General features: G+C 71.0%; 100 protein-coding genes (1 of these 100 cut by a window edge). 47 read left to right on the top strand and 53 right to left on the bottom strand.

Features of this window, described 5'->3' with window-relative positions; all coding sequences use genetic code 11:
• Positions 1 to 250 precede the first annotated feature (250 nt).
• Genes AB0C21_RS14590 through AB0C21_RS14580 form a run of 3 tightly spaced genes read left to right on the top strand, consistent with a single transcriptional unit; the run spans position 251 to position 1,202 of the window.
• On the top strand, positions 251 to 814 hold the full coding sequence (locus tag AB0C21_RS14590; protein ID WP_500204524.1) for a DUF5753 domain-containing protein: 564 nt from the start codon (positions 251 to 253) through the stop codon (positions 812 to 814).
• Positions 811 to 999: a DUF397 domain-containing protein gene (locus tag AB0C21_RS14585; RefSeq protein WP_500204523.1), complete on the top strand. Its 189-nt coding sequence runs from the start codon at positions 811 to 813 to the stop codon at positions 997 to 999. The genes AB0C21_RS14590 and AB0C21_RS14585 overlap by 4 nt, the downstream gene beginning before the upstream one ends.
• Before the next feature lie 14 nt (positions 1,000 to 1,013).
• The gene (locus tag AB0C21_RS14580; protein ID WP_500204521.1) at positions 1,014 to 1,202 is read left to right on the top strand and encodes a DUF397 domain-containing protein; all 189 of its coding nucleotides are present in this window, start codon (positions 1,014 to 1,016) and stop codon (positions 1,200 to 1,202) included.
• Between the two features lie 464 nt (positions 1,203 to 1,666).
• Here AB0C21_RS14580 and AB0C21_RS14575 read toward each other — a convergent pair whose 3' ends face one another.
• On the bottom strand, positions 1,667 to 2,098 hold the full coding sequence (locus tag AB0C21_RS14575) for a very short patch repair endonuclease (RefSeq protein WP_500204519.1): 432 nt from the start codon (positions 2,096 to 2,098) through the stop codon (positions 1,667 to 1,669).
• Between the two features lie 100 nt (positions 2,099 to 2,198).
• Between AB0C21_RS14575 and AB0C21_RS14570 the strand changes: the two genes are divergently transcribed.
• On the top strand, positions 2,199 to 3,167 hold the full coding sequence (locus AB0C21_RS14570) for a DNA cytosine methyltransferase (RefSeq protein WP_500204518.1): 969 nt from the start codon (positions 2,199 to 2,201) through the stop codon (positions 3,165 to 3,167).
• An 88-nt stretch (positions 3,168 to 3,255) separates the two neighbouring features.
• On the top strand, positions 3,256 to 4,503 hold the full coding sequence (locus AB0C21_RS14565; protein ID WP_500204517.1) for a DNA cytosine methyltransferase: 1,248 nt from the start codon (positions 3,256 to 3,258) through the stop codon (positions 4,501 to 4,503).
• Positions 4,504 to 4,515: 12 nt separating this feature from the next.
• Here AB0C21_RS14565 and AB0C21_RS14560 read toward each other — a convergent pair whose 3' ends face one another.
• From AB0C21_RS14560 to AB0C21_RS14550, 3 genes are read right to left on the bottom strand one after another with little or no spacing between them, the layout of a single operon-like run.
• The gene (locus AB0C21_RS14560; RefSeq protein ID WP_500204516.1) at positions 4,516 to 5,400 is read right to left on the bottom strand and encodes a DUF6339 family protein; all 885 of its coding nucleotides are present in this window, start codon (positions 5,398 to 5,400) and stop codon (positions 4,516 to 4,518) included.
• Positions 5,397 to 6,344: a hypothetical protein gene (locus AB0C21_RS14555; protein ID WP_500204513.1), complete on the bottom strand. Its 948-nt coding sequence runs from the start codon at positions 6,342 to 6,344 to the stop codon at positions 5,397 to 5,399. Before AB0C21_RS14555 ends, AB0C21_RS14560 begins: the two co-directional genes overlap by 4 nt.
• A complete protein-coding gene (locus AB0C21_RS14550; RefSeq protein ID WP_500204512.1) occupies positions 6,341 to 8,413 on the bottom strand; it encodes a helix-turn-helix domain-containing protein in 2,073 nt (690 codons plus the stop codon). Before AB0C21_RS14550 ends, AB0C21_RS14555 begins: the two co-directional genes overlap by 4 nt.
• A gap of 596 nt (positions 8,414 to 9,009) precedes the next feature.
• Between AB0C21_RS14550 and AB0C21_RS14545 the strand changes: the two genes are divergently transcribed.
• The 5 genes from AB0C21_RS14545 to drmB all read left to right on the top strand — a co-directional run bounded on the left by AB0C21_RS14545 (position 9,010) and on the right by drmB (position 21,179).
• Positions 9,010 to 9,351, top strand: a complete 342-nt coding sequence (locus AB0C21_RS14545) for a hypothetical protein (protein ID WP_500204510.1) — start codon at positions 9,010 to 9,012, stop codon at positions 9,349 to 9,351.
• Between the two features lie 211 nt (positions 9,352 to 9,562).
• A complete protein-coding gene (locus AB0C21_RS14540) occupies positions 9,563 to 14,212 on the top strand; it encodes a DEAD/DEAH box helicase (protein WP_500204509.1) in 4,650 nt (1,549 codons plus the stop codon).
• Complete coding sequence (locus tag AB0C21_RS14535) at positions 14,209 to 16,119, top strand: UvrD-helicase domain-containing protein (RefSeq protein ID WP_500204507.1); 1,911 nt, start codon at positions 14,209 to 14,211, stop codon at positions 16,117 to 16,119. Before AB0C21_RS14540 ends, AB0C21_RS14535 begins: the two co-directional genes overlap by 4 nt.
• Positions 16,112 to 19,324, top strand: a complete 3,213-nt coding sequence (locus tag AB0C21_RS14530; protein ID WP_500204541.1) for a helicase-related protein — start codon at positions 16,112 to 16,114, stop codon at positions 19,322 to 19,324. Before AB0C21_RS14535 ends, AB0C21_RS14530 begins: the two co-directional genes overlap by 8 nt.
• Before the next feature lies 1 nt (position 19,325).
• Complete coding sequence (drmB, locus tag AB0C21_RS14525) at positions 19,326 to 21,179, top strand: DrmB family protein (RefSeq protein WP_500204505.1); 1,854 nt, start codon at positions 19,326 to 19,328, stop codon at positions 21,177 to 21,179.
• Between the two features lie 152 nt (positions 21,180 to 21,331).
• On the opposite strand, the gene AB0C21_RS14520 is transcribed toward drmB, so the two are convergent.
• On the bottom strand, positions 21,332 to 23,134 hold the full coding sequence (locus AB0C21_RS14520; protein WP_500204503.1) for a RecQ family ATP-dependent DNA helicase: 1,803 nt from the start codon (positions 23,132 to 23,134) through the stop codon (positions 21,332 to 21,334).
• Positions 23,135 to 23,432: 298 nt separating this feature from the next.
• On the opposite strand from AB0C21_RS14520, the gene AB0C21_RS14515 reads away from it, so the two are divergent.
• Positions 23,433 to 24,047 carry a class I SAM-dependent methyltransferase gene (locus tag AB0C21_RS14515; protein WP_500204501.1) on the top strand — a complete coding sequence of 205 codons (615 nt, stop codon included), beginning with the start codon at positions 23,433 to 23,435 and terminating at the stop codon, positions 24,045 to 24,047.
• On the opposite strand, the gene AB0C21_RS14510 is transcribed toward AB0C21_RS14515, so the two are convergent.
• Positions 24,048 to 24,992 (bottom strand): TIGR01777 family oxidoreductase, encoded by a 945-nt coding sequence (locus tag AB0C21_RS14510; RefSeq protein ID WP_500204499.1) that lies wholly within the window; start codon positions 24,990 to 24,992, stop codon positions 24,048 to 24,050.
• Between the two features lie 273 nt (positions 24,993 to 25,265).
• Here AB0C21_RS14510 and AB0C21_RS14505 point away from each other — a divergent pair, with 273 nt between their 5' ends.
• Positions 25,266 to 25,958 (top strand): hypothetical protein, encoded by a 693-nt coding sequence (locus tag AB0C21_RS14505; protein ID WP_500204498.1) that lies wholly within the window; start codon positions 25,266 to 25,268, stop codon positions 25,956 to 25,958.
• A gap of 23 nt (positions 25,959 to 25,981) precedes the next feature.
• On the opposite strand, the gene AB0C21_RS14500 is transcribed toward AB0C21_RS14505, so the two are convergent.
• The 4 genes from AB0C21_RS14500 to AB0C21_RS14485 all read right to left on the bottom strand — a co-directional run bounded on the left by AB0C21_RS14500 (position 25,982) and on the right by AB0C21_RS14485 (position 30,457).
• Positions 25,982 to 27,250 (bottom strand): hypothetical protein, encoded by a 1,269-nt coding sequence (locus AB0C21_RS14500; RefSeq protein ID WP_500204496.1) that lies wholly within the window; start codon positions 27,248 to 27,250, stop codon positions 25,982 to 25,984.
• Positions 27,251 to 27,443: 193 nt separating this feature from the next.
• A complete protein-coding gene (locus tag AB0C21_RS14495; RefSeq protein ID WP_500204494.1) occupies positions 27,444 to 27,569 on the bottom strand; it encodes a hypothetical protein in 126 nt (41 codons plus the stop codon).
• A gap of 515 nt (positions 27,570 to 28,084) precedes the next feature.
• A complete protein-coding gene (gene ltrA / locus AB0C21_RS14490) occupies positions 28,085 to 29,551 on the bottom strand; it encodes a group II intron reverse transcriptase/maturase (RefSeq protein WP_500204493.1) in 1,467 nt (488 codons plus the stop codon).
• A gap of 636 nt (positions 29,552 to 30,187) precedes the next feature.
• On the bottom strand, positions 30,188 to 30,457 hold the full coding sequence (locus AB0C21_RS14485) for a hypothetical protein (RefSeq protein WP_500204491.1): 270 nt from the start codon (positions 30,455 to 30,457) through the stop codon (positions 30,188 to 30,190).
• A gap of 758 nt (positions 30,458 to 31,215) precedes the next feature.
• Between AB0C21_RS14485 and AB0C21_RS14480 the strand changes: the two genes are divergently transcribed.
• The 5 genes from AB0C21_RS14480 (at position 31,216) to AB0C21_RS14460 (ending at position 34,404) form a co-directional block, all read left to right on the top strand.
• Entirely contained in the window at positions 31,216 to 31,671 is a 456-nt protein-coding gene (locus AB0C21_RS14480; RefSeq protein WP_500204489.1) for a hypothetical protein, read from the top strand.
• 445 nt (positions 31,672 to 32,116) lie between these two features.
• Positions 32,117 to 32,548: a hypothetical protein gene (locus tag AB0C21_RS14475; protein WP_500204487.1), complete on the top strand. Its 432-nt coding sequence runs from the start codon at positions 32,117 to 32,119 to the stop codon at positions 32,546 to 32,548.
• Between the two features lie 107 nt (positions 32,549 to 32,655).
• On the top strand, positions 32,656 to 32,958 hold the full coding sequence (locus AB0C21_RS14470) for a hypothetical protein (protein ID WP_500204485.1): 303 nt from the start codon (positions 32,656 to 32,658) through the stop codon (positions 32,956 to 32,958).
• 425 nt (positions 32,959 to 33,383) lie between these two features.
• Positions 33,384 to 33,680: a hypothetical protein gene (locus AB0C21_RS14465; RefSeq protein ID WP_285914193.1), complete on the top strand. Its 297-nt coding sequence runs from the start codon at positions 33,384 to 33,386 to the stop codon at positions 33,678 to 33,680.
• Positions 33,681 to 33,948: 268 nt separating this feature from the next.
• Positions 33,949 to 34,404: a hypothetical protein gene (locus tag AB0C21_RS14460; protein ID WP_500204483.1), complete on the top strand. Its 456-nt coding sequence runs from the start codon at positions 33,949 to 33,951 to the stop codon at positions 34,402 to 34,404.
• A gap of 93 nt (positions 34,405 to 34,497) precedes the next feature.
• Here AB0C21_RS14460 and AB0C21_RS14455 read toward each other — a convergent pair whose 3' ends face one another.
• A complete protein-coding gene (locus AB0C21_RS14455; protein WP_500204480.1) occupies positions 34,498 to 34,950 on the bottom strand; it encodes a hypothetical protein in 453 nt (150 codons plus the stop codon).
• Positions 34,951 to 34,979: 29 nt separating this feature from the next.
• Positions 34,980 to 35,291, bottom strand: coding sequence for a hypothetical protein (locus tag AB0C21_RS14450; protein WP_500204478.1), 312 nt, complete (start codon positions 35,289 to 35,291; stop codon positions 34,980 to 34,982).
• 218 nt (positions 35,292 to 35,509) lie between these two features.
• On the opposite strand from AB0C21_RS14450, the gene AB0C21_RS14445 reads away from it, so the two are divergent.
• Both AB0C21_RS14445 and AB0C21_RS14440 read left to right on the top strand, forming a co-directional pair.
• Entirely contained in the window at positions 35,510 to 36,094 is a 585-nt protein-coding gene (locus tag AB0C21_RS14445; RefSeq protein WP_500204476.1) for a dihydrofolate reductase family protein, read from the top strand.
• Between the two features lie 65 nt (positions 36,095 to 36,159).
• Positions 36,160 to 37,566, top strand: a complete 1,407-nt coding sequence (locus tag AB0C21_RS14440; protein ID WP_500204474.1) for an MFS transporter — start codon at positions 36,160 to 36,162, stop codon at positions 37,564 to 37,566.
• 117 nt (positions 37,567 to 37,683) lie between these two features.
• On the opposite strand, the gene AB0C21_RS14435 is transcribed toward AB0C21_RS14440, so the two are convergent.
• The 3 genes from AB0C21_RS14435 to AB0C21_RS14425 all read right to left on the bottom strand — a co-directional run bounded on the left by AB0C21_RS14435 (position 37,684) and on the right by AB0C21_RS14425 (position 41,525).
• Positions 37,684 to 38,628 (bottom strand): NADP-dependent oxidoreductase, encoded by a 945-nt coding sequence (locus tag AB0C21_RS14435; protein WP_500204472.1) that lies wholly within the window; start codon positions 38,626 to 38,628, stop codon positions 37,684 to 37,686.
• A 251-nt stretch (positions 38,629 to 38,879) separates the two neighbouring features.
• Positions 38,880 to 39,383 carry a MarR family winged helix-turn-helix transcriptional regulator gene (locus AB0C21_RS14430; RefSeq protein ID WP_500204468.1) on the bottom strand — a complete coding sequence of 168 codons (504 nt, stop codon included), beginning with the start codon at positions 39,381 to 39,383 and terminating at the stop codon, positions 38,880 to 38,882.
• Between the two features lie 45 nt (positions 39,384 to 39,428).
• Entirely contained in the window at positions 39,429 to 41,525 is a 2,097-nt protein-coding gene (locus tag AB0C21_RS14425; protein WP_500204466.1) for a lantibiotic dehydratase, read from the bottom strand.
• A 280-nt stretch (positions 41,526 to 41,805) separates the two neighbouring features.
• On the opposite strand from AB0C21_RS14425, the gene AB0C21_RS14420 reads away from it, so the two are divergent.
• Entirely contained in the window at positions 41,806 to 42,843 is a 1,038-nt protein-coding gene (locus AB0C21_RS14420) for a ketoacyl-ACP synthase III family protein (protein WP_500204465.1), read from the top strand.
• Between the two features lie 5 nt (positions 42,844 to 42,848).
• Here the strand turns inward: AB0C21_RS14420 and AB0C21_RS14415 are convergent, their stop codons facing one another.
• Complete coding sequence (locus AB0C21_RS14415; protein WP_500204462.1) at positions 42,849 to 44,468, bottom strand: AMP-binding protein; 1,620 nt, start codon at positions 44,466 to 44,468, stop codon at positions 42,849 to 42,851.
• Positions 44,469 to 44,612: 144 nt separating this feature from the next.
• Here AB0C21_RS14415 and AB0C21_RS14410 point away from each other — a divergent pair, with 144 nt between their 5' ends.
• From AB0C21_RS14410 to AB0C21_RS14365, 10 genes are read left to right on the top strand one after another with little or no spacing between them, the layout of a single operon-like run.
• Positions 44,613 to 45,500 (top strand): sulfotransferase, encoded by an 888-nt coding sequence (locus AB0C21_RS14410; RefSeq protein ID WP_500204460.1) that lies wholly within the window; start codon positions 44,613 to 44,615, stop codon positions 45,498 to 45,500.
• 1 nt (position 45,501) lies between these two features.
• Positions 45,502 to 46,275, top strand: a complete 774-nt coding sequence (locus AB0C21_RS14405; protein ID WP_500204458.1) for an SDR family NAD(P)-dependent oxidoreductase — start codon at positions 45,502 to 45,504, stop codon at positions 46,273 to 46,275.
• A 32-nt stretch (positions 46,276 to 46,307) separates the two neighbouring features.
• A complete protein-coding gene (locus tag AB0C21_RS14400) occupies positions 46,308 to 47,147 on the top strand; it encodes a family 3 encapsulin nanocompartment shell protein (protein WP_500204456.1) in 840 nt (279 codons plus the stop codon).
• On the top strand, positions 47,147 to 47,989 hold the full coding sequence (locus AB0C21_RS14395) for a transketolase (RefSeq protein ID WP_500204454.1): 843 nt from the start codon (positions 47,147 to 47,149) through the stop codon (positions 47,987 to 47,989). Before AB0C21_RS14400 ends, AB0C21_RS14395 begins: the two co-directional genes overlap by 1 nt.
• Positions 47,986 to 48,996: a transketolase family protein gene (locus AB0C21_RS14390; protein ID WP_500204452.1), complete on the top strand. Its 1,011-nt coding sequence runs from the start codon at positions 47,986 to 47,988 to the stop codon at positions 48,994 to 48,996. Before AB0C21_RS14395 ends, AB0C21_RS14390 begins: the two co-directional genes overlap by 4 nt.
• Complete coding sequence (gene lysW / locus AB0C21_RS14385) at positions 48,971 to 49,138, top strand: lysine biosynthesis protein LysW (protein ID WP_258940458.1); 168 nt, start codon at positions 48,971 to 48,973, stop codon at positions 49,136 to 49,138. The genes AB0C21_RS14390 and lysW overlap by 26 nt, the downstream gene beginning before the upstream one ends.
• Positions 49,135 to 49,989 carry a lysine biosynthesis protein LysX gene (lysX, locus tag AB0C21_RS14380; RefSeq protein ID WP_500204448.1) on the top strand — a complete coding sequence of 285 codons (855 nt, stop codon included), beginning with the start codon at positions 49,135 to 49,137 and terminating at the stop codon, positions 49,987 to 49,989. Before lysW ends, lysX begins: the two co-directional genes overlap by 4 nt.
• A complete protein-coding gene (argC, locus tag AB0C21_RS14375; RefSeq protein WP_500204447.1) occupies positions 49,986 to 50,993 on the top strand; it encodes an N-acetyl-gamma-glutamyl-phosphate reductase in 1,008 nt (335 codons plus the stop codon). Before lysX ends, argC begins: the two co-directional genes overlap by 4 nt.
• 14 nt (positions 50,994 to 51,007) lie before the next feature.
• Positions 51,008 to 51,820 (top strand): [LysW]-aminoadipate kinase, encoded by an 813-nt coding sequence (locus tag AB0C21_RS14370; RefSeq protein WP_500204446.1) that lies wholly within the window; start codon positions 51,008 to 51,010, stop codon positions 51,818 to 51,820.
• Complete coding sequence (locus tag AB0C21_RS14365) at positions 51,817 to 52,848, top strand: M20/M25/M40 family metallo-hydrolase (RefSeq protein ID WP_500204445.1); 1,032 nt, start codon at positions 51,817 to 51,819, stop codon at positions 52,846 to 52,848. Before AB0C21_RS14370 ends, AB0C21_RS14365 begins: the two co-directional genes overlap by 4 nt.
• Before the next feature lie 16 nt (positions 52,849 to 52,864).
• Here AB0C21_RS14365 and AB0C21_RS14360 read toward each other — a convergent pair whose 3' ends face one another.
• The 4 genes from AB0C21_RS14360 to AB0C21_RS14345 all read right to left on the bottom strand — a co-directional run bounded on the left by AB0C21_RS14360 (position 52,865) and on the right by AB0C21_RS14345 (position 56,620).
• Entirely contained in the window at positions 52,865 to 54,067 is a 1,203-nt protein-coding gene (locus AB0C21_RS14360) for an argininosuccinate synthase-related protein (protein ID WP_500204444.1), read from the bottom strand.
• A 137-nt stretch (positions 54,068 to 54,204) separates the two neighbouring features.
• Entirely contained in the window at positions 54,205 to 55,038 is an 834-nt protein-coding gene (locus tag AB0C21_RS14355) for a M23 family metallopeptidase (protein WP_500204443.1), read from the bottom strand.
• Positions 55,039 to 55,056: 18 nt separating this feature from the next.
• Positions 55,057 to 55,557 carry an ArsR/SmtB family transcription factor gene (locus AB0C21_RS14350; RefSeq protein ID WP_500204442.1) on the bottom strand — a complete coding sequence of 167 codons (501 nt, stop codon included), beginning with the start codon at positions 55,555 to 55,557 and terminating at the stop codon, positions 55,057 to 55,059.
• Positions 55,558 to 55,618: 61 nt separating this feature from the next.
• Positions 55,619 to 56,620, bottom strand: a complete 1,002-nt coding sequence (locus tag AB0C21_RS14345) for a patatin-like phospholipase family protein (RefSeq protein ID WP_500204441.1) — start codon at positions 56,618 to 56,620, stop codon at positions 55,619 to 55,621.
• A 459-nt stretch (positions 56,621 to 57,079) separates the two neighbouring features.
• Between AB0C21_RS14345 and AB0C21_RS14340 the strand changes: the two genes are divergently transcribed.
• The 6 genes from AB0C21_RS14340 (at position 57,080) to AB0C21_RS14315 (ending at position 65,378) form a co-directional block, all read left to right on the top strand.
• On the top strand, positions 57,080 to 58,450 hold the full coding sequence (locus AB0C21_RS14340) for a glycoside hydrolase family 10 protein (RefSeq protein ID WP_500204440.1): 1,371 nt from the start codon (positions 57,080 to 57,082) through the stop codon (positions 58,448 to 58,450).
• Positions 58,451 to 58,627: 177 nt separating this feature from the next.
• Entirely contained in the window at positions 58,628 to 60,409 is a 1,782-nt protein-coding gene (locus AB0C21_RS14335) for a glycoside hydrolase family 15 protein (protein ID WP_500204539.1), read from the top strand.
• 37 nt (positions 60,410 to 60,446) lie between these two features.
• The gene (locus AB0C21_RS14330; protein ID WP_500204439.1) at positions 60,447 to 61,499 is read left to right on the top strand and encodes a glucose 1-dehydrogenase; all 1,053 of its coding nucleotides are present in this window, start codon (positions 60,447 to 60,449) and stop codon (positions 61,497 to 61,499) included.
• 103 nt (positions 61,500 to 61,602) lie between these two features.
• Positions 61,603 to 62,559, top strand: a complete 957-nt coding sequence (locus AB0C21_RS14325) for a DUF5954 family protein (RefSeq protein WP_500204438.1) — start codon at positions 61,603 to 61,605, stop codon at positions 62,557 to 62,559.
• A gap of 382 nt (positions 62,560 to 62,941) precedes the next feature.
• On the top strand, positions 62,942 to 63,973 hold the full coding sequence (locus AB0C21_RS14320) for a phosphodiester glycosidase family protein (RefSeq protein WP_500204437.1): 1,032 nt from the start codon (positions 62,942 to 62,944) through the stop codon (positions 63,971 to 63,973).
• 130 nt (positions 63,974 to 64,103) lie between these two features.
• Positions 64,104 to 65,378 (top strand): outer membrane protein assembly factor BamB family protein, encoded by a 1,275-nt coding sequence (locus AB0C21_RS14315; protein ID WP_500204436.1) that lies wholly within the window; start codon positions 64,104 to 64,106, stop codon positions 65,376 to 65,378.
• Positions 65,379 to 65,733: 355 nt separating this feature from the next.
• Here AB0C21_RS14315 and AB0C21_RS14310 read toward each other — a convergent pair whose 3' ends face one another.
• Positions 65,734 to 66,510, bottom strand: a complete 777-nt coding sequence (locus AB0C21_RS14310; RefSeq protein ID WP_500204435.1) for an NYN domain-containing protein — start codon at positions 66,508 to 66,510, stop codon at positions 65,734 to 65,736.
• Positions 66,511 to 66,637: 127 nt separating this feature from the next.
• On the opposite strand from AB0C21_RS14310, the gene AB0C21_RS14305 reads away from it, so the two are divergent.
• The gene (locus AB0C21_RS14305; RefSeq protein WP_500204434.1) at positions 66,638 to 67,489 is read left to right on the top strand and encodes an SAM-dependent methyltransferase; all 852 of its coding nucleotides are present in this window, start codon (positions 66,638 to 66,640) and stop codon (positions 67,487 to 67,489) included.
• A 19-nt stretch (positions 67,490 to 67,508) separates the two neighbouring features.
• Here the strand turns inward: AB0C21_RS14305 and AB0C21_RS14300 are convergent, their stop codons facing one another.
• From AB0C21_RS14300 to AB0C21_RS14290, 3 genes are all read right to left on the bottom strand, one after another.
• Positions 67,509 to 68,549 carry a phosphotransferase gene (locus tag AB0C21_RS14300; protein ID WP_500204433.1) on the bottom strand — a complete coding sequence of 347 codons (1,041 nt, stop codon included), beginning with the start codon at positions 68,547 to 68,549 and terminating at the stop codon, positions 67,509 to 67,511.
• A complete protein-coding gene (locus AB0C21_RS14295; protein WP_500204432.1) occupies positions 68,546 to 69,520 on the bottom strand; it encodes a DUF7064 domain-containing protein in 975 nt (324 codons plus the stop codon). Before AB0C21_RS14295 ends, AB0C21_RS14300 begins: the two co-directional genes overlap by 4 nt.
• Positions 69,521 to 69,622: 102 nt before the next feature.
• A complete protein-coding gene (locus tag AB0C21_RS14290; protein WP_500204431.1) occupies positions 69,623 to 70,588 on the bottom strand; it encodes a hypothetical protein in 966 nt (321 codons plus the stop codon).
• Between the two features lie 134 nt (positions 70,589 to 70,722).
• Between AB0C21_RS14290 and AB0C21_RS14285 the strand changes: the two genes are divergently transcribed.
• Positions 70,723 to 71,907 carry an acyl-CoA dehydrogenase family protein gene (locus AB0C21_RS14285; RefSeq protein WP_500204430.1) on the top strand — a complete coding sequence of 395 codons (1,185 nt, stop codon included), beginning with the start codon at positions 70,723 to 70,725 and terminating at the stop codon, positions 71,905 to 71,907.
• Positions 71,904 to 72,806: an acyl-CoA dehydrogenase family protein gene (locus AB0C21_RS14280; RefSeq protein ID WP_500204429.1), complete on the top strand. Its 903-nt coding sequence runs from the start codon at positions 71,904 to 71,906 to the stop codon at positions 72,804 to 72,806. The genes AB0C21_RS14285 and AB0C21_RS14280 overlap by 4 nt, the downstream gene beginning before the upstream one ends.
• 21 nt (positions 72,807 to 72,827) lie before the next feature.
• Here the strand turns inward: AB0C21_RS14280 and AB0C21_RS14275 are convergent, their stop codons facing one another.
• Together AB0C21_RS14275 and AB0C21_RS14270 are read right to left on the bottom strand one after the other, a co-directional pair.
• Complete coding sequence (locus AB0C21_RS14275) at positions 72,828 to 74,387, bottom strand: FadD3 family acyl-CoA ligase (RefSeq protein ID WP_500204428.1); 1,560 nt, start codon at positions 74,385 to 74,387, stop codon at positions 72,828 to 72,830.
• Positions 74,388 to 74,500: 113 nt separating this feature from the next.
• On the bottom strand, positions 74,501 to 74,959 hold the full coding sequence (locus tag AB0C21_RS14270; protein ID WP_500204427.1) for a MarR family winged helix-turn-helix transcriptional regulator: 459 nt from the start codon (positions 74,957 to 74,959) through the stop codon (positions 74,501 to 74,503).
• Positions 74,960 to 75,021: 62 nt separating this feature from the next.
• Between AB0C21_RS14270 and AB0C21_RS14265 the strand changes: the two genes are divergently transcribed.
• The 4 genes from AB0C21_RS14265 to AB0C21_RS14250 all read left to right on the top strand — a co-directional run bounded on the left by AB0C21_RS14265 (position 75,022) and on the right by AB0C21_RS14250 (position 79,625).
• Complete coding sequence (locus tag AB0C21_RS14265; RefSeq protein ID WP_500204426.1) at positions 75,022 to 76,146, top strand: FAD-dependent oxidoreductase; 1,125 nt, start codon at positions 75,022 to 75,024, stop codon at positions 76,144 to 76,146.
• Positions 76,147 to 76,321: 175 nt separating this feature from the next.
• Positions 76,322 to 77,908, top strand: a complete 1,587-nt coding sequence (locus tag AB0C21_RS14260) for a Coagulation factor 5/8 type domain-containing protein (protein ID WP_500204425.1) — start codon at positions 76,322 to 76,324, stop codon at positions 77,906 to 77,908.
• 56 nt (positions 77,909 to 77,964) lie between these two features.
• Entirely contained in the window at positions 77,965 to 78,486 is a 522-nt protein-coding gene (locus AB0C21_RS14255) for an HXXEE domain-containing protein (protein ID WP_500204424.1), read from the top strand.
• A gap of 206 nt (positions 78,487 to 78,692) precedes the next feature.
• The gene (locus AB0C21_RS14250) at positions 78,693 to 79,625 is read left to right on the top strand and encodes an aminoglycoside phosphotransferase family protein (RefSeq protein ID WP_500204423.1); all 933 of its coding nucleotides are present in this window, start codon (positions 78,693 to 78,695) and stop codon (positions 79,623 to 79,625) included.
• 59 nt (positions 79,626 to 79,684) lie between these two features.
• Here AB0C21_RS14250 and AB0C21_RS14245 read toward each other — a convergent pair whose 3' ends face one another.
• From AB0C21_RS14245 to lanKC, 8 genes are all read right to left on the bottom strand, one after another.
• Positions 79,685 to 80,314 (bottom strand): HNH endonuclease family protein, encoded by a 630-nt coding sequence (locus tag AB0C21_RS14245; RefSeq protein WP_500204422.1) that lies wholly within the window; start codon positions 80,312 to 80,314, stop codon positions 79,685 to 79,687.
• A gap of 292 nt (positions 80,315 to 80,606) precedes the next feature.
• Positions 80,607 to 81,743, bottom strand: a complete 1,137-nt coding sequence (locus AB0C21_RS14240; protein ID WP_500204421.1) for a CU044_5270 family protein — start codon at positions 81,741 to 81,743, stop codon at positions 80,607 to 80,609.
• The gene (locus tag AB0C21_RS14235) at positions 81,743 to 82,339 is read right to left on the bottom strand and encodes an RNA polymerase sigma factor (protein ID WP_500204420.1); all 597 of its coding nucleotides are present in this window, start codon (positions 82,337 to 82,339) and stop codon (positions 81,743 to 81,745) included. The genes AB0C21_RS14240 and AB0C21_RS14235 overlap by 1 nt, the downstream gene beginning before the upstream one ends.
• A gap of 143 nt (positions 82,340 to 82,482) precedes the next feature.
• Positions 82,483 to 84,285, bottom strand: coding sequence for an ATP-binding cassette domain-containing protein (locus AB0C21_RS14230; protein WP_500204419.1), 1,803 nt, complete (start codon positions 84,283 to 84,285; stop codon positions 82,483 to 82,485).
• Entirely contained in the window at positions 84,282 to 85,997 is a 1,716-nt protein-coding gene (locus AB0C21_RS14225) for an ABC transporter ATP-binding protein (protein ID WP_500204418.1), read from the bottom strand. The genes AB0C21_RS14230 and AB0C21_RS14225 overlap by 4 nt, the downstream gene beginning before the upstream one ends.
• A gap of 83 nt (positions 85,998 to 86,080) precedes the next feature.
• Positions 86,081 to 86,194 (bottom strand): SapB/AmfS family lanthipeptide, encoded by a 114-nt coding sequence (locus tag AB0C21_RS14220; protein WP_149262571.1) that lies wholly within the window; start codon positions 86,192 to 86,194, stop codon positions 86,081 to 86,083.
• Positions 86,195 to 86,262: 68 nt separating this feature from the next.
• Complete coding sequence (locus AB0C21_RS14215; protein ID WP_149262570.1) at positions 86,263 to 86,406, bottom strand: SapB/AmfS family lanthipeptide; 144 nt, start codon at positions 86,404 to 86,406, stop codon at positions 86,263 to 86,265.
• Entirely contained in the window at positions 86,403 to 89,045 is a 2,643-nt protein-coding gene (lanKC, locus tag AB0C21_RS14210) for a class III lanthionine synthetase LanKC (RefSeq protein ID WP_500204417.1), read from the bottom strand. The genes AB0C21_RS14215 and lanKC overlap by 4 nt, the downstream gene beginning before the upstream one ends.
• Positions 89,046 to 89,332: 287 nt before the next feature.
• Between lanKC and AB0C21_RS14205 the strand changes: the two genes are divergently transcribed.
• A complete protein-coding gene (locus AB0C21_RS14205; RefSeq protein ID WP_500204416.1) occupies positions 89,333 to 89,866 on the top strand; it encodes a MauE/DoxX family redox-associated membrane protein in 534 nt (177 codons plus the stop codon).
• 34 nt (positions 89,867 to 89,900) lie between these two features.
• On the top strand, positions 89,901 to 90,419 hold the full coding sequence (locus AB0C21_RS14200; RefSeq protein ID WP_500204415.1) for a hypothetical protein: 519 nt from the start codon (positions 89,901 to 89,903) through the stop codon (positions 90,417 to 90,419).
• Here AB0C21_RS14200 and AB0C21_RS14195 read toward each other — a convergent pair.
• The 16 genes from AB0C21_RS14195 to AB0C21_RS14120 all read right to left on the bottom strand — a co-directional run bounded on the left by AB0C21_RS14195 (position 90,346) and on the right by AB0C21_RS14120 (position 108,217).
• Entirely contained in the window at positions 90,346 to 91,350 is a 1,005-nt protein-coding gene (locus tag AB0C21_RS14195) for an ArsR/SmtB family transcription factor (protein WP_500204414.1), read from the bottom strand. The genes AB0C21_RS14200 and AB0C21_RS14195 overlap by 74 nt on opposite strands.
• Before the next feature lie 702 nt (positions 91,351 to 92,052).
• A complete protein-coding gene (locus AB0C21_RS14190) occupies positions 92,053 to 92,844 on the bottom strand; it encodes an SDR family NAD(P)-dependent oxidoreductase (RefSeq protein WP_500204412.1) in 792 nt (263 codons plus the stop codon).
• Positions 92,845 to 92,855: 11 nt separating this feature from the next.
• Positions 92,856 to 93,677 (bottom strand): MaoC/PaaZ C-terminal domain-containing protein, encoded by an 822-nt coding sequence (locus AB0C21_RS14185; protein ID WP_500204411.1) that lies wholly within the window; start codon positions 93,675 to 93,677, stop codon positions 92,856 to 92,858.
• Entirely contained in the window at positions 93,674 to 94,849 is a 1,176-nt protein-coding gene (locus tag AB0C21_RS14180) for a lipid-transfer protein (RefSeq protein ID WP_500204410.1), read from the bottom strand. Before AB0C21_RS14180 ends, AB0C21_RS14185 begins: the two co-directional genes overlap by 4 nt.
• Complete coding sequence (locus tag AB0C21_RS14175) at positions 94,846 to 95,355, bottom strand: MaoC family dehydratase (protein WP_500204409.1); 510 nt, start codon at positions 95,353 to 95,355, stop codon at positions 94,846 to 94,848. The genes AB0C21_RS14180 and AB0C21_RS14175 overlap by 4 nt, the downstream gene beginning before the upstream one ends.
• Positions 95,356 to 95,381: 26 nt before the next feature.
• Positions 95,382 to 96,446 carry an acyl-CoA dehydrogenase family protein gene (locus tag AB0C21_RS14170; RefSeq protein ID WP_500204408.1) on the bottom strand — a complete coding sequence of 355 codons (1,065 nt, stop codon included), beginning with the start codon at positions 96,444 to 96,446 and terminating at the stop codon, positions 95,382 to 95,384.
• Positions 96,446 to 97,441, bottom strand: coding sequence for a bifunctional MaoC family dehydratase N-terminal/OB-fold nucleic acid binding domain-containing protein (locus AB0C21_RS14165; protein WP_500204407.1), 996 nt, complete (start codon positions 97,439 to 97,441; stop codon positions 96,446 to 96,448). Before AB0C21_RS14165 ends, AB0C21_RS14170 begins: the two co-directional genes overlap by 1 nt.
• Positions 97,438 to 98,601 carry an acyl-CoA dehydrogenase family protein gene (locus AB0C21_RS14160; protein WP_500204405.1) on the bottom strand — a complete coding sequence of 388 codons (1,164 nt, stop codon included), beginning with the start codon at positions 98,599 to 98,601 and terminating at the stop codon, positions 97,438 to 97,440. Before AB0C21_RS14160 ends, AB0C21_RS14165 begins: the two co-directional genes overlap by 4 nt.
• Positions 98,602 to 98,633: 32 nt before the next feature.
• Entirely contained in the window at positions 98,634 to 100,334 is a 1,701-nt protein-coding gene (casI, locus tag AB0C21_RS14155) for a steroid-22-oyl-CoA synthetase (RefSeq protein WP_500204404.1), read from the bottom strand.
• Positions 100,327 to 101,574 (bottom strand): NADH:flavin oxidoreductase, encoded by a 1,248-nt coding sequence (locus tag AB0C21_RS14150; RefSeq protein ID WP_500204403.1) that lies wholly within the window; start codon positions 101,572 to 101,574, stop codon positions 100,327 to 100,329. The genes casI and AB0C21_RS14150 overlap by 8 nt, the downstream gene beginning before the upstream one ends.
• Positions 101,575 to 101,666: 92 nt before the next feature.
• Entirely contained in the window at positions 101,667 to 102,020 is a 354-nt protein-coding gene (locus AB0C21_RS14145; protein ID WP_500204402.1) for a hypothetical protein, read from the bottom strand.
• A 6-nt stretch (positions 102,021 to 102,026) separates the two neighbouring features.
• Positions 102,027 to 102,785, bottom strand: a complete 759-nt coding sequence (locus AB0C21_RS14140; protein ID WP_500204401.1) for an ABC transporter ATP-binding protein — start codon at positions 102,783 to 102,785, stop codon at positions 102,027 to 102,029.
• The gene (locus tag AB0C21_RS14135; RefSeq protein ID WP_500204400.1) at positions 102,778 to 103,530 is read right to left on the bottom strand and encodes an ABC transporter ATP-binding protein; all 753 of its coding nucleotides are present in this window, start codon (positions 103,528 to 103,530) and stop codon (positions 102,778 to 102,780) included. The genes AB0C21_RS14140 and AB0C21_RS14135 overlap by 8 nt, the downstream gene beginning before the upstream one ends.
• Positions 103,517 to 105,748, bottom strand: coding sequence for a branched-chain amino acid ABC transporter permease (locus AB0C21_RS14130; RefSeq protein ID WP_500204399.1), 2,232 nt, complete (start codon positions 105,746 to 105,748; stop codon positions 103,517 to 103,519). Before AB0C21_RS14130 ends, AB0C21_RS14135 begins: the two co-directional genes overlap by 14 nt.
• Positions 105,749 to 105,788: 40 nt before the next feature.
• On the bottom strand, positions 105,789 to 107,198 hold the full coding sequence (locus AB0C21_RS14125; protein ID WP_500204398.1) for an ABC transporter substrate-binding protein: 1,410 nt from the start codon (positions 107,196 to 107,198) through the stop codon (positions 105,789 to 105,791).
• 257 nt (positions 107,199 to 107,455) lie between these two features.
• Positions 107,456 to 108,217 (bottom strand): SDR family NAD(P)-dependent oxidoreductase, encoded by a 762-nt coding sequence (locus AB0C21_RS14120; RefSeq protein ID WP_500204397.1) that lies wholly within the window; start codon positions 108,215 to 108,217, stop codon positions 107,456 to 107,458.
• 247 nt (positions 108,218 to 108,464) lie between these two features.
• On the opposite strand from AB0C21_RS14120, the gene casG reads away from it, so the two are divergent.
• Positions 108,465 to 110,066, top strand: coding sequence for a steroid-24-oyl-CoA synthetase (gene casG, locus AB0C21_RS14115; protein WP_500204396.1), 1,602 nt, complete (start codon positions 108,465 to 108,467; stop codon positions 110,064 to 110,066).
• Positions 110,067 to 110,171: 105 nt separating this feature from the next.
• On the opposite strand, the gene AB0C21_RS14110 is transcribed toward casG, so the two are convergent.
• Positions 110,172 to 111,383, bottom strand: coding sequence for an NAD(P)/FAD-dependent oxidoreductase (locus AB0C21_RS14110; protein ID WP_500204395.1), 1,212 nt, complete (start codon positions 111,381 to 111,383; stop codon positions 110,172 to 110,174).
• 20 nt (positions 111,384 to 111,403) lie between these two features.
• The gene (locus AB0C21_RS14105) at positions 111,404 to 111,574 is read right to left on the bottom strand and encodes a hypothetical protein (protein ID WP_500204393.1); all 171 of its coding nucleotides are present in this window, start codon (positions 111,572 to 111,574) and stop codon (positions 111,404 to 111,406) included.
• Positions 111,575 to 111,701: 127 nt separating this feature from the next.
• Here AB0C21_RS14105 and AB0C21_RS14100 point away from each other — a divergent pair, with 127 nt between their 5' ends.
• Positions 111,702 to 112,364, top strand: coding sequence for a TetR-like C-terminal domain-containing protein (locus AB0C21_RS14100; RefSeq protein ID WP_500204391.1), 663 nt, complete (start codon positions 111,702 to 111,704; stop codon positions 112,362 to 112,364).
• A gap of 61 nt (positions 112,365 to 112,425) precedes the next feature.
• Here AB0C21_RS14100 and AB0C21_RS14095 read toward each other — a convergent pair whose 3' ends face one another.
• On the bottom strand, positions 112,426 to 113,069 hold the final stretch of the coding sequence (locus tag AB0C21_RS14095; RefSeq protein WP_500204390.1) for a hypothetical protein. Its footprint extends 730 nt past the window's final position; only the last 644 of its 1,374 coding nucleotides appear in the window; its start codon lies off the right edge, out of view; its stop codon occupies positions 112,426 to 112,428.

The following is a 113,069-nucleotide window of genomic DNA, read 5'->3' as shown; positions in this document are numbered from 1 at the left end:
GGAAAGCTGGTGGCAGCAAGTTACCCGGCGAGCAATAGCGGCGAGCTATCTCCTGATCGTGGATTCCCCGGAATCCGGCCGCCATGGTGGCGCCAAGACCCGCTTAGTGCATACACACTGTCATCGAAGCTGGCTCTATAGCCGACGACGAGGCAAAACGCAGCGTGATCCTAAACCGCCGCTTGGATCTGCTTGAGCCGTGTGCCGTGACGAATGGCACGCACGGTTCTGAGGGGGCGGGGACGCAGTAATGCGTCCCCGCTACCCGACCAAGCAGTACAGCCAACACGAGAGACAGGCGGCCGAGATCAAGGTATTCCACGGCCAGCTGATCCCATTGCTTTTCCAGACCGACGACTACACACGCAGGTACGGCCGATTGAGCACGGCAAAAGATCGCGAAGCAGTGCTGGCCGCACGAATCGCTCGGAAGCGGGCCACTCTGGAGCGGGACGATCCGCCCTACATCTGGGCTCTCCTGGACGAGGCCGCTCTGGCACGCCAAGTGGGAGGAGCCGAGGTCATGAAGCGCCAGCTCGAACATCTTCTTGAAATGAGCGAGCGCTGGAACGTGATCCTCCGCATCGTTCCGTTCTCGGCAGGAGAGCACGAGGGGTCAGATGGGTTCTTCCAGCTCATTGGCCTCCACGATCGGGACATCGCCTACGCGGGAGCCCACGGAGGCGGACGCTTGATCGAGATGCCCGACGAGATCAAGTATTTTGTTGATAGTTTCGACCGTATCGGCGCAAAGGCAGACTCTCAGGACGCCTCGCGCAAGCTGATCAAGAGGTACTTGGAGAGCTACGCATGACGATTCAGTGGCGCAAGAGCTCCTACAGTGGCTCAGCGAACGATGACGTGTGCGTTGAGCTGGGACGACTTGCGCCAGGTACCGGAATCGGAGTCCGGGACAGCAAGGATCCGGACGCAGGCCACCTCACCTTCTCCCCCACCCAGTTCGCCAGCCTGATCAAGCAGATCAAGCAGGACTCATAGAGCCACGAACGATCGTGAAGTGGCGCAAGAGTTCGTACACCGGTGGCGCGAACGACAACCAGTGCGTTGAGCTGGGACGACTTGCCCCAGGGATCGGAATCGGCGTGCGGGACTCCAAGGACCCGGACGCAGGCCACCTCACCCTCTCCTCCGCCCAGTTCGTCGACCTGATCGAGCAGATCAAGCAGGCCTCGCCCCGCTGACCATCCTCCCCCCGCAGTCCGGGCAGGACCGAGGTCGCGCTTCGCCTCCGCGCGTTATTGGCCGCGGCTCTCCCTCCATCCGCCCCGTCCGATCGTTCGTCGCCGATGTCCTGAGCTTCCCCCGGTTCCACGGACACCCCGCTCCTCAACGCAAGGAGAGCGAGCGCACCTCCCGCCCCACGACGACAGAACTCACCGTTTGCAGAACCAGTAACGCACTGTCCAGGCGATCATCGGCAATGCACGGGGGTCACGCACCTGGCGACCCTTGGCCCGAGACCAGTCCAAACGGGTCAACATACGGGCTGGACATCTGTGGATTGCCGCATCCGGCGACGACAAGAGGCAGGCGCAGCAGGGACGGTCTACCGGCTCGGAGGATTTCGAAGCCGTGGGCATCGGACTACCCGCTGCCGACCAGTCGGTATTCGGCTCGCCGCCCGCCCGAATGGTCAGAGTGCCGGCTACAGCGCTCGGCGCTCGCGGACGACGTCGGCGATCCTTGAGGCGGCCTCGCTCGGGTCTTCGTGCTCCCAGATGCGGATGACCGTCCAGCCGGCCTCACCGAGCAGAGCGTCCGTCTCGGCGTCGCGTGCACGATTGCGCTCGACCTTGTCCGCCCAATAGGCCGCATTCGTCGCCGACTTGGTGTGGTGCCTTGGACAACCGTGCCAGAAGCAGCCGTCCATGAAGACCGCCACCTTGACCTTGGTGAAGACCAGATCGGCGGTCCGACGCACCTTGGGGAGCGGACGCATGGAGACCCTGTATCGCAGCCCGAGTCCGTGCACGGCACGCCGCAACGCCAACTCCGGCTTCGTGTCCCGGCTCTTGTTGCTCTGCATGCTCTTGCGAACACCGGCGCTCGATGCATGGGTCGGTCTCTGTACTCCCACGGGACAACCGTACGAGAATACTGATGACGGTCGCTGCACGGACAGGAGATAGGGCCAGGGAGGTTCCCAGGTGCCCACGCGCCCTCTAGCCTCCGTGGTGATGACGACGGGACGGAGTTACACGAGTCTGGAGATCTGCGCGGGCGCCGGAGGATTGGCGCTTGGCCTCGAACGGGCGGGCTTCCATCCGGTGATGCTCTTCGACGAGGACGTCAACGCCTGTGACACTCTGCGCGAGAACCGCCCGGGGTGGGACGTCAGACAGTTCGACCTCTTCGAGTTCGTGGGCTGCGAGCACCCACAGGTGTTGGACGTCGATCTCCTTGCAGGAGGGCTTCCTCGGCCTCGCGCCAATCGGCCGCAGAGCGACCAACGCGATCCGTTGCGCGCGGCGGTCTGGCTGGCGACCGAAGTACGTCCGCGCGCGATAGTCCTGGAGAACACTCCAGGACTCGTCACCAACGACGACTTTGCGGACAGGCGCGAGTTCGTCGAAGAGGAACTTGGAGCGAACGGCTACGAATGCGTCTGGAAGGTCCTGGACGCACAGGACTACGGCGTCCCCCAGCGTCGGCCGCACGGCTTGCTCGTGGCGATGAGGTCCGAGATCATGGCTCGGTTCGAGTGGCCAGAACCGACGGGCGGCGCACCGACGGTCGGCGATGTCCTCTGGCGTTCGATGGCACGTCGCGGATGGACCGGGGCGCTGGAGTGGCGATCACGAGCGAACGAGATCGCGCCTACGATCGTGGGCGGCTCGAAGGACCGCGGCGGAGCCGATCTCGGCCCCACCGGTTCGAAGAAGACCTGGGCCCGCCTCGGAGTCAACGGCGGCAGCATCGCCGACGACGTGCCCGGCCCGGACTTCCGGATGAGCTCCGAGGAGAATCCGGCGGACCGCAACGACCTACCGAAGCTCACCGTGGAACAAGTGGCCCTGCTCCAGGGATTTCCGTCCGATTGGAAGATCGCCGGACGTAAGACCTCCCGCTACCGGCAGGTGGGCCACGCCATCCCGCCGCCGCTCGCCGCCGCTGTGGGCCGGAGCATCGCCGCCGTACTCGGCTGAGGAGATCGACTCGGCCGGCCGCGGCCGCCTCGACGCCGAGATCGTTCCCGGTCCCTCCGGACTCTTCTCGCCTCGATAAGCTGACCGCATGACCGCCGATCACATCAACATCGTGGACCTCTTCGCGGGTTGCGGCGGTTTCACACAGGGCTTCCACGAGTTCGTCCCCGAGGGCGCCGACCGGTCGCCCTTCCGAACGGTCGGCGCCGTGGAATTGGACGTGGCGGCCGCGACCACCTACGCCGCGAACTTCGCCCAAGAGGCCGGGGGCGCCGGGTACATCTTCCCGGGCGACATCAAGGACTGGAACCCCGGCGACGTCAAGGACGACGTGGACGTCATCCTGGGCGGCCCGCCCTGCCAGGGCTTCTCCGGCCTGGGCCGTGAGGATCCAGAGGACCCGCGCAACCAACTCTGGCGCGAGTACATGCGGGTGGTACAGAAGATCCGGCCGAAGATCTTCGTGATCGAGAACGTCGACCGGTTCTTCTCCTCGATCGAATACGCCGCGCTCAAGGCCGCGGCGGACGGCGGCTCCCTCAAGGACTATCACCTGGAGTCCCGCCATCTGGTCGCGGCGGACTACGGAGTTCCACAGGCGCGCAAGCGCACCATCGTCCTCGCCACCCACCGGGACCTGATCGCGGCTCACCCCTCATCGTTTCCGCTGATGCATCCGGAGGCCACGCACTCCGAGGTGAAGGGCGGACGCAATGACGACCAGACGGCCCTGTGGGAGGACGGCGACCCGTCTTCCGGCGTACTGGCGAACGGCCTGCGGCCCTGGACCCCGACCAGCACCGTCTTCGGTACGAAGCGGGAACCGAAGACGCCGCTGAAACCGCGGACCACTGAACTTCCGGACGCCCGCATCGACCTGTTGGGCAAGTCGATGCCCGGTCCGTTCAAGACGACCGAGTTGCACATCGGCCGGAACCCCACGGAGTTGTCGAAGCGCCGGTACGCCAGCATCCCCGAGGGCGGCAATCGCTGGAACATCCCGCCCGAACTCTCGACCGAGAACTGGCTAAATCACCGCAACGGGTCCGGTGACGTCATGGGGCGCATGTACCTGAACCGTCCGGCCGTGACGATCCGCACCGAGTTCTACAAGCCGGAGAAGGGTCGATACCTCCACCCCTGGGCGCACCGGCCGATCACCCACTACGAGGCCGCGTTGTTCCAGGGGTTCCCGGAGGATTTCCTCTGGTGCGGTTCCAAGGTGCAGATCGCACGCCAGATCGGCAACGCGGTTCCGGTCGGTCTGTCCCGCGCGATCGCGGGACAGGTCTACCGATATCTCAAGGACGCCGGCGAGGGATCGAAGGTCCGCTGAAGGCTGATTCGCTCACTCTCCGGCCTCGGCCTGCTCCTTTCCGCGGATGGGGGCTTCGGTGAAGAGGTTCTTGAAGAGGGGCAGCAGCGCGTCCACGGCTGCGTCCGGCACCTGGCAGTCGTCCGGACCGTCCGGCAGTGACTCGTACTGGACATGCACGGCGCCCGCCTCCGCGACCCAAGCCCTGTGGGCTTCGGCATCCCACGGCTCGTCGGGCGCCATCACGTCGAAGAAGAGCGTGCTGCCTGCGGCGTTGACGGCCTTGAAGAAGGCATTCGCTTCGCGTGTCGTCCGTATGGTGCCGTCTTCCATGAGCCGCGCGATCGTCTGAGCGGTGGTGCGGTGGTGAACGATCTCCAGCCGCAGGACGCTGTTGAAGGTCTCCTGATTCCTGCAGGCGATCTCCGCCGGCCCGTAGTCGGGTCCGTTCCTGAAGAACTCGGCGGCCCACCACAACCGGGCGAACGTCTGCTTGTGGAAGGAGCCGATGAAGTGGTTCTTGTTCACCTGGGGCACGGGACTGGTGCTGGACGAACGCGGAGGGTTCCGCCAGATGACGTAGTCAGGCGCCAGGCGCAGGGCCAGGAAATTCCACAGCCGGGGATCCGCGGCCTCGCGCCGACTGAGCCGCAAGGTCGCGTGGAGCCTCGGCGGCAGCCATGCGTCCGCCTTGGTCGCCTCGTCCTCGAATCGGTCCATCGCCTCGTCGAGGAGTTCCCGGACGGGCGCGGCGTCCCAGCGCGCATCGTCCGAAAGCGGTTCGCACGCCTTTTCCAGGGTGGTCTGCGGAAGGTCCTCCGCCCCTTGCAGGACGGCCGAAGTGAGATGCTTCGCCGCCTCGCGCTCGGGAAGCAGCGCAAGACGCTCGATCAGTCGGGCAGGCCTCTGCACGGTCACGAGTGCTCCTTACGATTCGTCGTGCGGAGGAACCCGCCGAGCCGACGCGAGATCGAGGCCTGCCTGCCCGCCGCATGGACGAGCCGGGTCTGCAGATCGCCGCCGTCACCGTTCAGGCGCCGGGTGACCACCTCGATCAGGGCGTCGTCCGGGGAGAGATCGGGGAAGACGTCCGGGAGCATCCGTCTGAGGACCGCGCCGTGCCAGCCACCCGGCCACAACGGCTGCCCGTCCTCCATGTCCGCGGCATAGACGGCCGCGTTGAACAACGCCGTCCAGGCGTCCGCGGCGATCTGTGCGGACAGCGTGTCGCGCGCGACGCGGTCGCCGCCGTTCAGCAGCGGCACCAGCCCCTCGAACCTGGAGTTGAGGTAGACGACGGGTTCCTCCCCCACCGCCTCCACCGTCCACGGATCGTCCTTGTAGGGGTGGAGATGAGGATGTTCGGCATCACCGAAGTCGACCGTGAGGATTTTTATGCTCTGCTGCCGGGCGGGCGTACGGGCCTGCAGGTCCACCGTCCAGGCACGGTCCGTGGTGCCGATCGTCCGTCCGGCGACACCGTCGACAGTGGCGATCACGTGCCCGCTGAGCTGCGCCTGACCGAGATGCCTGTCCGCATGCACGACGACCACGCCCGTCCACGTGCCGTCGGGCTCCCGTGAGAGGGGCGTCACCGACCTGGCGTTGGTGCGGCGCTCCGCGAGCACGGCCACGCAGGCCACATTCGACCAGATCGCGTCTTCCAACTCATGCCGCGGCGGGTGAAGTCGGACCGACAGCCTCGCCTCCTCCCACCCCTTGCGCTCGATCTCGTGCAGCGCCACGACGCGGCGCGCGCTGGAGATCATGTTGAGGTTGAGCGGGACGCCGTCCAGCCGTACCTCTCGCACTTCAAGGGAGATCTCACCGGCCAGGGTCGGGTACGGGATCAGCCTGTTCACGCCGACGTCTCCTTCACACGTCGCAGGTCAACATCGGCGGCCGCCATCTTGGCGGACACCGGGTGGCTGGAGACATCGCTGACGCCTCGGAAGGCGGCCGTGCGGGCGCCCGCCGCGAATCGCAGATGTCCCGCCTCGGTGAGTTCGCAGTTCGATTCCGGGATGAGCTCCGCCCATTCCGCCAGCGGTTTCGGTCCTGAGCGGGTGGCGAATCGGAGGATCGGGCTGAGCAGCCACGGATCGTCGCGCCGCGGCAACTTGACCTCAACGCGCACTCGCCAGGCGCCGGAGACGTCCACGCTTCCGTCGACGTGCTTCACCGTGGGGAAGCCAGGGCTGCGCGGCGCGGACGGCGGTTCCAGGCTGAGGAGTTCCCGCAGGGCGGCCGGCCCCTCCTCGCTCTTCTGCTCATGGGGACGGAGCAGTCGACGGATCTCCTCCATCATGGCCGTGCGGAAGCTCCTGATGGCGGTGGCCGCACCTCTGGCGTAGGTGGCCGTCAGATCGTCGGTGCGCTTCCAGTCGTTGTGCTCCGGGGGTTCGGCAGTCCGGAGGAAGTGTTCGGCCGCGTCCGCACCCGGGGTTCCGGCGCCGGCCGCGTGGCCCGCGAGCAGGACGCCCTGTACCCGCGGCGCTCCGAGCGGCAGATCGGTCATGGGACGGGTCATGACGACCATGCGGTTGCTGCGCATGCAGACGAGCTGGTTGGCATCCACGTCCTCCTCATCCGTCGGAGTGACCAACAGGACCGCCTGATGCTCGATCTTGGGCGCCTTCCCGGCGCTCTTCAGCGGCGGCACGTAGAGCGGCACGTACGCCTGCAGGACATCGTCCGTGGACGTCAGGCTCTCCGCGGTGGTCCCTTCAAGGAACGCACGAAGCGCTCGAGATCTCGCCGGCTCGTACCGATACGGGTCGACGTGCTCCTCCTCCACGACGACCACGCCGTCCCGCTTGGCGACCACGGAGGCGTCGAGCATCGGCCGCGTGTCCGCAGTCGACACCATCGACGCCCAGAAGCTCTGCACGAGTCCCTTCACGAGGGCGGCGTGCATGCTCTCCAGGTCGTCGGCCTCCCCGCTCGGGTCGTGCGCCCCCACGATGAGGAAGCTCGTCCCGGGCGCACCGCTGTCGCGCCGGATGTGAAGTCGCTCGGCGGTCTGCTCGTCCGCCCACCACGAGCGGGTCGCGCCGTTGCGCTCGGGGTCCGGCTCACCGAACCAGGACGGCCCGGCCCACTCTCCGCCGGCGGCTCGACGCCACGGGAGCTCCAGGCGACCGATCATGCGCCGCTCGCTGTGTCCCTGATGCGGAGTGGACAGGGTGCTGTTGATCAAGACGAGACCGAGTCGACTCGTCGCCCAGAGCGTGGCCTTGCCGAGCCCGTAGGAACCTCCGGCGGCCGGCCCCTCCTTCCGACTCTCCAACTGGCGGCGGACCACGGCGGCGAAGCGGCCGTCGTCATAGTCGGGACCGGTCAGACCAGAGGCGTTGTAGTCGTCGATGCGGAGCAGCAGCAGCCGACCGGTGTCGCGCAGGTCGGCGAGACCGTCCGCGATGACGCGTCCCACCTTGTTGTCAGCGCCCGCGGACGCCTCGAGATGCGGCTCGATCTCGCTCCACCGAAGCACCTCGAGAAAACTGTGGAGCCGTTCGCCCGTCAGTTCATGGAGGGTGTATCGGACGCGCACCGGCTCGTCCTCGTCGAGCCGCTCGTCGAGGCTGTTCTGCGTCGCCTCCCGCGCGAGGACGCCCAGATCGGCGTCGAACGCGAAGGCCGCCGCGTTCCCGAACTCCCGGCCGCCGTCCTCGTACGCCTTCCGGTGATACCACGTGAGCCCTTCCACCGGCGTCCCCGGATCCTGTCGAGTCACGAGCGACCCGGACGACAGATCGAGAACCTCCTCGATCGCCTGGATCTTGTCCATCCGCGGCTGCGCCCGCCCGGTCATCCACGCGGACACGGCCGCCCGCGTCACGCCGATCTGCTCCGCGAGGTCCGCCTGACTCAGCCCCCGACGCCGCAACTGCCGCCCGAGCCACGGCCCGAACTCCTCCGCCTCGCTCACAGGGCCTCCCACCTCGAAAAATTGACATTCGCAGGGTACGACAATTCCTTTAGACAAGACAGCACCCTACCCGGCCCTATAGGAGCAGCAAGTCACCCCGACTGCACTATGCATGTGACCGTACACTGAGCGTTACGATTACAACGGTCCGTGATCACACGGTCGCTTTACGCAGTATATGAAGGTGACAGGCCATTTGATCAACTCTCGGCAAATTCCTCGGGCTCTCACTTGCGCCGGAGTATGCCTCCGGTTTATATTCTCCTATTAAGCGGTTCCACGAGCGAAGACTGGAACATCCCAAGACAAGTATGTCCAACGCACGGACTGGATAAGCCATTCCTCGGCGGCATCCTTCTCCGACTGCGGCCGCCCACCCTCAACCAGGGGTAGGGTTCGCCAAGTTCGGCACAGCGTCGGTTGAAAGCGACAAGCTGGTGCACGAGCGAGTCGGTGGGTCATTGGCTACGCCTGTGTTTCCAACCGCGACCGTGAGGTCAAAAGAAAGGTGAAGCGCAGGACGGTTCACTCAGGAGATGATGGCGTGGACCGGATCAAGAAAGTCATCCGTATTAACAGAAGGGCCGATACGGCAGATGGACGACCATCCCCCCAGCGGGGCGGGGACGCGGCGGACGTTCTCTCCCCAGTTCAAGCGCGACTTCCTGCTGGTGTACGACTACTTCATGGAGATCTCGCCCGACCACGGAGCCTCGCTCCTCCAGAAAGCGAAGATCCCGCCCCGGTATATGCCGAGGTGGCGCAAGGAAGGCCACCTCCGGCCGAATCGAGCCGACCACCACAGCAACGCTGTCCACTACCCGATGGCGGGCGTCTACCGTGGACGGCACAGGGCTCGCCGCAGGAACGCACACCCCGATGAGCATGCCCTGTCGAACGCGCTGCTGACGGTCATCCTTCACCTCCTGGCCAAGTAGCCCGGCCGACCGCCTCGAAGGCATCACCCAGGTCACCGGACCGCTTGAAGAAATAGTCAACAAGAGCAAGATGCCGCTCCTCGGTCGGGGTACGCCCCGCTCCTTCTCCTAGGAAGTTCCCCGACCGAGGGCCGGCCCTCCCCACGAGTTCCGTGTGTGCACCGCGCTCCCCGCCGCCGGCGTTTCGAATGTCGCAAGGAGTTGAGAGACCGTGTCCCAGCCCACCCCCGAGCCGACCGTGCTGGACGTGGTGATCGAGCAGTCACGTCGAGTCCTGGAGACCTACAAGGTCGACCCTCGGTTGATCGAAGAGCACGCCAACGGCGAGCGCCGCATCAGCCAGGGCGGATACGGCGATCGGCAGGTCTACGAACTCGTACAGAACGGCGCGGACGAGTTGCGCGCCGACCCGGGCGGCGAGATCAGCGTTGTGCTTACCGCGACCCACTTGTACTGCGCCAACCAGGGCGACCCCATCACTCCGGAGGGGGTCGACACGATCCTCCGCATGGGCGTTTCCCGTAAGCGCGGCGGCCAGATCGGACGGTTCGGGGTCGGCGTCAAGTCGGTGTTGAGCGTCTCCGACTCGCCCCAGTTCTTCAGCTCGACCGGAAGCGTGGGATTCGACCGTGACTGGTCGACCGAACAGATCAGGTCCGTGCACTCCGAGGCGCATGAGATCCCGGTTCTGCGCATGGGGCAGCCGCTGGACCGTGACGAAGCCGCGGCCGCAGACCCGGTGTTGGCCGAGTTGCTCGAGTGGGCCACCACGGTGGTGCGTCTCCCGCTCAAGCCGGAGAGCATCGCCAGGCTCGCCAAGGATTTGGTGAACTTCCCCTCCGAGTTCCCGCTCTTCTCCCCGCACGTCGGCACGGTGACCTTGGAGGATCGCCGAGCCATCCCGGCCGTTCGGCGCATCATCTCGCAGATGGTGGACGGTGACCGGCACACCATCCAAGAGGAGAAGAGCGACGGTTCGGACTTCACCGCCGAGTGGCGCGTCTTCACACGGACGATCCAGCCGAGCAAGTCCGCGCTGACCGCCGCCGGCGAACTCCACGACCGTCCGGAGATCGACCTGTCCTGGGCAGTGCCGGACCGGCGGAGAGTTCGTGAGCTCGGCACGTTCTGGGCGTACTTCCCCACCAACTACGCAACGTTGCTGCGCGGCATCCTCAACGCCCCGTGGAAGACCAGCGAGGATCGTCAGAACCTCTACAAGAACAACGCCTTCAACGATGAGCTGATCAACGAGGCCGCCACGCTGGTGGTCGACTCGCTGCCGAAGCTGGTCCCGGAGGACGATCCCGCCGCGTACATCGACCTGCTTCCCGGACGCGGCAGGGAGGCTCCGCAGTGGGCCGACAGACAGCTCACCCTCGCCATCTGGAATATCGCGGGGCAGAAGCCCTCGTTGCCGGATCAGAACGCGGTTCTGCGTCGCCCGACGGAAGTCCGGCTGCATCCGGACGAGTTGAAGGACGAGTGGCTCAAGTTGTGGGCGAGCCACCCCGGCCGTCCGGTCGCCTGGTGCCATCACTCCGTCCAAACGCGGGAGCGGCGGGCCCGGGCAGAGCGGATCCTCTCGGCCGCCGACCTTCACCCGGCCTCCGTTCGTGAGTGGTTGCAGGCTCTCGTCGAGGACGGCTCACCGGAGGCGTCCGTGTTGGCGATCCGCATCGTCGCCGACATGCGCCGCGACCAGAGCAAGTTCGCGGAGGAGGCGGCCAAGGCCCGGATCCTGTTGACCGAGTCGGACGGTCTGGTCGCACCGGTGCGCGGCAAGATCTTCCGCCGCAGTTCCGGCGACGCCCTCGGCGACAATCTCCTCTACGTGCACCCGGACGTGGCCGCCGACTTCGAGGCGTCCCATGCCCTCGACGTGCTCGGCATTCACGAGGCCGACCCCGCCGGGCGGCTCTCCGCAGTGCTAGAGCAGGGGTTCCACGGCTACTCCGACGCGAAGTGGGAGGCCTTCTGGGATCTGTCTCGCCAGGCGGACCCCACCGATGTACTCGCGGTGCTCCAGGAACACGTGAAGAAGCCGGCCGAAGAACTCAAGGTGCGTACCGTGGCCGGTGAATTCCGGAGCATCGCCGACTGTCTCGCACCGGGGCCCGTCGTTCCGGCGGACGGCTCACGCGACGCACGGATCGCCGTCGACATGCGGTTCCACGACCACGACCGGCAGATCCTTCGCACCCTCGGCCTTCTCGACCGTCCGGTGATGAGCGTGGACCCGCGCTCGGAGCCGTGGTTCGAGTCGTACGTCGAGGCGGGCTGGAAGAAGTACCTCAGCGGACTGCCCACAGATGCCTCTCGGCCTCTATTGAAGACGATGCGGGCGCAGGGCGCCGACCCGGCCGGCCCGCTGCACTTCCTCACAGAACTCTCCAAGGAGGGACGCGCGGCCTTCCTGAAGAGCCTTCCGCCCACGGGACACGTGACCAACTGGACGCTCCAGGTCGGTGCGTTGCCGTCCACTCGCCACCACAGGATGTCGCCTTTGGTGTGGATGGCGCGAATGCACGGGTTCCTCCAGACGTCCCGCGGTCTGCGACGCGTGCCGCTGTCCGTCGGCCCCGGGCTCGGGGCGTATCGGGACCTGCTTCCCGTGGCCGACGTGCCGACCGGTATCGCGGAGACCCTGAAACTGCCCGGAAGCCTCGGGGAGATCCGCGCCGGCACCTGGACCAGCCTTCTCAAAGAGGCCGAGTCGAGCGAGGACGACGCGTTCCCCGGCAAGGTGTACGCCCTGATCCTCGAGGCCGGGGCCGAGTGGCCGGCCGACATCACCACCCGATGCCGGGTCGGCGAGAGCTGGTCGAACGATCACCCCGACGAGGAGATCGCCGTGACGGCGATCCGCTCGGAGTACGACGCCCTCGTCCGGGAGGGCCTCCCGGCGCTTCTGGCGCCGACCGTCGAGAGCGCCGAGCTGATGATCGAGACGTGGGGGATGATCGCCCCGTCCGACGTCATCCAGAAGGAGCTCCGGTACGTGCTGGAGACCCAGCCCACCTTGCTCGTGGACGAGTTCCCGCATCTCAAGGTCTCCCATCGAGCGAGGGTGGACGGCTGGTCCCTCGGCCGCTGCACGGAACTGGAGGAGGTCACCCGGTCGCCCAACGGTGAGCGTCACATCCCGATCGCGGAGGCGTCCCAAGACCAGGTCGTGCTCGTCAAGAGCCCGGAGAACGATCTCGCGATGCTGTTGTCCGTCGATCGGGTGCTGAAGCTGGGATTGGGCCGGGCGGGCTGCGAGTCGATATTGAGTCGACGCGAGCAGATGCGCAATCACGAACGCGTTCAGCGGGCGCGCAAGGCGCAGACCTCCGCCGAAAAGGTCCTCCAGATCGTCGGTGTCGAGAACCTCAAGAGCCGGCTCCCGGAGGGGCTCATCGAGAGCGAGAAGGCGCGCACCGGGCAGGCGCCCGACGACAGGCGGATCGCCGAACTCGCGGTCAACGCTCATGGCGCGGGCCTGCTGCGAACCCACAGCAAGGACATCGCGGCCCGCATCCCGGACGCTCCGTCCCGCTTCAGCGGCGAGAACACCGCCCGCCAGTTCGTGAACGAACTCGGCCTGCCCGAGGAGTACGCCGGAACAAAGGTCGAGTCGCTCGATCCGACCGAGGTCGTGGAGGGGCCGACGATGTTCCCCCGTCTCCACGACTACCAGGAGCGGCTCGCCACGAACATGTACGACCTCCTTACCGAGGGCAAGGCCGGCCGGGCCATGCTGAGCATGCCCACCGGCGCCGGCAAGACGCGGGTCGCGGCCGAGTCCGTCATCCGGGTCTTCAAGGAGCGGGGCTTGTCCGGCCCGGTGCTCTGGATCGCGCAGACATGGGAACTGTGCGAGCAGGCGGTGCAGAGCTGGAAGTTCGTGTGGCAGAAGGTCGGCCCCGGGGAGCCGCTCACGATCAGCAGGCTGTGGAGCAGCTTCGAGGCCGCCGCGCACAGGAGCGGTCCGCATCTCGTGGTGGCCACCGACGCGAAGCTCGAAATGGTCCTGGAAAAGGAAGAGTACGCGTGGCTGCGCCAGGCCGCGGTCGTCATCGTCGACGAGGCCCACAGCTCGTACACCCGGATGACGTCGATCCTGCGGTCGCTCGGACTCACGTCGAGCATGACCTCCCGTCCTCTCGTGGGCCTGTCGGCGACGCCGTACCGCGGGTTCAACCAGGACGAGACGCGGCTCCTCACGCAGCGGTACGGGAAGCGGCGGCTCGACCACGGGGTCTTCCCGGACGGCGATCCCTTCACCCACCTGCAGGAACTGGGCGTGCTGGCGCGGGTCGAGCACCGCGAACTACGGGGCGCGACGATCAGTCTGTCCGACGACGAACTGCGGAACGCGGCGCTGCTCCGCAGTCTTCCCACCACGGCCGAACAGCGGCTGGCCGCCGACGAGGAGCGCAACACCATGCTCGTCAATGAGATCGACGCCATGCCGGCCGACTGGCCCGTCCTGTTCTTCGCCACGTCGGTCAACCATGCACGGCTGATGACGGCGGTCCTCAACGGAATGGGCATCAGGTCCGCGTCGATCGACTCCGGTACGCCGACGGCGGAGCGGCGCAGCAGCATCGACCAGTTCCGCAGCGGCAAGATCAGGGTCCTCACCAACTACAACGTGTTGGCGCAGGGCTTCGACGCCCCGGCGACGAGGGCCGTGATCGTCGCCCGTCCGACCTACAGCCCCAACACCTACACGCAGATGATCGGTCGCGGTCTGCGAGGTCCGCTCAACGGCGGCAAGGAGGTCTGCAGGATCCTGGACGTGCACGACAACATCGTCAACTACGACAGGAAGCTGGCCTTCACGGAATTCGAGGACCTGTGGGGGGGCCGGTGAACACCCCCTACGAAGGTGCGCCGCCGCTGACGGAAGAGCAACAGGCCGTGGTGGACCTTCCCGCCGACGAGATGACGCTGGTGATCGCCGGTGCCGGCGCCGGCAAGACCCATACGCTCGTCCGCCGCTTGGACGCCCTCGTGGATCGTGAGGGATTGGGCGCCGGTGAGATCCTCGTGCTCAGTTTCTCCCGGGCGGCCGTCCGTGAACTGAAGGAGCGGCTCGCCCGGCACGGGGACGCCGCCCGACACGTCCGAGTGCGGACGTTCGACTCGTGGGCGCTCGAACTGCTGACGCAGGTGGACGCGGCCGGTGCATGGCAGTCGCGCGATTTCGACGCGCGCATCGTCGCGGCCGCGGAACTCATGGGCGACGACGCGGTCAACGACCTTCACGAGGACCTGCGCCATGTGGTCATCGACGAGGTTCAGGACCTGGTCGGCGCACGCCGAGAGCTGGTCGAGGCCCTGCTGGACACCTACGACTGCGGCTTCACCGTCGTCGGCGACCCCGCCCAGGCCATCTACGGCTTCCAGGTGAAGGATCCCGATGAGCGGGCCGGGGAAACGAACCGGTTCTTCGACTGGCTGCGAGCACGGTTCGGCGAGGACCTCACGGAACTGCGGCTCAGCCGGAACTTCCGGGCCGCGACGGACGAGGCGAGAATCGCTCTGCCCTTCGGACCTCGCCTGCAGGCGGGGGCTGAAGGGCGGGAAACGACGACGGGGGTCCCCTACGAGGAACTGCGCACGGCCCTGCTCGACACTCTCCTGATCGGTGACCTCGAAGACGAATTCGTCTGCGCCGGGCTGCGCGGCCACGACGGGACGACGGCGATCCTCTGTCGGACGAACGGCCAGGCCCTGCTCGTCTCGGAGTTGCTGCACGCCGGCGATGTGCCGCATCGGGTGCAGCGGTCCGCGCGCGACCGCGCCGTTCCCGCGTGGGTGGCACTGTTGTTCCACCGTGCCGAATCCTCGATCGTCACGCACAGCGCATTCGACGAACTGGTGAAGGATCTGCCGCTGCCGCAGGACGCCGAGCCGGAGGCCCTGTGGAGGTCGCTGCTCAGAGTGATGCCGGGCCGTTCGAACGGCCTGGACCTGTCACGGCTCAGGACGTTGTTGTCCGAGGGGCGCATGCCGGACGAGTTGACCGCGCAGCCGCCCGCGTCGCTCGTCATCTCCTCCATGCACCGGGCGAAGGGCCTTGAGTTCGACCGGGTTCTGATCATGGATCCCGACGTACTCCGTAAGGACGTGCAGGACCCGGACGAGGAGACGCGAATGCTGTACGTCGCGATGACTCGGGCCCGCCACGAGCTCATGCGGTTGGCGCCTTTGAAGACCTGGCCCATGTACCCGTCCAAGGACCGGTCGGGCCGCTGGGGCCGCTACCAGGTGCGCAAGCGCTCGTGGCGGTTGGGGATCGAAATGATGGGGGGCGACGTCGACACCGACCGCCCTGCCGGCTCGCATCTCGTTCTGCCGGACGAGGTCTTCGACAGAACCGCCTCGGACCTGCAGGACTTCTTGGTCGAACGGGTTTCGCCCGGCGCCGAGGTCGTGCTGCAGCGCTTGGCGGACGGTTCGCCGCACGAGCTGCAGGCCCCGCGATACGTCGTCGTGCACAGCGATTCGGGGGTCCCGGTCGGATTGACCTCGGAGCGGTTCGCCAAGGACCTGTACTCCCATATGCAATGGTCGAGAAACCACGTTCCGGACAGGTGGCCCGTGACCATCACCGGGATACGAATCGATGCGGTCGAAACTGTGGCGGGCAGTGCGTCCGCCGGGTCTTTGGCGGCTCTCGGCGAGCGAGGGGTCTGGTTGGCTCCGCGGCTGGTCGGTCTCGGCCGATTCGCCTACGACCCGTACACCCACGGCGGGGAGGAACAAGATGCCTGACCACTCCGATCACTATCGCTTCCGAGAAGAACTTCTCGACCAGTTGCGCCGCGATCTGTCCGGCCCGGCGGGCGGTGACGAGGAGATCATCGACGACGCCCCGGTGACGGCGTACTCCGCGGGCGTCCTCTTTCCGCGCCGCCGGGACGACGAGGTCGTCGCGCTCGATCAGGCCGAGAAGGACACCGATCTCACCACGGCCGAGTTCTCCGTCGACGAGGTGCCCGACATCGGTGTCTCGCTCGCCAACGTGCAGACGCCCTCGTCCATGGGGCTGACGTTCGCGGTCGACCCGACCGCCTCCGCGACGGTGACCGCCACGGTCGCGGCCGCGATGTACGACCCGATCGACGAGGCCGGCAACATCGTCGCCGCCAAGCGGGCGGAGCGGCGCACGACGGAGAGACTGAATTTGCGCTGGCGTCGTCGCCCTCTTCAGATCGCGCCGGTGACCATCGACGTCACCGCCCCCGGGCAACGCGTTGAAGCTCTGGGCGACGGGTTCGAAATGCGTCTTCGCGTGCGCAGTCCCCGTGACGGGGCTGTGGCGGTCACGGTGACGCTCGTCAACGTCCACGAGGTCTCCCGGTTCGACCTTCAGGACGCACGCTGCTTCTTTCAGCCGCAGCTGCACATCGCCGGGCCGGGCGGCGTCCCGGCGCTCGTCGAACGTCCCGTACCGGTCGGCGCGGACGAGGACGAGGTCAAGCTGAACCGACTCCTCCATCGGCATGCTCCCACGTTCGCCACGGGCCATGGCTGCGCGGCCGACTGGGACTGGTCCCCGCTCCCGCCTCGCAACTCGGTGGCGGAAAGGGCGCACCGTTCGGCCGTCTCCGCCGTCTGGACGGCGTTCGTCCCTTCCTACGAGGTCCTCCTCGCCGATTCGAATCCCGACATCGACACCCGCTCCCTCGGCATGCTCCATTTGGCGGAGGCGTCGGACGCGGACGTGTTCGGAGCGCTCACCGCGTTGGTCGATGGATACAGGGCCTGGATCGCCGAACGCTCCGATGAGGCCGCGCTGCTCCGGGACACCGAGTACGGCACGGTCGCCCGCGACCAGATCGACCAGTGCCGGGAAGCCGCCGAGCGGATGGCGGCCGGGATCGGAGTACTCGAGAGAGAGCCCGAAGCGCTGGCCGCGTTCCGCATGGCGAACCGTGTCATGGCCGAGCAGCGCGGCCGGACGTCATGGATCAAGAGCGGCCGCTCCGGCGAGGTGATGTTCGACGGGCGCTGGCGCCCGTTCCAGATCGCCTTCCTGTTGCTCTGTCTTCAGGGGATCACCGATCACGACCATCCCGACCGGAAGTTCGCGGACGTCCTGTGGTTCCCCACCGGCGGTGGGAAGACGGAGGCCTACCTGGGACTCATCGCCTACACCACCTTCTTGCGTCGGCTGCGCCTGGGCGAGGCGGGCGGCGGTGTCACGGCCCTCATGCGGTACACCCTGCGTCTGCTGACGCTGCAGCAGTTCGAACGGGCGGCCTCGCTGATCTGTGCGATGGAGATGCAGCGCCTCCGCGACCCGGCGAGGCTGGGGTCCGAACCGATCTCCATCGGCATGTGGGTCGGCAGCGCCGCGACGCCGAACCGGTTGAAGGTCGCGGCGACCAGTCTGAAGAAGCTGCGCGACGGGAAGGATCTGCAAGAGGAGAACCCCGTCCAACTCGGTGTCTGCCCCTGGTGCGGGAGCAAGCTCGACGCGCACGACTATCACATGGCGCCCGACGACACCGAGATGACAGTGCGGTGCCCGAACGGCGACTGCGACTTCCACGAAGGGCTGCCCGTCCATGTCATCGACGAGCAGATCTATCGGGTTCGTCCGACGCTCGTCATCGCCACGGCCGACAAGTTCGCACAGATCGCATGGCGCGCCGACGTCGCGGCGCTGTTCAACCGGGACCGTCCGGGCACGCCCCCACCCGAACTGATCGTGCAGGACGAACTGCACCTGATTTCCGGCCCCCTCGGCACCTTGGCGGGCCTCTACGAGACCGCCATCGACATCGCCGCCGACGCGCCCAAGGTGATCGCGTCGACCGCGACGATCCGCAGGGCCGCGGAGCAGGGCAGGGCTCTCTTCGACCGTGAGGTCCGCCAGTTCCCGCCGGCCGGGCTCGACTCCAGGGACTCATGGTTCGCCGTGGAGACGCCGCGCGAGAAGAAGGCCTCCCGGCTCTATGTCGGGCTGATGACGCCCAGCACCAGCCAGGCGACCCTGCTGATCCGGGCGTACGCGGCACTGTTGCATCATGCCGACCGCATCGAGGGCGATGATTCGGTCCGGGACGCCTACTGGACGCTGATCGGCTACTTCAACAGTCTGCGTCTGCTCGCCGCCGCTGAACTCCAAGTCCACGACGACGTGCAGGAACGTCTCGGACTGCTCGCCGAGCGAGCCGGCGTCGACGCGCGTGCGGCCGACCGCTATGCCGAACTGACCAGTCGGGTGAAGTCCAGCGACATCCCCACCCGTCTGAAGGAACTGGAACGGAGCCTGCCCGGCGACGCGTTCGACACCGTCCTGGCCACGAACATGATCTCCGTGGGCGTGGACGTCGACCGCCTCGGGCTGATGGCCGTCATGGGACAGCCGCAGACGACGGCCGAGTACATCCAGTCCACCAGCCGGGTCGGTCGGCAACATCCCGGAATGATCGTCACCCTGTTCAACGCGGCCCGGTCCCGAGACCGGTCCCACTACGAGCGGTTCGCCTCGTACCATTCCGCGCTGTACCGACAGGTCGAATCCACCAGCGTCACACCGTTCTCGTCTCGGGCACGAGACCGGGGGTTGCACGCCGTCCTCGTCGGGCTCACCCGGCTGATGGTCGAAGAGGCGCGGGACAATGCGTCCGCCCAGAACATCGGAGAGTTCCTCGACCGAGTCGAGGCGATGCGCGACCACATCCTCGACCGGGTTCGAAGCGTTGCTCCGGAAGAAGCGTCCGGCACCGAAGACGACCTCGACTACATCATCGGACACTGGCGGAAGCTCGCCGAGCACCACAACCCCGACCTGGGCGACGTCCCGCTCGTCTACGAGGCCAAGTACTCCTTCAAGCGCAGCGAGCCGCGGGAACCCGATTCCGCGCTGTTGTGCTCCTATTCCGACGAGGACTTGCTGGATGCCTTCCCCACCCTGTGGAGCCTCCGCGACGTCGACGTCGAGTCCGACCTTTACCTGGAGAAGTGACATGGCTCTCCGCAGCAGTTCCAACCGGCGCCCGCGCCGCGAATCGCGCGAGACCACGCGCACCCGTGAGGGCGCCGTCCGCCGCACTCAGATGATCACCACCTACGGGGTGGGCTCCATGGTTGCGCTCGGCGATCGCTCCTTCATCGTCAGCGGGCTCGACACCTGGAACGCCGACCGTGCTGAACGGATCTACGAGCCGAACCTGCAACGGTGGCTCGGCGTGCGCGAGTTCCGGCTGCCGCCCGCCGCGAGCCCACCGGCGGGTGACGGCGTCAGGATCCGACTGTTTCCTGAGTGGTACTCGTGCGGGACGTGTCGAGACCTCCAGCCCTTCGGCCGCTTCGGTTCACCGGCGGGTAAGAGCGTGTGCAGTGCCTGCGGGTCGGCGCTGACCCCGTCCCGATTCGTCGTCGCCTGTGCGAACGGACATCTGGACGACTTCCCGTACTTCGACTGGGTGCACAAGAGGACCACCCCCTCCGAAGACACCCCCCAGAAGCACCGGCTGACCTTGCACAGCACCGGCGGGAGCGCCTCCCTTCGCTCCATCATCATCAAATGTTCGTGCGGCAAGAGCGCCTCTATGGAGGGGGCGTTCGGAAAGGCCGCGATGCCGTCCATCGGGGTGAAGTGCAGCGGCCGACGCCCATGGCTGGGCAGGTACTCCGAGGAAAAGAGCTGTGACGAGCCGCCGCGAACACTGCAACGAGGCTCCTCTGCGGCCTGGTTCCCCGTGCAGCGTTCCTCCCTTTCGATTCCACCGTGGTCACAGGGCATCCAGCGCCTGCTCAACAAGCACATGGAGAAGCTCGCCAAGTACGAGGCGAACGAGACGGCTCGGCTGGCCGTGATCGAGACGTTCATCGATGGAACGGGATTCAGCGTCGACCAGGTCTTGGCAGCGCTCGAGGAGCGGAAGAAGCTCGCCGGTGAAGAGCCCGAGGATGAGGACGTCAAACTCGACGCCTCCAGTCGCCTCCGGCACAAGGAGTACGACCAGCTCCTCAACGGCACGACGGAGGTGACGCGGGACGACGACTTCGAATGCGAGGAGGCACCGGCGGATCCCTCAGTGCCGCGGCCCCCCCAAGGTCTCCACAAGATCATGCTCGTCAAGCGACTACGTGAGGTCCGCGCGTTGCAGTCGTTCACCCGCATCGAGATGCCCGACCCGGCCGCGTCCGTCCGTCGGGCCAAGCTCTCCCTTGAGGAGCTCGACTGGCTTCCCGCCATCGAGGTCAGCGGCGAGGGCGTCTTCCTCTCCCTTGACAAGGACCGTCTGCGTGAATGGGAGAACACGCCGGGACCACGGAACCGAGCGCGGCGCATCAGCGAGAACCACACCGCACAACTGCTCAAACGCGCCCAGATCGCGGGCCGTAACCCGACCAGGGAGGACGTGACCTCCCCGATCGACGCCCGCTTCGTCCTCCTCCACACCCTCGCGCACGCACTGATCAATGAGTGGAGCCTCGACTCCGGGTACCCGGCCGCGGCCCTGCGTGAGCGCATCTACTGCTCTCCCGGCCCGAACGGGATGGCCGGGGTGCTCATCTACACGGCCACCAGCGACTCCGCCGGCAGTCTCGGCGGCGTCGTGGGCCAAGGCGAACCCCGCCACCTCCGCGACTCCCTCGCCTCCGCGCTGAGCCGCGTCTCCTGGTGCTCCCAGGATCCGCCCTGCATGGAGACGGAGGCGGGCGGTACGGACAGCTTGAACCTGGCCGCGTGCTACGCCTGCGTCCTCCTGCCTGAAACGAGTTGCGAAACGAACAACACCTTCCTCGACCGAGCCCTCTTGATCGGCACTCCGGAGACCCCCGACATCGGCTACTTCGACGCGATCGACTGAGAGACCGACCAAGGCTTCATACGTAGGCGCTACGGCAACCTCGAATCGGCCTACCGCCTGCGCAGATGGCTCTATCCTCGGGCTTTCGCAGTCCCCATCGCGCGGGTCTCGTTGACGTAGCCCGTGGGAGGGCGGTGTCCTGTGGGCTGGGGTCAGGGCGTGCCGGTGGGGGACTTTTTGCGGTCTGCGGTGGTCTTGGCTCGGCGTCCTCGGGGTGTCCGGCGGCGTGCGCGTCCGCGTCGGCCTGGGCGGGAGTCGGCAGGTGCGTCGGGGTGGAGGGTTAGGAGGTCTTCGTCGCGTTGGATCGCTTCTAGGGAGAGGGTGCGGTAGCCGGCGTCTTCGAAGAGGACGGTGATTCGGTCGGGTTCTACTCGCATGACCGTTCCGGTTCCCCAGGCTGCGTGCTGCACCTCGGCGTGCAGGGGAAATGGGGTGTCGTCTGGCTGGTCCGGGGGTGCGGCTGATTTGTCGGTGCGGGGCGGCTCGGTTCGCGCTCCGGCTCGGCATATGTCGCAGTTTCCGCATGGGCCCTCGTAGGGCTCGCCCAGGTATTCCAGTAGGAAGCGGCGGCGGCAGTCTGTCGTCTCCGCGTAGGCGCGCATCATGTCGATGCGTGAGTCGTCCACGCGGCGGCGGTTCTCGTCTAGTTCCGTGGCGCGTGCCACGGCTTCCTCGGGTTGCGGGCCTTCCTGGACGTATCGCAGGTCTCCGCGGCCGGTCGTCTCCACGGCTCCGGTCTGTTCCAGCAGGTTCACCAGGTTGGTGAGCTTGGATGCGCCGACGCCTAGGGTGGTGCGCATCTCGCTTGCCGGGACGGTGCCTCCGTGGGCCTGGAGGAGCGTCGCGGTCTGGAGCAGCTTTTCCTCGTCCGGCTTGCCTGCGGCGAAGAAGCGGCGCAGGCCAAGGTCCTGCGAGCGGTAGTACAGGACGGCCGCGGCGGGCTCCCCGTCCCGTCCGGCACGGCCGATCTCCTGGTAGTACGACTCCGGGGACTCCGGTGGAGCAGCGTGCAGGACGTAGCGGACGTCGGGCTTGTCGATCCCCATGCCGAACGCCGAGGTGGCCACAACGACGTCGAGCTCGTCGTGCTGGAACGCCTCGTGCACTCGGTGGCGGTCCGCCGCCTTTATCCCGGCGTGGTAGACAGCTGCGCGGAGGCCCGCCTCGGTCAGTTCCTCGCCGTATGCCTCGGCGTCGCGTCGGGTGGCGACGTAGACGAGGCCCAGCCCCTTTCGTCCGGCGGCGTCCTCGACCAGCGCCCGTCTCTTGTCCGTCTCCTCGTGGAACCGTCGTACCTTCAGCGAAAGGTTGGGGCGGTCGAAACCGCGGACGATCTGCCGTGCATCGCCGATCCCGAGCGCCGCGATGATGTCATCGCGTACCGGCGGCGAGGCCGTCGCGGTCAGGGCGATCACCGGGGGGTGCCCGAGGCGCTCGATCACCCGGCCGAGCCGCTGGTAGTCCGGTCGGAAGTCGTGGCCCCATGAGGAGACGCAGTGCGCCTCGTCCACGGCGATCAACGAGGGTTGCACGGCGGCGAGCCGCTCCACCACTGACTGCTTGGCCAGCTGCTCGGGCGAGAGAAAGATGTACTCGGCTCTCCCCGCCCGGATCTGGTCCATGGCGTCCTCGCTCGCCCCGTCGGACTGGGCGGAGTTGACCATCACGGCGCCGCCGGCGTCGCGGCCGGCGAGCGCGACCATCTGGTCCCGCTGCAAGGCGATCAAGGGCGAGATCACCACGGTCGGCCCGGGAAGCAGCTGGGCGGGGACCTGGTAGACGGCGGACTTGCCGCCGCCGGTCGGCATGACCAGCAGCACGTCCCGGCCCCGCAGCAGGTGCTCCATCGCCTCGCCCTGGCCAGGGCGCAGGTCCGGCCAGCCGAACACCTCCCTGGCAACCCGGCGCAGGCGGCGACGCCTGCCCATCCGGCCCCAGCCGATCCGCCTGCCCATCCAAGTCCTCCTCGCGCCGTGTCGTGCCGGCGAGTTCGAGGATCGTATGTCGGCGTAGGGCCGACCGTCCTCCCTCGACGGAAGCGACGAAACACGCGGGTCTCTCCCTCAGAAGCCTTCTCGGAAACCTTCGGTGGCCTTGGGCTGCGGAAACGCCCGCCGATCACCTGCCAACGGGTCCCCCGGCGGCGTTATGGTGCTCCCTGCGGCCCCTGCCGGAGATCGGCGTGACCAGTGACTCAGAGCGTCGGAGGTGCTCGGCTACCCTGGCGTACCGGCTACTGCGAAGGGGGCGTCGATGAGCCGCTGGTCCGATCTGACTGGTGGGAGTTCCGGGGCTTCCTACGCCGCCCGGTTCGCTGACCTCGCCGCCTCCGGGGCGGACGTGCACGGCGAGGCGCGGCTGTGCGCGTCGCTGGTTCCGCCGGGTTCGCGAGTGCTGGACGCCGGCACCGGTACCGGACGGGTCGCGATCAGGCTCGCCGAACTCGGCTACGCCTGCGTCGGAGTGGACCTGGACGCCTCCATGCTGGCCGAGGCCCGCCGGACGGCCCCCGAGATGACCTGGATCAAGGCTGACCTGGCCACTCTCGAACTGCCGGACGCCGATCCCTTCGATCTCGTCGTGGCCGCGGGCAACGTCGTCCCCCTGCTGGCCCAAGGCACCGAGCCTGCGGCGATCCGGGCATTGGCCGAGGTCCTGCGTCCAGGCGGGCTTCTCGTCGCGGGGTTCGGCTTGGACGCCGCTCACCTTCCGGTGCCGCCGAGCGTGGACCTGGCGAGCTACGACGCCTGGTGTGCAGCCGCCGGGCTGAGCCTCGACCGGCGTTTCGCCACCTGGGACGGCGACGATTACCAAGGCGGCGGCTACGCCGTCAGCGTCCACCGCCGGGACTCCACCGCGGACGGGTGATCATCGCGAGTCGCGGACGCGCTGGACGAGGTCTTCGGCGGCCTCCTGCCACTGAGGACGCTGGAAGGTGAAGCCTGCGTCGAGCAGGCGGCCGGGGACGACGCGGCGGCTTTTGAGCAGTAGTTCGGTGTCCGAGCGCAGCGCGAGCGCTCCGAGCTCGGCCATCCACTTCGTCGCGGGCAGGCCCACCGGGACGCCCCACGCCCTGCGCAGTTCCCGCATCAGGGAGCGCTGCGGCACGGGATTGGGGGCGGCCAGATTCACCGGCCCGGTGATGTCGTCCCGATCGATCAGGAACTCCACCGCGCGGACGAAGTCCTGGTCATGGATCCAGGACACGTACTGCGCGCCGCCCGCGACCGGACCGCCGAGGCCGAGCCGGGCCAGCCAGAGTAGGTAGTCGAAGACCCCGCCGCGATCGGGGCTCATCACCATGGCGGAGCGCAGGGCGACCTTGCGGGTGGACGGTGTCCCGGCCCGCTGCTGCGCCCGCTCCCAGTTCTTGGCGATCTTCACGCTGTAGGCCCAGTAGCCGGGGACTCCGGGCTCGGTGCCGCCGATGATGCCGGACGCCTCGTCGTTGGGCGCGTCGAAGCGGTGGGCGTAGATGGTGGCGGTGCTCATCTGGAGCCAGACCCGAGGAGGCTTCGCGGCGCCGGCGATCGCCGCGCCGACGACCTCGGTGGAGCGCACCCGCGAATCCATCATGTCCTGCAGGTTGGCCGGCGTGTACCGGCAGCTCACGCTGCGCCCGGCCAGGTTGATCACGGCATCGCTGCCGTCGATCGCCTCGGCCCACGTCCCCGGCGTCTCGCCGTCCCACCCGATCTCGTGCTCGCGTGTCGGGCGCCTGGTCAGGACCACGACGTCATGGCCGGTGGCGGTCAGCGCGCGATGCAAGATCGCCCCGACCTGGCCGCTCCCCCCAGGGATCACAATCCTCATCGGCCCTCTCCTTCTTGTGAGGCGAGCCTAGCGCGTCTATTTGAACACGTTCAATACTGAGCTTCTCCAGAGGGGCAGGCACTCGAACCGAGCAGAGTGCTGTCGCGACCGCCCCCGAGGGGGTTCAGAAGCGCTCTTGACGGTCGAGAGCCTCGTCGAGCGACCTCCGGAGCGTTGGCGAAGAGACGGGTGCGGCGATCGCGGAAGGACGGCGCCGTAAGCCGGTCCGACCTTCGCTTGCACGACGCCTTGCCTCACCGACACTGTTACAGGATGAGGAAATGGCGCCTCACTGCGGTCTACCAGACGGTTGCAGCCATCGCGCTACTCGTCGGCCTGGGGTTCCTCGTTTGGACGCTCACAACGTTCTCCAGCCTGGTGCACAATGCGTCAGAACTCGGTACCTCGGCGGCGGCGATCATCTCCTCTATCGCTGCTTGGCTCTCGGCACGTGCGGCCAGCCGCGCGAACCCATCGCCCGCGCCTCCACCCGAGACGCCCGAGCAGAGGCTCTGGAATCAGCTCAACAAGAACGCATCCGGGCTTTGGGCCGCTAGTCAGACCCTTGCGGGGCACCTCGACTTCGCCGCGCAGGACATCTGGAACCGCCGGCCTGACGAAGGCGAGGTCGCCGCAATGGGAGCCCGCATGGCCACCCTTGTGGAGCCGATAACCGACCACGTGGCATCGATCCAGGAGATCACGAACACCGCGGGGGCACCGGCGGTCGCGATGCCCGTACTCAACGCCGCCCGCAGCCTTCACGCCCACGCGCAGACCGCGCCGATGCTGGTGACGTCACCTGGCGATACCGGGAGCGACGCACATCGAACCCGGCACTTCGAGCGCATCGCCGCATTCAAGGTCACGCTTGAGACCTGTCTAGGTGACGTTGCCGAAGCGATGGCTCAGCCCACCCACCCACCGGAATCAGCCCCGAGGCGTCGCTTCCGACTCCGCAGATAGGCAACCGGTGATGATGTACGGAGTCAGCCGCACTTGGTGACGGGGACGCCGTAGAGGGCGCGCTTCTTCGCGTGTTCGGCGACCGTCCAGATTCGGCTCTGGCCGCGGTAGCAGCTCAGGTCCTCAGGGCCCATGGCGAGCCTCTGCCTGCCCTTCTTCTCCCAGCGACCCTTGCTCTGGTTCCACACGGCGTGCATGAGGACTCCCGGACGGCCATAGGCCTTGGTGTTGTGGCCGAACCAGGCGTGTTCTTGCCCGCCGTTGAGATACGCGGTCACGCCGCCCTGGACCCGCTTGACCGGCAAGGTGGAGACCGCGAGCGCGCGGGCCCTTCCGTCTGCGCCGGTGGCCGGCTCCCCGTTCCTCAGCGGCCAGGTGGCCATGCGCCCGTTCGGCGCCTTCTCGGCCAAGCCCTTCGGCACGGGGCAGTACTCGCCGGTGACCAGTGAGTCCACCCCGCTGCGGTCGACCGACATCCACGACCACTTGGGCGGGCCGTCGGCCTTGCAGCTCTTCAGCGGCCCCTTGCCCCTAACGTTCACCCAGCTGCCCACCTGCGGCATCACGTACCGGTAGCCGTGTCCGTAGTACGTCTTGCCGTGCAGACCGACCCGGCCCTTCTTCTTGGTGGTGCCGTTCTCGCTCTTGCCGAGGTCGAAGATCCGGCGCATGTCGAACACCCGCAGACCGAGCTGGGTCTCGGCGACGTAGAGGCGGTCGCCGTACCAGGCGACCCCGCCTGCGTGACTCTCGATGTCCTTGTAGGTGGGCTTCCCCTCCTTTGCCATGCCAGGCATGACGAGCAGCACGTGCCGGTACGTGCGGTTCTTGAGGTTGACGAACGTGACGCGGATGTTCTTCGCCTTCTTCGCGTACCAGGTGACGACCATGGTCTGCCCGGCGTTGCCCCATTTCTCGTTGTCCTTGGCGTCGGACACCGTCGAGACGCCCTGCGGGATCCAGTTCTCACCGGCGGAGTCCTCGCCGCTCGCCCAGCAGTACGCGAGCGCCTTGTCCGGAACCTGGGCCTTCTTCGGGGGGCAGCCCTTCGAGCCCTCCACGCGAAGCTTGCGGTTGCCGTTGGCGTTGAGCAGCGCCTGGACGCCGCTCCTCTTCAGCTTCCTGTCGAGCGCCTTGACGACCTTCGCCTTGCCGGCACCCCTCCTGATCACGAAGTCGGCTTTCCCGGGAGCCGCCGCTGCGGCAGCGGAGACCGGCGAGATGGGAACGTCAGATATGGCGGGGAAGGCGTAGACACCGCCGACCATGACGACCGGCAGGGCGACGCTCACGGCGCCGACCCTCAGCCTGCGCCGGTTGTCCACTTGATCACCTCCGGAGGGAGCCACGAACGCAACATTCGCCGAATCTCCCCCCAGAACGCCCTATGTGATTGTGTCGCGGCCCGTAGCCACAAGAGGGAGCTCGTCGTTCTCTTCAGCAAAGCGCACTTCACTGTCTGCAGTCAGAGATTTGAGCTTCCATTTACTCTCCGCCGCAACCGAACACCGGGAGCTGTGACGACCGGGCACTCACCGTGGCGCACTGGTCGGGAATGTCCGCCGGGCAGGCGGTGACCTTGATGTCGACCTCGAGCGGTTCGAAATCCATGGCCGACCACCTGTCTCAATTACGTTCGCTAGCGGGCACGCATGGCACGCCGCCGAGCTCGGCGACACGATGGCTGCCGACCCGCCGTGCCGAGAGCCCGCCCGTGCGGCGGGACTGAGGCTCCATGAGGCTCCGTGGGCCGCCCTTATCCCGGAATCTCGGCGCCCTGATCCGGACGCCCCGTCCTACTGGGAGCTAACTAGCCGGGCGGTGGAACCTCATCACCGTTCCGCCGTCCGTCCGGCAGGTGCGCCTCTGGAATCGCAGGGATCGCCAGGCGGTGATCCAACGGGCGACCTCCTCCTCGCCGAACCCGAGTGCCACCACGGCCTCCGTCTTCACTTCGGTCGTCAGCAGATGTCATTCCTTGATCAGGAGTTACCCCCGAAAACGAGCGACAGAGGAGAGTGGGCCTGGGGCGCGGTGCCGGGGTTGCTCCCGGTCTGTTTCCCCAGACCCCTCGCCGAACCCGCCGTGCGCCTCTCAGCGCAACGGGCTCTCCACGGTTTCTGCCGTCATGTGGGTGCGATCCAGGGGTTGGGGATGGTGTTGCTCCGCCAGCGGTATCGGGTGACCGTGACCTTGGCGATGTCGAACAACTCGGTCCCGTCCGCCGCTGTGATGGGTAGCCACCGCCCGGTGGGGGTGGTGAAGTGGCGTCGGACGTCCTTCCAACTCCAGCGGTGCCGTACTTGCAGCATCCGGATCAGCCGCCACCAGACGAACTGGTGGAGTGCGGAGAACCGGTCTTTGGCCACGGCGTGCTTGAAGTAGTTGGCCCAGCCGCGCATGATCTGGTTGAGTCTGATCAGCACGGATCCCAGGTCTTGTTGCGATTTCCTGTGGGTCAGGGCACGGATCTTGGCCTTCAACGACCGGATGGGCCGGTCGGCGATGAAGGTATAGACGTGCCACTTATCGGTTCCCCTCTTGCGGCGCCACTGGATGCGGAACCCCAGGAAGTCGAACCCGTCAGCCAGGTGCACGATCTGGGTTTTGGCAGGTGAGAGCCGCAATCCCAGTGGTTCGAGCACCCCGGCAACGTCCTCGCGCACCGCCTGGGTGTCGTGCTCGGTCCCGTGGACGAGCACGACGAAGTCGTCGGCATAACGGACTAGCCGCCATGTCGGCAGGCCCTTGCGACGGCGATACCCGCGCTTACCCTCGCTCGACATCGACCCGCCCGGCTTCCACGGTTCCATCAGGTGCTCATCGAGCACCGACAAAGCGATGTTCGCCAGCAGCGGAGACAGGATGCCGCCCTGCGGCGTCCCGGTCGTGGTGCTCCTGTTCTCGCCGAGCTCGGTCAATATCCCGGCTTTCAGGAATGCCTTGACCAGTGCCAGGACACGTTTGTCCTTCACCCGGACCCTCACCCGCTCCAACAGGCCAGCGTGGTCGATCCGGTCGAAGCACGCCTCGATGTCGGCATCCAACACCCATCGGTAGCCTCGGGTGCCGAAATGGTGGATCTCAGCGATCGCGTCCTGAGCACGCCGTCTGGGCCGGAACCCATAGGAGACCGGCTCGAAGTCGGCCTCGAAGATCGGCTCCAGCACGAGTTTCAGCGCGGCCTGAACGACCCGGTCCGCAACCGTCGGAATCCCGAGAGCACGGACCTTCCCCGACCCGCCCGGCTTGGGGATCTTACGTTCCCGCACCGGCAACGGCCGGAACGAGCCATCCTTAAGACTGGCCCGCAGATCGTCCAGGAACCCCGGGACACCGATCCGCTCCTCGACATCGGTGACCGTCAAGCCATCGACACCGGGAGCACGTGCCCCTTGGTTGCCCGCGACCCGGTCGAACGCCACGATCAGCGTCGCCGGGTCATGCACGAAGTTGAACAGGTCATCGAACCGGCGGCCGTGGTCAGCCACCGCCCAACGGTGAAGTTTGGCCTGCATCTCCGATACCCGCGTCCATGACCCCATCGAGGCCGGGTCTTGGGCGCCGCCATTCGGCAGCGCGTCTTTCGGCATTGCAGTCTCCGTCCCTTCTCGAAACCGCTGCCGCCCTTCGCCATGTGACCGGCTCTCCCGGCCTCGGACTACTACGGCGGCTCCGCCCCACCCGGCCCGTTCAGCGGTCGACGCGCCTATCCCCGCCACCAAGCTGGACGCCCGTGACCTGGAGCCGAGACCAGATGGTTCCCGTGTTCACTGTGATTCGCTCGACGAAGTAGGAGCCCGACTTTGTCCCTGCGGCATCGCCATGAGTACGCCGCAGACCTTCCTCATGGCCTCCCGGTCGGCAACGGCAAGCCGACCCAAGAGTTCCCCACCGGCTCCGCCGGCGAGTGCGCACCGCGTCCTGCCCAGATCCACCAGGTTCGAGCAGGCGTCAAGTGGAGGGACGTAACAACGCCGGTTCCTCTCGTACTCCTCTCCAACTCGCTCACCGGACCCGCACCATCTGGCAGTACTGGCACGCCCCGGCTTTGTCAGGGCTGCTCCCACCCTCCCCGGCATCACCCGGATCAGGCTGCCCTCAACTACGCTGACCTGCTGCGACAAGCCACCGGCGGAGGTCTCCCACCTCCACTCGAATCACAGCGCCTCACGGCGCACGCCGTTAACTGGACAGACCCGACGGCCCCCTGGTGGAGCGCGGAAGGTCTAGTACCAGACGTAGAGGTGGTACTTCCACTTGTGGTCGGTGCCCTTGGCGTGCACGCACTTGTAGCTACGGCCGGTGGCCTCTCCGTCGTTGATGCAGGCAGCCAGCGTCCAGTTACTACCCCAGAAGTGCCAACTGGCCTCGAGAGCGTTGCTTGAGGTGCTGCGGTCGGCGGTCTGCAAGGGCGCTGCGTTGGCCGTCGCGGCGAACGCCGGCGACAGCAGTGCGGCCGCGAGGGACGTGACCGCCACGGCTCGACGGGCAAACATCTTCATCTCAGGCTCCTTCTTGATGTGGAGGCGAGGCGGGGTGGAAGGCGAGCATGGCCAGATGCAACAAGTCCCGGGAAGGCCCTTTCACCCTGGCGAAAATGCTTGACGCCGACGCGGTCGCGTTGTGACGTGCCCCGGTCCGTGTCCACTTCTTGCCGCGCGTCGTGTCGTGGCCGCTGGCCAAACGGATCAGCGCCCTCCGGCTCGACCGGTGCCGACGGGGAACGCTGCACTTCAAAGGCGGACCCGCCGCGTTCAGGAGGCCGCCGGGTCAAGCGCGTCCGATCCGCGCGTCGGAAAACGTTCGTTTCCAAGGCAGCGTGGGGGGTCCCCGTCGCTGCCTGGAGGCTGCTGGCCTCGGGGGCGCACCGCCCAGCCCCCCGGACGAGGGTCCGCGCGTCGGCGCCACGCCCCCGGGCGGCGCCGCGGCCGCGCCTTCAAGGTCTTGCTGACCCCGCCCGAGGTGCACGCCATCGCCACCCACGGCGACCACCCAGACGACTAGAAACACCCGGCCGGCCAGCCACCGAGACGACGCAAGTTGAGTGCGGTGGTCCCGGCGGCCCGTCCGCGCGTCAGTCTGTCCATGGCCTCCCGCTACCCGAACCCGCACCCGCGTCCCCTCAACGTCGGCCTGGCGGCGGACCCGGAAGCCCTGACGGGCGGCGCGAACAATCCCCTGTTCACGGCCGTCTACACAAACGCGTGTTGTGTGGCTGTCCGCCCGTTATCCCTCCATGCCCCCGGGAGCCCCTGTGTCCAAGACGATCGCGATCCGCCTCGCTCTCGGCGGCCTTCTCCTCGTCGGCGCCGCCGCGTGCAACGGCGACGGCAATAAGACGGCGGACCGGCCGCCGTCCGCGCCGCCGACGGGCACGCCCTCCGCGGCCACCGGCGCGCCGACGCCGCCCACCACCGCGCCGACCACAAGCGCTCCCGCGACCCCCGAGGGCAGCCCCACCGGTTCCGACCTCCCCCGGAGCAAGCAGCTCGTGATGATCGATCCGGAGGGCAAGCGCTACACGTTCACGAAGATGGCGCAGGCGTCCGCGAGCATGCGGGCCATCATGGGAAAGAGAATGCCGTCGGACTACTGCGAGAAGTCCTACCGGAAGGGCCTGCAAGAAGGCGGGTCGTTCCCGGCGGGCCGCGACGCCTTCCTGGCCGCCTGCCGCTGGGGCATCCGCCTGAGCGACGCCCACCCCAGGTAGAGGAGCACCAGGTCACCGACCCGCCGACCGGGTTCAGACGGTCGGGATTCGGGGTGCTCCCGCAGATCCTCGGCGACCTCGGCGAAGTCCCGCCACCCCTCGGCCTTCTGGATCTCCCCAGCGGGCCGCCTTTGCCTCCCGCTGTTCTTCTCGCAGTCGGTGAACTCACCCACCAGGATGCCCTTGCCGCGCCAGCCTGAGCGCCGTCAGTCTGATCGCCATGCGGGAAAAGTGGCTTGTGCTCCTTGTCATCTGGCCGGCACTTGCAGCCTGTTCCAGCAATGCTTCCCCGGTTTCCCGGTACCCGACACCGGCCACCACGGCGTCAACGACGGAGATCATCCGCGTCCCGGACGAGGAGGCATGTGCCAACCGGCCGTGGCGCCCCCAAAATCCACCCTTCGCCGGTCCGGGCCCGCACTTGATCGTGCCGATCACGCCACACATGCCCGATGACATCGCGGCCGACTTCCGCGGCAAAAGCCAGCCCTACATCAGCGGCAGCCTGGAGCGGGACAAGGGTGAGGACCCGGCCGTCATCACCTGGGACGACAGGCTGGACAAAGTCCAACTGCTCGCCTGTATCCAGGCCGTCAAGGGCGCAGGGCCGATCGGCAAGGTGACCTGCCCCTTCGACGGTCCAGCGACGACCAGGCACACATTCCCTCTGTACAAGGGCAACTACAAAGTGACCCTGCGCGAGGCCCGCACGGGCCGGGTGGTGAGCACCCTGACCATCCCCGGCACGCTGAACGGCGATGACAACTGTCCCAGTAACGCCACCGACACCGGCCACACCGTACTGCTGCGTGCGCTGGACTGGGCCGTGGTCAGCGACAAGCTGCGTCCTCTGGCGAGTGCGCCCGCGCTCCCATAGGCCGCCGCGGCCGGTCGCCAGGGGGCGGTGCCGACGCCAGCCCGCCGGATGTCCGGCCTCTTAAGGCCGCACCCGGGGGTGTCGAGAAACGTTCGTTTCCAAGGCAGGTGCGGGGCTATGTCATCCGGCAGCCCGAGGGGTCGGCGACCGGTCGTTCTACTGAGATCGACCCTGCCGCTGGCGAGCTCGGCGCCCGTGAAGTCGACCGTGCCACCGGCGAACTCAGCGCCGGAGAAGTAGACCGCGCCACCGGTAAACCGGGTGTGGCGGAAGTCGACCATGCCGCCGGCGAACTCGGCGCTGGAGAAGTCGACCGCGCCGCCAGCAAACCGGGCGCGCTGGAAAGAAACGTAGATGTCGGTGAAATCCAGGTGGAGGCCCTGCCAGGAGACGGGGGCTTCACCGCTTAGGTGGTCGCCGATGATGCGGATGACGGTGTGGCGGACCTCGCGGATCGCCCTATACGCGGCGCGAGCCTGGGCATGCTCAGTGGGATCTTGGCCGTCGGCAGGGGTGTCGCCAGGGTCGGCGTCATAGGGGTCATGGCGGCCTGGTCGGCGAGGGTCATCGTCACTGTCTCGATCGTCCCGTCACGCCCTGATTGGTATCAGAAGGACTCGTTCGTCCCATGTCTCACAGGAGTCCGGCAGAGAGGGCGGCGATCTCGGCCCAGGTGGCGTCTGCCACCGCCGGAACTGGGCCGTCAGCTGGTGGCCACACCACCCCTGGCTCGGCCTGGAGTAGGTCAAACTCGGGGAGGAACCGCCGCCCGCCGCCAAACAACCAAGAACGCTACGGTTGGCGGCAAACGGTAGCGCCTGCCTGAGGTGGTGCAATGGCAAATCCATGGATCAGGATCCTGGCCTGTGCTCTGGTCATCATCGGTCTGGTCCTGTTCATCAACACCAGAGAGGCGGTCGTGAACGGCGACGCCGTCAAATGCGGCCGAAGCCAGATGAGACCCGGTCAGCTGTGCGGGAGCTTTGGCGGCGGCGAAGACCGCACCTACGAGGAGGAAAAGAAGAGAGAGGCCCGCGAGGTAGTCATCGGCTACACCGGGGTGGTGCTCGGCAGCCTCGGCATCGTCCTGGTCATCAGCCATGGGATCGCCACGCGACGAAGAAACCGATAGCGGCAACGGCTGCTTCATTACCGATCGTCCTTGACGGTCACCCGGCCGGCAGCCCTATCGAACCACGCGGCCGCGCCTCGCCCGAGGTCGGATTCATGCAATCTGCGCAGGTCAGCGGGGTCGGGACTCGGAAATCGACAGGCGACGCGCCGCAGGGGCCATCCCGCACGGTGTTCTCAGAACTCGTGTCCAAAGACTATGTCTCGTTACTTGAGTGGATCACCGCTTTTGAGACGCGATGGAGCCCTCACGGCGAGAGGGCACGGACATGAAGAAGACCCGCACCGCACAGATCAAGCTCCTGCTGGCCAACCTGGACGCCATCGACTGCGGCCCGGCCACCTACGACACCGAGGGCGTCGGGCACACCGGGCACGGCGTCCGCGCTCGCGCCGAACTGCACAACCTCGGCATCGACATGGCGCACGAGCTGGGCGAGCTTTGCCAGGACGCCGGCGACCGGGACGGCGCCGCCGCCGCGGAGGCACGGCACGACGCCCACTCGGCCGCGTACACGCGCTACCAGGCGGCCGCCCGGCAGGGCGACGCTCACAGCGCCGACCCTCAGCGTGCGCCGGTTGTCCACTTGATCACCTCCGGAGGGAGCGACGAACGCAACATTCACCGAATCTCCCCCAGAACGCCCTATGCGATTGTGTCGCGACCCGTGGTCACGAGAGGGAGCTCGTCGTTCCCTCAGCAAGGCGCACTTCACTGTCTGTAGTCAGAGATTGGGCTCCCATTACTCTCCACCGCAACCGAACACCGGGAGTTGGGCGGTCGGTCGCTCCACGGCGCGATGGTCGGATTGTTCGGTTCAGATGCGCTCGATCGTGATGTCTGCGTGGTCGAGGGTCGCCGCGTAGGCGGCCAGATCGCCGGGGTCGCTGGTCAGAATCTGCGCGGGTACGTGCAGCCCCGCGGTCACGACGACTAGGGCGTCCACCGCGTCAGGACGTTTCTTGCCCGCTGGCACCGCCTTTGCGAGCATTGCCCCGGCCCGCTTGTACGAGTCCAGAGTGGCGGTCTTCGCACAGGCCACGCACCCCGCGCTCGCGGACGCCTTCCCCCGCATAGGCTCTGCGGCACCGCGTGTTTGCGGCACCGTACAGTCCTTGAGATACCTGCTGAAGGCGTGGACGGTCTTGGGATCAGGCCGCCACGCCTGCGCCAGTACCGGGCCGATGACGACAGGACGGTGCGGCGCGGCACGCAACCCGTGATGAACGGTCAAGGCCACTGCGTCACCGCTCAGCATCGCCAGCAGCATGCCCGTGTCATACACGACCGTCCGAGCGGTCACGCGACATCCGCTTGGTCCGAGCCGAGCGCTGCGGACAAGATCTTGCGCGCCAGCGCCCGGTCTTCGGCCGTCAGATCCTCAACAGCGGGCAACTCAGGCATCTCCGCTGCGCCGGACTCCTCCATGGCCATAGCGTTGTCCGCGTCCAGCGGGGCGAAGACCGCCGCGGCGGCATCGTCCGCGGCCATCTGCGCCACGGCGGCGGCGACCATGTAGCCGGACACATCCAGACCTGCGGCGTCGGCATGCGCTTTGATCGCGGCTTGGACCTGCGGGTCCGCCGAGATACTGAACCTGATGTTCGCCACCCGCATAGCGTAACACGCCGTATTACGCAGCTCCGCGTCCGGGCAAAGACTCGAGAATGGCCTGGTGCACGGCGGCCATCCACGTTGCGCGACGCCGACTGGAGGTGGTGCGACGACTTGTACTGGAAATTCTCACCGGGCTGTCGATTTGCGGGGATGGGGTTCGTGTAGGGGGTGAGGGCCCGCAGAGGGCGAGCCTGGTACTGGAGGGGGCGGTCATGCGGGTGGTCAGGGTCACGATGTTCGTCACGCTTGATGGGGTCGTGCAGGGGCTGGGGCGGTCGGATGAGGACACTCGGGGCGGGTTCGTCCATGGCGGGTGGGGGCCTCAGTACAACGACGAGGTCATGGGACGCGAGATGGCCAAGGGGATGGCCAACGCCGGGGACATGCTGTTCGGGCGCCGGACGTGGGAGGACTTCTACAAGGCGTGGGGGCGGGCCACCGACGGCAACCCGTTCACCACTCACATGAACGCGGCCCGGAAGTATGTCGTGTCCAGGACGTTGGACGACGCGGACGCGTGGGAGAACTCGGTTCTGCTGCGGGGCGAGGCCGTCGAGACGGTGCGCGAGTTGAAGGGGCAGCCGGGGCCCGATCTGGCGATCAACGGGAGTGCGTCGCTGGTCCAGAGCCTGCACGCGGCCGGGCTGATCGACCAGTACACGCTGCTCATCCATCCACTGACCCTGGGCAGCGGCAAGCGGCTCTTCGAGGGGCCCGCGCCTCTGACCGAGTTCGAGCTCACCGGGAGCGTCACCACCGGCAAGGGCGTGATCATCGCCCACTACGACCGGAGATGACCTTGTCGGGGTGAGGGCGGTTGGTTAGCTTTCGGGCTACCTTCGCCTCGGTGTTAGGACCCCCGATGCTCCCTCAGAAGGCGTCCCGCCGACCTCTCGTGTCCGGGGCCGGCGGGGGGCCGGCGCTGGCCTTGCTGTGCGGTGCCCAGCTCACGTTGGTGGTCGATGCCTCGATCGTGAACATCGCGCTGCCCAGCATTCAGCGCGGGCTCGGGTTCAGTGACGCCGGGCTCTCGTGGGTGGTCAACGCCTACACGCTCGCCTTCGGTGGGCTGCTGCTGCTCGGCGGACGAGCCGGTGACCTGTTGGGGCATCGGCGGGTGTTCTCGGCGGGGGTCGGGGTCTTCACCGTCGCGTCGTTGGTCGGGGGGCTCGCGGTCACGCCGGGATGGCTGCTCGCGGCCAGGGCCATGCAAGGGGTCGGGGCCGCGTTGGCCGGGCCGGGGGCGCTGGCACTTCTCGCGACCACGTTCCAGGACGCGGAGCGCAGGAGCCGGGCGCTGGCCGTGTTCTCCGTCGTCGCGAGCGCGGGGATGGTGGCCGGGCTGGTGCTCGGCGGTGTCCTGACGGCGTGGGCGTCCTGGCGGGCGGTCCTGTTCGTCAACGTGCCGGTGGGCTTGGCGATCGTGCTGCTCGTGCCGCGCGCCGTCCGGGAGTCGGCGAGGCAGGAGGGACGGTTCGACGCGGGCGGGGCGCTCATGTGCACGGTGGGGTCGGCGCTGCTGGTGTACGGGTTCATCCGGGCTGCCGAGCGAGGGTGGTCCGGGGGGCTCACGGTCGGCGCCTTCTGCGCGGCGGGTGTGCTGCTGGCGCTGTTCCCGGTGGTCGAGGCGCGGGCGCGGCAGCCGATCGTGCCGTTGTGGCTGTTCGCCGACCGGGACCGGGTGGGCGCCTTCCTCATGCGGTTCCTGCTGACGGCGGCCATGAGCGGGATGCTGTTCTTCCTGACGCTCTACGTGCAGGGGGTCCTGGGGTACGGGCCGTTGGAGACCGGGTTCGGGTTCCTGCCGACGACGGTCGCGCTGATCGCGGCCAGCCGGGCGGTGCCCTGGCTGCTCCCCCGGTACGGGCCGCGGCCGATCATGGCGGCGGGGGCCGTGCTGTGCGTGGTCGGGATGGCGTGGCTGACGCAGGTGTCGCGGGACAGCTCCTATGTCGGGATGATCCTCGGGCCGGTGCTGCTGTTCGGCGCCGGGACGGGGCTGGTGGCGGTGGCGGCGACGTTCGTGGCGATGGCGTCGGTGCCGGCCGGGGAGTCGGGGGCCGCCTCGGCGCTGCTGCAGAGCATGCAGCAGATCGGCGGGTCGCTGGGCGTCGCCGTCCTGGTCACCGTGGACCATGCTGGATCCTCGGAGGTGGACGGCATGCGGGACGCGTTCACGGCCGGGGTTGGGTTCACCGCCTGCATGCTTGTGGCCTTGGTCGCCTTCCGCGTTCAGGGGCGTTCCGGGTCGCGGAGGTCGCAGCCATAGCGCCGTCCCAGCGGACGGCAAGCGCGGCCGCCCGCCTCGCGGGAGGCGGGCGGACGCGCTCGGCGGCTTCACCGGGCAGGGGCGGCCACGTGGTCAAGGTGCCGGCGGGCGGCGCCGTCAGGTGGTGGGCGGGAGGACGACGACCTTGCCGGACACCTCGCCCGCGGCGGCCCTGGCGTGGAGCGCCGGCAGCTCGGCCAGCGGCACCCGCTCGGCGACCTCGACGCGCAGCTCGCCGCTGTCGACCAGGTCCACCAGCTGCGACAGCTGTCCGGCGTCACTGCGGACGAAGAGGTTCACGCCGCGCACGCCGCGCTCCTCGTCGGAGGGCGCGGGCATCCACACCGTCGTGTTCACGATGACGCCGCCCGGCCGGACCAGGGCGGGCATCGCGGCCAGCTGATCCGGATCGACCGGCGCGAGGTTGAGTACGACGTCGACCGGCTCGGCCACCGCCGAGAACAGCGCTGTGGCGGTGTGGTCGACGACCTCGTCGGCCCCCGCCGCCCGGACGCGTTCGGCGCTGCGGGGGCCGGCCGTGGCGATCACGTGGGCGCCGGCCCTCCTGGCCAGCTGGACGGCATAGCCGCCGACCGCTCCGCCCGCGCCGTTGACCAGCACGCGCTGCCCGTCCGCCAGGTCGGCGTGGTCGTAAAGCGCCTGCCACGCGGTGAGGCCCACCAGCGGCAACGCGGCTGCGTCACCCAGCGGGACGTTCTTGGGCGCGGGCGTGAGCACCTCGGCCGGCGCGAGGACGTACTCCGCGGCGGCGCCGACTCCCGTCATGGGCAGGAAGCCGATGACCTCGTCGCCCACCTCGAAGCCGTCGACGTCCTCGCCCAGCGCCTCGATCGTTCCGGCGACGTCGAGGCCGGGCGTGTGCGGCAGCGTCACGGGGATGGGCCCACGCATGCCACCCGCACGGATGCCGGCATCGACGGGGTTGAACGACGTCGCGGCGACGCGGATCCGGACCTCGCCGGCGCCGGGGACGGGCTGCTCCGCGTCCTCGTAGCGCAGGACGTCGGGGTCGCCGTACTCGTGGAAACGCACTGCCTTCATCGGAGCTCTCGCCTTCACTGGTAGCAGTTGCTTCAAATTCGAAGCGCTTGCGGCCAAGATACTGCTGATTCAAATTCGAAGCAAGTGACGTCCGACACCCTCGGCCCCTGGCCGGGATGAGGTCGGGAGAACGTCACGGTCGCGCGGGCACGGCGGACACGCGACCGGTGTTGTCGCGGAGGTAGGGCAGGCGGGCGGCTACACGCGCCGGCCGCTGCCGCGTCGAGCCGCGGGACTGCGGCCCGGAGTCGTCACGTTCCGCCCTTGCGGCGGCGGGGTGCGGCCGAGCGGGGCGGTGCCGAGCGCATGTGGTCCCGCACCGGGACGAGCAGGTCGGCGAGGGCCCTGACGTCGTCGGGCGACAGCGGCTCGAAGAGCAGGCCGCTCACGACCTCGATGTGGCCGGGCAGCACCTTGGCGAGCAGCGCGCGTCCGGCATCGGTGATGGTGACGGTGATGCCCCGCTCGTCATCCGCGGCGGGGGCGCGGACGACGAGGCCCGCCTTCTCGAGCAGGCCCGCCTGGTAGGTCAGGCCGCTGCGGCTGTAGACGACGCCGTCCGCCAGGTCGGTCATGCGGTGGCTTCCCGTCGGTGAGTCTCCGAGTCGGGCCAGCAACTGGAACTGCACGTAACTGAGGTCGCCGGCCTCGCGCAACTGCTGCTCGACCGCGTGCCGGAGCAGGCTGGTCACCTCGATGAGGGCGAAGTACGCGCCGAGTTGCGCGGGGTCGAGCGACGGCGGCCGATCGGACATGACCGAAGTCTACTGCTGCGAATTCGAAGGGGTCGGTAGACGCTCTCAAGGACCTTCCGGGTCGCAGAGCTGGAGGCGCAATTCGCAGCTGTAGCGCCGTCCCGCCGCGTCGGGGAGCCACGATTCGTCCAGGTCCGGGAGCAGTTCGGTGAAGACGACAGGGACGTCGTCGCCCGAGGATTCGCGGGCCGTGCGGAGGAACGTGGCGAAGGAGGAGACGTACCGGGGGCCGGTGAAATCGACGTAGACGGGCTTGACCTCCGTGCCCACCTTCGCGAAGACGCGCTCGGGCATGCCGAGGGAACGGCGCAGGCGGCGGGCGGCGAGGTACTCACGGGGGCCGTGCGCCGGGACGATGCCCGTCCCGCCGACGGTGGTGCGCCAGGTCTCCCGGGCGACGACGAGACGGTCCAATGTGAGCCGCGGGTTGTGGGGGCCCGTGCCGGCGAGCTTGAACGCCTCGGTGCCCAGCCAGCCGAACAGCAGGGCGAACACCTCGCGGAGCGGGCGCCGGAGCCCGTCCGGCCCGGTGACCTCCAGGGTTCCTTCGCGCTCGGACACCGTCAGCGCGACCAGGGGCAGGACGCGGGCCGGGTCCGCACCGGGCGCCGCCGTGAACGCCAGCTGGTGATCGGTAACGCCGAGGACCGGGGCGATGCGCGCGGTGTACCGGGGCCACCAGGTCGGATACAGCGGACGGAACTGGGGGCCGATGTCCTCGGCCGCCGCGTCCCGCAGCCGCTCGGGGTCGGGGTGGCGTTCGGTGAAGAGAGCGCAGTCGAGGGTCGGCCACGCGGTGTGCATCTCGCCGAGGACGAGGGTGAACTCCCCCGCCGCCATCGCCTCGGCGCTCGGCGCGCGGACGCAGAGGTCGGGGCTGTGGATGCGGGCGCCCGCCCATCCTGGACGCTTGGCGGCGAACAGCCGGGCGGCCTCGGCGCGGAGGTCCTCGGAGGTGAAGTTCAGGCGGTGGTCGCGTGGCGCGGCGTCCAGGCCGAACAGCGTGTCCCAGCGGCGGGCGAACTCGGCGGCGACCGCGTCCACCGGACGGTCCCTGCCGGTCAGCAGGGGCTGGGCGGCGTCCCAGAATTCCGGCATCGGGACGGCGGTCGCGCCAGGGCCGAGCAGGTCGCGGAAGGCGGCGTCGTAGGCCTCCGCCAGGACCGCCGACAGCCAGCGCGCGGCGGGCAGGAGAACGGACCCGAACGGGCCCGACAGCGTCTCAAGGAACGGGCGGCCTAACGTGAGGTCCAGGTCGCGAACCGTCTCCTCGTAGCAGAGCCGCCGCCCCGCGTACATCTGCCCGCTCCGCCGCTCCGGCTCCGCCCCGGTGACGGCGGTGAACTCGGCGTCCAGGTCTGCCAGCGCGACGGCCAGGGCGTCGGCGTCACCGGCCGCGGCGGCCACGGAGGCGCGGGCCCGGTCGAGCCGCGCGAGTCCGGCCAGTGCCCGCTTCCTGGCCTGGGGCTCGGGGATCGCTTCGAGTGTGTCGCGCAGGACGCGCTCCGCCTGCGGGTTGTAGGGCATGTTCACGCCGCGCCAGACGATCCCGTCCTCGGTCAGACGGTCCAGGGCTGCGGCCAGGGGCGGTTCAGGGGCGATCTCCGCTGCGGGGCGGGTGCCGTCGCATCGGGAGAGCACTTCGGTCTCGGCGGCGGTCAGGAGGCGCGGGTCGTCTCCGGGGCGTAAGACACGGTTTCCGTCGGCGAGCAGGTGCGGGTGGACGCCGGCGGGCAGCCACGGCGCCACGTCCGGGTCGTCCAGGAGCGCGGCGACGTATGCCTCCAGCGCCCAGAACTCGTAGTCGACCTCGCGGGACCGCACCAGTCCCCCGCCGGGCTTCGCCTCGACCGCCACCGGAGCCTCGGGGTCGAGCGAGCCCCAGGCGACGGGGCCGAAGAAGCCCGCGGTGTCGTTCTTGCCGCAGTACCGCTGCCAGTAGCGGACGAGGGTGTTCTCGCGGGCGCGTCGCTTCTGGCGCTCGCGCCTCGGGTTCTTGCCCGGCCGGACGGCGGGTGCCTCGGCGAGACGTGCCAAATGCCGCGCGGCGCCGGGGTTCTGCCATGTCACCGCCTCGCGGAAGAGCGGATCGGCGGCGATCTCCGCGGCGGCGCGGCCCGCGTCCGCCAATGCGGCGTCCATGGCCTGCGTGAATTCGGTCTCGGCCGTGTTCCCGTCGAGAAACGCATCGGCGATCCGGGCGCATTCCGAGGCCGCGAAAAAGGCCAGTCCGTCGGCGGGAAAACCGGTGGAGCGGATCAGCACATCTCGCCAAACCGACCATCGCGTTCCGGGTAGCGGCACCGAGTGCCCTGCGTCGCCCACCGCGAACTCCCTCCGCCGTCGAAAACGGCTCTCGCCCCGGGACGATGATCACCATAATCTGTTGATTTGTTCGCCGTCACCATCCCGGAGGTCCGCAATGCGCTGCGACGGTCTGTTCCTCGCCGGGCTCGCCCATCGGATACCCGACGCCGTGGACGTGGACGATGCGGTGGAGGACGGCCGCTACGACCCGGACGACCGGAAGGCCGACGACTACGCCTCCGTGGCGGTCTCCACCGGGGAGGCGCCGCCCGAGATGGCCGCCGTCGCGGCGCGCCTCGCGCTGGCCCGGGCCGGGCTTCCAGCCTCCGGCGTCGCGATCCTCCTGCACGCGTCGGCCTGGTTCCAGGGCGTCGACTACTGGCCCGCCGCCTCGTACGTGCACCGCGAGGTCCTCGGTGAGGAGGGCCGGCGCGCGCCCGCGCTGGACGTCCAGCAGATGTGCGCGGGCGCCCTCGGCGCGCTGGAACTGGCCGCCTCCTACCTGGCCGCCGACGCGTCCCGTGAATCCGCCCTGGTCACGACCGCGGACCGGTTCGCCGACCCCGGCTTCGACCGGTGGCGCGGGGACGTGCGCGGCATCGTCTACGGGGACGGCGCGGCCGCCGCGGTCCTCGCCCGGGACGGCTTCGCCCGGCTGCTGGCCGTCTCGACGGTCGTCGACACCGGGCTGGAGGGCATGTACCGGGGCGACGAGCCGTTCGCCGCCGCCCCCGGCCGCCGGGTGGACGTGCGCGCCCGCCGCGCCGCGTTCGCCGCGAGCTCCCGGCACCTGGTGGGGAGCGTGGCGGAGCGGACCACCTCCGGCCTGACGGAGGCAGTCGACCGGACGCTGGCCGAGGCCGGGCTGAAGCTCGCCGACGTGTCCCGGTTCGCCTTCCCCAACGTCGGCCTGCATGTGCTGCGCACCCGGTACGCCAAGCCGCTCGGCCTGGACGTGGAGCGCACCACGTGGGACTGGGGCCGCCGCACCGGACATGTCGGCGCGGCGGACCAGCTCACCGGCCTGACCCACCTGGTCGAGACCGGCCAGGTGGGGCCGGGCGACCGGGTGCTGCTGGTCGGGATCGGCGCCGGGTTCGCCTGGACGTGCGCCGCCGTCGAGATCACCGGCCTTCCCGGCTGGGGCGTCTGACGCGGTCAGGTCAGGCGTTCCCGGAGGGTCGTCTTCTGGACCTTGCCGGTGACGGTCTTGGGCAGTTCGTCCACCAGTTCCAGCCGTTCCGGCCAGTAGATCGGAGTCATCTCCGCCTCCTTCAGCGTCGCCCGGAGCTCCTCCAGGGTGACCGGAGGCTCCCCGGCGGCCGGCACGACCACCGCGCAGATGACCTGGTCAGCGCCCTGCCGGACCGGGATGCCGATCACGCTGGCCTCGCGGACGCCCGGATGCCGGCAGAGGGCCGCCTCCAGTTCGGTGTCGGGGACGAACAGGCCGTTGCGCATCACGGTGTCCTTGGCGCGTCCGGTGATGCGGATGCCGCCGCGGCCGTCGTCGCGGGCGAGGTCGTCGGTGTTGAACCAGCCCTCGTCGTCCAGGAGCGCCTGGTACAGCTCGGGGCGCCGGACGTAGCCGAGGCACTGCGTGGGGCCGCGCACCCACAGCACGCCCGAGCCGTCGCGCTGGCCCTCGATCGGGTCGATGCGCAGTTCCATGTCGGCCATCGGGCTGCCGTCGCTGTGGACGGCCCAGTCCTCGGGGTCGTCGGGGCGGCTGACGGTGACCGCGCCGTTCTCCGACATGCCCCACAGGGAGTGCAGCCGCAGCCCGAGCACCTCCTTGACCTCCTCGACGAGCTTCGGCGGGATCGGCGCGGACCCGCTGATGACCGCGCGCAGCATGCCGAGGTCGCGCGGCGCCTCCCGCTGCGCGTCCACCAAGGACCGCAGGTAGTGGGGCGGCGCGTACACGTAGGTGACGCCGTAGGAGGCGAGCATTTCGAGGGTCGGCGGGCCGTCCTGGGAGTCCTGGAAGACGGAGGTGGCGCCGAGCGACAGCGGCATGAGCATGCCGCGGACGAACCCCGTGTAGTGGGTGTTCCAGGCGACCATGGTGATGACGTCCGAGCCGTCCAGCGCGAACACCTCGGCCTCGCCGCGGATCGCCGCGTACAGGGTGTTCTGGCTGTGCAGGACGCCCTTGGGCTCGCCGGTCGTGCCGGACGTGAACAGCACCAGGAACGGCTCGTCCGGCTCGCGCTCCCGGCCGTCGAGGTCGTCCGCGCGGGTCTTCTCCCAGGGCGTGTCGAAGAAGTGCGCGTGCAGGTCGAGGGCGCCGGCGGGCTTCGGGCCGCCGGACACCGCGACGTGCTCCAGCGACGGCAGCTCGCCCGCCAGCCGCACGCCGAGCTCGCCGAGCTCCTCGCCGCCGTGCACGGCCTCGGTGATCAGCACCCGCGCGTCGGTGAGGTCGAGCATGACCTCCAGCTCCCGCCGCCGGTAGATGGGCAGCAGCGGGCAGATGCGGGCGCCCGCGCGCAGGCAGCCGAGCGCGAGGACGGTGATCTCCCAGCCGTTGGTGAGCTGGACGGCGACCGTGTCGCCCGGCCGCACGCCGAGCTCGGCCAGCGCGCCGGCGCACCGGTCGGCGAGCCGGGTGAGATCGGCGTAGGTCAGCGCGCGGGTCTCGCCGCCGACCCGGCGGGCCACGAGGGCGGTCTTGCCGGGGTGCGCGCGGGTGTGCCGGCGCAGGTCGTCGAGGAAGGTCCCGTCCCGCCACCAGCCCGCCCGGCGATATTGCAGTGCGTTGGTCAGCCCCGCCATCACGGCCTCCGTCTGTTATGTCACGACGTCACAAAACGACGAATCAATCCTGTTCTTATCTTGGTGGTTCCGCTTTCCGCAAGATCATGTTTTTATGTTCCCGACCAGGTTGCACCGGTACACCCGGAGGAGCCGAGTTTGCCAGTGAAGGTGCTTTACATCACCGGTTGGTGTCGCAGCGGCAGCACCATGCTGGGCAACGTCCTCGCCGAGGCACCGGGCGTCGTTCATGTCGGTGAACTGCGTTTTCTCTGGTTGAACGGGGTGCTCGGAACGGGCAGCAACCGGCGCTGCGGCTGCGGTTCCGGACACCGCGAATGCCCGTTCTGGTCGGAGGTGCTGGAGGAGGTCCGGCCGTCCGGGACGTCCCTCGAACGGCACGCCGCCGAGGTCGTCGCCTGGCAGGACGCGTACCGGACCCGGCACACCTGGCGGGTGCTGCGCGACCCGTCGCGCAACGGATGGCCGGACGTGCTCGCCGCCACCTACCGCGCCATCGCCCGCGTCTCCGGCGCCCGGGTCATCGTCGACAGCTCCAAGTTCGCCTCGGACGCCGCGCTGCTGGCGTCCCTCCCGGACGTCGAGGGGCGCTACGTCCACCTGATCCGCGATCCCCGCGCGGTCGCCTGGTCGTGGCTGCGGCCGAAGGACTACACGGGCCGCCGCTCCGCGCTGAACAGCACCTGGCACTGGACCGGCTTCAACCTGGCGGCCGAGGCGGTCGGCCGCGCGCACCGCGACCAATCGCTGCACATGCGCTACGAGGCGCTGGTGCGCGACCCGCGCGCCGCCGTCGACGCCGTCCTGGACCTCCTCGGGCACGAGGGCCCGAACCCCGTCGCCGCCGACGGGACGGTCGAGCTCGGCGGCAACCACACGGTCACCGGCAACCCGAACCGGTTCGGCCGCGGCCGGACCCGCATCGAGGAGGACCGCAGGTGGCACGCCGCGCTCCCGCGCCCCCAGCGGTCCGCGACCACGCTCATGGCGCTCCCCCTGCTGCACCGCTACGGCTACGAGAAGAGGGTGTGACGTGGACCTGGGACTGAACGGAAGGGTGGCCCTCGTCGCGGGCGGATCGGCGGGCATCGGCCTCGCGATCGCCCGCGACCTGGTGCGCGAGGGCGCGACGGTTTCCATCGCCGGCCGCGACGCCGCCCGGCTGGCCAAGGCCCGCGACGAGATCCGCGCGGACCTCGGCGCGGAGGTCGGGACCCGGTCGCTGGACGTGCGCGACACGGAGGCGGCGCGGGCCTGGGTGGACGAGGCCGCGGCCGAGCACGGCGCCGTGCACATCATGGTCACCAACGCGGGTGGGCCGCCCGCCGGGCCGACCGGGGCGTTCGGCCCGGACGACTACCGCGCCGCGCTCGACCTCGGCATGGTCGCCCACATCGGGCTCGTGCAGGCCGCGCTCCCCCACATGCAGGCGGCCGGATGGGGCCGGGTCCTTATGGTCACCAGCGAGACGATCCGCGACCTCATCCCGGCGTTCGCGCTGTCGGGGATCGTGCGGACCGGTCTCGTCGGCTACGCCAAGACCCTGGTCCACGAACTGGGCCCGGGAGGCATCACCGTGAACGTCCTCGCTCCCGGATACACCGCGACGGACGCGCTGCTGTCCGGCATCACCGGCGAACCCGAGGCGGAGACCGCGCGCGTCGCGCGGGAGGCGGGCATCCCGCTCGGCCGGGTCGCCCGCCCCGAGGAGGTCGCTGCGGCCGCTGTGTTCCTGCTGAGCGAGCGCGCGAGCTTCGTCACCGGCACCGTCCAGGTCGTCGACGGCGGCCGCTCCCTGGGGGTCTGACCATGCCCGATTTTCCCGTGCCCGATTCTCCTGTGTCCGACGTGCGCATGATGCTGGACGACCCCGAACTGACCCGGCGCAGCCCCGGCGAGGAGTTCGCGCTCGCCCACGCCCGGTACGGGCCGGACGCGGCGGTCCACCTGCGCGCCTCCATCAGCGACCTGTTCCCGCCGGCCAAGCGCCGTCCCCGCTTCACCGTCCGGCACCTGCTCCGCAAGGCCGTCGTGGACGCCGACGAGACGACCGTCTTCACCGAGCGGGCCGAGAACACCTCGCCGGACGACGCCGCCCCCGAGTGGGAGTTCGAGGTGGGCGTGGAGACCGTCCGGACGCAGGTCGTGCGGGCTTCGGTGCCGGTGCCCAAGGAGATCCTCGCCGACCCCGCCGCGCTCGCCGCGTTCGTGGACTACCGCCTGCTGGTGCGGCTCGGCACGGCGGAGAACGACGTCCTGCTCAACGGGACGGGACCGATCCGCGGCCTGCTGCGCCACCCGGGGCTGCGGCGCCGCCCCGCCGAGCCGTCGGACGGCGGGTCGGCCGCCCGGACGCTGCTGGCGACGGCCGCGCTGTGCGAGTGGTACGGCGGCTCGGCGGACGGGATCGTCATGCACCCCGACGACTGGTGGCCGCTCGTCGCGGACGGCGCGTTCCTGGAACGGCTCGCCGTTCAGGGCGTCAAGGTCAGCCGGACCCGCATGGTGCCCGCGGGCACGGCCCTCGTCGGCGACTTCACGGCCGCAGCGACGCTGCTCGACCGCCGCTCCTCCACGATCCGGCTCGACGGGGACGCGCTGGTCGCCGAGATCATCGAGGGCCTCGCCGTGCACCTGCCCGGCCACTTCGTGCTCACCTCGCTTCCCGGCGGGCGCTGATGGGCGGCCCCGCACCGACCCGGCCGCCGGCGGCGGACCTGCCGGCCGTAGCGCACCGGGTGCGCGAGCACATCGTGCGGATGTGCGCCGGGCCCGAGGGCGGCCACCTCGGCGGATCGATGTCGCTCGTGGAGATCCTCACCCTGCTGTACTTCGAGGTGATGCGGGTCGATCCGCGCCGCCCCGCGGCTGTGGACCGTGACATCTTCCTCCTCAGCAAGGGGCACGGCGCCATGTGCCTCTACGCGGTGCTGGCCGAGCGGGGCTTCTTCCCCGTCGCGGAACTGGCGGAGTACTCCCGGCCGGGGAGCAGGCTGATGGGCCATCCGGTCCGCGCGGTGCCCGGGGTGGAGATGCCCACCGGATCGCTCGGGCACGGGCTCGCGCTCGCCAACGGGTTCGCCGTCGCCGATCGGGGGCGCCGGTGCTTCGCCGTCCTCGGGGACGGCGAGTTGCAGGAGGGTTCGGTCTGGGAGGCGGCCATGGCCTCCGCCGCGCTCGGCCTCGGGAACCTGACGGCCGTCATCGACCGCAACCGCCTCCAGATCACCGGCCCGACCGAGGACGCGATCGGGCTGGAGCCGCTCGCGGACCGCTGGCGCAGCTTCGGCTGGACGGTGCGCGAGGTCGACGGCCACGACTTCGACGCGCTGCGCGAGGCGCTCGGCCCCGGGGAGACCGGGAGCGGGCCTCCCGTGGCGGTCATCGCCCGCACCGTCAAGGGACGCGGCCTGCCGTCGCTGGAGGCGAAGACGCACAGCCACTACGCGAGACTGAGCGGCCGCCAGGCCGAGCGCTCCCTCGCCGTACTGCGCGCCCGACGCAAGCGAGCGCTGTCATGACGGCCGACGTCCCCCGCGAGGCGGCACGGCCGCGCTCCGCCCGTGAGGTGTACCGGGACTTGCTGCCCGAGCTGATGCGGGCCGACGGGCGGCTGTACTGCCTGGACAGCGACACCGGGCTGTTCGACGCGGACGCCTTCGCCGACGTCCCCGGCCGCTACCTCAACCTCGGCATCGCCGAGCACAACCTGATGGGGACGGCCGCAGGCCTGGCCGCCAGCGGGAACGTCCCGTTCGTCACGACGATGGCGACCTTCGCCGCGACCCGGGCGCTGGAGGCCATCAAGATCGACATCGCGTACAACGCGCTGCCGGTCCGGATCGTGGCCACCCACGGCGGGCTGGCCGCGGGGCATCTCGGCCCGACCCACCACGCGCTGGAGGACCTGGCCGTCATGCGGACGCTGCCCGGTTTCACCGTGGTCGTCCCGGGCGACGCGGCGCAGGCGGGCGAGGCCGTCCGGCAGTGCGCGGCGCTGCCCGGTCCCGCCTACGTCCGGCTCGGCCGCTCGGCCACCCCGGACCTGGACGCCGCCGCGCCCGGTGGCGGCCCGTTCGAGATCGGGCGGGCGCAGTGGCTGCGGCGCGGCCGGGACGTGGCGATCATCGCGTGCGGGCCGTATCCGGTGCTGGCGGCGGTGCGGGCCGCCGACCGGCTCGCGGAGCGGGGCGTCCGGGCGACCGTCCTCAACCTGCACACGCTGCGCCCGCTGGACGTCGCGGCCGTGGTGGCGGCGGCCGAGGGCGCCGCGGGCGTCGTCACCGTCGAGGAGCACTGGCGCTCCGGCGGCCTCGGCGGCGCCGTCGCCGAGACCCTCGCCGAGCACGCCCCGGCCCGGGTGGCGCGCGTCGGCATGCCCGACACGTTCGCCGAGCGGGCGGGCGGCCAGGAGGACCTGCTCGACCGGTACGGCATCACGGCGGGCGCGGTCGTCGCCGCGGCGCTGAACCTGACCAGCGGAACCCATGGAGGTGGCACGCATGACCCAGACCTGTCCCGAGTGTGAGGGCCCGGTCCAGCTCGCCGAGCCGGTCCGGCTGAGCGAGATCGCGCAGTGCGCCGACTGCTCCAGCGAGCTGGAGGTGGTCGGCCTGGATCCGGTGGCCCTCGCGCTCGCCCCCGAGATCGAGGAGGACTGGGGCGAGTGAGGCCGGTGGCCGTGCTGGCCTCCCGGGTGCGGTACGAGGAGAAGCGGATCTTCGCCGCGCTGGAGCGCCGCGGGGTGCCGTACGCGCATGTCGACACCCGCCGGTTCAGCGCCGAGCTGGGCGGTGGAGCGGCGAGCGCCGAGCCCCGGTACGCGGCGGCGCTGAACCGGGAGATCTCCCACAGCCGCGCCCTCTACGCCTCGATGCTGCTGGAGGCGCGCGGCGTGCCGACGGTCAACCGGTCGGAGGTGATCGCCGTCTGCGGCGACAAGCTGCGGACCTCGCTGGAGCTGGAGCGCGCCGGCGTCCCCACTCCGCGCACGGCGGTCGCGCTCACCCCCGAGGAAGGCGTCGAGGCCGCCGAGCGGCTGGGCTTCCCCGTGGTGGTCAAGCCGCTGACGGGGTCGTGGGGACGGCTCGCGGCGGCGGTGCGCGACCGGGAGGCGGCGCAGACCGTCCTGGAGCACCGGGCCGCCCTGCCCTCGCCGCTCCAGCACATCGTCTACCTGCAAGAACTCGTCGACAAGCCGGGCCGCGACATCCGCGTGATCGTCGCCGGGGACAAGGTGGTGGGCGCGACGTACCGCTACTCGGACGGCTGGCGCACCAACGCCGCGCGGGGCGCGCGCTCCGAGCCGTGCCCGCTCACGCCCGAGCTGGTCGAGCCGGCGATGCTCGCCGCGCGGGCCGTGGGCGGCGGGGTGCTGGGCGTCGACCTGATCGAGGGCCCCGAGGGGCCGCTCGTGCTGGAGGTCAACCACAACGTCGAGTTCCGCGGCTTCCAGGACGCGCACGGCGAGGACGCGGACGTCGCGGACGCGATCGTCACCCACGTGCTGGAGGCGGCATGATCCGGGTCGGCGTCATGGGCGCCGCCGGGTACCTCGGCGGCGAACTGCTGCGGCTGCTCATCGGCCACCCGGGGACGGAGGTCGCCCACGCGGTCTCGACCCGGTTCCCCGGCCGCCGCGTGGACTCCGTCCACCCCAACCTGCGGGCCCAGACCGACCTGGTGTTCAGCGCGCCGGACGACCTCGACGCCTGCGACGTGCTGCTGATGGCGACCCCGCACAAGGCCACCATGAAGCTGCTGCCCGAGATGCGGGGACGGGCCAAGACCGTCATCGACCTGTCGGGGGACTTCCGCAACCCCGACCCCGCCGTCTACGAGCGGTACTACGGCGTCCCGCACACCGCGCCCGAGCTGCTCGGCGCGTTCGTGCCCGGCGTCCCCGAGCTGTTCCGCGCGGAGCTGGCCGAGGCCGACCTCATCAGCGTGCCCGGATGCATGGCCACCGCGGCGATCCTCGCGCTGCACCCCCTGACCGGGCTGATCGGCCCGGACGTGCAGATCGACGCGCGCACGGGGTCGAGCGGGTCGGGCGCACTCGCCGGAGACGCCAACCTGCACGCCGAACGCAGCGGTGCGCTTCGGGTCTTCGCCCCGGTGCGGCACCGCCACGAGGCGGAGGTCGCGCGGCACACCGGCCTGAACGCCAGGATGACCGCCACCGGGGTCGAGGCCGTGCGCGGGGTGCAGGTCGTCTGCCACGCCACCGGCTCCGCCGACGAGAAGGCCGTCCGCCGCGCCTACCGCAAGGCGTACGCGGACGAGCCGTTCGTCCGGATCGTCGCGCACCGGTCGGGGACGCACCGGCTCCCCGATCCGAAGCTGCTGTCCGGGTCCAACTACTGCGACGTCGGCTTCGCGGTGGACGGCGACCGGATCACCGCGATCGCCGCGCTGGACAACCTGGTGAAGGGCGGTGCGGGCGCCGCGGTGCAGTGCCTCAACATCCGGACCGGCCAACCCGAGACCCTGGGCCTGGGGTTCCCCGGCCTGCACCCGGTCTGATGGGTTCCGGTCAGATGGGCGCTGGTTCGGGGATCGTCGTGGTGAAATGCGGCGGCGCGGTCCCCGCCGAGACGGTGTGCGCGGACCTCGCCGGGCTCGTCGGGCGGGCCGTGCTGGTCCACGGCGGTGCCGCCGACGTCGACCGGCTCGCCGGGGACCTCGGCGTGCCCGCCCGCACCCTCGTCTCGCCGAGCGGCGTGACCAGCCGGCACACCGATCCCGCCATGCTGGAGGTCCTCACGCTGGCGCTCGCCGGACGGGTCAAGCCCAGGCTGCTGCGCGCCCTGGCCGCGAACGGCGTCCCCGCCGTGGGACTGACGGGCCTGGACGGCGGGCTGCTGCGGGCGCGGCGCAAGACGGCGCAGCGCACCGTGCGCGACGGCCGCACCGTCATCGTCCGCGACGACCACAGCGGGCGGCTCACCGGCGTCCGGCCCAAGGTGCTGAACGTGCTGGTCGGCGCCGGGTTCGTCCCGGTGGTGTCGCCGCCGGCGCTGGGCGAGGACGGCGCGCCGGTGAACGTGGACGCCGACCGGGTCGCGGCGGCGGTCGCGGGCGCGCTGCGCGCCGAGCGGCTGGTCCTGCTGACCACGGCGCCGGGCCTGCTGCGCGACGCGTCCGACGAGGGCTCGCTGCTGGACCGCTGCCCGCTCCCCCGCGAGGGCCCCGTCCCGCACGCGGCGAGCGGCGGCATGCACCGCAAGCTCATCGCCTCCCGCGAGGCCCTGCTCGCGGGCGTCCCCCGGGTGTCGATCGGCGACGGGCGGATCCCCCGCCCCGTCACCGCGGCCCTGGGCGGCGCCGGCACGACCTTGGAGATCATGTGAGCGACCCCGTCGACCTGCTGCACGCCATGCTGTCGATCCCCTCGCCGTCCGGGCGGGAGGACGAGCTGGCGCGCTACCTGGAGAAGGTCATGAACGACCTCGGCATGGCCGCGCGCCGCGACGAGGCCGGCAACGTGATCGGCGACATCGGCACCGGCTCGGGGCCGGTGGTGATGCTGCTCAGCCATCTCGACACCGTCGACCGGCCGCTGCCGGCGCGGCGCGAGGGCGGCCGCCTCGTGGGCCGGGGCGCCGCGGACGCCAAGGGCCCGCTCGCCGCGATGATCAGCGCGGCGGCGGCCCGGCCCTCGTTCCCCGGCACGCTGCGGGTCGTGGGCGCGGTCGAGGAGGAGCGGCTGTCGCGGGGCGGCGAGCACCTGGCGCGCACCTGCCCCGCGCCGGACGCGCTGCTCGTCGGGGAGCCGAGCGGCTGGTCGCGGGTGGTGCTCGGCTACAAGGGCAAGATCGACGTCGAGTACCGGGTCGCCCGGCCCGCGACGCACTCCACCAACCCGGCCGCCAAGGCGACCGAGGTAGCGGTGGCGTTCTGGCACGACCTGCTGGAGGCGCTCGGCCCCGAGCGCGACCACGCCGCGTTCGGCCTGCCCGCCGCGACGCTGCGCGGCGTCCACGGGGACCTCACCGAGGCGCGGCTCGACGTCGACTGCCGCGTCCCGCCCGGGTACGACGCCGAGGCCTTCGCGGCGCGGCTGCGCGCCCGCGCGGACGGCGGCGAGGTCACGATCGTCCGGCACGTCCCGGCGGTGCGCAGCGGGCGGTCCGACCCGGTGGTGCGGGCGGTGACGGCCGCCATCCGGCGGCACGGCGGGACGCCCCGGCCCACCCTCAAGACGGGCACGTCCGACATGAACACCGTGGCGCCGCACTGGGACGTCCCCATGGCGACGTACGGGCCGGGCGACAGCTCGCTGGACCACTCCGACGAGGAGCACATCGAGATCGCCGAGTTCCTGAAGGGCGTCGACGTGCTCACCACCGCGCTCGACGAACTGGCCGCCGTCCTCTGACCGTCCCCGCCCGGGGTCAGGGGGTGCTGGCAGCGGTGGTGTTGCGAGCGGTGGCGCGTTCCCAGGCGTCGCGGTCGCGGAGGTAGAGGCCGCCGGGGGCGCGGATGGACAGCACCGTCATCCCGTCGCGGTCGAGGCGGTAGGTGATGCGGCCGGTGACGTGGCGGGCGACGCTCTCCACGAACGCCTGCGCGGCCTCCCGCAGCGGGCCGTACCAGCGGCCCTCCACCGCCTCCCGTGTCCACAACTGCTCCAGCGCCAGCTTCTCCCGCATCGTCTCGGCGGGGACGGTGGCGCTTTCGAGCTGGCGGTAGGCGTGCAGCAGCAGGCACGCCGCCGGCATCTCCCGCACTTCGAGGACCTTCTCGCCGCCCGCGAGGTGCTCCAGGCCGGAGTAGCGGCCGAGGCCGAACCGGCCGGCGCGGACGTTCAGCGACGCGATCATCTCCCGCAGGCCGGCGGCCGCGCCGTCGACGGCCACGGGCCGGCCCGCCTCGAAGTCGAGCGTGATCTCCGCGGGGCGGTCCGGGCGCGGGCCCGCCGTCCAGAAGTAGAGGTCCGCCGGGACGGGGAACCACTCCGGGTCGTCCAGGATCCCCGACTCGAACTCCCGGCACCACAGGTTGGAGTCGCCGCTGTAGGCGCGGTCGGCGAACTCCGCGAACCCGGCGTCCTTGAGCGCCGCGCGCTTGTCGTCGCGGCCGATCGCGTCGTGCTCGTAGGGGCTGCCGAAGTGGCCGTCGAACCCGAGCGCGGCGATCGAGGAGTCGATCCGGCGCAGGCTGTTCTGCGACCGGTTGGCGGTGTGCACGATCGCGTGCGCGCCCACCTTCCGGGCGAGGTCGACCGCGGCCCGGGCCAGCAGCGGGCGGCTGAGCGACGAGCTGACCGGGTGGATGCCGAGGTAGACGGCCTGCGCCGCGATGGCGGGCGCCACGAACTCCTCCGCGAACTCCTCCGACAGGTCGGCCCGCACGTGCTCGGCGCCGAGCGAGCCCAGGTCGGCGCCCGTCCGGTCGTACTCGGCGTCGCCGCCGAGCTCCACGGACAGGGCGTGGACGTGCAGGCCGCGGTGCCGGCTGAGCCGCCACAGGAGGTAGAAGCTGTCGAGGCCGCCGCTGAAGAGCGTCACCACCCGGCCGCCCTGCGCCGCCACGGTGTCGATGTGCCCGAACTCGCGGATGCGTCTCCTACCCTGCCTTCGCGTATCCGGACCCACGTAACCGACCCTCCAGGGACGAGCGGCGAGCAGCGGTCAAGATCAACTTAGGGGTCAAGATCATCGCCGCGCACTGGCACGTGATCACAAAATCCGCCGCGAACGCAGACAGCAATCGCCGGTTGCGCCGCGAGCGCTCAGCGGGCGGGCGGACCGGCCGCCAGGACGCAGGGGCGAAGGCCGCCGGGGACGCCGGTGAGGGCCTCGCCGCCGCTCTCGTAGGGGAGGGCGAACGGCAGGCCGGCGGCGGCCAGCGGGCGCGGGCGGTCCATGAGGTGGAAGTGCAGGTGCGGCTCGGAGGTGTTGCCCGAGTTGCCGACCTCGCCGAGGACGTCCCCCGCCCTTACCCGGTCGCCCTTGGCGACCCGCACCGATCCGCGGCGCAGGTGGGCGAAGACCGCGTACACGCCACCGCCGAGGTCGAGCGTGACGGAGTTGCCGACGACGAACCTGCCCGCCGACAGCGTCAGGACGGACAGCAGCTGGCGGAACACCATCCCCTCGACCAGGAGGTAGGCGATGCCGGGCCAGGAGTTGCGGCTCCAGTGGTCGCGCTGCCACCCGCTCGCCTGGACGACCACGCCGTCGGCCGGTGCGGCGACGGGGCGCCCGAAGGACGGGAACGTCTCCGGGCGCGCGGCGAGCGGCCAGCGCCGCGTCGCCCGCCATTCGCCGTCCGGGACGTGGACCAGGTCGATCGCGTAGGTCTGGCCGAGCTCGTGCGTCCCGTGACTGGGCACCTTGTCGGCGGGGCTGTTGACGGGCACCCAGCGCCCCTCGACCGGGCTGCGCAGGACGACCGGCTCGCGGTCCGGTGCACTGCCGGACACGAAGAACAGCACGAGCCCCGCCGCGATGAGGACCATTCCGGCGCCCCAGAGCACGCCGATGCCGTGCAGGGATGTGGTGATGGCCAGCGCGAGGCCCAGCAGGATGAACAGCGTCCGGAAGCGTGCGAGCGTCCTGATCATCGTTCCTCCACAGGTCGGTCAGCGGCGGGTCGCCGCGATCACGGTGAGGATCGGCACCACCCGTTCGCCGGGGACGGTGTAGCGCCCGCGCCCGGTGGTGCGCAGCCAGCCGGCCGCGACGAGCTGGCGCAGATGGTGGTAGAGCTGGCCGGTCGTGCCGAGGCTCTCGTGGGCGGCCAGCTCGGAGACGGTGCGGGAGCCGTGCAGGATCTCCCGGAGCAGCAGCAGCCGGACGGGATGCGCGAGCGCCGAGAGCGCGTCGGCGGACTGCGACCAGTCGTCCGACAGCAGGTCTCCGGCCGGATGCCCCTGCTGCCATTCGAAGTGCTCGCCGGACGGCAGCGCCACCGAGCCGGTGAACAGCACCGCGCCGGGATCGGGCGCCCGCTCCTTCAGCGCGTCCAGCGCCCAGAAGGTGTCGCCCGGCTCCGGGCGCCCGGCCGCGGGGGCGGCCCCTTCCAGCGCGGCCACGCGCTCCTCCAGCCGCGCGACGCGTTCCGCCAGCGTCTCCTCGGTCACTCCTCCACTATTACGTAAGTACGTAGATTCGACAAATCCCGCCCTTCGGTCGAGGTCGGGCTCAGTCGGAGGCCGGGGTGACGAGGGGTCGGTAGTGCGCCAGATAGGTGCGGTGGTCCCAGTCGTCCAGGAACCGCGCCGCCGCGGCGCGACCGGCCTGGAAGAGGCGCTCGCGGGTCGCCGCGTCGAGGTCGAAGTCGGTCGCGAGCACGCCGTCGGTGCGGGCGAACATCGTGCGGGCCACGATGGCCGGCTCGTCCATCTGCACCCGGTCGTGCGCCTCCGCCATCGTCGAGACGAGCGCGCGGCCGTAGCCGACGGGGCCGCGGACGGCGCGCCACTCCCGGTACACGCCCTCGGAAGGGGAACGGGCCGACAGCTTCACGCCGAACGTCGGCCAGCGGGGTTCGCGGTCCTCCCGGTCGAAAATGGTGATCGGGTAGTTGGAGAGCATTCCGCCGTCCACGTGGAGGCACTGGCGCCCGTCGTTCCGGCACAGGCGGCGCGGCCGGAAGAAGACCGGAATGGACGCCGAGGCGCGCACCGCGTCCGCGACGGGCTGCTCGTCGGCGGGCAGGCCGTACCGCTCGTAGTCCCACGGGAGCCGGACCATCCGCCCGCTGCTGATGTCGGAGACCACGACGACGAGCTTGTAGGCGTGCTGGGGCGGCAGCGCCGAGTCGGGGTCGTGCAGTTTCAGCTGCCCGAACGTCTCGACCCCGCACTCCTTCAGGCGCGCCGCGATCCACCGGTGCAGGGCGTCGCCCTTGTGCAGGCCGAGCGTGGTGAGCAGGGACAAGCCGCGGACGGCCGCGAAGCGCGAGCCGTCCTGGAACGTCCGGTAGTCGAGCCCGCGCATGAGCTCGATCATGTCCGGGACCGGCATCCCGGCCGCCACCAGCGATCCGATGATCGCGCCGGCGGAGGTTCCGGCGACGCGGGCGGGCGCGCCGAGGCGGTACCCGCGCGCCTCCATCTCGGCGATCGCGCCCACCAGCGCGATGCCCTTGACGCCGCCGCCCTCCAGCACGAGGTCGGCGCGCCGCACTGCCGAAGAGTCCATCGCTCTCCCTTCCCCCGCGGCGCCGGACGGCGGCGCGGGCCGCTTTCCGAACCGAAACGGAAAACGGCTGACAGGCGAATGGAATCCGTTCCGCCTCTCCCCTGGAAGATGCCCTATCGATCTATCTTTCAATGGTCGGCGGCATGCAATTTTTTCGCATGTTCTCGGTGATCGGAAATTGCGCCGGCCGCGCGGGCGATATCGATCGACCGCGGAGCCCGCCGGATGCCCGCCACCCGCACAGCGGATGGAATGAGCTCGAAAGTTTCGATGGACGCTCCTCGGGACGACCGCCGATCAGTCGGTCTGACCTGTGAAAGGAAGAACAGGCTGTTGACGCCTGAGCCTCACGGGGATACTTTCCCGTCAGTTGTCGAAAGTTTGTCGAAACTTTTCGGCTGCGCACCGAGACAGCCGAACGGCAGATCCCCGCGGACCTGGGCAAGGAGGAAAGAGACCATGAGAAGAGCACTCACCGCGGTGCTTGGCACGGGCGTGCTGCTCCTGGCGATGCTGGTGGCCGTCGCGCTCCCCGCGTCGGCCGCCCCGGGCACGCTCAAGGAGGCCGCCGCGGCCAAGGGCCGGGTCTTCGGCGCCGCCGCGGCCACCGCCCACATGGGCGAGTCGGCGTACGCCGCCACGCTCGACCGCGAGTTCAACCAGCTCACGCCCGAGAACGAGATGAAGTGGAATACCACCGAGCCGTCCAGGAACTCGTTCGACTTCGGCCCGGCCGACCAGCTCGTGAGCCACGCGCAGGCCCAGAGCATGAAGATCCGCGGGCACACGCTCGTGTGGCACAACCAGCTGCCGGACTGGGTGAGCGGCATCTCCTCGCGGGACGACCTGCTGAGCGCCATGCGGAACCACATCGCGAAGGAGGCCGGCCACTACGCGGGCAAGGTCGCCTACTGGGACGTGGTGAACGAGGCGTTCCAGGACGGTTCGGGCGCGCGCCGCGACTCGGTGTTCCAGCGGGTCATCGGCGACTCCTACATGGAGGAGGCGTTCCGCGCGGCGCGCGCGGCCGACCCCAACGCCAAGCTCTGCTACAACGACTACAACATCGACGGGCAGAACGCGAAGAGCAATGCCGTCTACAACATGGTCAAGGACTTCAAGGCACGCGGCGTCCCGATCGACTGCGTGGGCCTCCAGGCGCACCTGACGCTGGGAGCCGTCCCGTCCGACATGCAGACCAACATGCAGCGCTTCGCCGACCTCGGCGTGGACGTCCACATCACCGAACTGGACATCCGCATGTCCACCCCGCCGGACAGTTCCAAGCTCGCCACCCAGGCGAACGACTACAAGAAGGTCGTCTCCGCCTGCCTCGCCGTGTCGCGCTGCACCGTCATCACCGTCTGGGGCGTCACCGACAAGTACTCGTGGATTCCCGACGTGTTCCCCGGTGAAGGCGCCGCGCTGCTGTTCGACGGCAACTACGCCAAGAAGCCCGCATACGACGCGACGCTCCAGGCCCTCGGCGGCGAGGACCCGGGCGACCCCGGCGACCCGGGCGACCCCGGGGCCGTCACCTGCACCTACGCCCGCACGGCGCAGTGGAACGGGGGTTTCAACGGCCAGGTGACCATCAAGGCCGGCGCCACCGCGGTCGCCTCGTGGACGGTCGTCATGACGATGGGCTCGGGCCAGCAGATCGTCGCCCTGTGGAACGGCACCGCGAGCACGAGCGGCAACGTCGTCACGGTCAAACCGGTCGGCTGGAACGGCAACCTCGCGCCGGGCGCTTCGGCGTCTTACGGGTTCACCGTCAACACCCCGACCGGGAACACGGCCGACCCCGTCATCAGCTGCGGCACCCCCTGACCCGCTCGCGTCCTCCCGCAAGACCTCCGTCCGGCACGGCGGCCGCTCCCATGCCGCCGTGCCGGACGGGGCCTCGCCTGCTCGCCACAAACACCTGCGCCCCGTACATACATCCCTGATCACGGGTTAGTGGAGGAAGCCAGAGGAACCGAGGGCGGGAGGTGGCGCGTCTTGGCACTGCGGATCGAGGACTACGGGCTGCTGGGCGACACGCAGACGGCGGCGCTGGTCGGCAAGGACGGCTCGATCGACTGGCTCTGCCTGCCCCGGTTCGACTCCCCCGCCTGCTTCGCCTCGCTACTCGGCGACGAGGACGCCGGGTTCTGGCGCGTCGCGCCCGCGGCCGGCGGGAGGTGCGCGCGGCGCCGGTACCGGGACGACACGCTGATCCTGGAGACCGAGTGGGACACCCCGGACGGGTCCGTCCGGCTGATCGACTTCATGCCGCCGCGCGGTGAGGCCGCCGACGTCGTCCGGATCGTGGAGGGGCTCAGCGGGAGCGTCCCGATGCGCACGGCGCTCCGGCTGCGGTTCGACTACGGGCGGATCGTGCCATGGGTGCGGCACCAGGAAGGCGAGCTCAACGCCGTCGCAGGCCCGGACGCCACCTGGTTGAAGACGCCCGTCGCCCTCGAAGGGCGCGACCTGACGACCGGCGCCGACTTCACGGTGTCGGCCGGGGAGCGCGTCCCGTTCGTCCTGACCTACCAGCCGTCGCACCTGCCGCGTCCGAAGGCCGTGGAGGCGGAGCAGGCGCTGTCCGACACGGAGCTGTTCTGGTGGGACTGGATGGGCCGCTACGACTACGACGGGCGGTGGGACGAGGCGGTCCGCCGTTCGCTGATCACGCTGAAGGCGCTCACCTACGCGCCCACCGGCGGCATCGTCGCCGCCGCGACCACCTCGCTGCCCGAGCGGCTCGGCGGCCCGCGCAACTGGGACTACCGGTTCTGCTGGCTGCGGGACGCGACGTTCACGCTCCAGGCCCTGCTCGGCACCGGTTTCGTCGCGGAGGCGAAGGCGTGGCGGGAGTGGCTGCTGCGCGCCGTCGCCGGCGACCCCGCCGACCTGCAGATCATGTACGCGATCGACGGCACCCGGCGGCTCACCGAGTACACCGTGGACTGGCTCGCCGGCTACGAGGGGTCGGCGCCGGTGCGGGTGGGCAACGCCGCGTCCGAGCAGTTCCAGCTGGACACCTGGGGCGAGGTCCTGGACGGCCTGCACATCGCCCGCGAGGCCGACATCGGCACCGACGAGAACGCCTGGGACCTCCAGGTCGCCCTGATGGACTTCCTCGAAGGGCACTGGAGCGACCCCGACAACAGCCTGTGGGAGGTCCGCGGGGAGCGGCGCGACTTCGTCCACTCCAAGGTCCTCGCCTGGACGGGCGTCGACCGCGCCGTCAAGGCCGTCGAGGGGTACGGGCTGGACGGCCCCGTCGGCAGGTGGAAGGAGCTGCGGGAGCGGATCCACGCGGACGTGTGCGAGCACGGCTACGACGCGGACCGCGGCACGTTCACCCAGTTCTACGGATCGCGCGGGCTGGACGCGGCGCTGCTGCTCATCCCGCAGGTGGGGTTCCTGCCATGGGACGACCCGCGCGTGATCGGCACCGTCGACCATGTGCAGCGGGAGCTGTACCGGGACGGGTTCGTGCTGCGCTACGACACCGGCGTCGACGGCGGTGTGGACGGCATGCCGGGCGGTGAAGGGGCCTTCCTCGCCTGCACGTTCTGGCTCGCCGACGCACTGCACGGAATCGGCCGCACCGAGCAGGCCACCGACCTGTTCGAGCGGCTGCTCGGCCTGCGCAACGACCTCGGGCTGCTCAGCGAGGAGTACGACACCGCCGCCGGGCGGCAGATCGGGAACACCCCGCAGGCGTACTCGCACGTCGGGCTCGTCAACACCGCGCGGCATCTGAGCGGCTCCCGTCCCGCCCATCGCCGCGCCTAGCCGCTGGAGAGGTGGAAGCCGTGGAAGGAGAAGCGCCATGCGCGCCTTGACCGTCCTGCCGGAGAAGCCCGGCTCGCTGGCCGTGACCGACGTCCCCGACCCGGAGCCCGGGAAGGGGGACCTGCTGGTCGACGGGCTCGCCGTGGGGGTGTGCGGCACCGACAAGGAGATCGCCGCCGGGGACTACGGATGGGCCCCGCCGGGCCGCGACCGCCTCGTCATCGGGCACGAGTCGCTCGGCCGGGTGCGGCACGCCCCGTCCGGCAGCGGCTTCTCCCCCGGCGACCTCGTCGTGGGCGTCGTGCGGCGGCCCGACCCGGAGCCGTGCGGGGCCTGCGCGCACGGCGAGTTCGACATGTGCCGCAACGGCCGGTACACCGAGCGCGGCATCAAGGAGATCGACGGGTACGCGAGCCGGGCGTGGCGGGTCGAGGCCGACTACGCGGTCCGGCTGGACCCGCGGCTGGCCGAGGTCGGCGTGCTGATGGAGCCGACCACGGTCGTCGCGAAGGCGTGGGAGCAGGTCGAGAAGGTCGGCAACCGGGCGTGGTTCGAGCCGCGCCGGGTCCTGGTCACCGGTGCGGGCCCGATCGGGCTGCTCGCGGCGATGCTCGGCGTGCAGCGGGGGCTGGACGTCCACGTCCTCGACCGGGTGGCGGACGGACCGAAGCCGCGGCTCGTCGCCGACCTCGGCGCGACCTACCACCGCGGCGGCATCGAGGAGGCCTTCGCGGGCGCGGAGCCGGACGTGGTGATCGAGGCGACCGGCGCGTCCCGCCTGGTGTTCGGCGCGATGGCGCACAACGCCTCGTACGGGATCGTGTGCCTGACCGGGGTGTCCTCGTCCGGACGGCCCCTCGAGGTCGACGCGGGCGACCTCAACCGGCAGATCGTGCTGGAGAACGACGCGGTGATCGGGTCGGTCAACGCCAACCTCCGGCACTACGCCGCCGCCGCCGACGCCCTCGCGCGGGCCGACCTGGACTGGCTCGGCCGGCTGATCTCCCGCCGCGTCCCGCTGGAGCGCTTCGCCGAGGCCTTCACCCCCCATCCGGACGATGTGAAAGTGGTCGTCACCCTCGCCGAATAACCCGTCGAATAAATACCTCAAATACCATCAATCCTTAATCTTTCCGGCGTTCGAATACGGGAAAAGCCGTGCGCGCGGGGCCGCATCCGGCCAGGATGCGGGCATGACGTTCCCGCTGATGCACGGGTACGACCACATCAACGTGGCGGCCCTGCTCGATCCGGTCGCGGACGTCCGCGACCGGGAACTCGGCGAGCGGATGCTGCGGTACCCGAAGCTCTTCCCCGCCGGATCCCCCGAATTCGGTTATGCGGTGCAATTCGCGAAGGAATGGCGGATCGCGTCGCTGGGCGCGGACGGACCGGCCACCGCCCGCTACAGCCTCGCGATGGATCTCCGCACGGCCGCCGCGCGGGAGACCGACGCCCCGACCGTCCAGGCGATGCTGGCGGCGGCCGGGCGGCTCGACCCCGAGGAGGGCGAGCAGCTCGCCAAGGACGAGTGGGAGATCGGCGACCGCCGCTACCGCGTCATCCGGGTGGAGAAGTTCATCCTGCTCGGCCACCGGGTGATGGAGCCGCCCCGGTCCACCGACGCCGACCTCTCCGCGAACGGCCTGCTGCGCGACCACCTCATCGACCCGGCGGCGCCGTGCGGCCAGTGGGAGGCGCAGCTCCGGCTGAACCTGGTCGGGCGGCTGCCGGTGCCGGGCACCGTCCCCGACATGGTCCGCACGGAGGCGCGCCACGCGATCCGGACGCATCCCGGGGTCGTGCTGCTCCCGCCCACCTTCATCGCGGTCGAGGTCGACGGCGACGCCTGGGCCCCGCTCACCGGCGGCGACGACCCGGAGGAGGCCCGCGACCGGCTGGCCCGCCACTTCACCGACCTCATGCCGAGGCTCCGCGAGTTCCAGGGCGACCCCCCGTCCCCCGCCGAACTCGCCGAGTGGACCGCGATCGCCGACGGCATCCGGGCGACGCCGGGCCACGAGTTCAACGTCCGCGGCCGCAAGTTCCGCACCGTCCGCGTCTGCCGCATGCTCCGCCTGGGCCGCGACGGCCCCGAGGCCCCCCGCCCCTCCGACCAGGACCACTACGACCTCCCCACCTTCGGCTGACCCACCCCTTCCGATGCGCGTCGCGCGATCTTCTTCGAGTGTCAACCTCCGGCTCCTTGCCTTTCGCCGCGCGCGCGTCATGATCAAAAACAAGGGAGCCGGATGGAAGGGCGGGCGGATGGTGCGCAGGTGGGTGGCCGTTTCGGCGACGGTGGTCGTGGTGGTCGGGCTCGGAGGGGTGCCCGCGCGGGGCGAGGTGGGGCCGGCGCCGGGGGTTGACGGGGCCGGGTCCGGGGAGCGGCCGGACTCGCGGGTGCGGGGGCTGCCGTCTTCGGCCGGGATCGGGGAGGTGCGGTTCACCTCTTCGGAGCAGCTCGCGTCTGGCGTGACGTTCCGGACGTTCGAAACGTCCGGAGTTGGCGGGGCTGTTGCCGGGGATCTGTTGGACGTCGATCTGCGGAAGGCCGAGGTCGGGCTTCTGCGGCCGCCCGTGGTCGCCGCGCGGCGGACGGTGTCGGCCATGGCGGATGCGCAGCACGCGGTGGCGGGGGTGAACGGCGACTTCTTCAATATCAGTGAGACCCATCCCGGCGTGGTGCCCACGGGGTCGTCGTCGGGGCCGGAGGTCGATGGCGGCCGTCCGCTCAAGGGGGCCGTGCCGGACGGGCAGCGGTTCGGGCCCGCGCTGCCGCCCGGGACGTCCACCGAGGACGTCATCGGGGTCGGCGACGACAAGCGCGGGCACGTGGCGCGGCTGCACCTGACCGGGACCGTCCGTTCCGGCGGGACGTCCATCGCCCTGCGTGGCCTCAACCAGTACGCGCTTCCGGTCGGCGGTGTCGGGGCGTTCGGTCCCGAGTGGGGCGAGGTGTCGCGGCAGCGTGCGGTGTGCGGGACCGACCAGGTGCGCAGCGACCCGTGCAGCACGAACACCGCCGAGGCGACCGTGCGGCGGGGCGTGGTGACGGGGGTGTCCGGCACGGTGGGCGGCGGCGCGATCCCGGCCGGCACGACCGTGCTCGTCGGGCGGGAGAAGGGCGCCGACGCGCTGCGCCGGCTCAAGCCGGGCGACCGGGTGCGGGTCTCCTACCGCTTCACCGGGCCGGTCCGCTTCCGGTTCGCCGTGGGCGGGTTCCCGATCCTCCGGGACGGCAGGCCGCTGGACGGCCTGGGCACCGCCGGCCCGGCGCCGCGCACGGCCGCCGGGGTGAGCCGCGACGGCCGGCACGTCTACCTCGTCGTGGCGGACGGCAGGTCCGTGCTGAGCGGCGGGGCGACCATCCCCGAACTGGCGTCCCTCCTGGACAAGGCGGGCGCCGACGACGGCGTGAACCTCGACGGCGGCGGATCGTCGACCTTCGTCGCGCGCTCCCCCGGCGAGACCTCCGTGACCGTCCGCAACAACCCGTCGGACGGAACGGAACGCGCTGTCGCCAACGGCATCGGCGCCTTCCCTGCGGGTACCCGCCGCTGAAAGTACCCCGTCACCGACCCTCCGCCCCCCTTGGTCAGGGGCGGGCAGGTCATGGTCCAGGCTGCCTTCAGACGCTCCTCCGCCCAGGACTCGATTGCGGCCGAGGGGGCAGGGTCTCGACAATGTCCGGATGATCCGCTCCCGACCCGGCTCACGGGTGGCCGCTCTCGCGCTCCTGGTGTGCACGGCGGGGGCCTCCTGCTCTGGTGTGTCGCCGCAGCCGCCGTCCCGTGAGGGCCCGCCCCCGGCCTGGTCCCTCACCGTGCCGACCGGCGAGAACACCACGTCCGTCATCGGGCGGGTCGCGCTGATCGCCAACGACCGGGCGGTCCTCGGCGTCGACCCCGGGTCCGGCCGGGAGCTGTGGCGGGTGCCCTCCGGCGAGGACGACGAGGTCGAAGTGGCGGGCACCCTGATCGTGCGTCTGCGGAAGACCGTCCCGGCCGACACGGTCCGGTTCAGCGTCATCGATCCGGCGAACGGCGGGACGCTCTGGCAGGGCGGCCCGGTCGAGAAGGCGCGGGTCACCCGGGACTCCGTCCTCACCACCGTCTGCGGCGCGGGGGCCGACTGCAAGATCACTCGGAGGGATCTGCGTACCGGAGAGGTCCGCTGGAGCCTCCGGGGCGACGAGGTCCGGTCGGCGAACGCGGCGGTCGGGGTGCGTCGGCCGCTCGTCCCGGACACCGGCCGGATCTTCGCTTCCCGAGACGACGGCCGGCCTCTGCCGCCTCCCGGAAAGGACGGATCCGGCGAGAGCGGCTGGTACACGGTGGTGGTGGGGCGGACCCTGATCACCACCGACCACGATCCTCCGTCCGGCGACGAGAACTGCACGGTCACCGTCTCCGCGTCCGAGGCGGGAACCGCACGGCGCAGATGGACCCGGAAGGTCTACTCTGGCCGGCGGGCCGACGGTGAATGCGAGAAGCGGCTCGCCCCGTCCAGCACCGGTCTCGACCTGATCGGGGACGGCCGCCGGATCGCGGCGTCCACCGACACCGGCAGGCCGCAGGTCTTCGATCTCGCCTCAGGACGGACGGTCTGGCGCGGTGACGCCCCGGGCGTCCCGATCGACGGTGACGGGCACACGCTCCTGGTCCGCGAGCACGCTGACACCGGTGCCCTTTCCCTCCTGGACTTCGCCACCGGCCGCGTCCTGTGGAAGGCCCCCGATCCGGGCCTGCCAGGAGAGTCCGCCAGCTGGGAGACCGCTGTCACGCAGCGGCGCATCGCCGTCAGCGGAGCCGAGCACGACCACCCGTTCGTCCTCGTCTACGACGCTGCCACCGGCCGTCGCCTCGGCCGCTTCCCAGGATGGCTCCAGGGGCTCGGGGACGGCTGGGTCGCGATAGGCCACGACGCCAAGGCGAACACGCTCACCTACGATTTCATCCGCGTCTGAGGTCCTTCAAGGTCGCGAGAAGGACCAGGACGGCTTTCCGTCCTGGTGGCGTTGGTCGTGGACGTAGATGGTGTTCCCCTTGCCGTCGCCGGGGCCGCGGAAGCGGAAAGGTTTGTCCGAGCTGCGGCTCGACCGGGACGTGATCGAGGACGGCGAGTTGGCCGTGTCCGAGACCGCGACCAACGCGCTGCGGCACGCCGGGACCGCACAATGCGATCGGCGGCCGCCCCCGCCGGAGCTTTGGATCTGGGCGCGGACCATCCCGTCCCCTCAGCTCATCGTCTCCGTCTTCGACGGCGCGCGGGCGTCCACACACATGCAAGAGCGCCTGCGCCAAGGCCTTGCGGGGAGGGGGTTAGGACGGTTTGCCGTCCTGGTGGCGTTTGTCGCGGACGTAGATGGTGTTTCCCTTGGCGTCGCCGGGGCCTCGGCGGTCCAGGACGAAGAGGGTCGTCGCGGCGATCAGCTCGCTGAGCTTGGGGTAGCCGTAGTTGCGGGAGTCGAACTCGGGGCGCTGCTTGGTGATGATCTGACCCACGGACCCCAGGGCGGCCCACCCGTCCTCGTCGGACGCCGCCTCGACGGCGTTGCGGAGGAGGTTGACGAGCGCGGTGTCCTGCTTCAGCTTGGCGGCCGACGTGGGGGGCGCCGGTTTGAGCGTCTCGGCGGTCGGGGTGGTCGGGCTCTGGTCGTACAGCAGGTTCTCGATGTAGACGAACTTGTCGCACGCCGCCATGAAGGGCTTGGGCGTCTTGCGCTCGCCGAACCCGTACACGGTCAGGCCGGACTCGCGGATGCGCGCGGCCAGGCGGGTGAAGTCGCTGTCGCTGGAGACGAGGCAGAACCCGTCGAAGCGGTCCGAGTACAGCAAATCCATCGCGTCGATGACCATCGCCGCGTCGGTGGCGTTCTTGCCCCTGGTGTAGGCGAACTGCTGGATCGGCTGGATCGACTGGTCGAGCAGATGCTCCTTCCAGCCCCGCAGGCTGGAGCCGGTCCAGTCGCCGTAGGCGCGCTTGACGTGCGCGGTGCCGTACTTCGCGACCTCGGCCAGCAGCGCCTCGACGTTCGCGGGCTGGGCGTTGTCGGCGTCGATGAGGACCGCCAGCCTGGCGGTGTTCTCATTCACCATGCGTCCCCTCCTGGAAGCCGCCCGCCGACCGGGCTGCGGCCAGTACATCAGAGGTCGTGTGCGCCGCGCTTGCTCTGCGACACCATCGTCGGCATTGGCGGATATATGGTGGTTCGAGCAATTTCGCATGGCGGTGATCGAGGAGACGTTCGTGGCGTCGGATCGGCCTGGAGAATCATCGGGCGAGGAGAAGCTCTCCCGGTTCAATACGAGCATTCCGCATCCCGCCAGGGTGTACGACGTCTGGCTGGGCGGCAAGGACAACTTCGCCGCCGACCGGGCGGCCGCCGAGGCCGGTCTGAAGGCCTTCCCGAGCACGGTCAAGTCCGTGCGGGCCAACCGCGCGTTCCTGGCGCGGACGGTGGAGTACCTGGTCGCCGAGGCCGGGATCCGCCAGTTCCTGGACATCGGTACCGGGCTGCCGTCGGCCAACAACACCCATGAGGTGGCCCAGGCGATCGCGCCCGAGAGCCGGATCGCCTACGTCGACAACGACCCGATCGTGCTGGCCCACGCCGAGGCGCTCCTGAGGAGCACCGACTCGGGTGCGACCGACTACATCGACGCCGACCTGCGCGAGCCCGGCAAGATTCTGCAGGAGGCCTCCCGCACGCTGGATTTCAGCCGGCCCGTGGCGGTCATGCTCATCGCCGTACTGCATTTCGTTCCGGACGAGGCGGACCCTTACGGGATCGCGGAGACGCTGATGGACGCCGTGCCCCCGGGCAGTCACCTGGTGGTCTCCCACACCGCGAAGGACATCTTCCCCGAGGAGATGGCCGCGTTCGCGCAGGCCATGAACAAGGACTCGGCGGAGAAGGTGACGCTGCGCGACCGCGAGCAGGTCTCCAGGTTCTTCAGCGGGCTGGACCTCGTCGAGCCCGGCGTCGTCCAGGTCCCGCAGTGGCGCCCCCGTTCCGAGCTCGAAGGGGCCGCACCCGCCGCCCTGTGGGGCGGAATGGCCCGCAAGCCCGCTTAGGCCGCCGTGGCCTGCGGCCTCAGCGGGTCAGGTCGAGGGAGTCCAGGTCGAGGGCGTGGTGGGCGTGGCGGGTCGTCATGGTGCGGAACATCTCGTCGCCGCGCCGGGTGCGTTCGACGAGCATGGACGCGCCGATCGCCATGACGATGCCGTGGAAGACGTGGAGGCGGTAGGCGGTCCAGCACTCGTCCCAGGTGAAGGCGACGCCGCGGGCGGTCAGCGCCGCGTGGTAGCGCTGGACGAGGTCCTTCTCGTGGGCGCGGCGGGCCTCGAGGGGGAGGCTGGAGCCGAGGAAGTAGGACAGGTCGGCCACGCCGGGGCCGTAGGTGACGGTCTGCCAGTCCAGGACGGCGGCGCGCGGGCCGCCGAAGAGGAGGTTGTCGGCGCGGAAGTCGCCGTGGGCGAGGGTCAGCGGGCCTTCGCGGGCGGTCAGATAGGCGCCGATGGACGGCAGGAAGTCCTCGATGAGGCCGATGACCTCGGGGCCCAGGTCGGCGGCGTAGCGGTCCTTGAAGCCGGTGTAGAGGTCGGTGACCATCGCGGCGGTGAAGTCCGCCGAGTCGGCGTCGTGGCGGTTGAGCCAGGTCAGGGCGGCCAGGTCGGGATCGTCCCAGCCGGCGGCGTGCAGCGCGGCCATCTCGGTGATCGCCGCGGCGGCGTCCCCGGGGGTGATTCCGGCGAGCTGGTCGCCGGGCCGCGCCGGTGCGAGGTCGGCCAGCAGGACGGCGTACTCGTCCCGTTCGGGGTCGTAGGCGGAGGCATAGCAGGCGGGGACGCCGGCGTCGAGAGTGGGCGCGATCTCGGCGTAGAAGCTCGCCTCGACCTCGTAGGTGCGGATGGTGCGGGCGGCGGCGCGGCTGGACGGGTCGGCCGCCGGGACCTTGGCGACCATGGTGGACGGGAGGTGGGTGTCGCCCGCGTAGGTGAGGTGGAGGCGCAGGCTGTCGGAGACCTGGCCGGTGCCGACCGGTTCGGCGCGGACGGCGGTCACCTCCGTGCCGAGTGCGCCGCTCAGCCAGGACGCGGTCAGTCCGCCGGCGCCGGACACCGCCCCGGTCATGCGGTCTCCCCGGCGAGGTGGGTCCAGCCGTGGTCCTCCCAGCCGGGGGGCTGGTGCCACTCCGTCCAGCCGTGGCCGGTCCGTCCGTCCTCGGTCTCGTAGCGGCACAGGGCGCGGGGGAAGCGGGCCTCGCGGCCGTCGGGCGAGGTCACGGCGACGGGCGCGAAGGCCACCGGTGTCACCGTCATGGGCGAACCCGGGAAGTGGAGGTCCGAGCGGGCGGGCAGGCCGCCGGCGAAGGTCGTCGCGGCGGAGAAGCCGTCGCGGTGCTCGATGCCGCCCTCCGGCGGGACGGCGAAGCACGGCCACGGGAGCGGGAAGCCGATGTTCGCCTGCATGCCGTGGACGAACGTGCCGTCGCCGAGGCGGCCGGACGTCCAGAGCCACGAGACCTTCCACCAGTCGCGCTCGCCCCAGCTGTGGTCGCGCTCCCCGTGGGCGGTGACGGCGATCTTCTCGCCGCCCACGCTGACCAGGCCGGAGACGGTGCACGGGATCTCGTAGCGCGGGATGTCCTTGTACGGGTAGACGCCGCCGGCGGTGTCCCAGCGCAGGTCGAACGAGAGCCCGATGGTCTCGGCGCCGCTGACGTCGCCGTAGGCCGCGGTCGCGTCGGGGAGGACGGAGGCGGTTCCGGTCAGGGCGACCCTGGCCGGGCCGAAGGGGTCGGTGATCTGCTGGGTCGCCGTGTAGGTCTCGGTGCGGACGTCGGTCGTTCCCCGCTCGGGAAGCGGGGCGTCGTTGTCGGCGATGAGGAGGAGCGGACGGCCGGGGCGCACCAGCGCGGCCCAGTACCAGGCGCGGTCCCAGTTGGGGTACAGCCCGAGCCGCACGTAACCGGCGACGGAGCCGTCGGGGGCGGCGAAGTCGAAGTAGTAGGACTCGTTCCACAGCGGCTCGGGGCCGGGGTCGTGCAGTCCCTCGTCCGCGGGCTCCAGGCTCCAGGTGCCGTGCTCGATGATCCTCGCCATGGGCCCTCCGGAGCTTCCGAACGCGATTCTAGAGCGCGATCTTAACCGCGCGCCGCCGTCTCCGACAGACCCCGGCGTCACCCGCGTCCGCAGCCGCCCGGGTCAGTCGCTCAGCAGGAAGATCGCGTCGGCGAGCACCGCGACCCTCTCGTGCTGTGGACGCACGAGGACCTCGCGGAGCAACTCCTGGGCGAGGTCGGGATCCCAGTCGAGCCGTTCCGTCCACACTCTGACGAGGTCGGCCATCGCGGTGTCCACGTCGGGGTCGGGGATCGTGACCTCGACGCCCGCCAGCGCGCGCTGCACGGTGTGATCGTCCTCCCAGAACCGCCACCGCCAGCCGGGCCACGACCAGTACACCTCATGGAGCGGGCCGTGGATGAAGCCGTGCGTCCAGTACCCGCCGGTCTCCGTGGTCAGGTCGAAGTGGACGCCTGAACTAGGAAGACTCCCGCACCGGGTCATGCGCGCCGCCTCGGGCAGGCGGTCCAGGACACGGGGGCCGCCCTTGAGGAGGTTGTCGCATCTCGGCGTCACGGCGTAGGCCCGGACGCGGGTCCCGTCCTCCACGGTCACCAGGCAGTAGTTCCGATCGCCGGCGCGCCAGGGCGAGATCTCCGGCATCCTCAGGTTGGGCCTCGTACGAGGCGTGAACCGCAGCCTGCCCTCGAAGTCCGGATCGCTCAGGCGTGGCGCGCCGAGGACGGACATGTCGAGAGCCAGGTAGGCGACGACGTCCTCGACGCCGTTGTACGCCCAGTCGACCTGCCAGCCCTTCCACACGTAGCGGACCAGCCTCAGGAACAGCATGCGGTACGCCTGCTCGTCCGGGAAGTCGTACAGGTAGATGAACGACAGCAGGAGCACCCGCCGGTCGTGGTCGACGAGGTAGACGGCGTCCGAGCACGGGTTCCAGCGGTCGTCACGCCAGTCCCCGAGGCGGTCCATGGTGAACCGCTCGCGGTCCAGCAGGATCTGGAACTCCATCCCGGGCGCGCCGCCCCCCTTGTCGTAGACGACCCGCTGGGCGCCGTCCTCGATGATGACGATCTGCGCCGGATGCCCCATGCGCTGAGCTTAGGAACGGGAATCGCGGTTCTCAGGGGATTTTTCGCCGCCGGGGGATCTCACTGGGCGGGAGGGGGCGACGGGGGTGCGAGGGGCCGGTTACTCTACCAAACAGTTGTTAGAAAGAGGGGCGCATGGATCTTGAGTTCGGGGCGGCGGACGAGGAGTTCCGCGGCGAGGTGCGGGCATGGCTGCGCGAGCACGTCCCGGCGCGGCCGCTCCCGTCGCTGGAGACCGAGGAGGGCTTCGCGGCGCACCGGGAGTGGGAGCGGACGCTCGGCGCGGCGCGGCTGGGCGTGGTCTCGTGGCCGGAGGAGTACGGCGGGCGCGGCGTCTCGGTCCTGCAGTGGCTGGTCTTCGAGGAGGAGTACTACGCGGCGGGCGCGCCGGGGCGGGTCAGCCAGAACGGCATCAACCTGCTGGCGCCGACGCTGCTCAAGCACGGCACACCCGAGCAGCTCGCGCGGATCCTGCCCCCCATGGCGGCCGGCGAGGTCATATGGGCGCAGGCCTGGTCGGAGCCGGGCGCGGGCAGCGACCTCGCCGCACTGCGGTCGACGGCCACCCGCACCGACGGCGGCTGGCTGCTGAACGGGCAGAAGACGTGGAGCTCGCGCGCCGCGTTCGCCGACCGGGGGTTCGGGCTGTTCCGGTCCGACCCCGAATCGTCCGGTAATGAGCGGAGCGAACCGGGGGGTGTGGGGGGTCGTCCCCCCACAATGAGTAGACACAAGGGGCTCACCTACCTGATGTTCCCGCTGGACGCCGAGGGCGTGACGGTCCGGCCGATCGGGCGGCTGGACGGCAAGCCCGCGTTCGCCGAGCTGTTCCTCGACCAGGTCTTCGTCCCCGACGAGGACGTCATCGGCGCGGCCGGGGACGGCTGGCGGGTCGCGATGGCCACGGCCGGCAACGAGCGCGGCCTCACGCTGCGCAGCCCCGGGCGGTTCACCGCGGCGGCCGAGCGGCTCGTCGAGCTGTGGAAGGAGCGCGCGGACGCCTCCGGGGACGCGCTGCGCGACCGGGTCGCGGACGCCTGGATCAGGGCGCGGGCCTACCGGCTCAAGGGGTTCGAGACGGTCTCGCGGGACGACGACATCGGCGCGGAGTCGAGCCTGAACAAGGTGTTCTGGTCGGAGCTGGACGTGGCGCTGCACGAGACCGCGCTCGACCTGCTCGGCCCGGACGGCGAGCTGGAGTCGGAGTGGCTGGAGAACTACGTGTTCTCGCTGGCCGGCCCCATCTACGCGGGCACGAACGAGATCCAGCGCAACGTGATCGCCGAGCGGCTGCTCGGCCTGCCGAGGGGGTCCCGGTGAAGTTCGTTCTCTCCGCCGAGCAGCGGATGTTCGGCGAGACGCTGCGCAAGCTGCTGGGCGGCCCCGGCACCGCCGAGGCGGCCCGCGCCTGGGCGGCCGGGGACGCCGGGCCGGGGCGCGCGCTGTGGTCGGCGGTCGCCGAGGCCGGGGCGTTCGCGGTGGCCGTCCCGGAGGAGGCCGGCGGCGCCGGGCTGCTGCCGGTCGAGCTGGCCGTCGCCGCGGAGGAGCTCGGCCGGGCCGCCGCGCCCGGCCCCTACGTGGAGACGCTCGCCGCCGCCGAGCTGCTGGACGGGTCGCCGTGGCCGCAGCGCATCGCCGAGGGCGAGGCGGTCGTGACGCTCGCCGTCCCGCACGCGCTGGACGCCGATGTCGCCGACCTGGTGCTCACCGTCGACGGCGCCGAGCGGAAGGCGGCCGGGGAGGCCGTCGCGTCGCTCGACCCGACACGGCGGCTGTTCCGCGTCCTCGAGGGCGGAGGGTTCACCGACCTCGGCGTGCTGCTGTGCGCGGCGCAGCAGGTGGGGCTCGGGCAGGCGCTGCTGGAGGTGTCCGTCGAGTACGCCAAGACGCGGCAGCAGTTCGGGCGCCCGATCGGCGAGTACCAGGCGATCAAGCACCATCTCGCGAGCGCGATGGTCGAGCTGGAGTTCGCCCGCCCGCTCGTGTACGGGGCGGCGCTGTCGTACGGGACGCCGGACTTCGCGCGGGACGTGTCCGCGGCGAAGGTCGCCGCGTCGGAGGCGTCCTACGGGATGGCCAAGACCGCTCTCCAGGTGCACGGCGCGATCGGCTACACCGACGAGTACGACCCGTCGCTGTGGATCCGCAAGGCGCGGGCCCTGTACTCGGCGTGGGGCACCGTGGCCGAGCACAGGGCGCGGGTCATCGCCGCTCTCTGAGCGACGCGCCCCCGGCGTGGGTCAGGCCCGCTCCTTGAGCTTCACGCGCCAGATCTTGCCGGACGCGGTCTTCGGGAGGTCGTCCACGAAGACGACCTCCCGGGGGACCTTGAAGTTCGCGAGCCGCTCCCGGCAGTACCCGACCAGCTCGTCCTCCGTGGCCGCGGCCCCGGGGCGGAGCTTGACGTAGGCGCGTCCCACCTCGCCCATCCGCTCGTCCGGGACGCCGATGACGCCCGACTCGGCGACGGCGTCGTGGCGGGCCAGGACGTTCTCGACCTCCGCCGGGTACACGTTGAACCCGCCGACGACGAACATCTCCTTGGTGCGCCCCGTGATGGTGAGGTTGCCGCGCTCGTCGAGGCGACCGCAGTCGCCGGTGTCGAGCCAGCCGTCGCGGACCGCCTCGGCGGTCGCCTCCGGGTCGTCCAGGTAGCCCTGCATGACGTTGTAGCCGCGCACGAGGATCCTGCCGTCGGTCCCGGCCGGGAGGGGCTTGCCGTTCGCGTCGACGATCGCGACCTCGACGTCGGGGATGGCCCGGCCGGACGTGGTGGCGATGGTCTCGTCATCGTCGTCCACCGAGCAGGCGGTGACCGTCCCGGACGACTCGGTCAGCCCGTAGGCGGTCACGACCTGCGGGAACAGCTCGTCCTTGATGCGCCGCACCAGCGCGACGGGCACGTCTCCCGCACCCGTCACGGCCAGCCGGAGGCTCGACAGGTCGTGCTCCTCCCGGCCGGGGGCGTGCAGGAGCGCGGTGTAGATGGTCGGCGGCCCCGGCAGGACGGTGATCTTCTCCTGCTCGATCAGCCGCAGCGTCTCCGGGACGTCGAACGTGCGCTGGAGCACCATCGTGGCGCCCCGCATCACGCAGGCCAGCACGCCCGCCTTGTAGCCGAACGAGTGGAACATCGGGTTGACGATGAGGTAGCGGTCGCCGGCCCGCACGCCGGTGCGGTCCGTCCACGCCCGGTACGTGAGGACGTTCTGCTCGTGCGTGACCACGGCGCCCTTGGGCCTGCCGGTGGTCCCGGACGTGAACAGGATGTCGGCGACGGTCTCCGGACGGACGGCCGCCGCCCGCGCGTCGGCCTCGTCCCGGGAGGCGGCCTTGGCGACGAAGTCGTCCCAGGCGGTCACCCCCGGGCGCGCGGGGCCGTTGAACGTGACGACCGTCCGCAGTGCGGGCAGCCCGGGGGCGCCGGATCCGTCCACGCCGAGCATGGCGGGATAGTCGATGCCGAGGAACCCGTCCTCCACGAACAGGATCTTCGCCTCGGCCTTGGAGAGCGGCCACCGGGCCTCGTCGCCCTTGTAGCGGGTGTTCAGCGGGACGAGCGTCGCGCCCGCGCCGAGCGCGCCGAGCACGGTGACGATCCAGCGCAGGCCGTTCGGCGCCCAGATGGCGATGCGGTCGCCCGGCTCGATCCCCGCCCCGACGAACGCGCCCGTCGCCTCGCGGACCCGCTCCCGGAGCTCGGCGTAGGTGACCCGGACGTCGCCGTCCACGACCGCCTCGGTCTCGGGGTACTCGTTCGCCGCCCGCGCCACCAGTTGCGGAATCGTCAGCTCGTTCATGAACCCTCATCATCCCGGCCCGGTCCCTGCCCGGCTTTCGGCGTCCCGGTCACCGGTACATCCGTCTCGTCCGGACCCAGAAAAGGTGTAGGCGCGCTCCGAACCGAGGGGCGTCAGCCGGGGGGTGTGTCGTCGCGAAGTTCGTTGGTGGCGGTGCGGTAGGCCTCGGCGATGCCGTCGAGGAGGCCTATCAGCAGGGGCGCCTGCTCCGGGCCGTAGCGGGCGCCGACCTCGTCCAGGTGGCGCCGCGCTCCCGCGCTGACGGCGTAGTAGTCGGCCAGGCCGTCCTCCACCAGTTCCACGGTGACCGTGCGCCGGTCGTGCTCGCCGCGGACGCGCCGCACGTACCCGGCCTTCTCCAGCCGGTCGACCACCCGGGTCGCCGAGGCGGACGGCAGCCGGAGCTCCTCGGAGATCGCGCCCACCGGGAGCGGCCCGCGCATCTCCAGCAGGATCACCGCGGCGACGTCGATGGGCCGCAGGCCGAGCCGGTCGGCGGCCGCCTCGATGTGCAGCAGGACGGCGATCAGGAACCCGCGGAAGACGTCCTCTCCCTCTTGTTCGGCACCCACCCGCAGAGGATACTCCGAAGCGATGTATCTTCATATCGAAGATACTTCACTTTGGAGGGGAAATGGAGATCCTCGTCATCGGCGCCGGGGTGGGCGGGCTGGCCGTGGCGCGCGCGCTGCTCGCGGCGGGCCACGAGGTACGGATCCACGAGCAGGCGCCGGGGCCGCGGACGGGCGGCAAGGCGGTGCTCATCTGGAGCAACGGCAACGCCGTCCTGGACGACCTCGGCATCACTCTGGAGGGCGTCGGCAACCGCATCGACCGGATCGACGCCCTGACCTCGTCGGGGCGGCTGCGCACCGGCCAGGACATCGCGCACGCCGCGGCCCGCTACGGCTTCGAGACCAAGGCGATCGCCCGCCGGGACCTGCTCGGACGGCTCGCCGGCGGCCTGCCCGGCGACCTCGTCCGCTACGGCATGACCTGCACGGGCCTGTCCCAGGACGGCGACCGGGTCACGGCGACCTTCGACGACGGGACGGCGGACACCGGGGACCTGCTCATCGGGGCGGACGGGCACCACTCGGCGGTGCGGCGGCACCTGTGGGGCGAGAGCGGCGTCCGGCCCGCGACGTTCGGCACCTGGCAGGGGCTCAGCCCGATCGGCATCGAGATCACCGGCACCCACCGGCACCTCATGATCACTGGGAAGGAGGGCGCCTGCGGCCTCATGCCCGCGGGCGGCGGCCTGCTCCAGTGGTGGTTCGACATGCGCTGGACGCCCGGCGAGCCGCGGCCCGCGTCACCGCTGGACGAGCTGAGGCGGCGCTTCGGGCACTGGGCGTCGCCCGTCCCCGAGGTGCTCGCCGCCGCCACCGACGACGACATCGAGTTCTTCGGCCACCACTGGAACAAGGTGCGCAAGGTCTGGGGCGAGGGGCGCGTCACCCTGGTCGGCGACGCCGCGCACACCATGCCGCCCACCCTCGGGCAGGGCGCCAACCAGACCCTCGAGGACGCCTGGGTGCTCGGCCGCGAACTGGACGGGAAGGACGGCGACCCGGCGGCCCGGCTGCGCGCCTACGAGCGGGCCCGCTACCCGCAGATCTCCCTCGTCTCCCGCATGGCCCGGCGCAACCCCGCGAACTGGCGCATCCCGCCGCTGATCGGCCGGCTGTTCCCGGAGACGTCCCAGAGCGCCATGCTCGCCCGGTTCAGCAACCGCCTCGCCGTCCAGTCCCCCTGACCGCACAGTCCCCTGACCGCACGGCCCCCTGACCGCGCAGCCCCCAGACCGCACGGGCCCCGGGACCGCGCACCCGGGCTGACCGGCGGCGATATGAGGACTATTCACATTTGCTCGGATCGGTGTTTCACTCGGCTGAGAGCCACTGGACGTCTCCCCCCGGCCGAGGTGCCCCATGCCCGTCCGACGTGCCGCCTGCGTTCCGATCCTTCTCGCCCTCCTGCTCGCCCTCCTCACCGTCCCCCGCGCGCACGCGGAGGGCGAGCCGCGCGAGGTGCGCGGCTACATCGACGCCCACAGCCACCTGATGTCGTACGAGGCGTTCGGCGGCAAGCTGATGTGCGGCAAGCCGTTCGACCCCGACGGCATCCAGGAGGCGCTGCGCGACTGCCCCGACCACGCCGGCAACGGCGTGCTCGCCTGGTGGGAGAACTTCACCCGGTACGGCACGCCGTTCGGCACCCACGACCCCACGGGCTGGCCGACGTTCAAGGACTGGCCCGCCTACGACTCCCGCACCCACCAGCAGGTGTACTACACCTGGCTGGAGCGGTCGTGGCGGGCCGGGCAGCGGATCCTCGTCAACCACCTGGTGGCGAACCGCCAGCTCTGCGACATCTACCCGCTCAAGGGCAACCCGTGCGACGAGACGGCGACGATCCGGCTCCAGGCGCAGCGGATGCACGAGATGGAGAGCTACATCGACGAGCGGAGCGGCGGCCCGGGCAAGGGCTGGTTCCGCATCGTGCGCGACTCGGCGGACGCCCGCCGCGTCATCGAGGACGGCAAGCTCGCCGTCGTCCTCGGCATCGAGACCTCCGAGCCGTTCGGCTGCCGGCTCGTCAACGGCGCTCCGGCCTGCACCCGCGCCGACATCGACCGGGGCCTGGACGAGGCGCGCGGCCTCGGCGTGGCCTCGATGTTCGTGTGCCACAAGTACGACAACGCGCTGTGCGGCGTGCGGTTCGACGGCGGCACGGCCGGCGCGTTCGTCAACCTCGCCAACTTCATCGGCACCGGACGGTTCTGGCAGGCCGAGACGTGCACCGGCCCCGCCCACGACAACACGATCGCCCCGGCGGGCGAGGTCGGCGACGCCCTCGAACCGATCCTGAAGCTGCTCGGGCTGGCGGGGATCACGCTGCCGATCTATCCGAGCGCCCCGCACTGCAACGTCCGGGGCCTCAGCGACCTCGGAGCGTACGCGGTGCGCGGGATGATGAAGCGGCACATGATCGTCGAGATCGACCACATGAGCGCGAAGGCCGCCGACCAGACCCTCGGCATCCTGGAGGAGGCGCGGTACCCCGGCCTCATCTCGTCCCACAGCTGGATGGACGCGACCTACCTCCCCCGCCTCTACCGGCTCGGCGGCATGGTCACCGGCTACGGCAACGCGGCCGACCGGTTCACCTCCGAGTGGCGGCGCAACAAGGCCCAGCGCGACCCCGCCCGCCCGTTCGGCTACGGCTACGGGCTCGACGCGAACGGCATGGGCGCGCTGCCCGAGCCCCGCACGGGCGGCGGCGCGGGCCCGCTGAGCTACCCCTTCACCTCGCCGATCGACCCGTCGGTGAAGCTCGACCGGCTCACCGAGGGGCAGCGCACCTGGGACCTCAACACCGACGGCGTCGCGAACTACGGCCTCGTCCCCGACTGGATCGCCGACATGCGCGCCGTCGGCGGCCAGGAGCTCATCGACGACATGGCGAACGGAGCGGAGACCTACCTGCGCATGTGGCGCGCCACCGAGACCTGGTGAACCCCGCCGCCGGTGGGCGGTGAAGGCAGGCCGCGGCCGTGCGCGACAATGGCGGCGTGGTGAAGGATGACGGGCTCGGTCTGCTGGTCGCGTGGGCGGTGCACGACGCGGAGGAGGTCGCGTGCGGCCCCGGCTGGATCCGCGCGCACCTCCCCGAACTGCGGGAGCGGCACCCTCGGGTACCGGAGCGCGCATGGCGGTGGATGGAGGCCGTGGACGAGCGCGAGTTCGCCATCGCCGTCGGCGTGATGGGGGCGCTCGTCGGCGGCGCCGCGCTCGACGGGCAGCGCACCGGCGGGCGGTCCGCCGCGTACCAGACCGCGCTCGCCGGGTTCGGCCTGCACGGCCTGGTGCATCTCGGGCAGGCCGCCGCGCTGCGGCGGTACACGCCGGGTTCGGTCACCTCGGCGCTGGTGGTCGTCCCGTACACGCTGTGGGCGCGCGCCCGCCTGCGGCGCCGGGGCGTGCTGCGTCCCGCGCGGGCACGGGACGCCGCGCTGGGGCTGGCCTTTGCCGTGGCCGGAGTCGCCGGGGCGCACGCTGTGGCCCGCCGGGTGACCGACCTTGCGGCCAGGTAGAGCCGGTCCGCGAGGTCGGGAAAGATCGTCACAGGATCGGCGTGCGGAGACCTACCTGCGCATGTGGCGCGCCGCCGAGACCGCGCCGTCCTCAAAGGCCGGTAGCCTTCGGGGCATGCGTTGACCCCTGCCCGGGAGCCGGGCACCGCCGACGTCTCCTTCGTGACACTCGATCTGATCAGGAGCCCACGAAGGAGACGTTGACCATGAACACGTCGATCCGCATCGACGTTCCCGAGGGGCTGGCCGCCTCGTACGGCAAGTACGGCGGCGCGTCCGGGCGCGCCTGGATCGCCGCGCTGCCCGACCTGGCCGCCGCCTTACTGGAGCGCTGGGACCTGCGCCTGGACGGTCCGGGACGGCACGGCATGGCCTCGCTCGTGCTCCCGGTGACCCGCGCGGACGGCGCGCCCGCCGCGCTCAAGCTCCAGCCGGTCACCGACGAGCACGCCACCGAGCCGGTCGGGCTGCGCGTGTGGGACGGCGACGGGGCGGTACGCCTGCTCGCATACGACCCGGGCACCGGCACGATGCTGCTGGAGCGCCTGGACGCGACCCGGCCGCTGTCCTCGGTGCCCGACGACGACACCGCCGTGGAGGTCCTGGCCGGGCTGCTCGCGCGCCTGGTCGCGGTGCCCGCACCGGAGGGCCTGCGGCACCTGGCCGGCATCGCCGCGGCCATGCTCGACGAGGTCCCCCGCGCGGTGCCCGCGCTGCGCGACCCGGCCGACCGGCGGCTGGTGCGGACGTGCGCGTCCGCCGTGGCCGAACTGGTCGGCGAGCCCGGCGACCGCCTGCTGCACTGGGACCTGCACTACGACAACGTCCTCGGCGGACGGCGGGAGCCGTGGCTGGCCATCGACCCCAAGCCCCTCGCCGGCGACCCCGGCTTCGACCTGCTGCCGGCGCTGGACAACCGGTGGGACGAGGTCGTGGCGAGCGGTGACGTGGCCCGTCAGGTGCTGCGGCGCTTCGACCACCTGACCGAGGCCCTCGGCCTCGACCGGCGGCGGGCGACCGGCTGGACGCTCGGCCGCGTCCTGCAGAACGCGCTGTGGGACGTCGAGGACGGCGAGACCGCCCTCGACCCCGCCCAGGTCGCCATAGCCACCACCTTGATCGACCGCAGGGCGGGCTGAACAGCGCCGCGCCGGCGCCCGCGGGGTCCGCGGGCGCCGGCGCGGCGGCGGGACGAGGCTCAGCAGGTGCCGAGCATCGTGTTGAGGGCGCTCTTCTCCGCGCTGTCCACGCTCAGGCCCCAGTACCACTTCACCTGGATCCAGGCGCGGGCGTAGGTGCAGCGGAAGGAGCTCACCGAGGGCTGCCACTCGGCCGGGTCCTTGTCGCTCTTCGCCTGGTTGACGTTGTCGGTGACCGCCCACAGCTGGGGGCCGCCGAGGTCGTTGGCGAACGACTGGCGGCGGGAGGTCGTCCAGGACCAGGCGCCGGACGACCACGCCTCGGCGAGCGGCACCATGTGGTCGATGTCCAGGTCCGAGGCCTGCGTCCAGGTCGCGCCGTCGTAGGGCGAGTACCACGTGCCGGACGTCGCGGCGCACGAGGAGTCGGTGGTGACGTTCGTGCCGTCCCGCTTCAGGACGGTCTCCCGGGTGTTGCACGTCCCCGAGATGGTGATCCAGTGCGGGAACAGGCTGCGGTCGTAGGTGCTCTGGTGCGATTCGGCGCCCACGGTGAGGCTCGCCAGGCGGCTCGCGGCCGTGGAGGCGGACGGGATGTTCGGCGGTGTCGCGGACGCGGGCGCGCCCATGGCGCCGACCAGCGCCGCACTCAGGGCGGCGGGGAGCGCGAACACGAGAAGTCGTCGCATCGGGAGCCTTTCCGCGCCGTTCCCGGCCAGGGCGGGGGCCCCGAGGGGGAGCGGGAACGACGGCACTGCGACGGTGACATTTTCGGCAAATCCGAATAAATGTCACGCTTTGCCCACGCGCGACTCCGTCCTTGGTCGGAAGGTGACGTATATCGCCATGCAGAGCCCGCTGAGCTGCGACGACACCGCCGATGCCACTCCCGTAACGGCGAATGAAGAACTCTTGAACCCCGTGCTCCCCGGTGACCGAGGCACCTCGGTCACCGGGGAGCACGCCGTCGTACGAGCGGGATCAGGGGTGGGAGTTCGTCCAGCCGGCCTCGATCAGGGAGGACGAGGTCTGGATCTCCCCGGTCCTGATGCCGGTCCCGTGGAGGCCGTCGCCGTTGTTCAGCGCGACGCTGTAGCTCGTCAGCGCCCGCCCGGTGGCCGCATCGATGATCAACCGCTGCTCCACGGCCTCGGCGTCGCGGCTGACCTTCAGCGCGATCGCCGTGCCCCTGCGGCCGAGCGGGTCGGTGAGTTCACCGAGGGTCCGGACGGAGGGCAGCCCCGCCATCATCCGGAACGCCGCGGCCCGCACCTTCGGGGAGACGGGGGCGCCGGACACCAGCTGCGTCCCGAGCCCGAACACCTGCTGGTCGCCGGCCTCGTGGCCGAGGAGGCGGTTCAGGGCCTCCCGCAGCCGGACCGGGTCGGCGGGCAGCCCGGCCATCTGCTGGAACGTGATGTTCTTGTCGTCCAGGTTGACGAACGAATGGTTGAGCCGTCCTGACTCGATCTCGCGGGGGCCGGGCTTGAGCATCGTCACGCAGTCGCCGTCGCCCGGCGCGGGCGCAAGGAAGTCCGGGCACTTGAGGCGCTTCCATGCGTCCTCGTCGTCCTTGGCCACCGGCTCCATTCCAAGGTCGGTCGTCGCGCTCCAGTCCTTCTCCTTGGGGTTCGGCGATGCCCAGTACTCGGACCGTTCCCGTTCGTACATCCGGAACCGGGGCGGCCCGTCGACGCCGGTGCTGAGACTGCCCAGCAGATTCTTGGAGCTCGTGACCGTGTGCCAGTACCGGCCGGTGGTCTCGGGCTGCCGCTGTGCCTTCTCCGCGGCGCTGAGCAGGACGGTACGGGCGGACGTGACATCCTGCGGGCCGCCGCCGGGATCCCCGCCCAGCAGGGTGATGCCGACCGCCGCCGCGACGCCGCCTGCGAGCAGAGCACCGAGAACGGGGCGGCGAGGGAGCCGGCGGGCCCGCCGCGGTGCGTCGGCACCGGTCGCGGGCGCGTCGGCACCGGTCGCGGGCGCGTCGGCACCGGTCGCGGGCGCGTCGGCGCCGGTCGCCAGCGCGTCCAGGCGGGCGCGGATGGACTCCTCCACCGCGGCGGGCATCGGCGGCGTGCTGCTCCGCCACTCCTTGATCGCGCTGAGCTCTCGCATCACATCTCCTCCTTCACCGGATTGGTCTCGCCGAGTGCCGCGCGCGCCTTGCGCCGCGCCCGGTGCAGCCGCGAACGCACCGTGCCGACCTTCACGTCCAGCGCGGCCGCGACCTCCTCGTAGGTCAGGTCGCCCCACGCGACCAGCAGCAGCACGTCGCGGTCGCCGCTCGACAGCTTTCTCATCACGCCCGCCAGGCGGCGCTCCTCCACCTGCGCGGCGACCCGGGTGACCACGACGTCGGCCATCGGCTCGGGCAACGGGTCCAGCCCCGTGCGCTGGAACGTGCGGTAGTAGCGCTCCTCGGCCCGCCGATGGCGGGCGATCAGGTTCGTCGCGATGCCGTACAGCCAGGGCCGCGCCACCGACCGCGTCCGGTCGTAGGAGGAACGACCGCGGAACGCGATGAAGAACGTCTCGGCGACGATGTCCTCGGCGGCGTGGCCTCCCAGCCGCCGGGCGGCATAGTCGTATATCCGGCGGCCGTGCCGGTCGAACAGCGCCGAGAACCATTCCGGCTCATCGAGCGACAGCGTGATCAGTTCCGCGTCGTCGAGCTCCCGAGCCCGGTCGGGATCGACCGCCGCGGCCGTCATGGGTGCTCTCTCTGCGAATGCGTCATGGCGTCCCTTCAGCCGGAGGTGGGTTTCACCGGTTGTTCTCAAAACCCTCCGGATGAGTTCGCACGCTTCCGGCGACCTCGGCGGTCAATGCCTCGGTTCGGCGGGACGAGAGCCTCTCACGAGGCCGCGTAGCGGCGGTCCGGGCGCCCGTCATCCTGGCGTCCGGTCTGCCAGGCTCCGACGAGGTCGGCGTAGAGGCCGGAGCGTCGCAGCAGCTCGTCGTGGCCGCCGAGCAGCGTGCGCTCCCCGTCCATGACGAGGATGCGGTCGGCGCGCCGGGCCGAGCTCAGCCGGTGCGCGATGACGACGAGCGTGCCGGGACGGGCCCGGAACGCCTCCTCCATCCGCGCTTCCGCGACCGGGTCGAGGTGGCAGGTCGCCTCGTCGAGGAGCACGACCCGCGCGGGCGAGAGCCAGACGCGCGCGAGGGCGATCATCTGCCGCTCCCCCGGGGTGAGCCCCGAACGCGACCCGACGGCCGCGTCGTTCCCGCCGAGCCGGTCGCGCAGCGGCCCAAGGCCGAGTGTCGTGACGGCGTCCTCGATGTCGGCGTCGGACGCGGCGGGGTCCAGGTAGGTCAGGTTCTCCCGCAGGGATCCGGCGAAGACGTACGCCTCCTGGGGGATGATCGCGACCGTCCGCCGCAGCCAGTGCGGGTCCAGGTACGCGAGCGGCACCCCGCCGATCGAAACCGTGCCCCGCTGCGGCTCGGCGACGCCGGTCAGCAGGTCCGCCAGCGTCGACTTCCCGATCCCGCTGGGGCCGACGACGGCCAGATGCGATCCGTACGGGACCGTGAACGTCACGTCGCGCAGTACCGGCTCCGCTCCGGCGCCGTAGGAGAACGTGAGCCCGTCCACGCGCAGCTCGCAATCGCGCGGAACCCTGCCGCGGGGCGCCGGGCTCGGCGCGGGTTCCGGTTCCGGGCCGGCGCACGACTCCAGCCGGTGCAGGGCGACCCCGAGTCGGACGGCGGATCCTCCGGTCGTCTGAACCGCCGCCCGCAGTGCGGGCTGCAGGTTCGCGGTGACGTAGGTGAGCGCCCCGAGCAGCTCCCCCGTGCTGAGCCTGCCGCTGTGCAGCAGCCACGGCCCGGCGGCCAGCACCGCGACGAGGGCGAGCTGCCCGCCGGCGGTCCCGAGCGCGGTCCGCAGGGCGCCCGCCCGGGCGGCCGCCCGCTCCGCGGCGGCCTGGGCGCGGAAGGCGTCGCCGGCCTCACCGGCCGCCTCGGGTTCGGCGCCGCATGCGACCACGTCGCGCACGTCCGACACGATGCCGCCGACCGTGTCGGCCACCCGCTCCTCGGCCAGCAGCGAGGCGCGCTCGCGGGCCGCCAGCGAAGGCAGCAGCAGGACGAGCAGCAGCAGCGTCACCGCCACCGGTGGGACGACCAGCAGGGCGACGACGGGCGCCAGCAGCGCCAGGCCGACCGCGGCCGCCGTCACCGTGAGCCCGACCTGCTGCAATCCCAGCAGCAGTCCCGCGGTCGTGTCGCGGACCGTCTCGGTGTGCTCGGACATGCGGGTGATGACCGACAGGTCGGGGCGTCCGGGGGCCGCGCCGACCGCGCGCCGCAGCGTCCCCGCGACGACCCGGCGCACCAGCCGGTCCCGGAGCGGCTCGACGACCCGTCCCAGCGCGGGCGGGACGCGGCGCGCGCTCACGGCGGCCGCGACCATGGCCGCGCCGAGCACGGCCAGCCAGCCGAGGCCGGCGCCGAGGTCGTCCCGCAGGAAGCCGCGGTCCAGCGCCCGCGCGACCAGATGGCCCGACAGGAGCGCGGGCAGGGTCGCGGCGAGCGACCACAGCAGGGTGGCGGCCACGCCGCGGCGCTCGCGCAGCAGCTCCGCGAGCGGCCGCCGCCACACCCGGCGTCCGAGCCCGGCCGCCGCGTCCGCCGGGTCGTCCGGCGCGGTCACGGAGCCTCCCCGTTCCGCTCGGGCACGGCGCCGCCGGCACTGACCACCGGGGCGGGGGGCTCGAAGAGTTCGCGGTAGGCGCGGTGCCGCCACAGGGCGCGGTGCGGCCCGACGGCCCGGACCCGGCCGCCGTCCAGCCACGCGACGAGGTCGGCGCGCGCGGCCGTGCCCGCCCGGTGCGCGACCAGCAGCCGGGTGCGTCCCGCCGCGGCCCGCGCGAGCGCGGCGCCCACCTGCGCCTCGGTCACCGAGTCGAGGCTGGAGGTGGCGTCGTCCAGGACGAGCAGCCGGGCGGGCCGGACGAACGCCCGCGCCAGGCCGAGCCGCTGCTCTTCGCCGCCCGACATCGGAGCCTCCCGCAGCGCCGTCGCGTACCCGTCGGGAAGCAGCCGGACGAACCGGTCCGCGCCCGCCAGCACGGCCGCCCGCTCGACCCGTTCGGGGGACGGCTCCCCGCACCCGTAGCCGATCGCGTCGGCGACCGAGGCGCCCCGCAGCCGCGGGCGCTCGAAGGCGTACGCCACCTCGCGCCGCAGCGAGGCCGGGGCGACCTCCGCCAGGGGGACGCCGTCGAGCAGCACCCGCCCCTCGTCCGGTTCGACCAGCCCGCCCGCGGCCAGCGCGAGCGTGCTCTTCCCGGCACCCGACCGGCCCACGATCGCGACGGACCGCCCGGCCGGGACGACCAGGTCGACGGCCTCCAGCAGCGGGCCGTCCGCACCGCGCACCGTCACCCCGCACAGGCGCAGCTCGCCCGGACCGTCCGGCAGCGCCCGGCGGCCGCGCTCCCGCAGCGGTACGGACAGCACCTCACCGATCCGCCGCTCGCCCGCGCGCAGCCTCGCCAGCGCCAGCAGCAGCGACACCTGGCCGAGGATCCCGAGCGCCATCGGCGCGTAGCCGGCGACCGCGAGCATCTGCCCCGGCGAGATCCGCCCCGCCATCACGCCCTGCCCGGCCACGGCCAGCGCGGCCAGCCCCGCCAGCGGGATCAGCAGCGTCCCCTGCCCCTGGATCCGGCCGTAGGCGCGCCAGAGGTCCCGTCCCGAACCGGCCAGTTCGGGAAGCGGCGCGAGGATCCGGTCGGCCTCCCGCCGCCAGGTGCCCGCGCCGCGGACGGTGCGGATCCCCGCCAGGGCGTCGAGCATCCGGTTGGAGATCTCGCCCTGCAGCTCCTGGTAGCGCGTCACCAGGCCGGACGCATGGCGCACGAAGAACCGCATCATCGCCAGCCCGGCCGGGACGGCGCAGGCGACGGTCGCCACCAGCCGCCAGTCGATGAGCCACAGCGCGGCGGCGCCGCCGAGCGCGGTCGCCGTTCCGGCGGTGAGCTGGACCAGCACGGGCCCGGCGCCCGCGGCCATGGACGCTCCGGTGACCACGCGGCCGGTCAGGTCGCCCGACGCGAACATGCGCTCGCCGGGCACCCCCAAGGCGAGCAAGTGCTCCATGATCCGCGACCGGAGCCGGACGGTCTCGGCGGACGTGCACGCCACCTCCGCCACCTTGACCGCGTACGCCGCCGCCACCGCCATGGCCGCCAGTGCGGCCAGCGCCGACAGCGGCGCCAGGGCGTCCCCGCCGTCCAGCGCCGCCTCGGTGGCGGCGCCCAGGACGGTCGGCAGGGCCACGACGCAGCCCACGTTGGCCAGGCTGGCCGCCACCAGCAGTGCCAACCGGCCGCCGCGGCCGCGCACCCGATGCTCATCCATACATCCGGCTCTCATGTCCGGGTCCGTCCGGGACGGCGCACCGCGCCGCCCCGGACGGACCGCCGTCAGCCCGGCTCAGCCGCTCAGCAGCAGTTGAACAGGCTGCCGTGGCTGCAGCACTCCCACAGGCTCCAGTCGCTCCGCGCGTCGCGGGCGTGCTCGACCTGGAGGTTCTGCAGTTCGAGGATCTTCGTCATCTCGTTCACCTCTTTCCGGTCACGTCGGGACCCTCGCGGGTCCGGGTCGGTGGGACGCGGGTGCGCGATCAGCAGCCGCAGGTGAAGGGCACCCAGCTTCCGGTGCTGCAGCACTCCCACACGCTGCCGTTGCTGTCGGCGGCGTTCGCGGAGTCGGCGCGCTCGACGTCCAGGTTCTGCAGTTCGAGGATCGAGGCCATGTCGGTGTTCACCTCCCTCCTCGAAGTCGAGGGTCGTCATCGGTCCCCTCTCCCCAGGGACTGAGGAAGGGGAGTTCGAGGGGGCGGCCGCTCAGCGCGGCGCCGAGGGTGAGCAGGACCCCGGCCGACCCGGTGGCCAGGTCCATGGACAGCCGCAGGAGCTGGTCTCCGATGAAGGCGGTCCTCTCCGGCCCCTGCCACGCGCCGTCGGGGCGGTCGGGAGCCGCGGCCCGATCGCCTTCCCGGCCGTGGAACGGGACGGCGTGCCAGCCGATGTTGCGCAGATGGCGCCGCACCGCCGGGTCGTCGGGCCCCGCGCCGGTGTGCAGGAGGTAGGCCAGGATCCCGGCGCGGCCGTTGAACAGGCCGCTCTGCACGAAGTAGTGCGGTTCCGCGGCGCGGCGGATGCCCTCCTGCGCCTCCTGGAACTCCGGCTCCGCGCGGTGGCGCAGGTACTCGTGCAGGACGATGCCGATGCCCGCGCTGCCCGTGGCGACGTAGGGAAGGACCCGCCACCCCTCGTCCACCTGCAGGGTGCGGTCCTTCTGCGTCCACTTGCAGGCGTCGAGTTCCCGGCGCAGCGCCCGCTCGGCGTGGTCGAGCAGGCTCCGGTCGCCGGTCGTCTCGTACAGCCTGATCAGGAACAGGGCCGGACCGGACGAGCCGTGCATCAGCCCGGCCCGGTACCGCTCGTCCTGCGGGCGGTCCAGCTCGTGGACGAGCCGCTCGGCGGTCTTCCGCGCCGCCTCCGCGTAGGACGGGTCGCCGGTGCTCCGCGCGAAGTGGAGCTGGTTGAGCCCGATCCCGGCGAGCCCGCGGAACAGGCTGAGGTCGGTCGACGCGGCCGGCCCGGGCGCGTACTCCATGATCTCCAGCGCCTCGGCGCGCCTGCCGAGCCGGTCCAGCGCGTACGCGACCCCCGCGACGCCGTCGAAGAACCCGGGCGGCGGCTGCGGCACGGAGCCGACCGCCTTCACCAGCCAGGACTCGTGCTCGGGGAACCGCCCGGCGCCGGTCTCCGCCAGCGCCCACAGCACGCCCGCCGCGCCGTGCCCGAACCCGATGCCGCCGGTGGGCGCGGCGAACTGCTCGATGTCGCCGGGGAACAGGCGGTCGGACCGGTGCGGGGTGGCGGTCGCCAGGATCGCGTCCGCGATCGAGTCGCGGAGCCCTTCCCAGGTCGCGGGCTCCGGCTCCGGCCACAACGCCGGCGCGCGGGACGGATCGGCCGGACCGGACGGTGCGCCGGCGTAGAGGTCGGCGCGGACCTTGCCGGCGTAGTCGGCGGGCACCGGGAACCGCCCGGTGATGAACTCGATGAACTGCTCGATCTTGCCGTCGTCCCAGCGCAGCACGGCGGTCAGCGACATGAAGACGGCGAGCCGGATGCATCCGAGCGCGTACCGGTCGATCGCGAGGCCGGTGTAGCCGTGCGGAGCCTGGTAGCCGGGCGCGCCCAGCGCGGGACGCGCCGCCTCGGCGGCGTCGGCGACCAGTTCGAAGTCGACGAACGCGATCGTGTCGTCGTCGCGCACGATGATGTTGCCGGGGTGCAGGTCGCCGAACACGACGCCGCGGCGGTGCAGCTCCTCCAGCGCCCGCTCGACCTGGTCCAGGATGTCCAGCGCCCAGGCGGTGTAGCCGGCGATCTCCTCGGCCGTGGCGCCGAAGTGCAGCATCGGGTTGCGCCGCACCATGTGGTGCGAGAGCGTCTCACCGGCCACGAACTCGCGGACCAGGAAGTGGTGCTCCCAGCAGACGCGGTGGTCCACGATGTTCGGAATGACGTCGAGGTCGGCCATGCGTTCGAGGAACCGGCGCTCCCGGTCGAGGCGCACGACCGCGTCGTCCTCGTTCCGGTCCAGCCCGGCCAGCGGCCGCGCCTCCTTCACCAGGACCTCCCCGCCGGTGCGGGTGTCGGTGGCGCGGTAGAGCCCCCCGCCGTTGGAGAAGTGCAGGGCCTTGTGGATCTCGTACGGGAAGTCGTCCAGCGCGCCCGCGTCGCGCTCGGCCATCGCCGCCTTGAGGCACTCGGGAACGGTGACCCACTCCGGCACGCGGAAGACCGGGTCGCGGTGGTCCGGTACGAGCCGCCCGTCCGGCGTCTCGATGCCCGGCACCATCTCTCCGTACTCCGACCGGCACAGCCTTTCCCGGAATCCGCCGTAGCGGACGAACAGCGGCCCGGCGCCCCAGCGGAGATCGCTCAGAATGTACGGGCCGCGCTGCCCTTCCAGCATTCCGCCGAGTTCGCGCAGCGTCCGTTCGAGAACCCGCTCGTCGGCGGGATAAATCGTGATGAATTTGCCGCTGCCGCCGCGCTCGGCGTACTTGCTGTTGCGGGCGAGCAGCACCCGGCGGCTGCGCAGGTGCTTGAAGAAGACTTCGTGCTCGACGCAGTATTTCGCGACGATGTCGAGGATCTCTTCGGCATTGTTCAACCCGGCCGAGACATGGATCTTCCAGCCCTGGTCGGGGATCGACCCGTCGGTCCGCCCCTGCATCGTCCACACGCCCCTCGGCTGGCGCGTCCAGCCGTCCGGGAGGTGCTGACCTGCGGAGTAGTCGTCCTCTTCGCCCGGGACCTCCGTGGAAGGCGCGTCGTAGAAGACCGGATCCACCATTCCGTAGGCGTGATACCGAAGATCCATGCATGACTCCAATCAGCACCCGGGTCTCCCCGGCGTCGACGCCATACTGAGCCGCATGCCGATCGGTAGGCCACTCGCTTCGGCAATCTCCGAAACGTCCGTGAACCACTCTTCGGCGCTGGACTAAACGTGCCGGTCAACGGCGGGGGCGGGATCTGCACGCGACTCCGGCGGACACTGATCCGCGTTCTTCGATATTTCCAGCCGGGCGCCCGCGTGGTTATAGTCCGAAGGGCCTGGAGCACCGGTGGACTTTCCTGCCGGACGACACGCGACGAGGTGATTCGATGGCCATGATGATCGGCGCCACGGCGGCGTCGCTGACGGTGCTCGTCCTGATCACCGGGGCCGCGGGGCACGTGCTGCGGCCCGCCGTCCTGACCGGGGCGCTCCGGGCGCACGGAACCGTTCCGCCGCGGCTGATCGGGCCGCTGGCGGCGGCCGTGCCGGCGGCGGAGGCGGTGCCCGCCGTGCTGGCCGCGCACGCCCTGCTCGCCGGCCGGTCCGGCCAGCTGCGCGTCGCGATGATCCTCGGCGCCGCCCTGGCCTGCGGTTACGCCGCCTACGGTCTCGTGGTCGCGCGCACCCGGCCGGACGTCCCGTGCGGCTGCTCGGCCGCGGGAACGCCGATGAATGGGTGGGTGGTCGCCCGGGCCGCCGCGCTGGCCGCCGCGGCGGGCTGCGCGGCGGCCGTCCCCGGTCCGGCCGTCACCGCGGCCGGCGCCCGGGCGGGCGTCGCGGCCCTGGCCGGCGCCGTGTTCGCGATCCTGCTGTGGGAGCTTCCCGCGCTGCGGCCCCCCGCCGCCGGGCCGACCCGGTGAGGACCGGAACGCACCCAGGAAGGAGCACGGGGACATGACGTTCGAGACGACCGCCGGGCTGGCCTGCTGGACGGCCCTGGTCCTGCTCGCCCTCGCGCTCGTGCGGATGAACCGGCGGCTGCGCGCCGTCGAGGCCCGCGTCCCCGAGCCGGGCCTGCCCGCGGGAGCGAAGGCGCCCGGACTCGACCGGCTCGGGGTCGCGCCGGCCGGGCCGACGCTGCTGCTGTTCCTCAGCTCCGGCTGCGGCGGCTGCCCCGCCGTCCTGGAGGAGGCCGAGGCGCTGGCGGCCGACCCGGCGAGCGTCCCGATGCGGGCCGTCTTCTCCGGCGACCCGCTCCCCGTGAGCGGCGGGCTCATCCCCGTGCACACCGGGGAGCGGGAGCTCATGTCCGCCTACCGGGTCCCGGGGACGCCGTTCGCCGTGCTCGTCGAGTCGGGCCGGGTACGCCGGGCGGAGCCGGTCCGCTCCCTCGACCTCCTCAGAGACCTGGTCGCACCGGCTCGGGCGGACCGAGCGAGGGAAGGCGGGACAGGGCGACGCCCAGCGGCGTGATGGCGTGCACCGCCTTGCGGCCCGTCCGCCCGGTGACGATCAGGCCGGCCTCGCGCAGGACCTTCGCGTGCTCGCTGGCCGTCGAGGGGGTGACGCCCAGCCGCCTGGCCAGCTCCGTGGTGGTCGTCCCGCCCACCGCCCCGCGGAGCACCGCCGCGCGGGTCGCGCCCAGCAGCGCCGACAGCGCCTCGGACCGCCCGCCGCCCGGGCCGTGGTCGTGCAGTTCCGCCCCGAACTCGGTGGACGTGGGAAAGAACAGCACCGCCGGGCCCCGGCCCTCCCGGTCCTCCAGGAAGAAGGGCCGGCGGCCGCAGAACACCGACGGCGCCAGCACCAGACCGCGCCCCTCCAGCCTGACCGTCCGCGTCTCCGGAGATCGCACCTCCAGCACGCCGGCGTCCCACCGGGCGTCGGTGGACAGGGTCGACAGCAGGAGCTCGACGCCGCCTTCGGCGACCGTCCGGAGACGGAAGCTGCGCTCCACGTCGATCCTGCTCTGGATCCGGTCCCAGTAAGGGGCGATGGCGGCACGCCGGTAGTCCCGCAGCGCTCCGCCGAGTTCACGGAGCGCCCGCGGATCTCCCGTCGCGAGGGGCTCGGCGTGCGCCGGAAGCTGGGAAAGCGCGGCGAGCTCCCGGACCAGCCGCTCCTTCGGCGTCGAGACGACCGCCTCGACGCTCTCGTCCCAGTTCTGCCCCTCCTCCCCGCGCATGAGGAATTCCGCGAACGGCCCCTCGTGCGGGCACAGCGCCAGCAGGATCCGGCTCGATCGCGGCAGGCGGACCCGGGTACGCGAACGCCACCCGTCGAGCGCCCTGCGGCCCGACCGGGTCGGGAGCGCCCGCACGCTCAGGACGGTCTCCCAGAGCGGGTGCGCTCCGGAGATCCTCGTTCTGGCGAGATCGTTACCGGTGAAATGGACATGCAGCATGGAGTGTTCCCCCGTCTCCTCGTATCTGCTGCCTGGCACGGCGAGAAGCAGGGGCCGCGACCGAAAGATCAGGTCGCGCCACGGAACGCACACCCCGCTGGCCCCAGCCAATGGCAAGAACTGCAACCCCGCATGCCATTGGTCGCCTTGATACCTTGTCTAACCCGGAGAGTACCGGTGAGTCAAGACATGGAAACGGTCGTTCAATATCCTGGCACCATCCGCACCACGCATGATCACCCACCGCAATTGCCCGCATCATGATTGTCACCGGCGAGATCATGTCGAGCGGGCGGTAATTCGGGTACCGAGGCCGTTCCGGCGGCGGCGGTTCCGGGGACGCCGGCGCCGCGACCTTCCCCACCAGGAACGATCCGCGAACGCCGCTGGCCACTTTCGGCCTCAGATCGCCGACTTCGCCGTTCCCGAGGTATCGGCGCCGAACGGTTCGGTACCACTACCGGTGAAACACGAAGCCGCGCCGGACGGCTATCAATTCCGAGAGTATCGGGCTTTATACCTGCACATCACGCGATGCTCGCACGCTCTTTCCGTGCCGTGCCGCTCCGAAGAAAAGGTGCGGCCAATACCTCGGGGCGCCCACCACGACCCGGTACCCACAATTATCACTCGGTCACCAGACGCCACTTCCGGCGGCGACCGTTCCTCCGGTCGACGCGGATCCGGCGCAGGCGCTCGGCGCTACACGGTCGCGAGGACGCTTTCGGCGTCGTCCCAGAGGCGGCGGGCGAGGGCGCCGTCGCGGGCCCTGGGCTTCAGCGGCCTCTCCTTGGCGACGTGGAAGTACCGTCCGGTGCCGCCGGAGTCCACGAGGTCCACGACGGGCGGCGCGGCCCTGCCGACCGGTTTCAGCGCCGGTTTGACCGCCCTCATGAGCAGGCCGAAGGCACCGCCCCGGGTGGTGAGGTCCGTCCGCAGCACGCCCGGGTGCACCGCGTCGATCGTGGCTCCGGCGCCCTTCCACCGCTCGGCGAACAGCGGGACCATCAGCAGGTTCGCCAGCTTGGTGCCGGCGTAGGTCCGCACGGGATGGAAGTCGCGGCCCTCGGGCGTCCGGTCGGGGTCGACCCGGCCCGCTGCGTAGAGGGCCGCGCTGACCTGCACGACCCGGCGCAGCCGCTCCTCCAGCAGGCGGTTCAGCAGGAACGGCGCCAGGTGGTTGGTGAAGAACGCCTGCTCGAAGCCGTCCTCGTTGAGTTCGCGCCGGTTCGGCCAGAGCGCCGCGTTGTGGACGAGCACGCTCGGCCCGGGGACGGCCTCGGCGAGCGCCCCGGCCAGTTCCCGGACCGTCCGGACGGACGACAGGTCGCCCACGACCAGGTCGGCGCCGACCTCTCGCGCGGCGGCGGCGCCCGCGTCGGGGCGCCGCGCCACGATCGTCACCCGGTGGCCCCGCCGGACGGCCTCGGCGGCGACCGCGCGTCCCACGCCCCGGTTGCCGCCGGTCACGACGACGCTCGACGGCTCGGCCATGGCGGCTCCGCCTAGCCCGCCGCGCCGAAGCGGGCCCGGCCGCCCGAGATGACCGTCGTCCCGTCCACGGCCGCTTCGAAGAGCACCCCGCCGCCGTCAGGACCGGCGTCGTCCCGCCAGGTGCTCACCTGGAGGGCGTCGCCGGGGAAGACGGGCGCGGCGAAGCGGCCTTCGAGTTCGGCCAGGTCGGCCGGGTGGGCGCCGAGGGACTCGGCGAGCGGGAGGGTGACGGCCGCGAGCGTGCACAGGCCGTGCATGATGGGGCGCGGCATCCCGGCCGCCTTCGCGGCCTCGGGGTCGATGTGCAGGTGGTGGCGGTCGCCGAGCAGCCGGTAGAGCGCCGCCTGGTCGGACGCCGTGGAGACGGTCAGCACTCCGTCCGGGTCGGTCTCGGGACGGCGGCGGGACGACGGGCCGCGCTCGCCGCCGAAACCGCCGCACCCCGGCGCGAACAGCGACCACGTCGCCTCGAAGTACTCGCTCTCGACCGCCACGTCGAAGACGGCCGCGGAACCCTTGTCCCAGACGGCGGTGACGGAGGCGCTCATCTCCACCGAGCCGGAACGCGGCAGCGGCTTCCGGACGCGTAGGCGCTGTGTCCCGTGCACGGCCGTCCGCACGTCGAACGCGCCCGCCGAGCCCAGGACGTCCGGCGCCCACTGGGCGAGGGTCAGCCCGAACGTGGGCAGGACCCGGAGCCTCTCCTCGAAGACCAGGTCGAGGTCCGAGGCGCCCGCGCCCACCGCGAGGGCGTAGAGGATGGGCCGCGTCTCGTCGTAGGCCACCGTGCGCGTACCGAGCGCACGCCCCTGCCATTCATGGACCCGGCTCATTCGTCCGCTCCCAGGATCAGACCGCTGGTGGGCACGCCGGTCCCGGCGGTGACCAGGACGTTGTGGACGTCGCCCGGCTGGTTCACCGAGGTGCCGCGGACGAGGCGGACGCCCTCGGCGATGCCGTTCATCCCGTGGATGTAGGCCTCGCCCAGCTGGCCGCCGTGGGTGTTGACCGGGAGCCGTCCGCCGAGCTCCAGGTTGCCGTCGGCCACGAAGTCCTTGCCCTCCCCCTTCGCGCAGAAGCCCAGCTCCTCCAGCTGCGGGAGGACGAGCGGCGTGAAGTGGTCGTACAGGATCGCGGCCTGGACGTCGGCCGGGGTGAGGCGCGACTGGGCGTAGAGCTGCCGCCCGACGAGGCCCATCTCGGGGATGCCGGTGATCTCGGAGCGGTAGTAGCTGGTCATCATGTGCTGGTCGTTGCCGGAGCCCTGCGCGACGCCCCAGATCACGGCGGGCCGGTGCGGGAGGTCGCGGGCGCGCTCGGCGGAGACGACGACGAGGGCCTGGCCGCCGTCGCTCTCCTGGCAGCAGTCCAGGAGGCGGAGCGGCTCGGCGATCCAGCGGGACGCCTGGTGGTCCTCCAGCGTGATCGGCCGCCCGTAGAACCAGGCGGCCGGGTTCGCGGCGGCGTGCCGGCGGTCGACCACGGCGATGCGGCCGAAGTCCTCGCTGGTCGCGCCGTACTCGTGCATGTAGCGGCGGGCGAACATCGCCACCCACTGGGCGGGGGTGGAGAGCCCGAACGGGTTCATCCACGCGTACGCGGCGCTGTCGGCGCTGACGTCCATCGGGCGGTCGGCCTGTCCGAGGCCGTAGCGGGTGCCGGACCGCTCGTTGAACGCGCGGTAGCAGACGACCACGTCCGCGACGCCGGTCGCGACGGCCATCGCGGCCTGCTGGACGGTGCCGCAGGCCGCGCCGCCGCCGTGCCCGATGCGGGAGAAGAACTTCAGCTCGCCGATGCCGAGGTTGCGCGCGATGTGGATCTCGGAGCTGGTGTCGGCGGTGAAGGTCACCATGCCGTCCACGTCGGACGGCTGGAGCCCCGCGTCCACGATGGCGGCGAGCACCGCCTCGCAGGCGAGCCGCAGCTCGCTGCGGCCGGACTCCTTGGAGAACTCGGTGGCGCCGATCCCGGCGACCGCGGCCGCCCCTGGCAGGACGCTCATGCGCCGCTCCCCTGTGCTTCGACGGCCTGTGCTTCGACGGCCCGTGCTTCGACTGCCGGTGCTTGGACGGCCTGTGCTTCGACTGCCGGTGCTTGGACGGCGGGCAGCTCGACCACGACGGTGCCGGTGACGTGCGGGCCGATCGCGTTGACGCCGCGCACGGCGATCTCCACCCGGCGGCCGGCGTCGTCCTTGGCCTGGACGGTGCCGGTGAGGACCATCGTGTCGCCCGGGTAGTTGGGCGCGCCCAGCCTGATCCTGATGGCCTTCACGACGGCGGCGGGCCCGGCCCAGCCCGTCACGTACCGGTCGACGAGGCCGTTGGTCGTCAGGATGTTCATGAAGACGTCCTTGGAGCCGCGCTCGACGGCGAGCGACGGGTCGTGGTGGACGTCCTGGTAGTCGCGGCTCGCCAGCGCGGTCGCGACGATCATCGTGCGGGTCAGCGGGATGCGCAGCTCGGGGAGCTCCTCCCCCACCGCCACGTCCTCGTAGTTCCTGGTCACGGCTCCTCCGGTCACGGCTCCTCCGGTCACAGGGCCGCCCCCAGCAGTTCCAGGTCGAAGGAGGCGCCGCCGAGCGTCCCGGAGATCTGCTTGCCCCACAGGAAGTGGCGGTGCACCGGGTAGTCGACGTCCACGCCGATGCCGCCGTGCAGGTGCTGGACGCGGTGGACGACGTTCAGCCCGCCCTCGTCCGACCACCACTTGGCGACGAGCACGGCCGTCTCGGCGTCCTCCCCGGCGGCGATCAGCGAGACGGCGTGCCAGAGGCAGACGCGGAGCGCGTCGATCTCGATGAAGCAGTCGGCGAGCTGGTGCTGCGCGGCCTGGAAGGTGGCGAGCGGGCGGCCGAACTGCTCGCGGCCCGCGAGGTAGTCGGCGGCCATGCGCAGCGCGCCCTCCGCGACGCCGACCTGGACGGCGGCGAGGGAGACGCGGGCCAGCCGCAGCGCCGTGGCCAGCGCGCCGTCCGGCAGGGCCCGCGCGGGGGCGCCGTCGAGGGTCAGGTGCCCGGCGACGTCGCGGCTGGTGGTCTCGGCGCGCTCCCAGGAGACCCCCGCGGCGGAGGCCTCCAGCAGGAACAGGCCCGGTCCCTCCGGCGACGCGGCCGAGACGAGGACGTGGCTCGCGCCGAACGGCGTCGGGACGGCGGCCTTCGTGCCGGTCAGCAGCCAGTTCGCTCCGTCCTGGACGGCGGCGCACCCCGGCGCGGCGGGGTCGGCGGGGGCGAACTCCTCCAGCGCGAGGGTCGGCCGCGACGTCCCGTCCACGAAGCCGGCGGGGACGTCCTCGCCGTGCGCGGCGAGCGTGAGGGCGGCGACGACGGCGGGCCAGACCGGGACGGGGGCGACGGCGCGGCCCTGCTCCTCCAGCAGGACGGCCAGGCCGCCGGCGCCGAGGCCCGCACCGCCCGCCGACTCGGGCAGCGCGACGCCGAGCAGGCCCGTCTCGCCCAGCTCGCCCCACAGGCCCTCGTCGTAGCCGTGCCCGGACCCTTCGGCGTCCCTGATCCGCGCCTGCGTGGCGCGGTCGGTGAAGATCTGCCGGGCCAGGTCCCTGACCGCCTCCAGCTCTTCGCCAAGCGTGAAGTCCATCAGCGCTCCTCGGGGTTGCGAGGCGGTCCGGCCGGGCGGAACGCCGGCAGGGAGAGGTCGGGGTCCGGGTCGATCCAGTCGAGGACGACGGGCATGCCGACCTCCACGTCCTCCGGCGCGACCCCGGTCATGTTCGCGATCAGCCGCGTCCCCTCGGCCAGCTCGATCACGGCGACGACCAGCGGGTACTCGAACGCGGGGTGGCGCGGGTGGTGGTTGACGACGTAGCTGTAGACGTGGCCCTCGCCCGACGCCTGGACGGTGTCCCACTCGAACGAGCCGCACTGCGGGCAGCACGGGCCCGGCGGGTGCCGCAGCGACTTGCAGTCGGCGCAGCGCTGGATGACGAGCCGGTGCTGCTTCGCCGCCTCGAACCAGAACGCGTTGTCCAGGTTGATCGGCGGTCGCGGCCGCAGCGCCTTCGGCTCGGCCGCCTTCTCGGCCGCCTTCTCGGCGGGCTTCTCGGCGGGCTTCTCGGGCGGGCGGAACCGCAGGAGGCGCCACCGCTGCGTGGCGACGACCTCGCCGGCCGCGTCCCGGTACGTCTTGACCGTGCTGACGAAGCGCCCCGCGCCGAGCGCGGTCTTCTTCTCCGGGGAGATCGACTCGACGGTCTCCTCGACGCTGACGCGGTCGCCCGGCACCAGCTCCCGGTGGAACTCGAACTCCGAGTCGGTGGCGACGACGGAGGTGTAGCCGCCCTCGGCCAGCAGCTCGGTCAGCTCGTCCGGCCCGGCGGGGTCGTCGCGGACGGACGCCGCGTACCCGCGCATCGTCCACGCCTGCATCATCGACGCGGGCGCCACGACGCCGTCGCGGCCGGTCGCCTTCGCGGCGTCCTCGTCCAGGTAGACGGGGTTGCCGTCCTCCATCGCCTCGACCCAGTGCCGGATCATGGGGACGTTCACCGGGTCCTGCCCGGTCCGCCGCTCGCCGTAGGGCCGTCCGACCCACGCCTGGAGCCGCGCCTCGTACTCCTCGCCGTCGCCGCTCATGACCGCCTCGACCTCGGCAGACCCAGCCCCTGGACGGCGACCATGTCGCGCAGCACCTCGTTGACGCCGCCGCCGAAGGTGTTGACGATGCCCTGCCGCGAGAGCTGCTCGATCTGGCCGTGCAGCACGGCGCCCGGCGACTCGGGGCGGATCCGCCCGGCGGCGCCGAGGATCCCGGTCAGCGTCCGCTGGACGTCGATGTGCGTCTCGGTCCCGTAGGACTTGGCGGCGCCGGCCTGCGCGCCGGTCAGCGTCCCGGCCTCCACCGCCATCGTCATCTTCCAGTTCATCAGCCGCATCGCCTCCAGCCTGGCGTGCGTGCGGGCGAGGTCGGCCCGCACCCAGGGCAGGTCGATCACGCCGTTCTCGCGCGCCCAGTCGCGGACGTCCTCCCACAGCCGGATCATCCGGCCGCCGAGCGCGGCGAGCCCGATGCGCTCGTGGTTGAGCTGCGTGGTGATCAGGTTCCAGCCGCCGTCGACGTCCCCGACGACCGACGACGCGGGCACGGTGACGCCGTTGTAGTACGTCGCCGTCACGACCATCCCGCCGACCGTCTGGATCGGGCTCCAGGAGAACCCGTCGGCGTCGGTCGGGACGATCAGGATCGAGATGCCCTTGTGCTTCGGCGCGTCCGGGTTCGTCCGCGCCGCGAGCCAGATGTGGTCGGCGGTGTTGGCGCCGCTGGTGAAGACCTTGCTGCCGTCGACGACGAACCGGTCGCCGTCCCGCACGGCCCGGGTGCGCAGCGACGCGAGGTCGGTCCCGGCCTCGGGCTCGGTGTAGCCGATCGCGAACACGAGGTCGCCCGACAGGATCCCGGGCAGGTACTTCCGCTTCTGCTCCTCGGTGCCGAAGCGCATCAGCGTCGGCCCGACCGTGTTCACGGTGACGAACGGGAACGGCAGCCCGGCGCGCTGCACCTCGTCGAAGAACACGTACTGCTCGGCGATCGACCTGCCCTGCCCGCCGTACTCCTCCGGCCAGCCGTAGCCGAGCCAGCCGTCGTTGCCGAGCATCTTGACGATCTCGCGGAACCGCTCGCCGCCCACGCCCTGCTCGCCGGCGCGGCGGCGCACGTCCGCGGGCAGCAGGCCCGCGAAGTACGCCCTCAGTTCCGCGCGCAACTCGCGATGCGCCTCGGACTCACGCAGATCCATACAGGCCCTTTCTCGGTCAGGGGGGCGGTCGGTCAGGGGAGGAAGCGCCCGCGGCCCGCGGCGGTGAACTCCGCGCGGAGCGCGGCCTTGTCCGCCTCGGTCATCAGGACGTACTCCGGCGAGCCCCGGCCCGCCCACCGGTACACGGGGTCGACCGTGCGCCAGCCGTCGAGCTGCAGCTCCTTCTTCTTGAGCTTTCCCGACCCGGTCGTCGGCAGCGCGTGCGAGACGCGCACGAAGCGCGGCGCGCCCTTGGTGCCGAGGTCGTCCTGGCGGGCCAGGAACGCGGGCAGGTCCAGGTCCTCGAACCCGACGCCCTCGGGGATCTCGATCGCCGCCATCACCTGGTCGCCGGAGCGCGGGTCGGGCACGCCGAACGCGACCGCGTCCACGATCCTCGGGTGGCGGCGGACGACGTTCTGGGTGAGCAGCGCGGAGATGTTCTCCGAGTCCACCCGGATCCAGTCGCCGGACCGGCCGCCGAAGTACAGGAATCCGTCGCCGTCGACGTAGCCGAGGTCGCCCGTCCAGTACCAGCCGTGCCTGACCCGCTCGGCGTCGGCCTCCGGGTTCTTGTAGTAGCCCTCGAACCTGGCCGCGCCGTGCACGTCGACGATCTCCCCGACGGCGGCCTCGGCGTTGGTGACGCGGCCGTGCTCGTCCAGGACGGCGGGCGCGCAGGTCTCGCGGGTCTCGGGATTGACGACGCGGACGCCGTCGTGGGCGGGGCGGCCGAGCGCGGTCGGCGGCGCCTGCGGGTCCCGCTTGATCATGCCCGCGCTCTCGCTGGACCCGTAGCCCTCGACCAGCCGAGCGCCGAAGCGGCGCAGGAACTCGGCCTTGTCCTCCGGGGACGCCTCCGTCCCGAACCCGTGGGTGAGCGTGTTGTCGGCGTCGTCCGGTCGCTCGGGGGTGGCGAGGACGTAGCCGATGGCCTTGCCGACGTAGGTGAAGAAGGTCGCGCCGTAGTAGCGGACGTCCGGCAGGAACCCGGACGCTGAGAACTTCCTCGCCAGGACGACGGTCGCCCCGACCGCCAGCGACGGCGCCCAGAGCGCCATCAGGGCGTTGCCGTGGAACAGCGGCATCGAGCAGTAGCTGACGTCCTCGCGCTTGACGTCGTACTTCGCGCTGTTGTTGCGGCCGAGCTCGGCGAGCCGTCCCTGCGAGCAGCGCGCGGCCTTGGAGGCGCCGGTCGTCCCGGAGGTGAACAGCAGCAGGAGCTGCGTCTCCGGGGTGACCGACTCGTCCGCTTCCGGCTCGCAGGCGTGGGCGGCGACCAGCTCCGGGTAGCCGTCGTCGTCGACCAGGAGGAAGCGGTCGCGCGGGACGCCGATGTCGAGGCCGTCCAGCAGCTTCAGCCCGGCCTGGTCGGTGACGACGAGCTGGAGGTCGGTGTGCCGGACCTCCTGCTCCAGGTAGGCGCCGGTCCGGGTGGAGTTGATGCCGACGATCGTGGCGCCGCCCAGCGCCGCCGCCCCGAGCCACAGGACGTACTCGGGGACGTTCTCCAGGAGGACGCCGATGTGGAAAGGGCGGTCCCGGGGGGAGTGGGGGGTCGGCCCCCCACAAGAGACAGGCCCATCCGAGCGCAGGTCGCGGGCGAGGGACGCGCGGGCCGCGCTCTCGCGGACCACCTCGTCCCAGGTCCACGTCCGCTCGCGGCTGCGCAGGCCGGGCCGGGCGTCGCCCAGCCGGGCCAGCAGCATCGCCGCGATCGTCTCGTCACGCACTCGCGGCACCCCAGGCCGGCTCGGTGGACAGGACGCAGTGGGTGCCGCCGTAGATCGCGGTCATGCACTTGTTGCAGTGGATGCACAGCGACCCGGTCGCGGGCTCGTCCTTGATCCGGTTGATCAGGTCGGGCTCGCGCAGCAGGGCGCGGGCCATCGCGACGAACTGGAAGCCCTCCGCCATCGCGGTGTCCATGCCCGCCTTGTCGGTGACGCCGCCCAGCAGGATCATCGGCAGCTTCACCGCGGCGCGGATCTGCCGGGCGTCCCTGAGCAGGTAGAGGTCCTCGTACGGGTAGGACTTCAGGAAGTGCTTTCCGATCAGCTTGATCCCGAGCTTGGTCGGCTGCTTCATGACGGAGGCGAACTCGTGCAGCGGCGCCTCGCCCTTGAACAGGTACATGGGGTTGAGCAGGGAGCTGCCGGCGGTCATCTGGAGGGCGTCGACCGTGCCGTCGGCCTCCAGCCACCGCGCCACCTGGATGGCCTCGTCGATCCAGAACCCGCCGGGCACGCCGTCGTCCATGTTGAGCTTCGCGGTGATCGCGATGCGGTCGCCTACGGCGTCGCGGACGGCGCGGCCGATGTCGCGCGCCAGCCGGGCGCGGTTCTCCAGCGACCCGCCGTACTCGTCCTTGCGGTGGTTGACCTTGGGGCTGAGGAACGAGCTGGTCAGGTAGTTGTGCCCCATGTGGATCTCGATGGAGTCGAACCCCGCCTCGATCGCCATCCGGCCCGCGCGGCCGTGCGCCTCGACGACGCGCTCCAGGTCCGCGCGCGTGGCGGCCCTGGCCACGGTCTGCGTGGTCATGTGGAAGTGGCGGCTGGGCGCGAGCGCGGGGAGCTTGTTGCTCTTGGGGTTGGCGACCGGGCCGGCGTGCCCGATCTGCGCCTGGACGGCCGCTCCCTCCGCGTGCACGGCGTCGGTCAGCCTGCGCAGGCCGGGCATCGCCTCGTCCCGCCAGTGGATCTGCCGCCGGTCGGTGCGGCCCTCCGGCGCGACCGCGCAGTACGCGACGGTCGTCATCCCGACGCCGCCGCGCGCGTGCCGGACATGGAAGTCGATCAGCGCGTCGGTGACCTGACCGTCCTTGGTCAGCCCCTCGTACGTCGCCGCCTTGATCGTGCGGTTCCGCAGCGTGATCGGCCCCAGTTTGGCGGGGGCGAACACGTCGGGCTTCGGGGCGGTTGCCGGGGGGTGCGGGGGGGCGCCCCCCCGCAGGCGGGTCGGGTCGTTCATTGGAAGTCCTCCATCCGGAGTAGACGTTAATCAGCGGGGTGTCCGGGCACTCCGGACATCCCGCTGACCGGGAGCATCGACCTGGCCGCGGGCTACGTCTTGTCGCGCAGCGCGGCGGCGATCTGGTCGGTCTGGGCCTGCTGCTCCAGGAGCTGGCGCAGCAGCCACAGGCGCAGGACGCGGGTGACGGCGGCGGCCAGGTAGAGGGCCGCGCCGAGGACGGTCACCGCCAGGAACCCGACGGCGAGCGTCTGCAGCGAACCCACGTCCCGCATGTCGTCCTTGGTGAGCGAGACGTTGTAGGCGACGAACGTCCCGGCGATGCCGGCGACCATGGCCAGGAGCCCGGCGATCCGGGCCGCCCCGTCGAAGCGGGACGTGTCGGTCTTGAGGCGCTGCCGCGCGACGTCGTCCTTGAACCGCTGGCGCCGTTCCTCAGTGAGCATGGTGGGTCAACCTCCCAGGTAGTCGCTGGACAGCCGGTCTTCGATCTCGGCGGGCGGGCCGGCCGCCACCACGCGCCCGTGCAGCATCAGCGCGGCGGTGTCGGCGATCGGCAGGACGGCGCGGGCGAACTGCTCCGCGACCAGCACCGACAGGCCGCCCTCGACCAGCTCGGCGACCGTCTCGTACATCCGGGTGACGATCATGGGCGCGAGGCCCATGGACAGCTCGTCGAGCAGCAGCACCGCCGGATCGGTGCCGAGCGCCCGGGACAGCGCGAGCATCTGCTGCTCGCCGCCGGACATGGATCCGGCGAGCTGGTGGCGGCGCTCGCCGAGGCGCGGGAAGCGGGCGTAGGCCTTCTCCTCCAGCTCCTCCAGCTTCGCGCCGGTTCCGGTGGCGGCCCACAGGTTCTCCCGCACCGTCAGGTTCGGGAAGATCCCGCGGCCCTCGGGGATCGAGCACACGCCGAGCCGGGCCGCGTCCTGCGCCGAGACGCCGTTCACCTTGCGTCCGGCGAACCGCAGCTCCCCGCCGGTCGGGGGGTGCAGGCCCGCGCACACGCGCATCGTGGTCGACTTCCCGCCGCCGTTCGGGCCGAGCAGCGCCAGCAGCGAACCCGGCTTCAGCGCCAGGTCCACGCCGTGCAGGACCTCGATCGCGCCGTAGCCCGCGCGGACGTCCACGAGTTCGAGCAGCGGCTCGGTCTCCGGCGAGGGCCCGTCGGCTGCCGCGCGCGGCTCCGGGACGACCTTCGGTTCAGGCATGCGACGCCTCCTCCGTGCCGATGTAGGCGGCGATGACCTCGGGCGACTCCTTGATCTCCACCGGCGTGCCGGACGCGATCAGAGCGCCGTAGTCGAGGACGTGGATGGTGGAGCACAGCTTCATGACGAGCGGCAGGTCGTGCTCGACGAGGCAGATCGCGAGGCCCTCGCCGGCCAGGCCGGTCAGCATCTCCGCGAACGCCTCCGTCTCGCGTTCGGTCTGGCCGGACGCGGGCTCGTCCAGGAGCAGGACGCGCGGTGAGGTCATCAGCGCGCGCGCCACCTCCACGACACGGGCGCGCCCGATCGGGATGTCGGACACGTCGCGGTCGGCGATGTCGGTCAGCCCGGTCCGTTCGAGGACCTTGTCGGTCCGCTCGTCCAGGTCGAAGCGCTTGCGGGAGTTGCCGCGCAGGATGTCGCCGGCGACGCGGACGTTGTCGCGCACCGACAGCGACAGGAACAGCTCCAGCCGCTGGAACGTGCGCGCCATGCCGCGCCGCGCGCGCTTGGCCGGGGACAGCCTGGTGATGTCGTCGCCGTCCAGAAGCACCTGGCCGGACGCGGGCTTCTGCAAGCCGGTGATGGTGTTGAACATCGTCGTCTTGCCGGCGCCGTTCGGGCCGATGAGCCCGGTGATCTGGCCTTCGGCCATGGTGAGGCCGACATCGTCGACGGCGGTGTTGCCGCCGAAACGGACGGTGATGCCCCGCGTCTCCAGCAGCGGAGTCTCAGGCAGTGGCACGAGAACCTCCCTTCTTCAGGACGGCGGGCAGGCCGAGTTCGCGGTCGAGTCGCGCGCGCAGTTCGTCGGTGTAGGGCTCGTCCACGCCGACCAGTTCCAGCGGGGTCGGGCGGTCGCGCCGCCCCTCGTCCAGGTACATGCGGCCGAAGACGGGCAGCAGCATGACCGCGCACATCGCGACGAGCGCGAACGTCCACGTCCCGATCACGCCGGTCAGCGCGAGCAGGTAGAGGACGCCGCCCAGCGCCGCCGCCCCGTACAGGACGGGCTTGGCGTTCCGCGTCTCCCGGTAGCCCTCGACGATGTCGTGGACGAAGCCGCTCGGATGCCTGCCGACGGTCATCCCGACGAGCGCCGTCCCGACGAGGACGAGGTGGCCGAGGACGCCGTAGACAGTCGCCATGCCCTCGTTCTCCAGTGCCAGGTCGCCGAGGGTCGAGACGATGACGGCCGAGCCGACGCCCGCCATCAGCCCGCCGAGCAGGGCGCCGCTGAGGTAGCCGATGCCCGCGACCACGACGAGCATCAGCAGGCCGAGGCTGCCGAGGAAGGAGAAGTTCTCCTGCGCGACCGTGCCCGTCGCGGCGGACATCAGCACGCCGCCGAGCCCCGCGATCGCCGCGGAGATCATGAAGACGCTCAGCTTCAGCCGGACCAGGTTCTGCCCGAGCATCGCCGACGCCGCCGGGCTGTCCTTCATCGCCGCGAGCCTGCGCCCGTACCCGCTGCCGCGCAGCGCGGCGAGCCCGACCGCGATCAGCGCGAACAGCACGGTCGCCGTCATCAGCGACGTCGTCCCGTCCCGCAGGTCGAGCGGGCCGGCCCTGAGCGGCGGGACGACCAGCGCCCCGTCCGGGAAGAGCGTGAACCGCATCCCGAACAGCTCGTGCTCGGTGGTGTCGCGCAGCACCATGTTCGACAGGAACTCGCCGAACGCCATCGTGGCGAGGGCCAGGTAGAGGCCCCGCAGGCGCAGCGCCGGCAGCGCGACGAGCCCGCCGACCAGCGCGGCCGCGGCCACGGCCAGCAGCACCCCCTGGACGTTCGTCCGGGCCGCGAGGCCGGTGCCCTCCACCCCGAAGTGGAACGCCACGACCGTCGCGACCGCGCCGAACGCCAGCGGCGCGAGGTTCAGCTCGCCCGCGTAGCCGGTCAGGACGGTCAGCGAGAGCGCGATGATCGCGAAAGTCATGCCGAGCGCGAACGTGGTGATCGCGCCGTCCGACAGCAGCAGGCTGTAGAGGTACACGACCGCGACGAGCACGAGGCCCCACACGGCCGCCGACCGGACGGTCGGTGCCCGGTACCGCTCGCGGGTCCGGATCGCGGCCCCGCGCAGGCGGTCATGGGGCAGCACCACCAGCACGACGAACAAGATGATCATCGGTAGCGAGACGCGCAGGTTGCCGGCGAACGTGCCCGCCGACGGCAGGTAGGCGAGCACGTAGTTGGCGGCGAGGCCGAGCACCATCGCCCCGGCGAACGTGCGGGGGATGCTGCGCAGCCGGCCGAACATCGCCGCCGCGAAGGCGTCGATCACCAGCAGGGTCAGCGCGTTCGCGTCCAGCCCGCCGCCGCTGATGGGCACGATCAGCACCCCGGCGAGGACGGCGAGCGTGGAGCCGAGCGCCCACGACAGCATCGCGGCGCGCTCGGGGTCGTGGCCGTTGAGGCGCAGCAGGTCGGGGTCGTCGACCGAGCCGCGCATCACCACGCCCGTCCGGCTGCGGGTGAACAGCACCCGCAGCCCGACGGCGATCGCCACGGCGGCGACCAGGCAGACGATCTCGTGGTACCGGACGACCACGCCGGCCAGCGTGATCTTCGCGCCCGCACCGAAGAACATGTCCACGGTGTGGGCCTCGTCCGGATTCCAGACCCACTGCGCCAGGTACACGGTCCCGAGCAGCACCGCCACCGTCACGATGATCTTCGTGACGTCGGCGGTGCCGCGCAGGCCCTTCATGATCACCGCGTGCAGCCCGGCGCCCATCGCGGGGCCGGCGAGCCCGATCACGATGATCAGCGCGAGCCACACCGGCCAGCCCCACCGCTCGGTGAAGTGCCAGTACAGGAACGTGCCGAACATCGCCTGAGCGCCGTGCGCGAAGTTGAAGATTCCCGAGGTGTTGTACGTCAGTACGAGCCCCGAGGCCGCGATGGAGTACACCGACCCCAGGACGAGACCCAGGATCGTGTAGGTCAGGAACGTCGTCATTGATTCACAGCCATGTGGTCGCCGCCTCCGGCGGGTCAGATCAGGAGGACTGGGGCTTGATGACGTCGCCGGTCAGGAACTTCGTCGAGATCCGGTCGTCGTTGAGCTTCGCGCCCCAGGTCTTGGGGTCGGTCTTGACGACGAACTCGGGGCCGCACTCGAACTCGCCGGGGTTCTTCGGCAGGACCTGCTCGAACGCGGTCTTGTTGAGCTTCACCATCAGCGAGCAGGACGCCGGCTTGTTGTTGCCCGGGTCCGTCGGCGCGTGCAGGCCGCCGCCCGTCCACTCGTGCACCTTCGACAGCTCGTTGATCACGCACTGCCGGGTGAGGTCCGAGCCGCACTTCTGCGCGGACTGCGCCCACAGCAGGAACGACGAGGTCGCCTGCAGGCCGAGCATGGCGATCTTGCCCTTCTTTGCGTTCACGGCGTCCAGGTACTGCTTGACCGCCGGCACCTTGTCCGCGTTCTCCAGCGGCTGGAAGATCATGCCGACGTGCACGTTGTCACCGGCGCCCGAGGTGTTCCACTTGGACACCAGCGGGCTGTACCACGTCGACTCGAACACGAACTTCGGCTTCGCGCCGGCCCGCTCGATCGACTCCAGCAGGCTGAACTGGCCGGGGTCGGGCGAGTCGGACGACCACAGGTAGCCGGCCTCGCACTTCTTGATCTTCTCGGCGAACGGCATGTAGCTGCTCTCGCCCTTGTCGTTCAGCCGGACACCGCAGTCCACGCGCTTGACGCCGATGTCCTTCATGGCACTGGCGATCTTGTTGTTGCCGGTGCTGACGGCCGGGGACGTCGACTGGATGATGTCCGTCTTGTCCTTGAAATCGGGGAACAGCTTCTCCGCGAGGCGGAGTCCGCCGATGTTCATCAGGTCCACCGGGTACGGGACGGCCTCGTACTTCATCGGGCCCATCGAAGAGTTCGGGCCGACGGTGAAGCCGGCGACGGTCGGCAGCTTGCACGCGACCCGGTACTGCTCGGCGGCCTCGTCCATCGCGAAGCCCTGCCCGACGAGCATGAAGTCCTGCTTGCAGGACTCCTGCATCACCTTCGCGGACTGCATGTAGGCGGCGTCGTACTGGTTGCCCTTGATCTTGCGTCCGTTGATGCCGCCCTGCTGGTTGCACCAGTCGATCATGGCGCTGACGGCGTCGCCCATCTCCTTGGACAGGCCCGGCGCGGCGGTGAAGCCGCGGTCGTCGCCGAACCCGATGGTGATCGCGTCGTCGGTGACTCCCTGGTCGGTCTTGCCCTTGGCGTCGCCTGGGCCGCACGGCGACGGCAGCGTGCCGAACGTCTTGCTCGACGCGGCGGCGCCGCCTGAGCCCTTGCCCTCGGACACGCCGTCCGTGCCCGACCGCTCGCTGGAACAGGACGCGGTCACGAGCGCGACCGCGAGGGCGCCCGCTGCGAGGCGTCCGATCTTGTCGACCTTCATCGGTCGTACTCCTTTCACCGGCCGCCGGGGCGGCGAGTGGTGTTTTCGGGCAGGCGGGGGACGGGATTCTGGATGCGAATGGTTCGCGCGCCCCTCTGGTGCGCTCGATGACAGGCCGGGCAGGCCGAACGGGCGGGGTACGCCGAACGGCCGGGTAGGCCGAACGGGTCAGGTACGCCGAACGGGTCAGGTAGGCCGAACGGGCCGGGCAGGCCCGGTGACGGGAGCCGGGACGGTCCCGGCCGGGACGGAGAGGCTCAGCCGAAGTTGGCCTGGCCGCCGTCCAGCGGGATCGTCGCGCCGGTGAGGTAGCGCATCGCCGGCTGGACGAGCGCCACCACGGCCCTGCCGATGTCGTCCTCGCAGTCGCCGATGTAGCCGAGCGGGATCGTCCTGCGGAACTCCTCGGCCTTCTCCGGGTTGTTCTCCGCCCACCACTTCAGCCCCGGCGACAGGGCGTGCGGGGCGATGTTGTTCGCGCGGATGCCGTCCGGCCCCCACTCGGCCGCGGCCGTCCTGGTCAGCGAGCGGAGCGCCTGCTTGGCCGCCGCGTAGGCGCCGTACGTGGCCGGATCCCAGCGGACCATCGCGGAGGTGACGAGGTTGACGATGCTGCCGCCGCCGCGCGCCTTCATGTGCGGATGGCACGCCTTCATGAACGCGAAGGCCGCGAACGGGCCGGTGGTGAAGCCCATGCGGAACTTCTCGTCGCTCATCTCCAGGAGCGGCCCGTACGCGCCGGAGTAGGCGTTGTTGACGAGGACGTCGATGCCGCCGAACGTCTCGGCGACCCGCTCCACCACGCCGGGGATCGCCTCGGTCTCCGCGATGTCGCACACGAACGGCTCCGCCGCGGCGCCCCGCTCGCGGATCAGTTCGCAGGTCGCTTCGAGTTTGGCCGCCGTGCGGCCGAGCACGGCGATCGCCGCGCCCTCGGACGCGAGGGCGAGCGCGATGCCCTGCCCCACGCCCTGCCCCGCTCCGGTCACAATCGCGATCTTGTCGCTGAGACTTCCCATTGGCTCTCCCACTCAGTCCTGCGTGCGCGCCCGGTCCGGTCCGCCGGCTTCTGCCTGGTCAGCCCGGTCCGATCAGTCCTGGTGCGGTCATGGTGATGTGACGCCGCGCACGTTAAGGGCCCGGTCCCGCTCAGCGGGAATGACCGTGGCATGGGGCGCCCGCGGCCGTCCCGGTGAGCGGAATGCCCTGGTGAAGCCCATGTGCGGCGGCTCACAATGGCGATTCCGGCGAGGAGGAGGGGGTGCGATGGAGAGCATCGCGAAGCTGACGGGTCCCGGCGGCGAGTTCGAGCTCCGCGAGGAAGAGGTGCTGGGAACGCGGCTGCCCGTGTTCGCCCACCGCGCCCGCAGTCTCGGCGAGGTGCTCACCCGGTCGGCGTCCTACGGCGATCGCGACTACCTCGTGACCGCGTCCAGCCGGCTGACGTTCGCCGAGCACGCCGCCGCCGTCGCCTCCATGGCGAAGGCCCTGCGGGACGACCTCGGGGTGCGGCCCGGCGACCGGATCGCGATCAACGCCGCGAACAGCCCCGAGTGGATCGTCTCGTTCTGGGCGGCGATCGCCGCCGGCGCCGTGCCGGTCGGCTACAACGCCTGGTGGGCGCCGCGCGAGATCGAGTACGCGCTCGGCCACACCGACCCGAAGGTCGTCATCGCCGACGAGAAGCGGGCCGCGCTGATCTCCGAGGACGTGCTGACGATCGAGAAGGACGTCCCGTCGCTGATGGGGCGCTACCCCGCCGCCGAGCTGGACGTGCCGGACGTCGCCGAGGACGACCCCGCGGTCATCCTCTACACGAGCGGCACGTCGGGCCGCCCGAAGGGCGCCGTCCACTCGCACCGCAACCTCGCCTCGGTGATCGAGTACCACCGGTTCAACGACGCCGTGATGGGCGCGTTCGGCATCGACCCCTCGTCCCGCCGCTACCTGCTCGCGCTGCCGCTGTTCCACATCGCGTCCCTGCACAACCTGGCCGTCCCGCGGCTCGCCACCGGCACCGCCGTGGTCATGCACCTGGGCGCCTTCGACGTCGACGAGGTGCTGAGCCTGGTCGAGAGGGAGAAGGTCACGAACTGGGGCGCCGTCCCCACGATGGCGCACCGCATGATGGAGCACGGCGACCTGTCCAAGTACGACCTGTCGTCGCTCACCGCCTTCGCGCTGGCCTCGGCGCCGTCCTCGCCCGCGTTCAAGGAGCGGCTCCAGTCCGTGTTCCCGCCCGCGCGCGGCGCCCTGGTCGACAGCTACGGCCTGACCGAGTCCTGCACCGCCATCTCCGTCGCCACGCCCATGGACATCGCCGAGGCGCCGGGCACGCTGGGCGCTCCGAACCTCGGCGTCCAGCTGGAGATCCGCGACGCCGAGGGCAAGCCGGTCCCGGACGGCACCGAGGGCGAGGTGTGCGCCCGCAGCGCCTACAACATGATCGGCTACTGGCGCGACCCGGAGGCCACCGCCGCCGCCGTCGACGCCGACCGCTGGCTGCACACCGGCGACATCGGCGTGCTCGAGAACGGCCGGCTGCGGCTCACCACCCGCCGCTCCGACCTGATCATCCGCGGCGGCGAGAACGTCTATCCGATCGAGATCGAGAACGTCCTCGCCGAGTACCCGGGGATGTCGGAGTGCATCGTCATCGGCGTCCCGCACCCCGACCTCGGCCAGGAGGTCGCGGCGGTCGTCGTCTTCGCCGGGGACGCGCCCTCGGCCGAGGAGCTGACGGCCTTCGCGAAGGAGCGGCTCGCCTACTTCAAGGTCCCGACCCGCTGGCACGTCACGTCCGACCCGCTCCCCCGGAACGCGACCGGGAAGGTGCTGCGCAGGCAGGTGGAGGACACGGTGTCATGACCCGCGTGCCCGGCCGCGGAACGCGGACGGGCATCGACGGCAGGCTCCGGCGCGGCGGCCGGACGCGCGTCCCGCGCGTCCGGCCGCCGCGCTCGTGCTCGGTCCCTACATCCATTCCGCCTGGAAGAGCCGGTTCGGGATGCCGTCGGTCCAGCGGCCGGTCGCGGCGAGGGACGCGGTGAGGCGGCCGAGCTCGTCGGCGGCCATGACGCCGCGTTCGCCTTCCACCACGACCACGAGGTTCTCGTCCGCGTGGTCGAGGTACGGGTGCCCGGTGCGGTTGCGGGAGACCAGGCACGGCCGCACCCGGGCGGGGCCGAGCGACGCGGCGGCCTCCGCGGGGAGCAGCTCCCGCAGGACGGCGAGCGCCGGTTCGATGTCGGCGGCGGAGCCGCCGGTGCGGACCCAGGCGGCGATCTGCTCGCGCGTGCCGAGAGGGTTGTCGAGCAGCCCGGCGCCGGAGCACTTGACGTACCAGCGGCCGTCCGGGTAGCGCAGCGGCGACATGACGATGCCGCCGAACAGGAGCTCCCCGCCGCGCACCTTGTAGTACATGATCCCGGGCAGGTCGACCGCCTCGGGGCCGGGGACCTCGACCAGGACGACGGTGGCGCCGAAGACGTCCATGGCGAGCCCGCGGGGCAGCAGGCCGCCCGCGTTGGTCGACGCTCCCGTGGCGAGGACGACCGTGTCCGCGGTCCACGACGCGCCCGACCCGGCGGTCAGCTCGCGGCGGCGGCCCGGAGGCCCGATCTCGGTGATCTCGTCGCGGACGAGCACGGCGCCGGCGGCCGTGGCTGCGGCCAGCTCGGCGGCGGCCAGGTCGCGCGGGTTGACGATCAGAGCGTCCCGCTGCACCACGCATTCGTGGCCCGGCTCGAACGCCAGGTGCGGGTACCGCTCCCGGAGCCGGGCCTCCGAGAGGTGTTCGGCGGAGTACCCGACGTCCTGGGCGTTCTGCATCAGCCTGCCGAGGTCGAACCATTCGGACGGCTCATGGCCTTCGGGAGCGGCGGGCATGACGGCGAGCGAGTGGACCGGCCGGGTGAACTCCACGCCGGTGCGCTCCGCGAGTTCCCCGAACCGCCGTATCGAGCGGGCGGCGAGCAGCGAGGCGACGAGAGGGACCTCGAGGACGTGCCCGAGCCGGCCCTGGTCGTAATGGCCGGACCACACGCCGTCGTGGCCCGCGTAGTCCGCGGGCTCCTCGGGCCCGACGATGAGGACGCGCGCGCCCCGGTCGGCGAGGTGCCGGGCGGTGGCGGCGCCGATGGGACCGGCGCCGACCACGGCGACGTCGAATTCGGTGGATCGCATGGGGATGCCTTCTTCCTGGCTCAGAACACGCGGCGGGTCTGGGAGGCGGTGTGGTGCAGGTCGAAGTAGCCGAACCCGCGGAGGCCGTAGGGGACGAGCAGCTCGAACGTCCTCGGGTCGCCCCACGCGGGCACCTTGCGGTAATCGCCGTCGAGGAACTGGGTCACCTCGCCGCCGAGCGCGTGGCGCACCGGAGCGGCGGGAACCGCTGGAACGGTCCACAGGTTCAGGCTCCTTGAGCCCGACCCGCGGGGCATGGTCCATGATGGGTCCGCGACCACAGTAAAGTCAACAGTGTGACCCTTTAAGGGGATGAGGATGAGCGACGGCACCACCCGGCCGGACCCCGGGCCCTCCCGCCCAGAGCGCACGGCGCCTACCGCCGCCGGACCGCCGGCCGGCGCCGCCGAACCGCCGCGCGGGCGCGTGCGCACCGGCGGCCGCAGCGAACGGGTCCGCAGGGCCGTCGCGCAGGCCGTCCTCGACCTGCTCGCCGAGCGCGTCGTCGACTTCGGCCCCAGCGAGGTCGCCGCCCGCGCGGGCCTCAACCGCAAGACCATCTACCGCTGGTGGCCCACGTTCGCCGACCTGGTCCGCGAGGGGCTCGACGCCCATTCGAGCACCGTCGAGGTGCCCGACACGGGCTCGTGGGAGCGGGACCTCCGCGAACTGGCGCACCGCCTGGCGCTGTTCTTCGCGAGCCCCGTCGAGGTCAGCACCAACGCGATCATCGCCGCGCGCGGCACGCCCGAGTTGAGCGCGCTCATCTTCGAGCACTTCGAGCCGGTCCAGGAGTCCTGGCGCGCCGCCGTCGCCCGCGGCATCGCCCGCGGCGAGGTCCACCCGGACTGCACCCCGGAGAGGGTGCTGAACATCCTGGCGAGCCCGCTCATCCTCACCCCCCTCACCCGCCATCGGCCCGCCGCCCGGGACGAGGTCGACGCGTTGGTCGACTTCGTCCTCCGCGCGACCCGCCCCTGATGCGGCCGGCCGTCCTCCCCCGGCCGCGGGCGGCGGGCGTGCGCGAAGAGCGCGGCGGCAGTCACTTCAGGCAGTCGGTGCGGTGGTGCAGGCCCTGCGCGTCGATCGTGTAGGCGTCGGTGAGGTCCATCGTGGTCGTGGTCTCCTCGCCCTTGGCACCGATCCCGAAGATCGCCTGGATGCCCAGCTCGGCGCCCTCCTTGTGCGACTGCCCCTCGTAGGTCTGGATGTCGAGGGTTCCCTTGGCGTTCAGCCGGTCCAGGAGCGCGCCCGGCTGGGCCGGGTTCCCGAGGAAGGCCTCGAAGGCCTGCCGGTTCTGCGGGTCGGTGAGGTCGAGGCCGAGGTTGACCTGCAGCATCCCGCGCGGGTCGGTGGTGTGGGTGACGCCGACGCTCGTCGCCGCCGAGTCGATGAGGCCGCCGAGCCGTCCCATCCTGTCGGTGGGCGCGTAGTCCATCGCGCCCCCGAGGTCGCCGTTCAGGCCGTTGATCTGGCCCTGGAAGCCCATCTGGCCACTGATCTGCACGTTCTTCGGGGTCCCGTTCCGGTCGGTGGTGACCGCCAGGCTGACCTGCCCGTCGACCTGGGCGTGCCCTTCCCCGGCCACGAGGATGCCGAGCTGGCCGAGCGCCTTCGCGTCCACCTGGAACGTCGTCGTGACGTCGCCGGTCTGGTTGTCGCGCTGGACGACCGACGACGAGCCGA

Origin of the sequence: Spirillospora sp. NPDC049024 (assembly GCF_040649235.1) — a bacterium.
GTDB lineage: Bacteria > Actinomycetota > Actinomycetes > Streptosporangiales > Streptosporangiaceae > Spirillospora.
Note: the sequence above shows the minus strand (reverse complement) of the source record. Positions and strands in the feature narration are given on the sequence as shown.

Coding starts and splice junctions, on each gene's coding strand:
- AB0C21_RS14590 (WP_500204524.1), top strand. CDS start 251: ATGCGTCCCCGCTACCCGACCAAGCAGTACAGCCAACACGAGAGACAG.
- AB0C21_RS14585 (WP_500204523.1), top strand. CDS start 811: ATGACGATTCAGTGGCGCAAGAGCTCCTACAGTGGCTCAGCGAACGAT.
- AB0C21_RS14570 (WP_500204518.1), top strand. CDS start 2,199: ATGACGACGGGACGGAGTTACACGAGTCTGGAGATCTGCGCGGGCGCC.
- AB0C21_RS14565 (WP_500204517.1), top strand. CDS start 3,256: ATGACCGCCGATCACATCAACATCGTGGACCTCTTCGCGGGTTGCGGC.
- AB0C21_RS14545 (WP_500204510.1), top strand. CDS start 9,010: ATGGACGACCATCCCCCCAGCGGGGCGGGGACGCGGCGGACGTTCTCT.
- AB0C21_RS14530 (WP_500204541.1), top strand. CDS start 16,112: ATGCCTGACCACTCCGATCACTATCGCTTCCGAGAAGAACTTCTCGAC.
- drmB (WP_500204505.1), top strand. CDS start 19,326: ATGGCTCTCCGCAGCAGTTCCAACCGGCGCCCGCGCCGCGAATCGCGC.
- AB0C21_RS14520 (WP_500204503.1), bottom strand. CDS start 23,134: ATGGGCAGGCGGATCGGCTGGGGCCGGATGGGCAGGCGTCGCCGCCTG.
- AB0C21_RS14515 (WP_500204501.1), top strand. CDS start 23,433: ATGAGCCGCTGGTCCGATCTGACTGGTGGGAGTTCCGGGGCTTCCTAC.
- AB0C21_RS14510 (WP_500204499.1), bottom strand. CDS start 24,992: ATGAGGATTGTGATCCCTGGGGGGAGCGGCCAGGTCGGGGCGATCTTG.
- AB0C21_RS14505 (WP_500204498.1), top strand. CDS start 25,266: ATGAGGAAATGGCGCCTCACTGCGGTCTACCAGACGGTTGCAGCCATC.
- AB0C21_RS14495 (WP_500204494.1), bottom strand. CDS start 27,569: ATGGATTTCGAACCGCTCGAGGTCGACATCAAGGTCACCGCCTGCCCG.
- ltrA (WP_500204493.1), bottom strand. CDS start 29,551: ATGCCGAAAGACGCGCTGCCGAATGGCGGCGCCCAAGACCCGGCCTCG.
- AB0C21_RS14485 (WP_500204491.1), bottom strand. CDS start 30,457: ATGTTTGCCCGTCGAGCCGTGGCGGTCACGTCCCTCGCGGCCGCACTG.
- AB0C21_RS14475 (WP_500204487.1), top strand. CDS start 32,117: ATGCCCGATGACATCGCGGCCGACTTCCGCGGCAAAAGCCAGCCCTAC.
- AB0C21_RS14465 (WP_285914193.1), top strand. CDS start 33,384: ATGGCAAATCCATGGATCAGGATCCTGGCCTGTGCTCTGGTCATCATC.
- AB0C21_RS14460 (WP_500204483.1), top strand. CDS start 33,949: ATGAAGAAGACCCGCACCGCACAGATCAAGCTCCTGCTGGCCAACCTG.
- AB0C21_RS14455 (WP_500204480.1), bottom strand. CDS start 34,950: ATGCTGCTGGCGATGCTGAGCGGTGACGCAGTGGCCTTGACCGTTCAT.
- AB0C21_RS14445 (WP_500204476.1), top strand. CDS start 35,510: ATGCGGGTGGTCAGGGTCACGATGTTCGTCACGCTTGATGGGGTCGTG.
- AB0C21_RS14440 (WP_500204474.1), top strand. CDS start 36,160: ATGCTCCCTCAGAAGGCGTCCCGCCGACCTCTCGTGTCCGGGGCCGGC.
- AB0C21_RS14435 (WP_500204472.1), bottom strand. CDS start 38,628: ATGAAGGCAGTGCGTTTCCACGAGTACGGCGACCCCGACGTCCTGCGC.
- AB0C21_RS14430 (WP_500204468.1), bottom strand. CDS start 39,383: ATGTCCGATCGGCCGCCGTCGCTCGACCCCGCGCAACTCGGCGCGTAC.
- AB0C21_RS14425 (WP_500204466.1), bottom strand. CDS start 41,525: ATGGACGCCGCATTGGCGGACGCGGGCCGCGCCGCCGCGGAGATCGCC.
- AB0C21_RS14420 (WP_500204465.1), top strand. CDS start 41,806: ATGCGCTGCGACGGTCTGTTCCTCGCCGGGCTCGCCCATCGGATACCC.
- AB0C21_RS14415 (WP_500204462.1), bottom strand. CDS start 44,468: ATGGCGGGGCTGACCAACGCACTGCAATATCGCCGGGCGGGCTGGTGG.
- AB0C21_RS14395 (WP_500204454.1), top strand. CDS start 47,147: ATGGGCGGCCCCGCACCGACCCGGCCGCCGGCGGCGGACCTGCCGGCC.
- AB0C21_RS14390 (WP_500204452.1), top strand. CDS start 47,986: ATGACGGCCGACGTCCCCCGCGAGGCGGCACGGCCGCGCTCCGCCCGT.
- lysW (WP_258940458.1), top strand. CDS start 48,971: ATGACCCAGACCTGTCCCGAGTGTGAGGGCCCGGTCCAGCTCGCCGAG.
- argC (WP_500204447.1), top strand. CDS start 49,986: ATGATCCGGGTCGGCGTCATGGGCGCCGCCGGGTACCTCGGCGGCGAA.
- AB0C21_RS14370 (WP_500204446.1), top strand. CDS start 51,008: ATGGGCGCTGGTTCGGGGATCGTCGTGGTGAAATGCGGCGGCGCGGTC.
- AB0C21_RS14355 (WP_500204443.1), bottom strand. CDS start 55,038: ATGATCAGGACGCTCGCACGCTTCCGGACGCTGTTCATCCTGCTGGGC.
- AB0C21_RS14345 (WP_500204441.1), bottom strand. CDS start 56,620: ATGGACTCTTCGGCAGTGCGGCGCGCCGACCTCGTGCTGGAGGGCGGC.
- AB0C21_RS14340 (WP_500204440.1), top strand. CDS start 57,080: ATGAGAAGAGCACTCACCGCGGTGCTTGGCACGGGCGTGCTGCTCCTG.
- AB0C21_RS14330 (WP_500204439.1), top strand. CDS start 60,447: ATGCGCGCCTTGACCGTCCTGCCGGAGAAGCCCGGCTCGCTGGCCGTG.
- AB0C21_RS14325 (WP_500204438.1), top strand. CDS start 61,603: ATGACGTTCCCGCTGATGCACGGGTACGACCACATCAACGTGGCGGCC.
- AB0C21_RS14315 (WP_500204436.1), top strand. CDS start 64,104: ATGATCCGCTCCCGACCCGGCTCACGGGTGGCCGCTCTCGCGCTCCTG.
- AB0C21_RS14310 (WP_500204435.1), bottom strand. CDS start 66,510: ATGGTGAATGAGAACACCGCCAGGCTGGCGGTCCTCATCGACGCCGAC.
- AB0C21_RS14305 (WP_500204434.1), top strand. CDS start 66,638: ATGGCGGTGATCGAGGAGACGTTCGTGGCGTCGGATCGGCCTGGAGAA.
- AB0C21_RS14300 (WP_500204433.1), bottom strand. CDS start 68,549: ATGACCGGGGCGGTGTCCGGCGCCGGCGGACTGACCGCGTCCTGGCTG.
- AB0C21_RS14295 (WP_500204432.1), bottom strand. CDS start 69,520: ATGGCGAGGATCATCGAGCACGGCACCTGGAGCCTGGAGCCCGCGGAC.
- AB0C21_RS14290 (WP_500204431.1), bottom strand. CDS start 70,588: ATGGGGCATCCGGCGCAGATCGTCATCATCGAGGACGGCGCCCAGCGG.
- AB0C21_RS14285 (WP_500204430.1), top strand. CDS start 70,723: ATGGATCTTGAGTTCGGGGCGGCGGACGAGGAGTTCCGCGGCGAGGTG.
- AB0C21_RS14275 (WP_500204428.1), bottom strand. CDS start 74,387: ATGAACGAGCTGACGATTCCGCAACTGGTGGCGCGGGCGGCGAACGAG.
- AB0C21_RS14265 (WP_500204426.1), top strand. CDS start 75,022: ATGGAGATCCTCGTCATCGGCGCCGGGGTGGGCGGGCTGGCCGTGGCG.
- AB0C21_RS14260 (WP_500204425.1), top strand. CDS start 76,322: ATGCCCGTCCGACGTGCCGCCTGCGTTCCGATCCTTCTCGCCCTCCTG.
- AB0C21_RS14250 (WP_500204423.1), top strand. CDS start 78,693: ATGAACACGTCGATCCGCATCGACGTTCCCGAGGGGCTGGCCGCCTCG.
- AB0C21_RS14245 (WP_500204422.1), bottom strand. CDS start 80,314: ATGCGACGACTTCTCGTGTTCGCGCTCCCCGCCGCCCTGAGTGCGGCG.
- AB0C21_RS14240 (WP_500204421.1), bottom strand. CDS start 81,743: ATGCGAGAGCTCAGCGCGATCAAGGAGTGGCGGAGCAGCACGCCGCCG.
- AB0C21_RS14235 (WP_500204420.1), bottom strand. CDS start 82,339: ATGACGGCCGCGGCGGTCGATCCCGACCGGGCTCGGGAGCTCGACGAC.
- AB0C21_RS14225 (WP_500204418.1), bottom strand. CDS start 85,997: ATGGATGAGCATCGGGTGCGCGGCCGCGGCGGCCGGTTGGCACTGCTG.
- AB0C21_RS14220 (WP_149262571.1), bottom strand. CDS start 86,194: ATGACGAAGATCCTCGAACTGCAGAACCTCCAGGTCGAGCACGCCCGC.
- lanKC (WP_500204417.1), bottom strand. CDS start 89,045: ATGGATCTTCGGTATCACGCCTACGGAATGGTGGATCCGGTCTTCTAC.
- AB0C21_RS14205 (WP_500204416.1), top strand. CDS start 89,333: ATGGCCATGATGATCGGCGCCACGGCGGCGTCGCTGACGGTGCTCGTC.
- AB0C21_RS14200 (WP_500204415.1), top strand. CDS start 89,901: ATGACGTTCGAGACGACCGCCGGGCTGGCCTGCTGGACGGCCCTGGTC.
- AB0C21_RS14195 (WP_500204414.1), bottom strand. CDS start 91,350: ATGCTGCATGTCCATTTCACCGGTAACGATCTCGCCAGAACGAGGATC.
- AB0C21_RS14190 (WP_500204412.1), bottom strand. CDS start 92,844: ATGGCCGAGCCGTCGAGCGTCGTCGTGACCGGCGGCAACCGGGGCGTG.
- AB0C21_RS14185 (WP_500204411.1), bottom strand. CDS start 93,677: ATGAGCCGGGTCCATGAATGGCAGGGGCGTGCGCTCGGTACGCGCACG.
- AB0C21_RS14180 (WP_500204410.1), bottom strand. CDS start 94,849: ATGAGCGTCCTGCCAGGGGCGGCCGCGGTCGCCGGGATCGGCGCCACC.
- AB0C21_RS14170 (WP_500204408.1), bottom strand. CDS start 96,446: ATGGACTTCACGCTTGGCGAAGAGCTGGAGGCGGTCAGGGACCTGGCC.
- AB0C21_RS14165 (WP_500204407.1), bottom strand. CDS start 97,441: ATGAGCGGCGACGGCGAGGAGTACGAGGCGCGGCTCCAGGCGTGGGTC.
- AB0C21_RS14160 (WP_500204405.1), bottom strand. CDS start 98,601: ATGGATCTGCGTGAGTCCGAGGCGCATCGCGAGTTGCGCGCGGAACTG.
- AB0C21_RS14150 (WP_500204403.1), bottom strand. CDS start 101,574: ATGAACGACCCGACCCGCCTGCGGGGGGGCGCCCCCCCGCACCCCCCG.
- AB0C21_RS14145 (WP_500204402.1), bottom strand. CDS start 102,020: ATGCTCACTGAGGAACGGCGCCAGCGGTTCAAGGACGACGTCGCGCGG.
- AB0C21_RS14140 (WP_500204401.1), bottom strand. CDS start 102,785: ATGCCTGAACCGAAGGTCGTCCCGGAGCCGCGCGCGGCAGCCGACGGG.
- AB0C21_RS14130 (WP_500204399.1), bottom strand. CDS start 105,748: ATGACGACGTTCCTGACCTACACGATCCTGGGTCTCGTCCTGGGGTCG.
- AB0C21_RS14125 (WP_500204398.1), bottom strand. CDS start 107,198: ATGAAGGTCGACAAGATCGGACGCCTCGCAGCGGGCGCCCTCGCGGTC.
- AB0C21_RS14120 (WP_500204397.1), bottom strand. CDS start 108,217: ATGGGAAGTCTCAGCGACAAGATCGCGATTGTGACCGGAGCGGGGCAG.
- casG (WP_500204396.1), top strand. CDS start 108,465: ATGGAGAGCATCGCGAAGCTGACGGGTCCCGGCGGCGAGTTCGAGCTC.
- AB0C21_RS14110 (WP_500204395.1), bottom strand. CDS start 111,383: ATGCGATCCACCGAATTCGACGTCGCCGTGGTCGGCGCCGGTCCCATC.
- AB0C21_RS14100 (WP_500204391.1), top strand. CDS start 111,702: ATGAGCGACGGCACCACCCGGCCGGACCCCGGGCCCTCCCGCCCAGAG.